Source organism: Chromohalobacter marismortui (assembly GCF_004364315.1).
Taxonomy (GTDB): domain Bacteria; phylum Pseudomonadota; class Gammaproteobacteria; order Pseudomonadales; family Halomonadaceae; genus Chromohalobacter; species Chromohalobacter marismortui.
In genome coordinates this window covers 519,045-620,485 of the sequence record NZ_SOBR01000001.1, presented here as the reverse complement: position 1 = coordinate 620,485, position 101,441 = coordinate 519,045, and the positions used below count along the sequence as shown (strand labels likewise).

91 protein-coding genes and 3 pseudogenes (1 of these 94 only partly in view) are annotated in these 101,441 nt (G+C 58.3%); 20 read left to right on the top strand and 74 right to left on the bottom strand.

What is annotated here, in order from left to right:
- The 26 genes and pseudogenes from C8E00_RS02750 to wecB form a co-directional block, all read right to left on the bottom strand.
- A pseudogene (locus C8E00_RS02750) lies at positions 1-294 on the bottom strand (Rpn family recombination-promoting nuclease/putative transposase); the annotation flags it as partial.
- A 200-nt stretch (positions 295-494) separates the two neighbouring features.
- Positions 495-1,475, bottom strand: a complete 981-nt coding sequence (locus tag C8E00_RS02745) for an Rpn family recombination-promoting nuclease/putative transposase (RefSeq protein WP_133694188.1) — start codon at positions 1,473-1,475, stop codon at positions 495-497.
- A gap of 243 nt (positions 1,476-1,718) precedes the next feature.
- Positions 1,719-2,693: a glycine betaine ABC transporter substrate-binding protein gene (locus tag C8E00_RS02740; RefSeq protein ID WP_208291865.1), complete on the bottom strand. Its 975-nt coding sequence runs from the start codon at positions 2,691-2,693 to the stop codon at positions 1,719-1,721.
- A gap of 279 nt (positions 2,694-2,972) precedes the next feature.
- Positions 2,973-4,046, bottom strand: a complete 1,074-nt coding sequence (locus C8E00_RS02735) for a glycosyltransferase (protein ID WP_133694186.1) — start codon at positions 4,044-4,046, stop codon at positions 2,973-2,975.
- Between the two features lie 49 nt (positions 4,047-4,095).
- Complete coding sequence (locus C8E00_RS02730; RefSeq protein WP_133694184.1) at positions 4,096-5,202, bottom strand: glycosyltransferase family 2 protein; 1,107 nt, start codon at positions 5,200-5,202, stop codon at positions 4,096-4,098.
- Positions 5,203-5,489: 287 nt separating this feature from the next.
- Entirely contained in the window at positions 5,490-6,311 is an 822-nt protein-coding gene (locus C8E00_RS02725; RefSeq protein WP_133694183.1) for a sulfotransferase family 2 domain-containing protein, read from the bottom strand.
- 36 nt (positions 6,312-6,347) lie between these two features.
- Complete coding sequence (locus C8E00_RS02720) at positions 6,348-7,226, bottom strand: hypothetical protein (protein ID WP_208291864.1); 879 nt, start codon at positions 7,224-7,226, stop codon at positions 6,348-6,350.
- A 187-nt stretch (positions 7,227-7,413) separates the two neighbouring features.
- Positions 7,414-8,565 carry a glycosyltransferase gene (locus tag C8E00_RS02715; RefSeq protein ID WP_243833087.1) on the bottom strand — a complete coding sequence of 384 codons (1,152 nt, stop codon included), beginning with the start codon at positions 8,563-8,565 and terminating at the stop codon, positions 7,414-7,416.
- On the bottom strand, positions 8,565-9,920 hold the full coding sequence (locus tag C8E00_RS02710) for an O-antigen ligase family protein (RefSeq protein ID WP_133694180.1): 1,356 nt from the start codon (positions 9,918-9,920) through the stop codon (positions 8,565-8,567). Before C8E00_RS02710 ends, C8E00_RS02715 begins: the two co-directional genes overlap by 1 nt.
- A gap of 150 nt (positions 9,921-10,070) precedes the next feature.
- Positions 10,071-11,459 (bottom strand): undecaprenyl-phosphate glucose phosphotransferase, encoded by a 1,389-nt coding sequence (locus C8E00_RS02705; protein WP_133694179.1) that lies wholly within the window; start codon positions 11,457-11,459, stop codon positions 10,071-10,073.
- 78 nt (positions 11,460-11,537) lie between these two features.
- Positions 11,538-12,671 carry a glycosyltransferase family 4 protein gene (locus tag C8E00_RS02700; RefSeq protein ID WP_133694178.1) on the bottom strand — a complete coding sequence of 378 codons (1,134 nt, stop codon included), beginning with the start codon at positions 12,669-12,671 and terminating at the stop codon, positions 11,538-11,540.
- 92 nt (positions 12,672-12,763) lie between these two features.
- Entirely contained in the window at positions 12,764-13,969 is a 1,206-nt protein-coding gene (locus tag C8E00_RS02695; protein ID WP_166638221.1) for a glycosyltransferase family 4 protein, read from the bottom strand.
- 20 nt (positions 13,970-13,989) lie between these two features.
- On the bottom strand, positions 13,990-15,708 hold the full coding sequence (locus C8E00_RS02690; RefSeq protein WP_133694177.1) for a hypothetical protein: 1,719 nt from the start codon (positions 15,706-15,708) through the stop codon (positions 13,990-13,992).
- A gap of 20 nt (positions 15,709-15,728) precedes the next feature.
- Positions 15,729-16,871, bottom strand: a complete 1,143-nt coding sequence (locus tag C8E00_RS02685; RefSeq protein ID WP_133694176.1) for a glycosyltransferase family protein — start codon at positions 16,869-16,871, stop codon at positions 15,729-15,731.
- Positions 16,872-16,892: 21 nt separating this feature from the next.
- Complete coding sequence (locus tag C8E00_RS02680) at positions 16,893-18,152, bottom strand: hypothetical protein (RefSeq protein ID WP_133694174.1); 1,260 nt, start codon at positions 18,150-18,152, stop codon at positions 16,893-16,895.
- On the bottom strand, positions 18,149-19,738 hold the full coding sequence (locus tag C8E00_RS02675) for a hypothetical protein (protein WP_133694172.1): 1,590 nt from the start codon (positions 19,736-19,738) through the stop codon (positions 18,149-18,151). Before C8E00_RS02675 ends, C8E00_RS02680 begins: the two co-directional genes overlap by 4 nt.
- Positions 19,719-22,040: a glycosyltransferase family 9 protein gene (locus tag C8E00_RS02670; RefSeq protein WP_133694170.1), complete on the bottom strand. Its 2,322-nt coding sequence runs from the start codon at positions 22,038-22,040 to the stop codon at positions 19,719-19,721. The genes C8E00_RS02675 and C8E00_RS02670 overlap by 20 nt, the downstream gene beginning before the upstream one ends.
- A gap of 81 nt (positions 22,041-22,121) precedes the next feature.
- The gene (pseI, locus tag C8E00_RS02665) at positions 22,122-23,174 is read right to left on the bottom strand and encodes a pseudaminic acid synthase (RefSeq protein ID WP_133694167.1); all 1,053 of its coding nucleotides are present in this window, start codon (positions 23,172-23,174) and stop codon (positions 22,122-22,124) included.
- Positions 23,171-23,701 (bottom strand): UDP-4-amino-4,6-dideoxy-N-acetyl-beta-L-altrosamine N-acetyltransferase, encoded by a 531-nt coding sequence (gene pseH / locus C8E00_RS02660; RefSeq protein WP_133694164.1) that lies wholly within the window; start codon positions 23,699-23,701, stop codon positions 23,171-23,173. The genes pseI and pseH overlap by 4 nt, the downstream gene beginning before the upstream one ends.
- A 21-nt stretch (positions 23,702-23,722) precedes the next feature.
- Complete coding sequence (pseG, locus tag C8E00_RS02655) at positions 23,723-24,823, bottom strand: UDP-2,4-diacetamido-2,4,6-trideoxy-beta-L-altropyranose hydrolase (RefSeq protein WP_208291863.1); 1,101 nt, start codon at positions 24,821-24,823, stop codon at positions 23,723-23,725.
- Positions 24,820-25,524, bottom strand: a complete 705-nt coding sequence (pseF, locus tag C8E00_RS02650) for a pseudaminic acid cytidylyltransferase (RefSeq protein WP_133694161.1) — start codon at positions 25,522-25,524, stop codon at positions 24,820-24,822. Before pseF ends, pseG begins: the two co-directional genes overlap by 4 nt.
- Positions 25,521-26,684 carry a UDP-4-amino-4,6-dideoxy-N-acetyl-beta-L-altrosamine transaminase gene (gene pseC, locus C8E00_RS02645; protein WP_133694159.1) on the bottom strand — a complete coding sequence of 388 codons (1,164 nt, stop codon included), beginning with the start codon at positions 26,682-26,684 and terminating at the stop codon, positions 25,521-25,523. The genes pseF and pseC overlap by 4 nt, the downstream gene beginning before the upstream one ends.
- Positions 26,684-27,682: a UDP-N-acetylglucosamine 4,6-dehydratase (inverting) gene (gene pseB / locus C8E00_RS02640; RefSeq protein ID WP_133694529.1), complete on the bottom strand. Its 999-nt coding sequence runs from the start codon at positions 27,680-27,682 to the stop codon at positions 26,684-26,686. The genes pseC and pseB overlap by 1 nt, the downstream gene beginning before the upstream one ends.
- A gap of 13 nt (positions 27,683-27,695) precedes the next feature.
- Entirely contained in the window at positions 27,696-29,000 is a 1,305-nt protein-coding gene (locus C8E00_RS02635) for a nucleotide sugar dehydrogenase (RefSeq protein WP_133694157.1), read from the bottom strand.
- Positions 29,001-29,027: 27 nt separating this feature from the next.
- Positions 29,028-30,308, bottom strand: coding sequence for a UDP-N-acetyl-D-mannosamine dehydrogenase (wecC, locus tag C8E00_RS02630; RefSeq protein WP_133694154.1), 1,281 nt, complete (start codon positions 30,306-30,308; stop codon positions 29,028-29,030).
- Between the two features lie 31 nt (positions 30,309-30,339).
- Positions 30,340-31,458, bottom strand: coding sequence for a non-hydrolyzing UDP-N-acetylglucosamine 2-epimerase (gene wecB / locus C8E00_RS02625; RefSeq protein ID WP_133694151.1), 1,119 nt, complete (start codon positions 31,456-31,458; stop codon positions 30,340-30,342).
- Between the two features lie 279 nt (positions 31,459-31,737).
- On the opposite strand from wecB, the gene C8E00_RS16775 reads away from it, so the two are divergent.
- Both C8E00_RS16775 and C8E00_RS02620 read left to right on the top strand, forming a co-directional pair.
- On the top strand, positions 31,738-31,869 hold the full coding sequence (locus C8E00_RS16775; protein WP_261506392.1) for a hypothetical protein: 132 nt from the start codon (positions 31,738-31,740) through the stop codon (positions 31,867-31,869).
- 559 nt (positions 31,870-32,428) lie between these two features.
- Complete coding sequence (locus C8E00_RS02620) at positions 32,429-33,772, top strand: aminotransferase class V-fold PLP-dependent enzyme (protein WP_133694149.1); 1,344 nt, start codon at positions 32,429-32,431, stop codon at positions 33,770-33,772.
- An 88-nt stretch (positions 33,773-33,860) separates the two neighbouring features.
- Here C8E00_RS02620 and C8E00_RS02615 read toward each other — a convergent pair whose 3' ends face one another.
- The 7 genes from C8E00_RS02615 to C8E00_RS02585 all read right to left on the bottom strand — a co-directional run bounded on the left by C8E00_RS02615 (position 33,861) and on the right by C8E00_RS02585 (position 37,326).
- Positions 33,861-34,337, bottom strand: a complete 477-nt coding sequence (locus tag C8E00_RS02615) for a hypothetical protein (protein WP_133694147.1) — start codon at positions 34,335-34,337, stop codon at positions 33,861-33,863.
- 26 nt (positions 34,338-34,363) lie between these two features.
- Positions 34,364-34,672: a nucleotidyltransferase domain-containing protein gene (locus C8E00_RS02610; RefSeq protein WP_208291862.1), complete on the bottom strand. Its 309-nt coding sequence runs from the start codon at positions 34,670-34,672 to the stop codon at positions 34,364-34,366.
- A 36-nt stretch (positions 34,673-34,708) separates the two neighbouring features.
- The gene (locus C8E00_RS02605; RefSeq protein ID WP_208291861.1) at positions 34,709-34,984 is read right to left on the bottom strand and encodes a HigA family addiction module antitoxin; all 276 of its coding nucleotides are present in this window, start codon (positions 34,982-34,984) and stop codon (positions 34,709-34,711) included.
- Positions 34,985-35,269: 285 nt separating this feature from the next.
- The gene (gene cysQ, locus C8E00_RS02600; RefSeq protein WP_133694144.1) at positions 35,270-36,106 is read right to left on the bottom strand and encodes a 3'(2'),5'-bisphosphate nucleotidase CysQ; all 837 of its coding nucleotides are present in this window, start codon (positions 36,104-36,106) and stop codon (positions 35,270-35,272) included.
- Between the two features lie 143 nt (positions 36,107-36,249).
- A complete protein-coding gene (locus C8E00_RS02595) occupies positions 36,250-36,543 on the bottom strand; it encodes a hypothetical protein (protein WP_133694142.1) in 294 nt (97 codons plus the stop codon).
- Positions 36,544-36,788: 245 nt separating this feature from the next.
- Positions 36,789-37,082: a BrnA antitoxin family protein gene (locus tag C8E00_RS02590; RefSeq protein ID WP_075370438.1), complete on the bottom strand. Its 294-nt coding sequence runs from the start codon at positions 37,080-37,082 to the stop codon at positions 36,789-36,791.
- Positions 37,042-37,326 carry a BrnT family toxin gene (locus C8E00_RS02585; RefSeq protein WP_133694140.1) on the bottom strand — a complete coding sequence of 95 codons (285 nt, stop codon included), beginning with the start codon at positions 37,324-37,326 and terminating at the stop codon, positions 37,042-37,044. Before C8E00_RS02585 ends, C8E00_RS02590 begins: the two co-directional genes overlap by 41 nt.
- Before the next feature lie 179 nt (positions 37,327-37,505).
- On the opposite strand from C8E00_RS02585, the gene C8E00_RS02580 reads away from it, so the two are divergent.
- The 3 genes from C8E00_RS02580 (at position 37,506) to C8E00_RS02570 (ending at position 39,143) form a co-directional block, all read left to right on the top strand.
- Complete coding sequence (locus tag C8E00_RS02580) at positions 37,506-38,528, top strand: CNNM domain-containing protein (protein ID WP_133694138.1); 1,023 nt, start codon at positions 37,506-37,508, stop codon at positions 38,526-38,528.
- An 85-nt stretch (positions 38,529-38,613) separates the two neighbouring features.
- Entirely contained in the window at positions 38,614-38,871 is a 258-nt protein-coding gene (locus tag C8E00_RS02575) for a type II toxin-antitoxin system RelB/DinJ family antitoxin (protein WP_133694136.1), read from the top strand.
- Positions 38,871-39,143 (top strand): type II toxin-antitoxin system RelE/ParE family toxin, encoded by a 273-nt coding sequence (locus tag C8E00_RS02570; RefSeq protein ID WP_133694133.1) that lies wholly within the window; start codon positions 38,871-38,873, stop codon positions 39,141-39,143. The genes C8E00_RS02575 and C8E00_RS02570 overlap by 1 nt, the downstream gene beginning before the upstream one ends.
- A 70-nt stretch (positions 39,144-39,213) precedes the next feature.
- Here C8E00_RS02570 and C8E00_RS02565 read toward each other — a convergent pair whose 3' ends face one another.
- Positions 39,214-40,335 (bottom strand): putative sulfate/molybdate transporter, encoded by a 1,122-nt coding sequence (locus C8E00_RS02565; protein WP_133694131.1) that lies wholly within the window; start codon positions 40,333-40,335, stop codon positions 39,214-39,216.
- Positions 40,336-40,788: 453 nt separating this feature from the next.
- On the opposite strand from C8E00_RS02565, the gene C8E00_RS02560 reads away from it, so the two are divergent.
- Positions 40,789-41,454 carry a hypothetical protein gene (locus C8E00_RS02560; RefSeq protein WP_133694129.1) on the top strand — a complete coding sequence of 222 codons (666 nt, stop codon included), beginning with the start codon at positions 40,789-40,791 and terminating at the stop codon, positions 41,452-41,454.
- A 111-nt stretch (positions 41,455-41,565) separates the two neighbouring features.
- On the opposite strand, the gene C8E00_RS02555 is transcribed toward C8E00_RS02560, so the two are convergent.
- The 14 genes from C8E00_RS02555 to C8E00_RS02490 all read right to left on the bottom strand — a co-directional run bounded on the left by C8E00_RS02555 (position 41,566) and on the right by C8E00_RS02490 (position 56,322).
- Entirely contained in the window at positions 41,566-41,769 is a 204-nt protein-coding gene (locus tag C8E00_RS02555) for a cold-shock protein (protein ID WP_133694127.1), read from the bottom strand.
- A 168-nt stretch (positions 41,770-41,937) separates the two neighbouring features.
- A complete protein-coding gene (locus tag C8E00_RS16695) occupies positions 41,938-42,324 on the bottom strand; it encodes a hypothetical protein (protein WP_243833084.1) in 387 nt (128 codons plus the stop codon).
- 195 nt (positions 42,325-42,519) lie between these two features.
- Entirely contained in the window at positions 42,520-45,003 is a 2,484-nt protein-coding gene (locus tag C8E00_RS02545) for a putative bifunctional diguanylate cyclase/phosphodiesterase (RefSeq protein WP_166638220.1), read from the bottom strand.
- 37 nt (positions 45,004-45,040) lie between these two features.
- Positions 45,041-45,499: a TadE/TadG family type IV pilus assembly protein gene (locus C8E00_RS02540; protein ID WP_133694122.1), complete on the bottom strand. Its 459-nt coding sequence runs from the start codon at positions 45,497-45,499 to the stop codon at positions 45,041-45,043.
- On the bottom strand, positions 45,496-47,202 hold the full coding sequence (locus tag C8E00_RS02535) for a Tad domain-containing protein (protein WP_133694119.1): 1,707 nt from the start codon (positions 47,200-47,202) through the stop codon (positions 45,496-45,498). Before C8E00_RS02535 ends, C8E00_RS02540 begins: the two co-directional genes overlap by 4 nt.
- Positions 47,203-47,204: 2 nt before the next feature.
- Positions 47,205-47,591, bottom strand: coding sequence for a DUF3613 domain-containing protein (locus C8E00_RS02530; RefSeq protein ID WP_208291860.1), 387 nt, complete (start codon positions 47,589-47,591; stop codon positions 47,205-47,207).
- Between the two features lie 47 nt (positions 47,592-47,638).
- Positions 47,639-48,553 carry a tetratricopeptide repeat protein gene (locus tag C8E00_RS02525; RefSeq protein ID WP_133694117.1) on the bottom strand — a complete coding sequence of 305 codons (915 nt, stop codon included), beginning with the start codon at positions 48,551-48,553 and terminating at the stop codon, positions 47,639-47,641.
- Entirely contained in the window at positions 48,553-49,446 is an 894-nt protein-coding gene (locus tag C8E00_RS02520; protein ID WP_133694114.1) for a type II secretion system F family protein, read from the bottom strand. The genes C8E00_RS02525 and C8E00_RS02520 overlap by 1 nt, the downstream gene beginning before the upstream one ends.
- A 9-nt stretch (positions 49,447-49,455) precedes the next feature.
- Positions 49,456-50,331, bottom strand: a complete 876-nt coding sequence (locus C8E00_RS02515) for a type II secretion system F family protein (protein WP_133694112.1) — start codon at positions 50,329-50,331, stop codon at positions 49,456-49,458.
- Positions 50,328-51,554, bottom strand: coding sequence for a TadA family conjugal transfer-associated ATPase (locus C8E00_RS02510; RefSeq protein WP_133694110.1), 1,227 nt, complete (start codon positions 51,552-51,554; stop codon positions 50,328-50,330). Before C8E00_RS02510 ends, C8E00_RS02515 begins: the two co-directional genes overlap by 4 nt.
- 103 nt (positions 51,555-51,657) lie before the next feature.
- A complete protein-coding gene (locus tag C8E00_RS02505; protein WP_133694108.1) occupies positions 51,658-53,028 on the bottom strand; it encodes a type II and III secretion system protein family protein in 1,371 nt (456 codons plus the stop codon).
- A gap of 101 nt (positions 53,029-53,129) precedes the next feature.
- The gene (gene cpaB / locus C8E00_RS02500) at positions 53,130-54,137 is read right to left on the bottom strand and encodes a Flp pilus assembly protein CpaB (protein ID WP_166638219.1); all 1,008 of its coding nucleotides are present in this window, start codon (positions 54,135-54,137) and stop codon (positions 53,130-53,132) included.
- Positions 54,138-54,156: 19 nt separating this feature from the next.
- Positions 54,157-54,417 (bottom strand): Flp family type IVb pilin, encoded by a 261-nt coding sequence (locus tag C8E00_RS02495; protein ID WP_133694103.1) that lies wholly within the window; start codon positions 54,415-54,417, stop codon positions 54,157-54,159.
- A gap of 138 nt (positions 54,418-54,555) precedes the next feature.
- A complete protein-coding gene (locus C8E00_RS02490) occupies positions 54,556-56,322 on the bottom strand; it encodes a ShlB/FhaC/HecB family hemolysin secretion/activation protein (protein ID WP_133694101.1) in 1,767 nt (588 codons plus the stop codon).
- A 287-nt stretch (positions 56,323-56,609) separates the two neighbouring features.
- Here C8E00_RS02490 and C8E00_RS16855 point away from each other — a divergent pair.
- A pseudogene (locus C8E00_RS16855) lies at positions 56,610-57,032 on the top strand (hypothetical protein); the annotation flags it as partial.
- Here the strand turns inward: C8E00_RS16855 and C8E00_RS16850 are convergent.
- Positions 56,940-57,644: pseudogene (locus C8E00_RS16850) on the bottom strand (collagen-like triple helix repeat-containing protein); the annotation flags it as partial. The pseudogenes C8E00_RS16855 and C8E00_RS16850 sit on opposite strands and share 93 nt — an antisense overlap.
- 743 nt (positions 57,645-58,387) lie before the next feature.
- On the opposite strand from C8E00_RS16850, the gene C8E00_RS02480 reads away from it, so the two are divergent.
- Entirely contained in the window at positions 58,388-59,245 is an 858-nt protein-coding gene (locus tag C8E00_RS02480) for an AraC family transcriptional regulator (protein WP_166638217.1), read from the top strand.
- Positions 59,246-59,361: 116 nt separating this feature from the next.
- Here C8E00_RS02480 and C8E00_RS02475 read toward each other — a convergent pair whose 3' ends face one another.
- The 3 genes from C8E00_RS02475 to C8E00_RS02465 all read right to left on the bottom strand — a co-directional run bounded on the left by C8E00_RS02475 (position 59,362) and on the right by C8E00_RS02465 (position 61,747).
- The gene (locus C8E00_RS02475) at positions 59,362-59,739 is read right to left on the bottom strand and encodes a histone-like nucleoid-structuring protein, MvaT/MvaU family (RefSeq protein ID WP_133694094.1); all 378 of its coding nucleotides are present in this window, start codon (positions 59,737-59,739) and stop codon (positions 59,362-59,364) included.
- Between the two features lie 89 nt (positions 59,740-59,828).
- A complete protein-coding gene (locus C8E00_RS02470) occupies positions 59,829-61,175 on the bottom strand; it encodes a Na+/H+ antiporter family protein (RefSeq protein WP_133694091.1) in 1,347 nt (448 codons plus the stop codon).
- Between the two features lie 362 nt (positions 61,176-61,537).
- On the bottom strand, positions 61,538-61,747 hold the full coding sequence (locus C8E00_RS02465; RefSeq protein WP_133694089.1) for a hypothetical protein: 210 nt from the start codon (positions 61,745-61,747) through the stop codon (positions 61,538-61,540).
- A gap of 401 nt (positions 61,748-62,148) precedes the next feature.
- On the opposite strand from C8E00_RS02465, the gene C8E00_RS02460 reads away from it, so the two are divergent.
- From C8E00_RS02460 to C8E00_RS02430, 7 genes are all read left to right on the top strand, one after another.
- Positions 62,149-63,507 carry a hypothetical protein gene (locus C8E00_RS02460; protein WP_133694087.1) on the top strand — a complete coding sequence of 453 codons (1,359 nt, stop codon included), beginning with the start codon at positions 62,149-62,151 and terminating at the stop codon, positions 63,505-63,507.
- A 391-nt stretch (positions 63,508-63,898) separates the two neighbouring features.
- Complete coding sequence (locus C8E00_RS02455) at positions 63,899-64,807, top strand: GGDEF domain-containing protein (protein WP_208291859.1); 909 nt, start codon at positions 63,899-63,901, stop codon at positions 64,805-64,807.
- Between the two features lie 211 nt (positions 64,808-65,018).
- Positions 65,019-65,669 carry a hypothetical protein gene (locus C8E00_RS02450; RefSeq protein WP_133694082.1) on the top strand — a complete coding sequence of 217 codons (651 nt, stop codon included), beginning with the start codon at positions 65,019-65,021 and terminating at the stop codon, positions 65,667-65,669.
- The gene (locus tag C8E00_RS02445) at positions 65,666-66,406 is read left to right on the top strand and encodes a DUF3307 domain-containing protein (protein WP_133694080.1); all 741 of its coding nucleotides are present in this window, start codon (positions 65,666-65,668) and stop codon (positions 66,404-66,406) included. The genes C8E00_RS02450 and C8E00_RS02445 overlap by 4 nt, the downstream gene beginning before the upstream one ends.
- Positions 66,407-66,430: 24 nt before the next feature.
- Positions 66,431-67,324 (top strand): N-acetylmuramoyl-L-alanine amidase, encoded by an 894-nt coding sequence (locus C8E00_RS02440; protein ID WP_133694077.1) that lies wholly within the window; start codon positions 66,431-66,433, stop codon positions 67,322-67,324.
- A 131-nt stretch (positions 67,325-67,455) separates the two neighbouring features.
- A complete protein-coding gene (locus C8E00_RS02435) occupies positions 67,456-67,899 on the top strand; it encodes a MarR family winged helix-turn-helix transcriptional regulator (protein WP_133694074.1) in 444 nt (147 codons plus the stop codon).
- A gap of 91 nt (positions 67,900-67,990) precedes the next feature.
- Positions 67,991-68,419: an organic hydroperoxide resistance protein gene (locus C8E00_RS02430; protein ID WP_133694071.1), complete on the top strand. Its 429-nt coding sequence runs from the start codon at positions 67,991-67,993 to the stop codon at positions 68,417-68,419.
- A gap of 56 nt (positions 68,420-68,475) precedes the next feature.
- Here the strand turns inward: C8E00_RS02430 and C8E00_RS02425 are convergent, their stop codons facing one another.
- Complete coding sequence (locus C8E00_RS02425) at positions 68,476-69,033, bottom strand: helix-turn-helix domain-containing protein (protein ID WP_133694069.1); 558 nt, start codon at positions 69,031-69,033, stop codon at positions 68,476-68,478.
- Between the two features lie 133 nt (positions 69,034-69,166).
- Here C8E00_RS02425 and C8E00_RS02420 point away from each other — a divergent pair, with 133 nt between their 5' ends.
- Positions 69,167-70,345 carry a benzoate/H(+) symporter BenE family transporter gene (locus C8E00_RS02420; protein ID WP_133694066.1) on the top strand — a complete coding sequence of 393 codons (1,179 nt, stop codon included), beginning with the start codon at positions 69,167-69,169 and terminating at the stop codon, positions 70,343-70,345.
- Between the two features lie 39 nt (positions 70,346-70,384).
- On the opposite strand, the gene ppc is transcribed toward C8E00_RS02420, so the two are convergent.
- The 5 genes from ppc to cysM form a co-directional block, all read right to left on the bottom strand.
- The gene (gene ppc / locus C8E00_RS02415) at positions 70,385-73,036 is read right to left on the bottom strand and encodes a phosphoenolpyruvate carboxylase (protein WP_133694063.1); all 2,652 of its coding nucleotides are present in this window, start codon (positions 73,034-73,036) and stop codon (positions 70,385-70,387) included.
- Between the two features lie 114 nt (positions 73,037-73,150).
- Positions 73,151-73,993 carry a nucleoside triphosphate pyrophosphohydrolase gene (mazG, locus tag C8E00_RS02410; RefSeq protein ID WP_133694060.1) on the bottom strand — a complete coding sequence of 281 codons (843 nt, stop codon included), beginning with the start codon at positions 73,991-73,993 and terminating at the stop codon, positions 73,151-73,153.
- A complete protein-coding gene (gene relA / locus C8E00_RS02405; protein ID WP_133694057.1) occupies positions 73,990-76,242 on the bottom strand; it encodes a GTP diphosphokinase in 2,253 nt (750 codons plus the stop codon). Before relA ends, mazG begins: the two co-directional genes overlap by 4 nt.
- Positions 76,226-77,653 carry a methyltransferase domain-containing protein gene (locus C8E00_RS02400; RefSeq protein WP_133694055.1) on the bottom strand — a complete coding sequence of 476 codons (1,428 nt, stop codon included), beginning with the start codon at positions 77,651-77,653 and terminating at the stop codon, positions 76,226-76,228. Before C8E00_RS02400 ends, relA begins: the two co-directional genes overlap by 17 nt.
- Position 77,654: 1 nt before the next feature.
- A complete protein-coding gene (cysM, locus tag C8E00_RS02395; RefSeq protein ID WP_133694052.1) occupies positions 77,655-78,551 on the bottom strand; it encodes a cysteine synthase CysM in 897 nt (298 codons plus the stop codon).
- 182 nt (positions 78,552-78,733) lie between these two features.
- Between cysM and C8E00_RS02390 the strand changes: the two genes are divergently transcribed.
- Positions 78,734-81,481 carry an ATP-binding protein gene (locus tag C8E00_RS02390; RefSeq protein ID WP_133694050.1) on the top strand — a complete coding sequence of 916 codons (2,748 nt, stop codon included), beginning with the start codon at positions 78,734-78,736 and terminating at the stop codon, positions 81,479-81,481.
- Positions 81,482-81,493: 12 nt separating this feature from the next.
- On the opposite strand, the gene pdxJ is transcribed toward C8E00_RS02390, so the two are convergent.
- The 9 genes from pdxJ to rpoE form a co-directional block, all read right to left on the bottom strand.
- Entirely contained in the window at positions 81,494-82,315 is an 822-nt protein-coding gene (gene pdxJ / locus C8E00_RS02385; protein ID WP_133694048.1) for a pyridoxine 5'-phosphate synthase, read from the bottom strand.
- A gap of 51 nt (positions 82,316-82,366) precedes the next feature.
- Positions 82,367-83,071 (bottom strand): DNA repair protein RecO, encoded by a 705-nt coding sequence (gene recO, locus C8E00_RS02380; RefSeq protein ID WP_133694045.1) that lies wholly within the window; start codon positions 83,069-83,071, stop codon positions 82,367-82,369.
- A gap of 30 nt (positions 83,072-83,101) precedes the next feature.
- Positions 83,102-84,001 carry a GTPase Era gene (gene era / locus C8E00_RS02375; protein ID WP_133694043.1) on the bottom strand — a complete coding sequence of 300 codons (900 nt, stop codon included), beginning with the start codon at positions 83,999-84,001 and terminating at the stop codon, positions 83,102-83,104.
- Positions 83,998-84,690, bottom strand: a complete 693-nt coding sequence (gene rnc / locus C8E00_RS02370) for a ribonuclease III (protein WP_133694041.1) — start codon at positions 84,688-84,690, stop codon at positions 83,998-84,000. Before rnc ends, era begins: the two co-directional genes overlap by 4 nt.
- Before the next feature lie 81 nt (positions 84,691-84,771).
- Complete coding sequence (gene lepB, locus C8E00_RS02365) at positions 84,772-85,575, bottom strand: signal peptidase I (protein WP_133694039.1); 804 nt, start codon at positions 85,573-85,575, stop codon at positions 84,772-84,774.
- Positions 85,576-85,586: 11 nt separating this feature from the next.
- Complete coding sequence (lepA, locus tag C8E00_RS02360; protein ID WP_133694036.1) at positions 85,587-87,407, bottom strand: translation elongation factor 4; 1,821 nt, start codon at positions 87,405-87,407, stop codon at positions 85,587-85,589.
- Between the two features lie 200 nt (positions 87,408-87,607).
- On the bottom strand, positions 87,608-89,044 hold the full coding sequence (locus C8E00_RS02355) for a DegQ family serine endoprotease (protein ID WP_133694033.1): 1,437 nt from the start codon (positions 89,042-89,044) through the stop codon (positions 87,608-87,610).
- A 287-nt stretch (positions 89,045-89,331) separates the two neighbouring features.
- Positions 89,332-90,102: a sigma-E factor negative regulatory protein gene (locus C8E00_RS02350; RefSeq protein ID WP_166638215.1), complete on the bottom strand. Its 771-nt coding sequence runs from the start codon at positions 90,100-90,102 to the stop codon at positions 89,332-89,334.
- Positions 90,103-90,321: 219 nt separating this feature from the next.
- Positions 90,322-90,927 carry an RNA polymerase sigma factor RpoE gene (rpoE, locus tag C8E00_RS02345; protein ID WP_133694028.1) on the bottom strand — a complete coding sequence of 202 codons (606 nt, stop codon included), beginning with the start codon at positions 90,925-90,927 and terminating at the stop codon, positions 90,322-90,324.
- Positions 90,928-91,457: 530 nt separating this feature from the next.
- Here rpoE and C8E00_RS02340 point away from each other — a divergent pair.
- Positions 91,458-92,537 (top strand): 3-deoxy-7-phosphoheptulonate synthase, encoded by a 1,080-nt coding sequence (locus C8E00_RS02340; RefSeq protein ID WP_133694025.1) that lies wholly within the window; start codon positions 91,458-91,460, stop codon positions 92,535-92,537.
- 68 nt (positions 92,538-92,605) lie between these two features.
- Here C8E00_RS02340 and dinG read toward each other — a convergent pair whose 3' ends face one another.
- Both dinG and C8E00_RS02330 read right to left on the bottom strand, forming a co-directional pair.
- Positions 92,606-94,750, bottom strand: coding sequence for an ATP-dependent DNA helicase DinG (gene dinG, locus C8E00_RS02335; RefSeq protein WP_133694023.1), 2,145 nt, complete (start codon positions 94,748-94,750; stop codon positions 92,606-92,608).
- Positions 94,751-94,971: 221 nt separating this feature from the next.
- Entirely contained in the window at positions 94,972-96,246 is a 1,275-nt protein-coding gene (locus tag C8E00_RS02330) for a DEAD/DEAH box helicase (protein ID WP_133694020.1), read from the bottom strand.
- 232 nt (positions 96,247-96,478) lie between these two features.
- Here C8E00_RS02330 and C8E00_RS02325 point away from each other — a divergent pair, with 232 nt between their 5' ends.
- Together C8E00_RS02325 and xthA are read left to right on the top strand one after the other, a co-directional pair.
- Complete coding sequence (locus tag C8E00_RS02325) at positions 96,479-96,724, top strand: hypothetical protein (protein ID WP_133694018.1); 246 nt, start codon at positions 96,479-96,481, stop codon at positions 96,722-96,724.
- Positions 96,724-97,539, top strand: a complete 816-nt coding sequence (gene xthA / locus C8E00_RS02320; protein WP_133694016.1) for an exodeoxyribonuclease III — start codon at positions 96,724-96,726, stop codon at positions 97,537-97,539. The genes C8E00_RS02325 and xthA overlap by 1 nt, the downstream gene beginning before the upstream one ends.
- A 65-nt stretch (positions 97,540-97,604) precedes the next feature.
- Here xthA and C8E00_RS02315 read toward each other — a convergent pair whose 3' ends face one another.
- The 5 genes in view from C8E00_RS02315 to C8E00_RS02295 are tightly spaced (at most 5 nt apart) and all read right to left on the bottom strand, a layout consistent with a single transcriptional unit that may run on beyond the window.
- Positions 97,605-98,870: a tetratricopeptide repeat protein gene (locus C8E00_RS02315; protein WP_208291858.1), complete on the bottom strand. Its 1,266-nt coding sequence runs from the start codon at positions 98,868-98,870 to the stop codon at positions 97,605-97,607.
- A 3-nt stretch (positions 98,871-98,873) separates the two neighbouring features.
- The gene (locus C8E00_RS02310) at positions 98,874-99,632 is read right to left on the bottom strand and encodes an energy transducer TonB (protein WP_243833083.1); all 759 of its coding nucleotides are present in this window, start codon (positions 99,630-99,632) and stop codon (positions 98,874-98,876) included.
- Between the two features lie 5 nt (positions 99,633-99,637).
- Complete coding sequence (locus C8E00_RS02305) at positions 99,638-100,048, bottom strand: ExbD/TolR family protein (protein ID WP_133694010.1); 411 nt, start codon at positions 100,046-100,048, stop codon at positions 99,638-99,640.
- On the bottom strand, positions 100,041-100,574 hold the full coding sequence (locus C8E00_RS02300; protein WP_133694008.1) for a MotA/TolQ/ExbB proton channel family protein: 534 nt from the start codon (positions 100,572-100,574) through the stop codon (positions 100,041-100,043). The genes C8E00_RS02305 and C8E00_RS02300 overlap by 8 nt, the downstream gene beginning before the upstream one ends.
- Positions 100,558-101,441, bottom strand: the 3' portion of a protein-coding gene (locus C8E00_RS02295) for a MotA/TolQ/ExbB proton channel family protein (RefSeq protein WP_133694006.1). 535 nt of this gene lie beyond the right edge of the window; the window shows 884 of its 1,419 coding nt (coding positions 536-1,419); its start codon lies beyond the right edge, outside the window; its stop codon occupies positions 100,558-100,560. The genes C8E00_RS02300 and C8E00_RS02295 overlap by 17 nt, the downstream gene beginning before the upstream one ends.

The window sequence follows — 101,441 nt, the reverse complement described above, 5'->3', positions numbered from 1 at the left end:
CTCGCCTTCTTGACGACCTTCCTGGCGGCCTTTTTCTTCCCACCGTTCAGGCCATTGCTTGATGCGTTCTGCCAGCATGTCGTGTACCTCGTGTAGATCCTGCAACTCATTGAACTCGGGCAGTTCCATCCCCGGCGCCCGGTTGGGCAGCAGTACGCGGCGTATCCACACCACGAAGGCCCGTCGTAGCCCGGTTTGCTCGGGCGCCTTGAGCCACTCGACCAGCGTGCCCAGCACCTCCAGCATGTCTTGCTCGTCGCGATTGTGCTCCAATCGAAAGAGCGCAGCAGCCACGTTGCGCATATGATCCGACCACTCAGGGTCGCTGATGACCGCCCCTTCGTCGCCAGATGACGTCGTCCTCGCGATCCCGCAGGTCTACCGCCGCTTGAAGACGTAATCATTGGTGGGGTCGAGTAATGCGGGATGCCTTGCGGAGTGCTCTTGTCAGAGGGACTTCAGTCATGATTGTGTTAACGCAAGCCGTCGCGCGATCACTGCGTGTCTTCTTCGCGCAGCCCTTCCACATCGGCCACCGTCAGCCCCGTGGCCTCGGCGATCTGTTCATCACTGAGTACACCCAGCTTGATCAGGTTGCGGGCAGTCTTCTCGATACCCCGTTGCTCGCCTTCCTGACGCCCTTCCTGACGCCCTTCTTGACGACCTTCCTGGCGGCCTTTTTCTTCCCACCGTTCAGGCCATTGCTTGATGCGTTCTGCCAGCATGTCGTGTACCTCGTGTAGATCCTGCAGCTCATTGAACTCGGGCAGTTCCATCCCCGGCGCCCGGTTGGGCAGCAGTACGCGGCGTATCCACACCACGAAGGCCCGTCGTAGCCCGGTTTGCTCGGGCGCCTTGAGCCACTCGACCAGCGTGCCCAGCACCTCCAGCATGTCTTGCTCGTCGCGATTGTGCTCCAATCGAAAGAGCGCAGCAGCCACGTTGCGCATATGATCCGACCACTCAGGGTCGCTGATGACCGCCCCTTCGTCGAGAAGCAGATAGGCCAAGTCCGGCCGATAGCGTTCGAGCCCTCCGGGTACTTGTTCGACCAGGTCCGCCACGTTTTGTGCCGCCGTCCAGCGCTTCTCCCCATTATAGAGCACAATCGGCAATACCGGCGGTAGCTTGCCGTTGGGGGTAAAGGCCTCCTGACGAATCAAGTCCTGATAGAGCAGCCCCAGGTAGGTCATGACTCGCACGGCCATGAATCTATCGACGCTCGACTGGAACTCGAGCAGCAAATAAACATAGAGCCAGTCGTCGCCCCAGCGCACTCGCCAGATGACGTCGTCCTCGCGATCTCGCAGATCTTCGGTGATATAAGAGCCGCTGACCTTCTCCAGTGTCGAGAAGTCGAGTCGTTTCACCCAGGCTTCCTTGACGAACCCGGTCAATAGATCTCTCACCATCTCGGGGTGTGAGAACAGCAACTTATAGCTGTGGTCGTGAGGGTGGTGGGGTTGACTCGCCATGCGTGCTCCTGTCTCGATCTTGGAAGCTTACCGCGTTGCGGGCATCTGGGACAGGGACTATCGCGAATAAATTCGATCCTACTAATATCTTCTCACAACCCGTGTGGGCGCCATGCCTCGGCCGCGTTGACCAATGGCCGGTGAATGTGACTAGTGCCGCAACGCCCTCTCGTGACGCCAGGGCGCTGCGGCGGGCTTTATGCGGCGTTCCTCTAGAGAACGAACTTCAGGAGAGAACAGGCTTCAGGGCGCGGGCTTCGCCAGGTCGCGGATCTTTTCCAGATCGTAGCGCTGCGCAGTCTCGGCGGTGACCACGAAGCCGTTCTTGTCTTGCGCAGGGGCTGGCTCGAAGCCCACCAGGTCGTGTTCGGGCAGCAATGCCGACAGGGGTTGTCCGCTCGTGTCGGCGAGCGTGTTCAGCCAGCCGCCCAGACTGCCGGTGTATTCCGGGAACAGGTCGATCTCACCACTTTTGAGCAGGGGCAGATAGGTGGCACGATTGCCGATTTCCCGCCGATGCCGGGTGGGATATCCCGCCTGGTCGAGCGCCTGGTGGTACATTTCCGCCAGGATGATGCTCTCGGCGAAGTTACCGGAGCCAACCACGATGGTGGGGCCCTCCTTGTTCGGCGCACTCTCCGAAGGCGCAGGCGCTCCGTGTTCCTTGAGCCACTCCCGAGCGATGGTCTCTGCCTCTACCCCGTCGAGCGCGAAGCGCCGATTCATCTCGGCCAGCTCCGGGGTCGTCAGGTCTGCACTGAGCGGATTGAGCACCTTACCGAGCTCGGGATAGGCGTCGGCGATGGACTGGTGGGCCACCGGAATGATGTTTTCCGCCGGCTGGGCGTGACGGTCATCCTCCAGCAGGACGAAGCGGTCAGTGGCAAGATACCCATTGGTGGTAAAGAGCACGCCGATCTGGATGTCTCCGTTCAGGAGCGCCTCTCGCGTGCGCGGGCCACCGGGGTCGGTGACCACGAAATCGGCGAAGCGCAGGCCGTACTCTTCCTCGAGCGCGGGCAGGCAGTACGGCTCATGCGGACACTCCTTGCCGGAACCGAACACGAACTGGTTGGCGATGGTTTCCGTCCCGCGCTTGCTGGCCGACGCTTCCTGCTTGGCCTCACTGGCCGACACGGAAGGCGTCGCCAGAAGCAAAGTAGCCAGAGCCGTGCTGAACATCAGGGCGCTGCGCCCGATCAGTCGCTGGTTGCTCAATTCGGTCACCCCATCATATTGAAGTTGTAAGTCAGATTCTTAGGCGTTGTCGAGGCGCCGAGCCCCATCGCCGGTATCGACATTCGACACGAAATGAACATCCACCCTATACAGCTATCGCTGTCGTTACAAAATTCTGCGGGCGAACATTGCCGATACGTCTCGCCGCCCTATACCACACGCGCGCCAAGGCCCACCGTAACGGTCATGCTACGGCCAAAAACGAAAACGACCCCAAAAGGGGCCGTTCAAGCGCATGTGACGGTAGCCGGGTCAGCGTCAGCCCGCGAGCGTCTCATAGCAGTGCGCGATCACATCAGGCGAAAAACGTTCATAATGTTCGGGCCTTATCACCGGCGGCGCTTCCAGCACCTCTCGCAGCTTACGCGCCAGTGCCGCCTCGTCGTTCGTCTCGACCAGACAGGACGCCAGCTCCCCCGTCAGAATATCCCGCGGCCCCGAGGGGCAATCGGTACTCACCACCGGCGTGCCGCAGATCAGCGACTCTGCGATGACACGACCGAAGCCCTCGTAGTCAGAGGCCAATACCAAAAGATCGGCATGATGAATATAAGGATATGGGTTCGCCTTTTGGCCAAGAAAAACGACGTTTTCATCTAGCTCGAGATCGTGAACGAGCGCCTTGGCCTTCTCTATTTCACCATCACCAACGAATACAAGCTTGCGTGCGATCCCGCTTTTCTTGTAAGCCCGAAGAAGACGATCATAGCGCTTTTGACGCAGCCCCAGGCGCCCCACAGCCACAATGTAATCCTTCACTTCAACATCCTGACGCATGCGTTCACGTACAAAATCTGCATCTATGATATTGTGGATCACCTTGGCGTTCTGAGGAACACACCCGTAGCGGGATATCGATTCCAATATGCCGTGTGAAATGGCCAGCACGCGTCGCCCACCATATATCTTTTTAATCTTATGCTTTATTTTAAAATTCGAAACACGCTTGCTAAGCAGCATTTGAACCGGATCGGTCCGAGCGCATAACCACGCCCTATCGGCCAGAGAAGAGTGGATCACGACCTGATGCGTATAATAAAGGTTGGCAATAACGACATCGTAATCATCACCAGTCTCTTCGAGCCAATTATCTATCTCTTTCGCGTGACGTCGAAACCGCCAGAATTTTTGCCAGATATTTTCGTACTCTAACGGGAGCTTTTTAACAATCACGCCTTCGGGAATTTCACGCCACACCTTATCGCTGAGCACGGCAATGGTGACGTCATGCCCGCGCCCTGCCAGCGCTTCCGCCAAATTTAAAATTGAGATCGGAGCGCCACCTCCACCCAAATGGTCGGAGACAAATAAAAAAGATCTTTCACCAGCCACTGTAAATTCCTTTTTTCAGTGCCTGTGTGAGCGCTATCCTGGCGCCACTTTAGCTCACAGGCATCATTCGTATATGACTTTCGTCTTTCATCAGCCCATCCGTCGTAACTTCCTTCAACTTGTTCAGGCCAGGCTGCCAATTTGTCGTAATACCGAGAAAATGCAAAAAGTACGACTCGGTATCGACCAGGGCGTCCGGTTTGTTGCGCTTCAAGCGGCTCGCCAGGAGGTAATTCTTCTTCACCCAGGTGTTGTGCGGTGAAATCAAGAAATTGGCATCCGCGTCACAGACAAACTTTCGCGCCGTTTTTTTCCTCTCCGGATAACGATACCTGAAATCGCGGAACGAGTAATCACGCTTGCCGGGACTCACGTAAGGCACGTTGTGGCTTTCAAAGTAGACGACCTTATGACGGGAGACCACCTGCATGATGCGGTCGTGGTCGGCAACCAGGAGCTCGTCTATGTCGAAATTGAACAGCACCCCGCCCTTGGCAAAGCGTTTCAGGCAATGATTCAGGGCGACAGGCTGGGCAAACGAACTAAAGCGCTTGGCCGTTGGGCCGAAGGGAAAATTCCATCTGACGATATTCGCCTTCGCGCCTACCCTCGCCTCGAGCGCTTCCAGGTTGTCGCTTCCATTGTCGTAAATGAAAACATCGTCGATGCCGTAATTTGCCTTGTAAAAATCGATCCATTCATCGACCCACTCAACGGCATTGTTCTTGGATATCGCGGTCAGCACCTTACGCCCCGGCGCCGCCGAACTCCACGATGAACCTCTCGACGGATCTCTCAACAACGTCATCTCGTGCGTCGCATCCGAAAACTCCAGCACCACCTCATAACGTTCGGCATGCGGCACCCGCGCCTTCAACAGCGACACCTTGTGCTCCGGATAGTCAACGAAAGAAAATTTCCGCTGGCGCCCGTTCACCCAGACCTTCATGCCCTCGACGTAAGGCTTCACGTTTAGCGCGGGAGGACCGATTCCCACCAACTCATTCACGTCAGGGTCAATGAATACATCATAAAATATGAACTTATCATCGAAACTTTGTAACTGCTCTTCGCTGATAACCCCATCTTTCGGATGAGGCTGTCGCCGTAAAGCGACATTATTGGGTATTGAAACGGGATTAACTTTGTATTTCATGTCTATCTCGGGGAGACATGTGAATTTAAGAAAAGCCCAATAGCCAAATACAAAGGGTTTTCTATCTATACATCACTACAAACCCAAAGTAGCACAAAAGGCCAATCGCGAAGAAGAGTTTACAAGAAATTTCTGCGCAGGTGTCGTATCTCGTATGATCGCCCACCATTTGGCAATTAACGCTTATCGTCTATCCAGCCACTCGAGACGTAGCAGCCAGTACTTGTAAAACAACACAAAAAACCTCTCTCTAAAAAACGCCTTCTCCTTCCCATTCTAACTTTTTCTCAATACCCAAAAAAGCGAACCTCACCCGCATAAATAGATCTAACTCTCTGAATATCATCTTCGTCGTACCAACTACTAATTTCGCCTTTGTCTTTCTGTGCTTTTTTCTCTTTCATTAATCTTTCTTGGCAAGGAATACCAAGATGCTGACAGACAAAGCCAAAATCTTCTTCTAGATTTTCGTACTTGCCGATATAATCAACAATCGGCTCATCATTATGAGTGAACAACGACCAATTGCTTTTAAAGCCATGAGGCACGATTTCTGGGTCATCCACCTCCCCCAGCATCGCTTTCAAGAAATGGCTAAAGGAAACATCTCGTTCCAAGCCCCGAGTTTGATAAAAATATTCCGATAAAGCCTGATCGAATGGATTTCTCACAAAACAAAATTTGTAGTAATTATTCCACTCATAAGGAAAATAGCGCCTCACAGCCTCAGCCGGAGAATGCACAGGATTTCTAAAAAGTGTTTTTTTATATTTTGCCTTAACCGCAGTATTTACAAGGTTGCGATAGCGGTGCGTATTACCATGAAGAATTTTTTCAAAAAGGACCTTCCGTGTAACATTTAGCGCCCTAGGATGACACAAGGCCCTTTTAGCTTGCCCATTCAATGCATGCCCATTATTTAAAATCTCATCTAAACTTCCTATTACAATATCCTTATCCCCTAAATATGGCCATAGCGTATTCTTAATGGAACTTCCGGCCACTTTACGACAATGTATAAATATGCACTTATACTTATGACTGATTATCAAAACAACCTCTAAGGCAGTACCAACTAAATTAGGGCAATGGGGGAATAAAAACGCCATGTGAATTCTTGAAGAATGCCATACAGCATTTTGCCTTCACGATTCTCTAGGGTCGAGTGGCCCAGGGTTTATTTCCGGTGCGCAGGTAAGCAATGCGTCGCATACGCGCTCTAGCGCCTGCTTGCCTCGCACATCCTCGGTCACCCTTGCCCACCATCCCCTGTGAACGGCTTTCACCATGACCGGTACGCTCGGCAAGCCTAGATGCTGGGCCATGGCCAGGCGATGCAGGCCGCGGTTGATCTTGAGGAGCCGCCCTTCACGGGTAATGGCGACACCCAGCATATCCTTGCCACGCGTTGAATCGAAGCCTCGAACCGCCATGTCATCCATGAAACTCAGGTAGACGCGCAGAAACGTCAGTATACGGGCCTCGCTATCCAGCAAGATGCCTTGCTGATGCGATGACCAGGGCTTGCCGGCCCTCAGGCGGGCCATGTACTTGGCGAACGCCTCCGACTGCGCGAGGTCGCCGCGATGGGCGTCGATATCCGCGATGAAGCGCGCGCGGGAGCTGATGCGTAAATCGCCGCGTCGCAGGTCCCACTCGCCATCCCAAATGAACGCCGAGGATGTCGGCCGGTACTTATGGGGCCAGCCTTGCCAGTGCGTGGCTCGAATCAAGTCGTTCGGGTTCACGTGCAAAATCAGCTTGTCACCGAGCGTTAATTCCACTGCACGGCGCGGCAAGCCAATACGCTCTACCCAGGCAGCGCCCGGTAATTCATGCTGCCAGAGGCCAAGCAACCCCAGCTCCACCGGTACGCCCAGGGATTGAGCGCCCTCTCGCACCACTTTGGACACACGGGCCCGCTGCACGGGCCAGTACATGCGCGGGTCTTCCAGAGGCGCGAAGGCAGGATCGCCGGCGGGGGGCGTCGGCAGCCGTCGTTGGGTGGGTAACAAGAAGCGCATCACCAGCACCCTTGCGTGCTACTGGCGCTGTCGGGCCAATTCTCTCCGCGCGGCCCTAACGCTTGATATGAGCCATCTTCCATACGTACGTCTCGTTATCGTCATGCTTTATCAATAGTTAGCATGATATCAATCATGGCGCACGAAGCGTAGTACGAAAGTCTTATATGGCTATGGCAAAGAATGGCTAGCGCGCGTCAGGCTTCTGCATGAAGCGCGCCGCGACCGTCTCGGGCTTGAAGTCATCCAGCCACGACTCCTGCACCGGCGGTGGCTCACCCTCCAACGCGGCTTGCAACCCGCAGGCCAGGCTCGCTTCGTCATGGGCGACGACACTGCCCTCGAGCCCGCCCTTGAGAATGCTGCGAATGCCACCGGGGCAATCCACGCTCAGCACCGGCGTGCCGCAGGCCAGCGCCTCGAACAACACGATGCCCATGCCCTCGAAGCGCGAGCTGAGCACGAACAGCCGCGCGTGATGCATCCACGGGTACGGGTTCTGTCGCTGCCCGGCGAAGATCACCCGCTCGGCGATGCCCAGCTCCCCCGCCAGTGTCTCGAGATGACCGCGCTCCCGGCCGTCTCCAACCAATACCAGCGGCAAGGTCACGCCCGAGCGCGCATAGGCGCGCAGCAACAAGGCATGATCCTTGGCGGGCACCAGACGCGCCACGTTGACGATATACGGCTCGGCGGGAATATCCGGCTCAGGCGCTTGCATGGCCTCGCGTATCGCCGGAATCGGGCATGGATTGGGGATGACCCGCAGGCTGGCAGGCGCGAACCGCCAATCGGACATCGCCTCCCTGACGCTTTCCGCCACGCCCTCGGAGACCGCCACCAGCTCTCGCCCCTGATACAGGCAACGCGCGAACAGCCGCCGACGCCAGCATTGCCCCCTGACATGGAAGATGTTTTCCAGCACGTAACAGGCGCGCTCATCGCGAAACGTCCATACGAGCTCGAAGGTGCCGATGCCCCGAAAGACGATGCGATCTACCCGGCCGTAGCGACGCTCGAAGCGCTTGAGCCACAGGCGAAACACCACGCCGCCCATCAGCCCCGTGCCCAAAAACAGCGCGCGCTTGAGAAGGGGGTTCAGCAACCAGCGCGCCATTAACTCCGCGAACAACCCGACGACGGTCAGCCGGGTCCAACGACTCAGCGCCAACTGATGCTGCTGAACGCCATGATGGGACGAGACCAACGGATCGGACACACGCCTGAGTGCCACCAGGTGGCTCTCATGCCCTGCCTCGGCAAAGGCATCCGCCAAATTGACGGCGACACGCTCCATGCCCCCCATCTTGAGGGAACGCACGACCACCAAGGTGCGCATCACGGACTCCGCCGCGTTGGCCAGGCGAATACGCGCCGGCCGCTTTCCAGTTGCCAGCGCCAGATATGCGTGACCAGCCCCCCCACGATGAGGTTATGCATGTACACCCCCGTCCAGAACGAGTTATAGGATTCGAACTGATTGACAATCATCCAGTACACGAAGAACGCCGCTCCGAACAGCGCCATGTCGTTGGGCATGACACCCGCGCGCCACGCCAGCCAGGTGCCCCGGCCGATCCACAACGCCAGCGCCGCGATGACACCCAGCCCCAGCACGCCATACGCCACCCAGACTTCCAGGAAGAAGTTATGCAGGTGACCGAAGCGCTCTTTGATATTGTCCGGTAGCCAAGCGGTATGGTCGATCACCAGGCTACGCCCTTCGCCGCCCCAACCGACCAGCGGGCGCTCGGCGATCCACTCGCCCGCAGCTACCCAGGTATGAATGCGGATGCCCACGCTGCTATAGGGGACGTTTTGCAGGTCGCCCTGCAGCACCTCGACCACCACGCCGGATTCCGTCTCCAAACGCTCGCTCAGCGTGCCCCCGAAGAACACGCCGCCCAGCACGACGAGCACCAGCCCCACGCCGACGCCGCCCAGTATGGGGCGCAGCATACGCTGGCCCATGCCACGCGAGCGCGCCCACAGCAGCACGATCAACACGGCCACCGGAAGAGAAACGGCCAGCGCCAGCCACACCGCGCGGGTCTGCCCGATGGCAATGCCGACCACGCAAATGCCCAGCGCCAGCACCCAGGCCACGCAGCGCCAGGGTATACAGCGTGCGTCATGTGTCATGATGCGGCGAGCGAAGATCACAAGCCCCAGCAAGGCGACCCCGAACAGCATCGAGCCGTGCTGTTTATTGCGGATGCCGAAGCCGGTGCGCACGCCCTCCAGGCCTTCACGCCACTCATCCAGCCCACCGGCCACGAAGGAGGCGACGAGGTATCCCAGTACCGCCAATCCCCACACCAGCATGGTGTTGCGGGTACTGCCTCCCAGCCACCAGGCCACAGCGATGAAAATGAACAACTTCGCGAGCCGGTCGACTTCCGGATTGCTCGACACCCACTCGGGATGGTGAAAATACCCCAGCACCCACGACAGCACCTGCACGGCGACGGACAACAGCAACAACCACAAGGGCCCGGAACCGCGTATTTCCCGGCCCCAGGTCAACACGGCGATCAATCCCAATAACGCCATGGCAGTCCCCGCCGGGCTGCCAACGGCCGGCCACAGCACGCGCAACAGGCCATACACCAGCAGCGTCGCGACGCCCACGATCACAAGCACACCGGGAGACCGCCCGATACCGCTAGGCTCCCACAAGCGAGAACGCAGCATTCCACCCCCAAAAACAGCCGATCAGGCCGCGCGGCGCACCATGCAACGACATGGCCATACCGTACGGCGCTTCCATGAAAAGGCCGCTGATACCATCAGCGGCCCGTGAATATACCAATGTGCCCGTCAGCCTGCATGTCACACGATGCGTCAATACGCATTCTTGTGCATGAAACCGTGCAGGATCGTCAAACCGATGATGCGTAGATCGAGCCACAGCGACCAGTTGTCGATGTACCACAAGTCATGCTCGACCCGCTTTTCCATTTTCTCGATGGTGTCTGTCTCCCCACGAAGACCATTCACTTGCGCCCAACCGGTGATGCCCGGCTTGACCTTGTGGCGTTTCATGTACGACTCGACCAGTTCCTTGTAGTGGTCGTTGTGCTTCAGGGCGTGCGGCCGAGGCCCGACGATCGACATCCGCCCTTGCAGCACGTTATAGAACTGCGGCAGTTCATCGAGCGAGGTACGCCGCAGGAACGCCCCGAAGGGCGTCACCCGCGGGTCGCCCCGTTGCGCCTGGGTGATCTGGCCGGAAGGCTCGTCGTGCACTTCCATCGAACGGAACTTGTAAACCTTGAAGTGCTGCCCGTTCACACCGGTGCGGTACTGCTTGAACACGATCGGCCCGCGCGATTCACACTTCAGAACAAGCGCGATGACGGCCCCGATGGGCAGGGAGATCAGCAAGAACAGCGTACCAAGCACCACATCCTCGACGCGCTTGAGAAAGCGCGTCGTTTCCGTCATGGGTGTGACACTCAAGTCGATGGAGAAGCGCCCCGCCACCTCGCTGATGCGATGGTTGAGCAGCTTCAGGTCCTGAAATTCCGGCAGGAAACGCACTTCGGCGGTCTGGTGGCGCAAGGCGAACATGATGTCTCGCACGGTGCCGCCCATCTCCAGCGGCAGGCACAGCCACACTTCACGCGCATCGGAAGCCTCCACGCGGCGCGCCAGGGCTTCGAGAAAGGCCTCATCCGGCATCGCGTTCACGCGCTGCACGCCGGCAATGGCAAACCCTTCGCCCGGCGACCGGCGCATGCCGTGGGCGACATTGAGCAAATTCTCCTGCGGCCCGACGAGAAAAACGCCACGCAGGTTCTTGCCCAGCGCCCGCGCCCGTTTCAGTGACAGCATCACCAGGACCCGAAAGCCCGCCGCCATGACGAACGAGAATAGCAGGGTCATCCCCAACCACAGGCGCGAATAGCGGACGGACGCCTCGGCCAGATAGATGATCGAGGTCGCCAACAGCGCGACGATTGCCCAGATGCAAAGCAGGCGGAACAGAATGTTGGAAAGACGGGTGGTACGCCAGCGCACATAGGCGCCATCGATGAAATTCGCCATCACCACGAAGATGGCGATGATCGCCATGCCCAGCAGAAAGCGGTCATGCACATCGACAGAGCCGAAGCGGATGCAATAGGCCAGAAAGCCGGAAAGGAGCACGGCGCCGGCATCGATCATGGGGACGAAGACCTGCGCCGGAAAACGCTCAGTAATGACCTTCTTGCGAGGTGACTTGCTCATTGAGTCAACCCAATCCAAACCGGTTTATAGGAGCCATGCGAGGACACTGAAACGAGGCCGACATTCAACCATATTCACTCAGCGAATCAACGCGAGTGCATCGTCGGCCATTTCCCTCATGATCCTGTCCCGGTGGAAACGCTCGACGAACGCTTGCCTCGGCTGCAGCGCCATCGCCAGTGTCTCGAAAGCCGCCAGTGCGGATTCAGCATCGCAGGGCTCGAACACAGCAGTGTTATTTATGTGCGCCTGGCAGAATTCAGCCGGGAAGGCTCGCACGCCCGCCCAGATCGGCTTGCCCATCGCGGCATACTCGAACAGCTTGGAAGGGATGACCCGCGAGAAACAGAACATATCATTCAGATGCAGAAACAATACGTCCGCTTGCCGGTATTGTTCGATCAGTTGATCCCGGGCAATTGGCGCGCGTATTTCGACGTTGGAAACGCCTTCGGCACTCAAGGCGGCTTCCAGCGCCTCGCGACGCCCCCCGTCTCCAATCAACAGAAAATCGACACGATTCTCGAGGCGCTTGGCCAGCGTCGGCAGGATGCGGTCGATCCCCTGGCATTGGCCAATATTGCCCGCATAGAGCACGCGCAAGCGTGAGGCTGCCGAACCGGGCGCATTCTCGACATCAGCGGTCGCCGGCTGCGGATGTTCGGCATCCTGCAAGGCCCCATCGGCAAAGAGCGGGTCTACCCCGTTGGTATGCCAGGTGAATACCTGATCGGGAAACCGCTGTTCGAAATAGCCCCTGAATCCCGGCGAGACCAGGTTGACCTTGGCCGCGTAGCGAACCGCCCAGCGTTCCAGGGCACTGAAGAAACCGATGCCCAAGCGTTGAGTCCCCCTGGGTAGCAGGAAAGGCAGGTTCTCCACGAAGATATCGCGTATATCCAGGTACAGACGCGCTGACGCACGCCCGGCCACAAAGCGCCCCAACACCCCGGTCATCAACCGCGATGACGTCGCGATCACCAGATCGTAATGCTGCCCGCGTGTCAGCCGCGCCACCTGCCATGCGTAAGCGAGGAAGGCTCTCGACTGATCCAGCATGCCGCTTTGGTGACTGGGCAAATCGACACGCCGCACGGTAAGCCGCCCCTGATCGAAGGTTTCGATCTCAGGGGCAGCGCTATCGTATTGGGCGTAACGGTTGGGCGCCGTGGATATCACTTCAAGGGCATAGCCCGTGGGCATCTGCTTCATCAACGCTTCAACCAGAGCCTGGCTACGAAATGACCCAGCGCCCAGATCAGGCGGAAAGTAAAAGCTCAGTAAGAGTATCTTACCTCTTTTCTTCACGGGCGTGACTCCCCAATGCTCCGATCTGACAATATCTTTGCATAAAAGTCTAACAAGCCTTGCTCCTGAGTTTCCCAGTTAAGAGTTTGTGCCGCCTGCACAGCGTTGGCACGATACCTTGAGCGCAACTCAGAATCGTTCACCAACTTTCTGATGGCGCAGCTCAAAGATTCAGTATCGCCAGGAGAGACTAATATTCCCAAGTCATGCTTACGCACCACCTTACCGATCTCGGGCAACCGACTTGCAATGACCGGCAAGCCGGCGATGACGTACTCGAACAACTTGTTGGAGTCAGTCGTAAAGTGATTCAAGCAGGTGTTTTCGATAGGCTGGATACCTATATCGGCAGAGGCTGTATATTTGGGAAGCTCTTCAAGCGACACCGTCGGAATAAAAAAAACACGACTCCCTAAACCCAATGATTGGGTAAGAATCTTCAGCTCATCATGAAGGCTGCCGCCTCCTACAAAAACAAAGTAGGCATCAGGTACATCCGAAGCACATTTTACTAAACGTTCAAGGCCCCGACCTGGCTGTTGCCCACCTTGGTAAATTATTATCGGGTAAGAATGTGATAAGCCCAAAACTTCCCGAATACGGTTATTTTCTCGAACAGACACTAGCCTAGGGCGGTTCTGTAATACTAGTGACCTTGGTATCTTATAAGCACGCGCAAAAAATTTCGCCCTGGCTTCGGTAGTCGTAATTGTCCCTCCAGCTTTAGGCATCAGCTTCTTCTCAATCCATGCGACAAGACGACCAATTTTCCGATAACCTTCACGGCCAGAGCTTATCTCATGAGCATCATATATAAGCTTTGACCGACAAATACATGCCGCTAACCAAGCAGTAGGCAAGACATTCACATCATGCGCATGTATAACTAATGGCCGTTGTTTTAAAAAGCTTAGCAAAACCCCCATATGTGTAAAAATGCGGCTAGCCATCAACACGAACAACTCAAAACCATTTCGGTTTACTGTATGCTTTTTTGGTTTTGAATGCCGGATGCCTTGCTGGTAACCATGTCTAACAATTACCACACCCGGCGCTACGTTTTCTACCCTAGGCGTAACACCATCAGTGTAAAGGCCATGCACATATACCTCGTAGCCAGCAGAAGCGAGAGTTTTAGCCTCATTCAGCACACGAGCATCGTTTCTAACATCATTCCAAACAAACATTGCAATGCGAGGCACAAAAGCTCCAAATAAAAAATTCAATCATCATTTAGGTGCAAAAGTATTTCAGATATCAGTGCATCAGCCTCAATATAACGACCGCGCTGCAAACGGGTTTCAAACTCTGATATTAACGCAGAAAACTTTATCTGCTCCGGCTCCACTCCCTTTGCATCTAAACGCTTCGAAGAAACATCTTTAGCACTATCAAAAAAATCAGACTCACTTAAAAACGGAATAGAAATTTTAGCGCCAATAGGCTCAACCACCCACTTAGTCCAATTAACTAGAAAGTGTTCTCCGCAAGCATTTTTCCACATCATGCCTGGCTTTATATCTGTAGTGTTTATGGCCAATGGCAAACAACGCAACTTCTCCTTCATATCATTCAACTTAAAAAGAAAACAATCTATATCTTCTTGATTGGCAAGCTTATCAAGCAAATATCTCATGTGAATTATTGACTGATTCTCTATACGTTGCCATAGCATCGGATGAGAGCGTTCGTATAAAGAGATAATGCTTGGGTCTGGTTTCGTGCTCATAAGCATCATACGAAAACTATCGGACAGCTTAATTGTCTCTTTTTTTCCACACTGCTTAAGGCCCGTAACTTCAAAAACATGGCAATGAACTCCCTCTACCAAAGAAAGCTTAACCAAAGGAACCGTTGGAAGAGAACTCTGGCTAGATAGAAGTGTTGCCTCATGCTTGGCCCATGCAGAACGGTTATTATTAAATAGCTTCATTACATATTGTAAACGCGCATCCTCAGCGGTTACATCTACGTGAAAACAAATGATATCGGGCAATCCTATATCTAGCCATTCAATCTCAGCCTTAAACGCGTCAGTATCAAGTATGTCAACTAAAACTTTCTCCACCCAAGCATCACGAGCTATAGGGTCAACCAAGTGCCAAATCCCCTTGCTCCTGGAGGCAGGTTCTTGAGAAAAGGTGTGGCCATGAAAAAAAAGCGCTCTTAACTGTGCTCTTTGCTCATATACCCCTTGTATATCTTTGGCAAAGCCTGCAAGACGCCCAAACGTCTGCCTTGTTAATAACAAGGCTACAACCGACACCAAAATACCTGATGGGGCACCAAGCAAGTGATCTAAAACAATATAAGAGAATGATAAAAGGAAGCCACAACTGCCGAGCAACTTCGAAACTGCTCCTAGGTCACTTGAGAGCTTATGATAAAAAGAGTTAGAGAAAGCAGAAACGACGCAGGACAATATTACACATAACATTACATATGCTACGATGACAATTGCAACTTCGTAATAAAGCCACGCCAGAACCAACAAACATAATGAGACAAAACCGATAGTAGCCAAATTTTGGCTGTACCGAGCATACCCCTTAGATGCGATCTCCTGTTGATTTTCAAAAATAGCTAGCTTTTTACTTCGGCCCAACAAAGTCTTACAAGCTCTATCAGACGCAAAATCAACAATTTTCCCTGTCAGAAGGTGAGCTAAGTAAAAACATACTGAAGCCAAGCTCAGTATCAATACTAAGCCATCCCGACCAAAAACCTGAAAACTGGAGGGGAAATAGCCAGGTACAGATTCACTACCTAAAAGGAGGATGACCTTCAGTGGCAGCAAAAAACCAGCTAGCATAAAAAATTGAGTAAAAATGCTAGAAACAACTGCTAGCAGCGTAAACCAAGGAACTACAAAAATAAACTTTCGACTCAGTGTCACCGACCAACGAAGAGCTCGCCCAACAGAATAAAAAGTACTCTTCATTTATTTATCCAAATGATGATTTAAACACTACACTGCGCAATCAAACTAGCAGCAGCTACGGCCCCATTCGTAATCGTGAAATCACGATGTTGGCACCCATTTTCCAATAGGCGATTCACAGCCAAGTCAAGAACATCTTGAGAATACTCAACCATGACCTCATAAGGTCCAAAATCAAGTGCTTGCCGAACTCTTTTTAACTGATCATCAGCACCAGTTTCAGCATTCGGTATAAATAGTGCTGGCAAACCAAGCGTCACCGCTTCACATACTGAGTTATAACCACCGGCAAGGACTGCAAAATCAAATGCGCGAAAATACTTACTATTAGGATAATCGACAATCACAGAATCTGCTCGCAGATCAGGCTTCGTATTTAACGCTATTGGAGATCGCCCTAAAACGACTAGTATATCTTTTGCCCTTAAGTCATCGATAATCTTCTGCTGCACATCGTCTATGCCATTAATATTTCCTGCACCCAACTGTACATAAGCACACAACTTTCCTTTTGGGATACGCAAAACATCACGGGCAAGATCACGATCTAGCAAATCGCCACTATCCAGCAAAGATATTGGATTTACATCATGAACCGAGAATATTTTATTGCCCGCCACCTCATCTACTCTTGCATCAGCTTCTTTAGCAAGCTCTCCAGGTGAAATAACCATAGAAAACTCTAAAAAAAAAGTTTTTATTCTATCTTGATTAACGCTTTCTTTATACAGCCCTCTTTTTATCCAAACGCACTTAAGCTTTGGGTAAATATTCATAACCTTTCTCAAACCGAGATAAGGTGTTGTGCCGTCGAATACAAGACATTGAGGGCGGTGTATGCTCAGCACATTGACGAGTGAGCGATAAAATAGTTTATTCCAAGTAATGGCATCTGCATCAAGCAATTTAGATGGTGGAATATGGTGACACTGAAAACCTTCCTTGTGTACCAGAGCCACCCCTATGCTAGTAGTCAAAAAAACTATTTCACAGTCTGGCTGCTCAACACGAAGTCTATGGGCGACAGCAAGTGAACGTGTTAAATGCCCAAGGCCAGCGCCATTGATAGGGAGAAACAAATATGTTTTCTTTTTTGGCTTAAAAAAAGCCCCCCTAAAAGAAGGAGTTCGGATCCAAAGATTCTTTAAAATTGAGGAAACCAAAAATCTCTCCATCAAAAAATGTCACATGTAACTTTTCATCTTAGAAATTAGCCCCGCCAAGTCTTTTCTCCAGGACTCATTCACTGAGGGACTATATTCAGAAAATCTCGACAACCAGTCTTCATCGTAAAACTCTAGTTTCCAGAACGGCTCGCTTAAATTATTGAGAGAAACTTCTGGAGCAATTTCCTCATTTACAAAGCCATAGTAATCTCTCTTAATATCATCAAGCCCAAAATATTGAAAGACCGGTACACCCGACTCTAACAATTCAATCACAACCGAAGAATTTGGAACAAGGGCTACATGCTTAAACGATGGAATAGAGTCATAAATATTAACATTTTCTAGTGTGGTTAGAAAGTCACGATCTGCCCTAGGATGAGGCTTAACGCCAACACTAGCAACTCCTCCATTTTTCTTCAGCTCATCAATGCACGCTTGAACGGCACATTGGCTAAAAACTGAGCTTAGGTATATTACAATCTGGCGGGCTTCAACATGCACGCTAAACAATTCAGAAAGGCTTTGTAACTCTTGGCAACGGGGTACGATATAGGTACTACCGGAAACCTTTCCGATATCGCTGTAAACATCCAGCGTTTTTTTGTTTCTAAGTATAGACACATCAAAGTCTAACGGTGGAAATGAACCTGAAACTTCCGCATGCTGTACATAAACCACCGGCTTTCTCCAGTACTGCATAACCATCGAAGCCACAACTGGAAAGTCTGTATGATCGTTAGCTACAACTAATACACTAGCACTAATATTTTGACGACGAGTACTTGTATAAAGATTTAAAAAAACTTTAGAATATGTTATAAGGTATTTTAAAGAAACAGGCCCAAGCTTAATCCGGAACAAATAAAAGAAACATAAAACAAACAAGTAAAGAGATAGAATATAATCGAATTTAGTTTTCTTTACCTTCTTCGTAGGGACAAATGAAAGATTTTCTTCGCGCCTATAATTATTTATAGATAGCTCATCTAGCATCAATTGTGAAAAGAAATAAAACTCGCGCTCATTATTTACTGATCCTCCACAGTATATAAATGGAGATTCAGGCATATCATACACCTTTAAGTTTTTGCTTAATAGGTGCTTACCAAGCTCTTTAATAGAAAGGGAAAAACCAGTCAGGTTAGGTGCAGCAAAAGCATAACGCTCCACAACCGCAGTTGTATTATAAATCTCTGGTGCATCCCCATAGCGTATGATTTTAAAATTCCGTTTCAGCCCTTTTAAAAAAAACTTGGTGAAGCATAAAAAACTCATTCACTTACTCTCTTGCCATCAACTAAGGAGACGAGTGTTTGACCGATATCCAAAGCTACTGCTCCATGACTAGCAGCTTCAGCGATAAAAATTTTCCCTATAAAACCACCAGAAACTAAAAAAACGACTTTTTCTCCTGCATGAGTTCTGATTGACTCCATGTATTTTTCATATACATATGGCAAAAGTCCTTGAGTTTGACTGCCAACACTTTCGTCACGCAGCAAGCGATGAGTTGGAATTTCGACACACTGGAGTTTGGATGGCTCTGGAGCCCAAGCCTCTATCAACTTTGATTTTATTCCAGACACAACACAAACCTTATCCGCCACACTAAACAAACGATCAATAAATTCAGGATCAAAAAGAAACAGATTGCTTTGGTCCTCTACTATTTTCTTTTTATTTAGATATAAACTTGACGCTTTCATTACACAAAATATTCTTGAAATAAGGGAATTGACTGGGTACTCATCTCTCTTGGAAATATTGAAATCTTTAATCAGCCGGAGAACGGTAGGAACTCCTATTATATCAGCACTTTCAATCGACTTTATGAATTGAAGCTTAATCTTCTGCCGTAATGAATGATCAAGCTGCTCACCCCACCAATGTTTTTCTTGCCGAATTACCCCTTGCTCATCCACGTTAATATTATCAGAAAAACCATAACATTCACCATCGCCCAACCTGATGTAAGATAAAGATCTACCAGAAGCAACAGTATCGATAACGGTTTTTTGAAAAATCGCTCTTTTTTTTAGATCAAATCGCGCATCTAAAAAATTATCGCACTTTGCAATCTTTTCATATAAAGGGCTTATTTCTTTCCTATATACCTCTGAAACTTTGAAAGGTAAGGATGAGAAACTTTTTTCGAAAAATAAAAAATCATACTCTTTATCGTTATTTATTGTCGAGTTCATTAACAAAACTTTAAGTCGTGCTGGTCCTGGTAATGAAGGGAGCAGTTTTTTTTCCCATTGCTTATATATTTCTTTTTCGCCTTCCTGCTGAGCACGACGCAGTAACTTAACTTTCAGGGAGTCGGTCAGCTCAGAGTGCCGAAAGTTAATTTCTAGCAGAAAACTATCAACATTTTCAACAGGCGCTTTATTAGCTATAAGCGCTGACACCATATATATTAAATAATTAGACTTTCCAGGCCTTATTATGAGTTTTTTGTGATTAATAATTACATTCTTAACCTCACTGGTGCTAACCGAACCTTTTGACAGTAGCCCTTTAATTTCAACTTTTAGTCTTAACTCCCTGTCTGTTATATGTCCACGACCCTCGTACAAACAATTAAAGAAAGAGTGGTTATTCTCAGATGCTTTAATAAAACCTGCCCATAGCACTGCCTCAGAATAGAGAGAAGTTTCGCTTAAAAAATTAAGGGTAGCGATAGGGTCGCAAGAAAAAGACAAAGCATGATGGACTATTTCAATATGGTTGATAGTTGATTGCTCGTGGTAAGCTATTGCTTTAGACAAATTAGGAAAATAGTAAACTATAGACTTAATTACCTTAAGCTTAACACGCAATAACATGCTTCTTATAAAATTACTCGGCTGCCTTTTCATTAACATTACCCTCAGTTTTTATCTTAAGCAGCCTTTTAACTTCTTCAAAGACTTGTTGGACACACACATCACGGGGATTAGAAAAATCCATCCATGGAGGAGCAATGACAGAAGAGTTTAGCGTTAGCCTGTCATATGAGTCAGTACCGCCTGCCGTACGCAGATAATAGTTTTCCGGGGAAAACCCTAACATCCATGTTTCAACACCTAAGGCAGCTCCTAATTCTATAGGCACAGAGCTTACTCCAATAAGCAGATCTAAGCCCTTAAGGTAGCCAGCTAGGCCTTCAAAATCATTGAACATATCCACATCGTTAATTAAATTTATACTTTTTTTACGACAGTATTCAATTTCATCATCATCTATAGAGTGCTGGATCGACCAAACTTCTATCCCAGAAATATTTAAAAGTGGTGCAAAGTCTTCAATATCGAGGTACATTATTTTCCTTGCACCAGATCGAATATGGCTTCTCCAAAGAATACCGATTTTTAGACTTTCGCCCACATAAATATGTTCTTTGTCTTTCGGAACATCTAAATATGCTCCAGGGTCCGGCCTATCCAAATCGCCAAGCATATAATTAAAAAAAACATTTTGCCCAAAAGTTATAGTATCGCTATTGTTCATCAGGTCTCGACAGTCTTCAGTTAAATAATTAGCAATTTTTTCACCAAAACCATCAAGGCGCACGCCATCAATAGAGCATGAATTCTCCAACATTTTTCTTATCCTTGACACAGGTATAAAATCTATATTAGGAAAAGAATTTTTAAAGATTCCCACCAGCCTTGGGTCACATGTGATTGTCACTTTTCTATAAAAGCTAGACAGCCTGCCATAGAATTGAGAAGTTCTAATTTCATCACCAACCCCTTCATCGGCAATTAAAAAAATATTATCATCAGAATTTTTATTTAATCTTTCGTAATTAAGGAAGCGCTCTCCATAATGACTTTTAAGCGAAAGCCAATGCTTCGAATGGCTTTTAGAGTATAGGCCTTTTATATAGCAACCTGACATTAGCAAGCTAACAGCTAATTCATTTCCAAAATATTGCGCTCCAACCCTACCTGATCCAAGTGTTCCATAACCTATTTTATCCCTAAGATTTACAATATCATTTATAGGTCTACCAACACGAGGCAATGCAAATCTAATCGCTGTTGCCACCGACGTATTTGCAGGATCTTCAGTTATGACCCTTTGGAAACAATCCCTTGCAGTAAAGTAGTCATCATTATTAAAAGCAATAAAGCCCATAGCAATAAAAATCGGCTGGGACTTATCTACACAATTAACCTTGTGAGAAAATGAAATTATATCGTCATACTTTTCCAGCTTCACTAGAAATCTAAGAAAACGGTCTTTATTTGCTTCACTTAAAATTAAAAAGTTGTTTTCTAAGTAGCCAAAAACTTCTTTGTACTTATCATCTATATCTTTGTGGAGGCTACGACCAGAAAAAAGACTCGGAAGATAGGCAATACTGTTTTCGTTGACATCAAAGAAAAACTCTATTTTTTCTTCTTGAACAACATACTCAGGAAGATATGAGACAAAAAACTTCAACCTACGCTGATCTATACCTCCACTCTGGTTGTAAAGATCAATAAGCCGATCCCTAACAAAACCGTGGTGACCGAATGACTTCATCGCTGGAATAAATTTATCCAATAACTCCCAGTCATATATATCTACGCCTTCACTTTCTAAAAACAACTTCGGATCTGCAGAATTGCACTCATTTTCTTTTAGCACATACTCTAACCAAAGAATCGAATAATAATGTTTTTTCTCAAGGGCGCTTTCTAAGCTAATACTTTTTTTACACTCTGAAATGATATATGCTTTTTTATCAAAACTGAACCCTGAAATATTAACACGCTCTACTAGTGCTACAAATAACTTTTTATCTTTCACCCCCTCATGAAGGATGTCTCTACAAATCGCATCAAGCAATTTATCAGCAAGGACCCCGTGGACACTTGAATAATAGCATTTCAAAACGACAAGCTTTTCTTTTAAAGAAAGCGTTTCATAGTCGATCCCCAAAGCAATTTCTGAAGCTGAATGAAAGTTTCTTAAATTATAAGAATATGAGAATTTTTTATAGATCTCGAGCTGTTCTCTTTTTAGTTCTTTGTTTTTAAGATGGCTTTCTGTACTTTGATCTGATTTTTTTTGTTTTTTATCGCTAAAACCACCAATGCTTTTACTACCACTACAGCCTAGCATTATAAAGATTCTTTTTTTTAACTCTCTCGCTAGATTTTTAGGGCTTCTTGAACTATCAGGCATTAAACCAAAACCCCTGTGGTTAAAAATATTTTAAAAGATTGCACTAAAGAATTAAGACCAACTTCATTTCCAGTTACAGACTTACTTTATGACATCCCAAGACAATGGTGTTCCAAACTTTAGGTCTTTAACAACAGTACAACCTATCACTTGGCAGTAATAGCGCGGAGACAATCCAAAGCCAGGCCTCACACTCCTGACAGCATCCTCGGTGATTTGTTCCCCTGCCTTTAAATCTTTAACAAAATATAGCGAACGCCTAAACTGAATATTCCCCTTCTCACTGGATTTTCTGCCATAATTAACATCGCCAAGTGCTTTCCAGGCAGTCTTACTATCGCTGCAAAGAGCGGCGAGCTCCTTGGGCTCCAATGAAAAGCTATCGTCCGGGCCGCCACCGTTACGATCCAAAGTAAAGTGCTTCTCTATGAGGCTAGCCCCCAAAGCCACGCTTGTGATCGCCGTTGTGTTGTCGAGAGTGTGGTCGGAAAGGCCCGTTACCAATCCGAAGCGATCAATCATGTCCGGAATAGTGCGCAGGTTATAATCTTCCGCTGGTGCGGGATAGCCACTCACGCACTGAAGAATGGCAAGCTCTTGACATCCCGCACATTTTGCAGCATCGATAGCTTCCTGAATTTCTTCCGCATCGGCCATGCCGGTGGAGATGATCATCGGCTTGCCTGTATGGGCAACATATTCAATCAAGGGCAAGTCGATAGCTTCAAAGGAAGCAATTTTATATGCCGGCGCCCCAAGCTCTTCAAGTAAATCGACAGCAGTGGTATCAAATGGCGAGCTAAAAATGGTTATACCAAGCTTTTTAGCATGCTCAAAAAGAGGTTTATGCCATTCCCAAGGCATATGGGCTTCTTCATAAAGCTCATACAGGGTTCGGCCGTCCCATAGCCCCCCCTTGATTTTAAAATCATCGCTATCGGAATTAAGGGTAATCGTATCCGGTCGATAGGTTTGCAGTTTGATGGCATCCGCACCAGCTTTGTGAGCTTCTTCAATAATTTCAATTGCGGTTTCAAGTTTGCCGTTATGGTTCGCTGACAATTCAGCGATGATATAAGGTGGTTGGTCCGAAGCAATGCGACGGCCAGCAATTTCAATGTACGGTAGAGTCATTTATTAGCATCCTCTTTTATCTTTGAGCAATCGGTGACAAGCAAACCGAAACCTATAACGTCATGATAGGCGTCACCATCAAAATGATGGTCGCGTAAGGTGGCTTCATGGGCAAAGCCCAAGCGTTCATGGAAGCGAATAGACCGCATATTATATGCTATAGCCTCGCCACATACTTTATGCACGCCTAGGTTTTCGAACGCGTACTCCAAGGCTATTAGGCCCAGTTTCCGCCCACTTCCTTGAGGTGCATCTGGAGCAAGGTAGAATCCCCACTCGGCACGACGTGCTTTTGAGTCGACCACATGGAAATTAATGAACCCGGTTGGCCTACCATCTGGTTCGAATATCAAAAGGTAACGTGACTCATCATGTCGCACTCGCTCATACCAAGCAAGATGTTCCTCCGCACCGATTTCATGCTGCGTATACATGTACCGGCGCACCTCAGGGTGGTTGCGCCATTGCCGCACGAGCTCAAGATCATCTCTGCGCAACGGGCGCAACGTAAAGCTAGAGTCGGCCATAATAAACAATCTCAATGGTCATTAATCAACCAGCACTTGAACCAGCCGAGATGCACCACGCCCGTCGACTAAAGCAGCCGCTTTTTCACTCTGCCGCGTTAACCAGCCGGACAGGTGTAACCTGCTCCAGTATTCATGAGAAGCGTAAAGTTCCTCAGGTCTCCCAAGATTATAAGCTACGCCTTCCTGGTGTAAGGCCTCAGCAATCCCTTTCTGGTTGTCGGCGAGAATTAACATCAGGCTTGGCAAACCAAGACAACAACGCTCCCAGCTCGTACTTCCGGCAGCCCCTATCGCCAAGTCAGCTTCAGCCATTCGCTTCGCCATATCGTTCACATTGATGGCGACATTCGTTGGCCAAGGCATCTCTGCAGCCAATGCGTTGATATCATCAAGATGGGGAGCGTGGCTTCCCATAATGACTGTGATAGTACAGTCATCAGGCAAAGGACATGACCGCAAAGTACGGAGCACGGCTCCAGTGGCGTTGTCTTTATCTACACCGCCCAAGCTAATCAGGATATGACGTAACTCGCCGGACTTCCTGCGTTCAAGGCTGTAGGGCCGTAATTCAGAAAATTCGGGGCGGAGAAGGGCATATTGCGGACCAACAAGGCATTGGGCATGGGTGGGCAAAAGCGGTTCATAATCCGACGCTTTACGTCCCAGGTTCTGATCAAGCAGGACATCAGCGATATGGGCACGATCCGCCAAGTCATCAATGACGAACAAACGTTGCCAGTATTCGCGGGTCGCAGCCTCCCAGCGTGAGTCGAGTGCGTAATGATCAAGCACCAGCCATGTTGGGCTCAATTCACGCAAATAGGGTAAGCTCTCGGCGGCATCGACTTCCCAGCCCACACCAAGCCAAGACGCATGGAAGGGCTCCTGTGATACTACCTGCTCCCCTTTTAGGGCGGGAAGCACATGCACGGTATAACCGCGCTGGCGCGTTTGCTCAATCAAATTGCCCTGCAAGTCGCGGGAGATGAAACAACATTCGACACCCTTCACTGACAAGGCGTCGGCTAGCGTCAAACAGCGCATGACATGGCCAGTGCCTATATCGAGGGAAGCGTCCGCCCGGAAGACAACACGCATGGGCTCGCTGGAACTCGTCATGAATTGCTATCTACCTGGTGCAGTGCGCGAAACAGCCATTCAGCGCGCTCCCAGTCCTCGGGTGTATCGATATCCTGTACGCGGTGACGTGGCATAGGGATGGGTATCGAACGCTGTCCAAACAGCGCACGACCGGCTTGCCAGGCATCTGCGCGGCCCCAATAAAACTGGCCGGCATCATGCCAGGCTTCTTCCTGGTCCTGAGAGCGGGTATTGAAATGCTCAGGCTGAAACATCTCGACGCGCCCATTGCTTGTCATCCGCAAGGCACGCTGGATGGGGAAAGGAAAGCTCGTGACGGAGAACGCATAATCGGCGTCGGTGTGCTCGTTTAGTGCACGGTAACCTTGCTGCAAGGCGCCTGGTGTCACAAACGGCGCGGTCGCATAAAGACAACATACCGCTTCGGGCGCCTCACCATGTTCTTGCAGCCACTCAATCGCATGCGCAATGACCGGAATCGTCCCGGTATGGTCATCGGCTAGTGCGGCAGGTCGCATGAAAGGAACGTCAGCGCCTTGGCGCTGCGCCACTTCTGCAATCTCGTTGTCATCGGTGCTGACGAGAATGCGACCAAAGCATTCACTCTGGCGTGCCGCTTCAATCGACCAAGCGATCATGGGGCGCCCGCCGAAGTCCTTGATGTTCTTGCGTGGTATACGCTTACTGCCACCGCGCGCGGGTATCACCGCGATATTCATACTGCCCCCACCGCTTTCTTGAGTGCCTCGACCACTTCATCTTGCTGTACTTCGGTCATGGTCGGGAACAGAGGCAAGCTAATAGCTTCGCCGTAGTAGCGCTCCGCTTCGGGTAAATCATCGCTCTGGAACCCCATCGCCTGGTAATAGGGCTGGGTGTGCACGGGGATGTAATGCAGGTTCACGCCCACCCCCTGCTCTCGTAGCACTTCGAAAACCTCTCGATGGCTCACCGACAGACGCTCATGCTGCAGGCGGATAACGTACAGGTGCCGCCCAGAGTAACTATCGGGATGTTGCCAAGGTGTTGTTATCGGCAATTCCGCGAGAAGGTCATTGTACCGAGCTGCCAGTGCGTTCCGGCGTGCCACGTAATCATCGAGGCGATCCAGTTGAGACACACCCAGCGCCGCTTGCAACTCCGTCATGCGGTAGTTGAAGCCGAGATCAACTTGCTGGTAGTACCAGGGTCCGTCGGCTTCTTGCGTCATCAGCTCCGGATTACGCGTTACCCCATGGCTACGCAACAAATCCATACGCTCGGCAAGGCCACGATCATTGGTCAGCGCCATGCCGCCCTCAGCGGTCGTGATGATCTTCACCGGGTGAAAACTGAATACCGTGACATCACTATACCGCCCGTTACCTATGTACTCGCCTTGGTACTTGCCTCCAATGGCATGCGAGGCATCTTCGATGATTTTGAAACCGTACCGTTGGCTTAGCGTATGGATGGCCTGCATGTCGCAAGGCTGGCCACACAGATGCACCGCCACCACAACCTTGGGAAGCCGTCCCTCCTGCTCGGCATGCTTGAGCTTAGCTTCCATCGCCTTGGGGCAAAGGTTATACGTATATGGGTCGATATCCACGAAATCGACCTGGGCGCCACAGTAGCGGCCACAGTTAGCGGAGGCCACGAAGGTGATCGGGCTTGTCCAAAGCCAATCGCCTTCGCTTAACCCAAGTGCCAGACATGCTATGTGCAGTGCAGACGTCGCACTATTGACGGCCAAAGCATGCCGCGCGCCCACCTTCTCTGCTACTTGCATTTCAAAACGTGGCACTGCTGGCCCTTGCGTCAGAAAGTCCGAGCGCAATACGTCGATGACGGCTTCAATGTCTTGTGGCTGTATGTCCTGTCGGCCATAGGGAATCATCAGATCGCTCCAATTTTTTCCCAGTTAGTGTCGATCCAAGCCTTCAGGGTCTCATCGGCCATCCATTCGGCATTAGTGTCACTGGAATAAATGAAGCCCTCGGGGACTTTTTTGCCATCCTTGATCGGGTTGGCATCTTGGTCCCAGCTATTGATCGCTGGCAGTATCTTGAAGTGCTCCGGGTATTCGTAGGTGTAGTAGGCATCCTCGGCACCGATCATCTGCTCGTGCAGCTTTTCACCTGGACGAATACCCACGACCTCTTGTTTGGCCTCCGGCGCGATCACACGGGCCAGATCCGTCACGTTCATGGAAGGAATCTTCTTAACATAGATCTCGCCGCCTTCCATGTCTTGAAATGCATGCCAAACCAGTTCGACACCCTGCTCGAGCGAGATCATGAAGCGCGTCATGCGCTCATCTGTAATGGGCAGCGTCCCTTTGTCGCGAATCGACATGAAAAAGGGGATAACGGAGCCTCGTGAGCCCATGACGTTGCCATAACGGACGACAGCGAAGCGGGTTTCATGGCCACCTGCGTAGGAGTTACCCGCGACGAACAGTTTGTCAGACGTGAGCTTGGTCGCACCGTAAAGGTTAATCGGGCTACTGGCCTTATCCGTCGAAAGCGCCACAACTTTCTTGACACCCTTGTCGATGCAGGCATCGATCAGGTTCATGGCGCCTTGCACGTTGGTCTTCACGCACTCGAACGGGTTGTACTCGGCAGTCGGCACAATCTTGGTCGCTGCCGCATGTACCACGAAATCCACTCCATCAAGAGCACGATAAACTCGTTCGCGGTCACGCACATCACCGATGAAAAAGCGTACACGAGAATCGTGCTGAAACTTTTTTGCCATCTCCCATTGCTTCATCTCATCTCTAGAGAAGATGATTATTTTCTTGGGATTATACTTTTCCAAAGTCATTGGAATAAAAGTGTGACCGAACGACCCTGTCCCACCAGTGACCAAAATAGTTTTACCTTCAAACATCACACCCCCCATATCAGGCTTTAAAAACGTGCTCATAATTCTCAAGATATCTACCACGCGCATCGACGATTAACTGCGCATGGTTGCACAACATATCGTAATCAATCTTATCATGATCCGTGCCGATCAATACGCAGTCAAAACTGGCCACTGCTGCTTCATCCAACTCGATGCTGGACAGATCAAAAAAGTGCTTCCTCATCTTTGGAAACACTGGTACATGGGGGTCACTATATTTCACATTAGCCCCCAGTTCTCTAAGCTTTTCCATAATAAACACAGAGGGAGACTCACGCATATCGTCTACATTTTTCTTGTATGCTATGCCGATCACCAGAATACTGCTTCCGTTAACAGATTTCTGCTTGCTATTCAATGCAGAGGTTATTTTTGAAACTACATAATCAGGCATGGAAGAATTAACTTCACCAGCAAGCTCTATGAACCGAGTGTGCACCCCATATTCTCGTGCCTTCCAGGTAAGGTAGAAAGGGTCTATGGGGATACAGTGACCACCCAGACCTGGACCAGGGTGATATGCAACAAACCCAAAAGGTTTTGTTGCCGCTGCGCGAATGACTTCATGGATATCGACACCCATTTTGTCAGCAACAATTTTCATTTCATTCACCAAGCCTATATTAACAGCCCGGTGAATATTCTCGAGCAGCTTCGTCATTTCGGCTGTTCTCGTGTTTGACACAGGCACAACCTTATCAATCACCTGCTCATAAAGCTTAATTCCAACTTCTTGACATGCTAAAGTATGGCCGCCACATATTTTTGGTATTGTCTGTGTAGTATACATTAGATTGCCAGGGTCTTCTCTTTCTGGCGAGTAGACTAAGAAAATGTCTTCACCAACCTTAAGCCCACCCGACTCAGCAATAGGCAACAATTCTTCTTCTGTCGTACCTGGATAAGTTGTACTTTCTAGAGACAGGACTTGGCCAGAGCGAAGGTAAGGAGCTAGTGACCCAGCCGTGTTTATCACATAACTAATATCCGGCTCTCTATATTTATTAAGAGGTGTCGGAACGCAAATAATTATTGCGTCCACTTCACTGGCTCGTGAAAAGTCAGCAGTAGGGTCAAGACCTTCAATCAGGGCCTGTGAAACCATCTCACTTGGAATATGCTCTATATAGCTCACCCCACTATTGAGGCTATCAATTTTATCTTGATCTATATCGAAAGCTATAACCTTGTAGCCTACTTGGCAATAACGAAGCACAAGGGGAAGACCAACATAACCTAGGCCGACCACCCCAATGACGGCTTTTTTCTCATTAAGCCTATGAATCAGATTGTCTTTCATCAACACCTTTCCCATAAAGCCGTATTTTCAAAACTTTTTCAATGCACCACGCGTATCTAAAACACGCTGGTGAGGCTGAATTTCAATCGAGGTATCTACAATCGCCTTATGATCTACAAGAAGAACTATAACATCTGCCTTTAGCGCTTCACTCAGCCCAACTAAGCGAGCCCCAAGATTTTTCAGGCTTTCGGGAAGGCTATCCACGTAAGGCTCCACAACCAAGGTTTTATCTTGAAATAAGCCTGATATTTCAAGCGCAACTTCCATCGCGGGACTTTCACGGAGATCATCTATATTTGGTTTAAAAGAAAGCCCTAAGCATGCCACACGAATTTCATGCTCACCTTTGCCAGTAGCTAGCAAAACATCTGACACCAAGTCTTTAACTTTATTAACCACCCAACTTGGTTTTCCATCATTAACCGCCCTGGCCGTTTTTATCAATTGCGAGCTATTAGGTGCTTGACTAGCGATAAACCACGGGTCTACCGCGATACAATGGCCTCCCACACCCGGTCCAGGCTGTAAAATATTTACACGCGGATGCCTATTTGCAAGCTTTATCAACTCCCATACGTCGACACCAAGCTCATCACAAATAATCGACATTTCGTTAGCAAAAGCTATATTGACATCCCTGAAGCTGTTTTCTGTAAGCTTGCACATTTCAGCTGTTCGAGCATTAGTGACGATGCATTCACCTTTTACAAAGGTGCTATAAAAACCCGCAGCCAATGCCGAGCATAGCTTAGTAATACCACCTACGACCCTGTCATTAGACACCAGCTCTTGCAATATATTGCCTGGTAGAACACGCTCAGGGCAGTGTGCTATTCTAATATCTGAGCATTCGCCGTCAGTAATAGGAAACGTTAAGTCCGGACGTGCCTCAGCCAACCACTCTACCATTTTTTCAGTTGTACCAACCGGAGAAGTTGACTCAAGAATTACCAAATTCCCTTTCTGTAATGCAGGAGCTATCGATTTGCTGGCCGCTTCAATATAAGAAAGGTCCGGGTCGTGGTGATCACCACCATCGGCTTTGAAAGGTGTAGGCACAGCAATCAGAAAGACATCTGCTGGCTCTGGCACAGTCGTCGCACGTAGATATCCTTCCTTTACTGCTGCATGCACAAGCATATCGAGCTCAGGCTCGACGATATGAATCCGCCCTTCGTTGATCGTATCGACGGCAACTTGATTGACATCGACCCCAATGACTTTTTTCTTGCGGGAAGCTATCACGGCGGCCGTAGGCAAACCGATGTATCCTAAACCGACTACCGAAATAGTATTAAATTCCATTTATAAAACCTCAAACTAGCACGATAAAATTTCACGGACTCGCAAGAATTTCTAAAATTTTCTGGCACGCCTTCCCATCGCCATAGGGGTTATGGGCGTAGCTCATCGCCTCATAAGCGGTTTCGTCCGTCAGCAAGCTATGCAGCTCGCCCACGATCGTATCGACATCGGTACCGACAAGTTTGACCGTGCCGGCCTGCACCGCTTCGGGCCGCTCGGTCGTCTCGCGCATCACCAGCACCGGCTTGCCCAGCGAGGGGGCTTCTTCCTGAATGCCGCCGGAATCGGTCAGGATGATATGCGAGTGGTTCATAAGATAAACGAACGGCAGGTAATCCAGCGGCTCGATCAAGTGCACATTACCAACATCGCCCAGCAGCCGGTTCACCGGCTCGCGTACATTCGGGTTCAAGTGCACCGGGTAGACAATTTGTGCATCGGGGTGCTGCACAGCGATATCGTGCAAGGCACGGCAAATGCGGTCAAAGCCGTCACCGAAGCTTTCCCGCCGGTGCCCCGTCACCAAGATCAACTTGCGGTTGCTGTCCAGAAAGTCGAAATGCTGCTCGAAACGCGTGCGATAGGTATCGTCTCCTTCCAGCTTCTCCACCACCTCGAACAGGGCATCGACGACGGTGTTGCCCGTCACATGCACTTTGTGGGGAGAAACGCCCTCTTCCAGAAGGTTCTGGCGTGAGCGATCCGTGGGGGCGAAATGCAGTTCGGCCAGCGCTCCCGTCAGCTTGCGGTTGGCTTCTTCAGGCCAGGGAGAATAGATGTTGCCGGTTCTCAGCCCCGCCTCGACATGCGCGACCGGAATTTGCTGATAATAGCTGGCAAGCGTCGTCGCCAGCGTCGTGGCGGTATCACCATGCACTAGCACGATATCCGGCTTCACCTCGGCCAGAACGGTTTTCATACCCTGCAGGATGGCCGTGGTCACATCGGTGAGATCCTGACCGGGCTTCATGATGTTGAGGTCGTGATCCGGCACTAGGGAGAAAAGATCCAAAACCTGATCGAGCATTTCGCGGTGCTGGCCCGTCACGCATACCTGGGATTCGAAGCGTGGATCCGCGCTCAGAGCCAATGCGAGTGGCGCCATCTTGATGGCTTCCGGTCGTGTGCCAAACACACAAAGCGTTTTCATATCTTCCTTGACCCTTGCTGCCGAGCCTTCTAGGGGCTCTATTCAAATCGTTCAATGATGCGGGAGGTGCAACGTTCAGGCCCTTCAAACCAAGGTACGTATTTTGTCGGGCATCCATTTGTTATAGCGATCACCAGAAAAGCGAGCGTCGCTACTAGGACGATATCGGGAATAGCTCTGCAAGCACGTGAGCGTAGGGCAGACGAGGACGGGAAAGATGAGGACTGACGTGGCGAGTGCCGAAAGTCCCATCCAAGATGCCGAATAAAGAAGATTCAAATGAAACGACGCTTGGACACGCTACCGCCCGAGGATTGTTCCGGGCGGCTTCCCAAGGCCCTTCGCGTCAATCGTACTGTCAGTCACCGCGATGCCATTATTGCTGACACGCGCTCACGCAATGTCACGTGACAGCTTTGGTCACGTTGGCGCCATTCTAAGCGAGTGCCCTGGGGGCCACTAGCGGCATGGCGTTGAAATTTGTATGCATTTCGGAAAAGCTGTCGCCAATACACGACGCTCGTTGTGTCGCATTTTCGACACCTGGACGCACTTATTCGGTTGTCCTAGCCCCTGCTGATCGTTCCCTGCTGACAGTGTAGGTCAGTCCCTTGGGCAGTATTATTAGCTTGCTACGAAATATGGCAACATAAAAAACGCGGCTTGGGCCGCGCGCGCCCAATACTAAGGTATGTGGCGTTTTGTTACCAGAAGTGCATATGGGGCGCACTTGCGTAGAGCGCTCGCGACGCGCCGGTCTGACGGCTTTATGGGCACTACGCTCATGCAGCACTCTGCCCGGCATGCACGTTTGAGGCCAGTGATGACACCTTGCATCGCGACGGATCCTTGGCATTGACGTGGCCCGCCATTTAACCGTAAGTTACTTATAAAGCGACTCACAAGTTACGCTCACAGGTGAGAGTCTTTGTCAGAAGATCGAGAGTCAAAACGCTGGAGGACATAAACGATGCCACAGTCTGGCGCATCGGCATGCCGTCGCTACGGCATTCGGCCTTGCGATGAGACGGGCTTGTTCAGCCCGGCCCTGCAGGCGCGGATACGGGCGCATTTCTATTACGTCGATCATTGCCCGTTGAGCGGGCGACGGGTTTATGCGGATAACGCGGGGCGTGCGTTGGCACTCAAGGCGTTGATACAGCGTAACGCCGAGGTCGCCAGCCTGCCGGATGCGCTGGATGCCGGTACGCCGACGGCGCATGCGCTGCGCAGTGTGATGGCGTCCGGTCCGGAGGATGCCGGCGTCCTCTGGGGAGTGCCCTTCAACGATCTCGGCGGCACCTTCATGGCGCCGGATACGGCCACCGGCTTGCGGCGCATTCTGCATAACGCGGCACCATCGCTGAGTGCGGGCGGCAACGTCGTGATCTGCCCTTGCGGCGATGCCACGCTGCGCCAGACGGCGATCCAGTGGACGCGGGAAACCCATCGCACCTGGCAGACACCGCCGCTCGAGCGGCCCGGCGGGAACATCGGCGTCGAGGCCTATGCACGCGCCGTCACCCCGGATACGCGCGTGGCGCTGCTGACGCATGTCAGTGGCGTCTCGGGCATGCACCAGGACATCGAGGCCATGGCCAGGGCGATCCGCCGGATCGCGCCCGATTGCCTGATCGTCGTCGATGGGACGCATCGCGCCGCGCATGCCGCACTCGATGTCACCACCGCCAGCGTGGATGCCTATCTGGTGGCGCTGGATCGGGTGTTCTGCCGTTTCTATACCGGGCTCGTCTGGGTTGCACCGTGGCTGCTGGATGCCACGGCGTCGGCGACCTCCTTGAACGAGGCCTGGGGCCGACAGACGCCAAAGGCCTGGTTGGGGCCGAGCGAGTGGATGAAGTACCTCGACTGGCTGGGCGGCTATTTCAGCGGGGACGTTGCGCGTCGCGCGCGGGTGGTGGCGGCGTGCGATGCCATTCAGGCCCATGAGCGCTGCCTCATGACGCGCTTGCTGGAGGGCCCGGACGCGGCCTCGGCCGACATCGCGGCGTCCCCGCCATTGACGGGGCTGCGCCATCTTCCCGGTGTGGAGATCATCGGTGCGCCGCATACCGCCATGGTGAGCTTCAGGCTGCGCGGCTTGAGCGCCGAGGATGTCACCGCGCGCTTGCTGGCGCGTGGCATCCACGCGCGCCACCTGGGATGGGAAGACGCCGGCGATGTCCTGCAGGCGCTGGGCTGGGAAGGTGCCGTGCGGCTGTCATGGGCGCATTACAACACCGGGCAGGAGGTGGATGCCTGCCTGCAGGCGCTGGAGCTGCTGCTGGACCGGCCATCGAAGGGGAAAGGATAGGTGGCGGGCTGCGAGCTGCGGGCTGCGGGCTGCGGGCTGCGGGCTGCGGGCTTCGAGCGCCGGCTACGTAATCACTCGCGGCGCCCGCTTACTCAAGCAAGTTTCTCCGCTTGGCATCACTGAGCATGGCATGGGCAAACGCCATGAGCGCTTCCTGATAGTCATGAGCTGTATTGAGCGCGTCGGCCAGCACCTGAGGGGATTCGATGTATTCATGGATCATTTGATTACGTGTCTGACGAATCTCGAGCCACTTATCGGCAGAATCGAGCACACTGAGCTTCTCGGCGCGATCCAGGTTGTCGGCAACGGCCCCTGTCTTCTCGCCAAGGGCACGTAGCCAAAGAGGAAGCAGTTTGTCGCCGGTCGTATCCTGAAGTCGATAGAACCGGCTGGTGTAGGCTTCCACCTTCTCTGCCAAGGCCTCATCTTCACCCAGCCTGGCGGCATGCTCTTCGGTGAACGGCGTGGCAAACACGCTATCCGATGAGTAGCGAAGATGGTGGATCTCACGCTCGACGACGCGTTTCAGGAAGCACAAGCGCTCCGCAAGATTGTCGTTCATAGGGCGGCCGTTCATGGGACTGTCATTCATAGACACTCGCCTTGTTCCCGTGCCAGCTTGTGTATCGTCTGCTCATTGAGGTTCGGCGCACTCAGCAGCACATCCACATTGCGCCCGTGCATGGCACGCATGATACGCACACTGAGGCGAGCAGCGAGCTGTGCGGGATGCTCCACCGGCGCGTCAACCTCAACGAACAGGTCGATATCGCCACCACGGGCGCTATCATCCAGCCGTGAGCCGAAAATCTTCACCGTGCTGCCCAAACCAGGCTCGTCGGTGACGAGCTGCCGGATGGTGTGTCGTTGGCTGTCAGCCAGGCGCCTGGTGTTCATCTCTGCAAGGCGTTCGGCTCGTTGCTCGTGGCAGCGTTATCCCGCCAGCTTTAGCGAGGACACCGCGCTGACGTCTACTTCGCGCTCGGCATGCCAGGCGTCATAGGCCGCCTGGAGCCGTAGCCACAGGCCCGGACCGTTACCAAACAGCTTGCCGAGCCGCGCGGCTGTTTGTGGTGAGACAGGCTTGCGTGTGGCGAGAATGGCGTGCAGCTGCTGACGTGAAATGCCAGCATCTGGGCAATATCGCCCTTGCTGTAGTCCATATCTTCCAGCATGTCTTCGATCACCTCGCCAGGGTGCGGCGGGCAACGGTCGGGAGTTTGCTTCGCAGTAATAGCCATGGTGGCTTCACCTTTTAGTCAGTGGTATTGCTCAAATCAAACCACCAAGCGGAGCCGATCGCCATAGCGGAACACCTGGGACTTCGAGCGCCAGGTTCGAGACGCTGTGAAAACTGGCTTCGAGCTTCGAGCTTCGAGCTTCGAGCTTCGAGCTTCGAGCTTCGAGCTTCGAGCTTCGAGCTTCGAGCTTCGAGCTTCGAGCAATATTGTAGCCCGCCGCCCGTGGCTCGTAGCCCGCAGCTTTTGCACCGCGTCAGGCGATGCTTTCGCGCAGGGCGTTTTCCCAGCGTTGGTCGCGCTGGCCGCAGACGATGAAGAACGGGTTGAGTACGCTGTCTTGCTGGTTGCAGCGCAGCGGTTCAAGGGTCTCGACATTGAGCACTTGGCCGCCGGCGGCGGTGACGACGGCTTGGGCGGCGGCGGTGTCCCATTCGCAGGTGGGCGCGAGGCGCGGGTAGAGATCGGCATTGCCCTCGGCGACCAGGCACAGCTTCAACGAGCTGCCCATGGAGACGCATTCATGCGCGGGCAGGCGCTGACAGAAAGCTTCGAAGATGTCGGCGCCATGGCGGCGGCTGCCGATAATCTTCCAGGGGTCGGCCTGGGGGTCGGGCAATGCGCGGGCGTGAATCGGTTGATCGTCACCGCCGTTCTCGCGCTTGCAGGCGCCCTGCCCGTGCTGACCCCACCAGGTCGCGGGGCCGCTTTCGAGTGCGGGCGCGTGGACGATGCCGAACACCGGCACGCCGTCTTCCACCAGGGCGACATTGAGCGTGAACTCGCCATTGTGGCTGATGAACTCCTTGGTGCCGTCCAGCGGGTCGATCAGCCAGTAGCGTTGCCAGTCGGCGCGGGTGGTGTAGGGAATCTCGGCGGATTCCTCGGAGAGGATCGGCACCCCGGGCGTGACCTGTTCGAGCAGCGCCACCAGGGCATGATGCGAGGCCATGTCCGCCTCGGTGAGCGGGCTTGCGTCGGCCTTTTCTTCGATGGCGAAGTCACGGCGGTAGATCGCCATGATCTCCTGGCCGGCGGCGTGGACGCCCTCGATAAGGCGATTGCGCGTGGAATCGGTAATGAAATCGGTCATCGGGCTTCCTGGTTCGTACAAAACTAAAAGAATCGACTGCTAAGGGAGTATCAGGCGCGAGACCAACTGGGGTGAAAGGCCAAGGCGAGAATAAAGGTGCGGTATTGTCGGGTATTGCGGCGCTTCAGGCTGACACTTGGGGGTTATCCAGTCGGATATAAGGAAAGACGCCGGGGGGCGCGTTCAGAACACGTCCGGTAGATGCTTTCCCTGATGTCTTTGACCTTGCTCTTGTTTTTTTGGCTCCCCATCGCACCTTCATCCACGACGAGCCAGACCCAGACCGCCTCTTCGCCGGAGCTGTCGATGCCGGATTCAATGCGGATATCCTGCAGGAAGTCGGAACGCAGCTCGCGCTTGAGCTCTGTGTGCAAGGCTTCCTTATCAATCGGAGGAGATGCTTGCATGCCGATCACCTCTTGGTGTGAAGTATTCATTTATAGCGAAACTCATTTCCTTGCAGTTTAGAGCAAGACGTCTGCCCGAGCAGCTTCTCACGCCCCGCGTGGCATACCATGGGTAGAGTGGCTAGTCGGCACGGTGACTGGACGGCTCAGCTACGCTTTCTACGCTTTGTCTGAAAAATGCCTGCGCTCGCCCATACGGCGTTAAAAATCGACTCAAATTGGCGGCAAACTCCACTAGCGATTCTCGACGCCGTCGCCAAGCTGCCTTACGCCAATCACTGCCGCCTATCCAGCTCGTTAATGTCATGCTCAGCCAGAAACTGGCGAAGGGCTTTATTCATGCGGGTTTGCCAGCCAGGTCCGGATTCCCGGAAGGCGTCGATAACGTCTTGGTCATACCGCACCTTTACCGGCATCTTCTTGTGCGCCAGGGGCGGTCGCCCGCGGCCACGCTTGACCAGCTTGTCATCCTCGTACTGATAAGCTCCCTCAAACCAATCGTCGTCGAGCTCTGGAGCATCATCGGGATCAATCCAAGTAGTCTTTGAATCGTCTTTTTTCGCGATCATTGGCATACCTCATCGAGATAATGCGACGCTTACTACCGCGCCACGTCCATACTATTACCACGGCCCGTTCGTTTAGCTTGCCCACCGTGTAGATGCGTTCTTCGCCGTAGTCTTTCCGCGCATCCACTCTGGAATAAACCCTTCCTGCAAATACCTGAGGCACATCAGCAAAGTCGACTCCCCTATTTTCCAACGTTATCAGCCGCTTAGCTTCATCATATTCAATCTCACAATGGGGGTTCATTGGACTCTTCTTCTTTCTTTAATGTACCCCCAATAAATAATTTTGACAAGGAAAACACGATCGATAAGGCACGCTACCCCCTCCCCCGCCACCCACCGTTGGAAAACGCCTCACGCATGGATTGACAGACTCTTTGCGGGCTGGATAAATGAGCACTCCATTCCCAACCAAGAGTCTTCATGGTCCTCCTTGCGGCCTTCGCCCTACTGTCCATTGGCTTTTCGTTCTTGTGTTCCATCCTCGAGGCGGCGCTGCTGTCGCTGACCCCGAGCTACATTGCGCAGTTGAAGGACACGCGTCCGAAGTTGCATGCTTCGCTGTCCAAGCTGAAGTCCAACATCGACCGTCCGCTGGCGGCGATCCTCACCCTCAACACCATCGCCCACACGGCCGGTGCGACGGGGGTCGGCGCGCAGGTGGCGGTGATCTTCGGTGACGCCTACGTGGCCATCGCCTCGGCGGTCATGACGCTGGCGATCCTGGTGCTGTCGGAGATCATTCCCAAGACCATCGGCGCGAGTTACTGGCGCGCCCTCGCCCCGCTGCTGCCGCCGATCCTGCGCATGATGATCATCGTGCTGGCGCCGTTCATCTGGCTTTCGGAGTTGATCACCAACCGTATCGGCAACTCGGAGAAGGATGTCGACATGCGCGGCGAGATCAAGGCGCTGGCGCGCATCGGCCTGGACGAGAAGGCGCTGGATAGCGACGAGACGCGGGCCATCGTCAATATCCTCAACCTGCACGAGATCCGCGTGAAAAGCGTGATGACGCCGCGCACGGTATGCGTGGCGGTGACGCCGGATCTCAGCGTGGCGGAATTCGATGAGCAGTTCGGCAAGATGCAGTTCACGCGCTTTCCGGTCATGGACGGCGGCGAGCAGGCGATCGGCTACATCCACAAGGCGGATACCTATCACGCCGAGGATGAGCAGGCCATGAAGGCGCTGATGCACCCCATCGAGGCGCTGCATGAGACGGACAACGTCGAGCACGTCTTCACGGCGATGCTCAAGGATCACGGTCATATGCGCGTGGTCTACGACGAACATGGTACCTGGGTGGGCTTGATCACGCTGGAGGACGTCATCGAGACGATTCTCGGCCAGGACATCGTCGACGAGACGGACAACGTCGAGAACCTGCGCAAGTACGCCAAGCAGCGCTGGGTGAAACGCCTCAAGCGGGATGATGCAACGTGATGCAAGCCCCCGGACAACACATGGCTATACCTCATGTCATGGGCTATGATGTAGCTACCATGTAGCTACAACAGGAGATAACACCATGAGTGCCGATACTGTCGTCCGCGCCCGCATCGATAGCGAAACCAAGGAACGCGCCACTGCCGCTCTGGAAGCGATGGGCCTCTCCGTCTCCGATGCGATCCGTTTGTTGATGCTGCGCGTCGCCGATGAAAAACGTCTGCCCTTTGCCGTTCAAGCACCGACGGCCACCACGAAAGCGGCAATGGAGGAGCTGGAAGCCGGCAAAGGGAAACGCTTCGATAGTGCTGACGCTCTATTCGATGACTTGGGTGTCTGATGCTGACACCTGTACGTTCCAGCCAGTTCAAACGCGATGTAAAACGTGCCGTCAAGCGCGGAAAAGACCTTCAAAAACTTAAGAGCCTGCTCGGCCTACTCGTCGCGCAGGCTCCCCTGCCCGAGGAATACCAGGACCATCCGCTCCGGGGAAACTGGAAAGGCTACCGCGATGCTCACATCGAGCCGGATTGGTTATTATTGTATTGCGTCGAGGGGGATGAGCTTCACTTGGCGCGTACGGGTAGTCACTCAGACCTTTTTCAAGACTAAGCCCTTCCAAGCGCGGCCAACAACGTCGAGAACCTGCGCAAGTACGCCAAGCAGCGCTGGGTGAAACGCCTCAAGCGTGGCGACGACGCCAGCTGATCCGCGCCCATTCGGCGATACCACCGGCCACCAGCCCCCAGAAGGGATCGAGCGCGACCGTCACCGCGGCGGTCGCGGCGATCACCGGCCAGCACCCTGGCTTGCTGTCGAACAATCGCTGGGTGATGGCCAGTTGCCAGGCGGCAACGAGCAGCAAGGCACCTAGCCCGGCGCGAGGAATCCCCCCCAGCACGCCCAAGCCCCATTGCGGCGGCAGACATGCCACGGCCAGCAGCAGGCCTCCCAGGAGGAGCGGCGCGGTGCCGGTGCGCGCGCCGAAACGGTAGTGCGCGGCCAGACCACCGGCGCCATGACACATCGGCAAGGCGCCGAGCGGGGTGAGCACGAGATTGGCCAGCCCGGTGGATAGCGAGAGTCGCGCGGGGGTGACGTGCGCGGCACGTTCACCGAAATAGTCACCGGCGACGAGCGTGGTCAAGACGATGGCGTTGGTGACGGTCAACGAGAGTTGCGGCAGCACGAGCATCGACATGGCACGCTCGAGGCTTTGCATATCCGGCCAGCTCGCCAGTGCGGGAAACCACGCGGTACCGGTGTCGATGAGCGGCGCGCTCGCGGGCTGGAAATATCCCAGCCCCCAGGCCGTCGATAACGCCAGCACCACGGACGGCCAACGCGGGAAGCGCATTGCCACCAACAGCACGCCGAGCGTGGCGATGCCCAGCCAGAATTGCTCGGCCATCAGCGAGAGACTGGTCAAGGCCAGCAGCGCCCCCAGCCCCAGTTGCAGCCCAACCAGCACGGATTGCGGAATCAGGCGGTTGAAGCGCGCGATCCAGCCGGTCAGCCCCAGTACCAGCAGCACCGTGCCGATCATCACCCCGGCGATGGCGATTTCCAGCGGCGACATGCTCGCCGTCAAGATGACGGCCGCCACGGCCTTCATGGGCTGCACGGGGATCGGCAGGCGATAGTAAAACGCCGTGCCCAGATAGAAGACGGCAAATCCCAATACCACCGGCACGGGTGCCAGCCCGCCGATGGCGATGCTCCCCAGCATCAACGGCAGCAAGGTCCCCAGATCGCCCAGTGCCCCGTTGAGCTCGCGCAGATTAACGGCAAAGGCTGTGTTCATTCGCTCGCCGGCCTCTTTCGGTGCGTGGTGTCACTCTTCTTTTGGCGGTCGCCGGCTTCTTTTGGCTGTCGCCGGCACCGCATTGTTCAAGGGAGCAGACGCCAGCGCCTGACAACCAAATCCTTCGTGCCATCACCGGCGCTGCATCACGGTTCCCGGATCACCGCCGTCCAGAACATCGAGCAGGACCACGGACGTGCCCACCTTGAGCGAAGCAAGGCGAGCCCCCTTGAGCGCATCTGCCAGGCGCAAGCTGCCTATCCTCAGACCTTGTACGGCTTGGTCGGCCCCCATCCTATAGAGGGATTCGAGTGGGCTGGCATCGTTCATTCAGCCTGACAGGTGACTTTTTGCTAGACTCGCTATCGCAGAACGCTACCGGGCATCATGCTCTGTGGCGTTCTTCTTTTCTACTCAATGCCGTTTACTTACCACGTACAAGGAGAGCAAGGAATGCTCGAGTGGCTCAACAATAACAGCGGTGCGCTGAGTACCATCGCGAGTTTTTGCACCCTGGCCGTGTGGCTGTTCTATGCACAGCTGCTGTATCTAGGTTTTGCCCGCCAGCGGCGGCCGCGCATCATCATCAATCGCGGGCTCAGCAAGTCGCCGGACGGCATGTGCCTGATCAGCAACATGAGCTCGGAGGCGATCTTCGTCTCGAACGTCATGGGGGTACTGCATACGTCTCAGGGAGAATACGCCTGCGATCTGACCGATTACACCCGAACCGACAACAGCGGCGAGGAGCAGCACGAAGAACACGCCACGCGCCAGGGGCCGCTCGCCTCGGGCGACTACCATAAGGTGTGCTCGTTCAGGGAAATCATCGATCATATTGCCGAGGGGCACCAGCTCAATATCGACCGGAATTCGCTGACGCTCGAAGAGGAAATGTTGAGGATGCTCGAGATCCGGCTGATCGCCATCTACGGCAGCGAGAACCGCCCCGTGGGCGCCTACCGGTGCTTCATGCTGGAGAAGAAGGACCTCGACCCGAACGTCAAGAATCAGGACTGCCACATCATCCCGACCTCGTTCGATACGCACCGCTTGTCGCGGCGCTGGCATCAAAAGCGCATTCGCAAGTGGCTGGAAGCGCTACCGAACCAACGTTGAGGGGGCGCGGCGGGAGGCACGCTCGAGGTGTCACATACCCCAAACGCAACAGGGCCCGCCGAAGCGGGCCCTGACACATCGGAAGCCTTGCGGCTTCAAGCCAGACTGGATTCAGTCAGCTTTGATGTTGGAAGCCTGAAGGCCTTTCTTGCCCTGAGTGACGTCAAAAGAGACCTTTTGACCGTCCTGCAGAGATTTGAAACCTTCAGCCTGAATTTCAGAGAAGTGGGCAAAGAGGTCGTCGCCGCCGTCGTCCGGAGAAATGAAGCCGAAACCTTTAGCGTCGTTGAACCACTTAACTGTACCAGTTGCCATTTTCGATATCCTTCTTGCGCATTGCGCTTTCAATTGCCGGGTATTTACCCGAGTTACAGTGGGTAAAACAATTAGCTATACACCAGGCTCTCGAAGACATCGATTACTACTGACGGTATGCCACTTGCTAACCTACTGCGTTAAGCTTGCGACATCGCGGGGATACTGTCAAGGCCTTTTCGCCTTTCGCTCCGGGAGCGCCAGTGACGGGGTTCCGGCCGGTTTTGCGCTGCCCTCGTATGCCGCCTGTTGCAGCTCGACGATGGTACGCAGCAGCGTCGCGACGCTGTGACTGGATTGGCCATATTCCTCCATCAGCGCATGGAGGCGCTCTTCGAACGGGGGCGCCTGGGGCGCGGTGTCTTGATGGCGTGCCCCGCCACTATCGAGCTCTTTGAGAGCCGAGGCGAAGGCGTCGTCGAGTTCACGGAACTTGCGAAGTTTCTCACGCTCATCCATATGGCGTGACGATGCTTGACGATTGTTTTTCATGGAAATATTTAAATCACCACATGATGGTTCAAAACGTGATAATGCGGCTCCGACGGGATTCACGAAGGCGCGCGACGTACACAAGGCGAGTCATGCTCACGGTGACGCGGAAAAAACGATCTCTTTGAAGAGGCGATGCTGGCATCGCTCGGCGTTGACTCGGCCCGAGATGATAGATGATGCCAAATCCGTGAAGTTCAATCCCTGGGACTATCCGACGCGCTGCGCAGCAAGTACTGGGCCTCGCAGGTACTGGGCCTAACGCATGTGCGCGGCGTGCGTTGACGGCACGTCCTGGTGTTGCGACAGCCGCCACAGGAAAGAGTCGACGGGCCTGGGGCGCCCCAGCAAGTAACCTTGTCCCATGGGGCACCCCAGCCCGCGCAGCACATCCATCTGCTCTTGAGTCTCTATCCCTTCGGCCACGACAGTCAACCCCAAGCCCCGCGCCAGATCGGCGATCCCCTTGACCAGCAATTGACTACGCTCGTCCTCGGCAATGGCATCGACATAGACCTTGTCGAGCTTGACCTTGGTAAATGGCAGCTCCTTGAGAAAGCGCAGCGACGTATAGCCGGTACCGAAATCGTCCAGCACCAGGCCGAAGCCTTGTAGACGCAGGGACCGCATGATCTCACGCACCTGGGAAAGATCCTGCGTGGCGACGTGCTCGGTGACCTCTAGCTCGATGCACTGTGGAGGCACACCGTAATGCTCGCAGCGTGCCAGCAGCCAATCGCCGAAGCGGTGATCGTCGAAATGCCGTATCGATAGATTGATCGCCCATACCAGGCGCTGGGTGTGCGGCAGCGCCTGGCGCGCCAACCAGTCGAGCATGGCATCGAAGACTTTTTCGTCCAGCGGCACGATCTGGTGACTGGCTTCGGCCACGGGGATGAATTCACCGGGCGAGAGGGTGCCGAAGGTCGCGTGCTGCCAGCGAATCAGGGTTTCGGCCCCCATCAGTTGCCGATTGGCGAGACGGTATTGAGGTTGCAGGTACAACTCGAAGAATGGCGTGTCCTGTTCCAGCGCCTCGGCGAGGGCTTCTGCCAGCACGCGCCGCCGCTCGGCGGTCTTGAGCAGGTCGAGCTTGAACAGCTGCGGTTCGGCCCCGGCGCTGGCCAGCACCTGGTCGGCGGCGTCCTGGGCGGCATGCAATAGCGCCACCGGGGTCTTGCCGTGTTCGGGCGACAACGCGATGCCGATGCGCGGTTCGAGTCGATACGGCACGCCGTAGACCTCGATGGGCGCATGGAGTATTTCCTGATAGCGCGCGGCCATGGTCAGTGGCTGTTGTGCGCCCGACGCCAGGACGACGAAGACGTCATCCGAAAGCCGCGCCGGATAACACACGCCGCCGCAGGTATCGCGCAAGCGCTCGGCGATGCCCTGCGCCGCCAGGTCGGCGTATTCGACCCCGAACTGTGTGCGCAGGTGGTGCAGCGTATCGAACGCCAGATAATAGAGCGAGATGGCATGGTCATCGTCCATGAAGCGTTGCAGGCGCCGTTCGATGCGCAAACGCCCCGGCAGACCGGTCACCCGATCGTTGCGCAAGGCTTGGCGCTTCAAGCGCTGCTTGCGCTCGCGCCTGCACGCCAGCCAGATGGCCGCCCCGGCGACGATCAGCGCGGCCGTGGCCAGCGTAAAAGCCCACCGCGTCCATTGCCGCTGGGCGACGACCGTCTCGGGCACATCGAGCCAGTTCACGCCGTCTCGCGCGGAGGCCTTGAGCTGCTCTCGGGCGCGGTACAAGGCACTCGGCGGTGTCGCGATCGGGAGCGAACCTTCCAGCATCAACCCGCTATCGGGCGTGAACAAGGCATCGATGAGCATATCGGCCATGTGCTCGGGCGCCGCAAAGACACCCCCCAGACAGCCATGCTCGAGCCACGCGCGTTGATAGCACCAGAAGTGCCAGCCCTGCTCGGCCAGCGCCTTGACGCTTGCCAGATTCTCTTGCGTCACCGGCGCCGAGAGAAAGGCTTGCCGCGGCTCGCCTCGTTGGCGACGACGCGCGCTAAAGCGCGTCAGAGCGTCCTCGTCCGGCGAGTCCAGCGCCAACCAGGCATCGCTCAGACGGGGCCAGCTCATCCGGCGCGCGCTGGCCACCAGCGCATCGCGGCGCTCGCTCTGGGCATACCACAGCGCCAGCGGGCCTTGCTGTGGGCGACGCGCCTCCAGCGCCCAGCGCAGGCTGCGCTCGGCGTAGACATCGCGCCCGATATGCGCGATGCCCTGCGCGCTCAACCACTGGCGAAGTGCCCCATCGTGCACGCCGTAGGCCACGACGGTGGCCTTTTCGGGCGAACGGGACGAGACACGAAGATGGCGATAGGCGCGCACGGCGGCATCGTGCATGAGCAACACGTAGTCGAGATCGGCGTGACGATGCGCCATGGTCTCGCGCCAGCGACGCAGCATGGTGTCTCGCGGGAAGCGGTCGGCCCCCAGCACCTCGAGGCTGACATGGCCCTCGCCCAGGCGGCGCGTGAGCGCTTGACGCACATCGCTCAACAGGGCGTCGTCGCTTTGCAGTGCCAACTGGCTGGGCACCACGAGCATGGCGCTGGCGGTGGTCGCCTTCGGCACCGATGTGCCACTATCGGCCGCCCTCACCTCGGCCGCGCCGGCTCTCCCCAGCGGCAGGATAGCCAGTACCAGCAGACAGCAAAGCCAGGTCAGGGTCTGGTGCTGGCCGATGCGCTCGTTCTGAGTCTTGTTGATGCCCTCTAGCATGCGTGGTCTCCTGCCATCATGCGCGGTCTGCTGCCATTCAATCGAGAAAGACGCTGGCATGCGTTTTCAAGGGGTCCGGCGTGCCCGGGATGCTGATGCCCAGTAGGTTCAAGATGGGTAGAGGGTAATCCGCGCCCAGGCATACAACCAAGCGACCTCCATCGGAGGCGGGGAGCGCATCACCACAATCCGCAGCGTCAAGCTGACGTACATCAAAGCGTTCCAGCCATGAGGCGTTAATTGTCGCCTCTATTCGCTCATCAATCAGGCTATCGCGGGAAATATCAACCTCTTTCAGTGGCATTGTACTAATCGCCGCCGCTTGACGTGCCGATTCACTAGCAAGGCTTTGCAATCCGCTTTGAATAAGAAACACGAAGGCGTAGCCGATCAGGGCATACAGCACCAGAAAGAACACCGGGAAGACGATGGCGAACTCGATGGCCGCGACGCCGGATTGGCGTTTTTTGCCCAGCATCCGAGTATGTCGTTTCATTTCACCAGCTCCACTTTGGCCTGTGGCGAGTAAACCGATACCTCATATTGGTTGACGCTAACCCCCAGCGCTGCGAGCAACGGGTCCAGCACCTGCTCAAGCAAGCTTCTCACGATGGGATCGACGATGTTTCTAACCAGCTCCGCCACGGTACCGACGGTGAATTCCGTCAGCTCCGACACTAAGTCGCCAACCCCATCGAGCACATCGCACAAGAAGATTGGGCATTGATTGCTCTGCAAGATATCGACGTCCACGTCCAAGCCACTCAACAAACTGTTGATATCATCTTGCAAAATGCTGGAAGAAGGCACCACGTTCGTTGTCGCAGGGTAGTTTCCCTGGAAGACGGAATACTGAGCTTCTTGCATGGAAGATTCGCCACCATTGGTACTTGCGGCGATATCGATCGATGCTAACGACACCTCACTGCTGCCGATCAAGTTCACCGAAATGGGGGAGACGTCATTCGGGACACCATTGGCCAGCGTTTCAATGTGCCCCAAGGCGAGTTTGATGACCGATGGGCGTGATCCGACCCGCACGGTATAACGATTAACTCCCTGGCATTCGATGGTATCCAACCAGGCGCGCGCGGCCCCCACCTCGGCCACCAGCCCCAGATCGAATGATGCCAGGGGCGATATATCCAGCTCGCTGTTCAGCCACACCTTGATTTGTGCCGACGTTACCTGGGTACGGTAGCCCATGGTGCCGGCGCCCTGCGGCGCTTTTCCCGGCGGACCGAAAGCGATTCTCGCCGGGCTCTGAATTACCAAGCCCAAGTCGAAGGCATCGGGCATCAACTTACTTTCGAGATTAAGTCCCACGGCTCCGCTATCAACATCTTTTTGCACTAACGGAGCATCGATACTGGCTGCCGTGACGACTGCATTGAGTAACGGCTCCAACGGGATCGACAAGTTAAGCAGTGATTCTCGGTCCCTCTGAAGCGCCGAAAGGTCGAGAATATCTAGTACATTGATCAACTTGCCTTGAGAGGCACTGCCGCTGACGATATCGCTGACACCTGCCGCTCCCCCTATCATCCGAATAAGCGCGGAGGGCGGGTATTCATCTTCTTGAAATTCCTCGAACACGGATGCTGGCGATCTCTGGAACAGATCGCCCAGCGTTATCGAAGCCACTTGGGACGAGTTCAATATCGATACCGCGGCGTCATACCCCACCAAACCCGATACCAAAGGTCCCAACAGCGGAGAATCAGCCGAATCCAGAGACAACAAGGAATTTCCCACACTAATGCCGGCCACTGGTAATCTACGTGCCACTGCCCTAGCCGTTAAAGTGGTTTTTCCTTCATCGATGTCTAATACTCTTTTTATATTAACCACCAGGCTTGTTGTCACGTCTTTTTCAAGGACAACTTCAGCCGCATCTCGCAACCCATTTCCGGGATCATTATCGAACTTCCATTCTTCTCCAGATTCATTCCATACCATGCTGCCAAAGGTCGCACTGGAATTGGCATTCTTCTCGCCGCCACACATCGGACCTTGCGCCGCCGCTTCCATGGCGGCGGTATCGGCTTGCTTCTGAAGCTTGGCCTGCTCGTAATAAAGCCGCCCGACATCCAGCGCCAGCACCAGGCACAGGATCACCAGCCCCAGCACGCCCATGGCGAGCAGGCCGATGGCGCCGCGCTGGGTACGGCACGGCGCGGGGGATGCGTGACGCAGCATGCTCACTGGTTTCCGAACGCTTGGGTATCGATGTACTGCTCGGGGATCTCGTGCGTGAAGCTTTTCACGTAGCGCTGCCAGATGGCCGATTGCACGGGCCCTGCGAGTTCCTGACGATGGGACGAGGCGCCGCGCCCGCTGCGCTGCCATTCCAGCAAGCGTCGTGTCGCCTGGCCGGGATGTCCCGAGAGATCATGCTGGGCGCGCGTTGTCTCGAGCCGGGTGTCTTGTTGCGCCTGGGCGTGCGGGCCGCTCGCCATCACGCCCAGTGCCAGGCCACCGAGCACGATCATAGTGAAACGAAAGAGGCGACCGCGCGTGCGGTGACCCTGCTGATCGGGACCTTGGGCGTCGGCGCTCATGAAAGGTGTCTTTATGTGAAGTGTCATGTCAGCCTCCTGTCGGTGGACGTGTTCGAGATGGAACCCGTCATGCGTCATTGCCGGATGATCTCGAGGGTGCCGGGATCCGTCGGTCTCTCGATGGGGGTATGGGTAATCGCTGCGCCCGCACCGCTCGGCGGAGATGCCGCGATGCGAGACACCGCATTGGGCGCGGCACGTGAGACGACGCCTGCGGTACCCGGCGTCGCGTCGGCTTTCGCCAGTCGGGTCTGGCGCAACAACGCCACTTCGTTGCGGTCGATCCCGAAGCGCTGGGCGATGCCTTGCGCCTGCCGGTCGTCGTTCTGGGCATACAACGCCATGACCAGGTTGCGCGCGGCACGTGCATAACCGGGGCTCAGCTCCAGAGCGGTCAGAAACTCTTCTTCCGCTCGGCGGGGCTGGCCTTGCAGCAGGTACAGGTAGCCCAGATCATTGCGAATGGCGGCATCGATGGGACGCGCCTCGCGCGCACGCTGCATGGCCTCCAACGCCGTGCCGAGCTGTCCTCGCGCGGCATGGTTGCGGGCGATGCCGCGCCAGGCATCGGCGGCCAGGCAGGTATCGGTGAGCGTGGCGTAGACAGCATCGGCCTTGTCGCGCTTGCCCGTCTCGCGCAGCGCCTCGCCCCGCAGCAGTCGCGGCTCGGCCAGCGTTTCACGTGTCGTGTCCAGCGCTAGATCGTCGAGATGCGCCAGCGCGGCACGGGGCTTGCCATCGTTGAGCATCTGGCGGATCAACGAAATCTGCATGCCGGTGGTGGCCGTCATTTCCGCGCCGCAGACGCCGCGCTGCATGTTGCTCTCGTTCGTGTCAGCCGCTGTCAGACGGCCGGATGCCCTGGCGGCGTCCTGGGACTGCGTCCAGGGGGTGTCCGGCGTCGAGGTGCTGGCGCATCCGCCCAATGCGCTCAGGCAGACGACACCCACGGCGGCATGCACCCACCGCGATAACGTTGCATGCGACATCATTCGCCTCCCAGGGTCGCCAGCGCACCGGCGAGATTGAGGACCGCGGGCCCGGCCAGGACGATCAGCAAGGCCGGGAACAGAAACACCATCATGACCAGCGACATCTTTCCCGAGAGCCGGCTAACGGCTTCTTGCAGGCGTGTGCGCCGCCGGTCACGCAACAGCTCGCTCAGCGCGCGCAACGAGTCCCGCGCGCCGCCCCCGCTGGACGAGACTTGCGCCAGCAACTTGAGCAAGTCGCTCAGACCTTCGCTGGCCTGCACATCGGCGACTTCTTCGAGGGCGTCCTCGCGGGCCTGGCCGGCGTCGATCTTGTGCGTCACGCTGCGCAGTTCGCGCACGCTTTCCGGGGCGGTACCTCGCAGGTTGTCGATCAGCCCTTGGAGCACGCTTTCCAGCGTCATGCCGGCCTCCCAGAGCATGCGCGTGACCTGCAGTACCAGGGCGATTTCATCGTCCAGGAGGCGGGTCCGCCGACGGCGGCGATGCTTGAGCCATGCCCAGCACAGCACGCCCGTCAACGCACTCGCGGCAATCCCCAGCATCAGGCTGCCCAGCACGCCTCGCCCCTGCTCCCATCCCCAGGCAGTGCCCACCAGACAGGCACAAGCCGCCAGCGTACCGAGTATGCCGAGGAACTGCGCTTGCACCCGTGAGCCGATGAAGCCCGCCTGACGCAGGACGATGGCAAGCTCGGCGCTGCGCGCATGCCGTCGCCGGTGCACCCGCCAGGCACTGCCACGACGCAGCAACCATGATTCGGTCTGGCGCCAGGCGTCCGGTGCTTGCGGGGGCTGACGGTCGAGGCTGCGCTGCGCCACCACCCAACACACCCCGGCGGCGATCATCAGTGCCGCGCCACTGGCGAGTAACAACATCACGGCTAGCATGCGCCCTCCTCAAATCGCCTTGAGCATCCGCCACATCACGAAGCAGCCGCTCGCTTCCAGCCCCAGTGCCAGCCACAGCGCCGCACGACCATCGGCGCTGTGCCACATGGTGCTCAGAAACTCGGGATTGGTGATCAGAATGTAACCGCCGATCAACACCGGGATGACGGCCAGCACCACGGCGGTGAAACGCGTCTCGCCGGTGAGCGCCTTGAGCTCGCGGCGTCCCCGCTCCTGCTGGCGCAACAGGGTCACGAAGCTGCTCAAGATGTCGCGCAGGCTGCCACCATGGCGTTGGTTGACCTCCAGCGCGGTGGCCAACAGCGCCAGTTCGTTGAGCTTGAGCAGCGTGCTCTCGCGAACCAGGCCTTCGTGCACTTCCAGCCCCAGCTCGCGACGCGCCCAGACCCGTTCGAGCATGTTGCGAAGCGGCGGTGTGCTGCGCGCGATCTGACGCTTGAAGGCACTTTCCGGGCTGGCGCCCACGGAGAGCTCGCGCAGCAGCTGTTCGAGATACCCCGGCAACTGGGCGCGCAAACGTGAACGCAGGCGCCGCGCCCGCCATTGCAACAGCAGGTTGCCGCCCACCAGCACAGCCGACAGCACGTACAGGCTCCAGCGTTGGTCGAGCAATACCAGCATCACCGCGAGCACGCCCAGCACCAGGGCGACGGCGATCATCAGGCGACGCGACGTGAGCTGAATGCCGGCCCGCAACAGATAGTCGAGCGCCCACTCGAGCAGCGACTCGCTGGGCGCGATGCGCCGCCGCTGGCGGCGCGGTGCGCTTGCCTCTCGCGGCATCGCCGCCACCCGCGCACTGGTCCATATCAGCCCGGCGGCGGCCAGCAGCAGGACCATCGCGATCCACCACCACAAGGTCATGCCCGTACCCTCGCGCTGGCGAGCTGGGTCCAGGGCGTTTCGTGGCGGTGATAAAGCGTTTCGAGCTGAATGGCGTCGCTATCGAACCCGACCACGCGTTGAACTTCGAGCACGTGGCGATGGCCATTGACGTCGCGGGTGACGTGTATCACCAGGTCCAGCGCCGTGGCGATGATGCGGTTGATCAGGGTGTCCGAGCCCTGGAAGCCCGAAAGACGCACCATCATCTGCAGGCGCACCAGGGCATCCGCCGCCGCGTTGGCGTGCACCGTGCTCATCGATCCCAGATGGCCGGTATTCATGGCCTGCAGCACATCGAGCACTTCGTCGCCACGACTCTCGCCGAGAATCACCCGGTCGGGACGCATGCGCAGCGAGTTGCGCACCAGCTGCCGCGCGGTGATTTCGCCCTCGCCTTCGCTGTTGGCCGGGCGCGTCTCGAGACGCACGATGTGGCTGTTGCGCAATTGGAGTTCGGCGGCGTCCTCGATGGTGACGACACGCTCGTGCGATGGGATCGATTGGCTCAGGGCGTTGAGCAAGGTGGTCTTGCCCGCGCCGGTGGCGCCGCTGATGAGGATGTTGCGACGCCGCTCCACGGCTTGCTCCAGCTCGCTGAGCAGCGCAGCGGGCAAGGCGTCGCGCTCGACCAGCGCCAGCGCGCTCATGGCGTCATGGCGAAACTTGCGGATCGACACGCAGGGGCCGTCCAGTGCCAGCGGCGGAATGATGGCGTTGACGCGCGAGCCATCTTCCAGACGCGCATCGACCATGGGACTGGCCTCATCGAGCCGCCGGCCCAGGGGCGCCAGCATGCGACGCACCACGCGCAGTACGTGGGCATCGTTGAGAAACTGCTGAGCAACGCGCTCGAGCCTGCCGTCGCGTTCGGCGAAGACGTGATGCGGCCCATTGATGAGGATGTCGGTGATGCCGTCATCGCGTAACAGCGGCTGTAGCGGCCCATAGCCGGTCATTTCGTGATACAGCGATTGCAACACCGCTTGCATGGCGTCGTCGGGGATGAACTCGCCGCGCTCGGCCAGCCAATCGCGCACGCTATCCTCGAGGCGCGTGAACAACACGCTGGGTTCGGCGTCGAGTTCCATGCCTTCGTCCTCGAAGCGCTCGATGACGCTGCGATGCAGTTCCGACTGGAAGGCCGGGTCGTCGGGATCGGCGACGACGTTCAGGTGTCGTTGTCCAAAACGTGGCAGTGCCATGGTGTTTCTCCTGACGGACATTGCGCCTCTAATCTGCGGCAAAGACCCCTCGCAACGTCTTTTGCCCCCTGCGCCCTCTGATCGTGGAATGTAACGGGCGTCTCTAGCGACTGAAGCCGACGTTGCCCAGGCGCTCGAGGCTGGCGGCGTTCTGCGGGTCGAACAACAGTTCCAGATACGAGGGGTCATAGCGCCGCAGTGCCTCGCCGGGCAATTGCGGACGCGGTGCCCCGGCGGCCATCGGCGAGACCAGATGCGGCGTGACGACCATCACCAGTTCCTTGTTCTGGGTCTCGAAACGCGTGGAGCGGAAAAATGCCCCGATGATCGGCAGATCGCCCAGGCCGGGGAACTTGTCCACGGTCTGCATGGTGCTGTTGCTGACCAGGCCGCTGATGATCAGGCTCTCGCCGTCGCCAAGCTGCACGGTGGTATCGGTACGCCGCACGTTGAGCGCGGGCACGGCGACGCCGCTGGCTTGTACGCCCTGAGTGAAGTCGAGCTCGCTGACTTCCGGCGCGACCTTGAGCATGATGCTGTTGCTGTCCAGCACGGTGGGAGTGAGCTGCAGGCGCACACCGAACTGCTTGAATTCGATGCGCACATCGCCGTTGTCATTGCTGACCGGGAAGGGAAATTCGCCACCGGCGAGAAACGAAGCGCTTTGCCCGGAGAGCGTGACCAGGCTGGGTTCTGCCAGCGTGTAGGCGAAGCCATTGCTGCGCAGCGCGCTGATCACGCCGAGCATGCTGTCGTCGGCGCTGCCCGCGACGATGTTGTAGCCGCCATTGCCGGTCTGGAAGCCGGAGCCGGTGAGGAAGGAAAAGCCTTGGCTGAAGGTGTCGCCGATGGCTTCGGCGCCGCCCAGGGCACCGCTGGTACCGACGCCTAGCAGTGTGTTGCCGCCGTTATTCTTGCCGAAAAAGAAACCCGCGGATTGCAACTTGCTGCGGTTGACCTCGACGACGCGGATATCGGTCTGAACCTGCACAGGCCCCGTCTGACGAGTGGCATCCACCACGTTTTGATCGCCGAGCCGCTTGCGCGCTTGAGCATGGCGCGCCAGGGATTCAGTCTCGCCGGCAAGCGTGGGCGTATCGGTACCGCCGGCCAGGGTGTATTCGGATTCCATGCCCCGAGCGCCACGCGGGCGCACCGTCACGCGGTAGTCGCGCGGTGTCTCGCGGCCGCTGCGCCATACGCTCAGCGCAGTGGTTCCCGATGCCAGACCGGTGATCATGAGTTGACGTGGCCCCAGCACCTGAGCACTGACGATATCGCCATTGCCAAGCGCCGTGCGTGCCACCGGCCGGTCGAATGTCAGGCGGCGCTGGTCACCGATGTCCAGACGCAGTGTGCGTTCCCCTTGCTGAGCCGTGCTCGGAAAGGACATCAGCAGCATCAAGGCACACACCAGCCAGTACACTGAGCGTCGCCCGAGGCGTTCGACGCTCGAGGTTGCGGTCTCGCGCATGGTAGCTTCCTTCTTCCCTGCATGGGCGCGACAGTTGGCATCGCTAGATGGGTCGCGCGTGTCGTTATCGTGTCGTCGGCTTTATATAGACGCGTTGCTTTTTAATTCTGCGTTTGGATCACACGCCGCTCGCTTCCAATGAATTGCACGACGCGATGGCCGCTTGCCTGTTGGTCCGCGCGCCGCGGCGCGGCAGATGGTTGGTCATCGTCGTCGATGGCGGCGATATCGGCGTAGGTCACGGCGGGTGCGAGCGCGTCGTCGCTCGACGTACCTGCCGAGCGTGACGTTGCGGCACTGCGGTCTTCGGGTAATCCCAGCACCAGGGCATCGCCCTGCCCATCCGGCGCGGTGACGAGATTGGCCATCAGGTCATCGATCCGCTCTCGGCTACCCACGACGGCCAGCCGCAGGCGGCCGGTACTCTCGGCCAACAGGAGTTTGGGCGCCTGCGCTTCGTTGACGGCAACCACGGCGGTGCGGGCGCCATTACGACCGTTGTCGTCGCGCTGGTCATCGACGCCACCCCGCAGGTCGTCGCCATACCCGAGCACCAGTACATCCTCGAGGAGCCGGCGCGCCAAGGTCTGACGTCGGTCGCCTGATTCGGCTGCACGCGCTTGAAACAGCACATCGACCCGGTCGCCGGGGACAATGAAACCGCCGCCGCCGATGACCTCATCGACACCGATGGCCAGGGCGCGATAGCCGGCGGGAATCTGTCTGGCCAGCACGCTGCCCAGCGCGAAATCCTCCTTGCGGATCACCTCGCCGGCCTCGATCGGACGCGTCAGCACGCGCCCTTCCAAAGCGTTGCGCTCGGCAAAGCTTTGCGGCAAGGCATTGGGGAAATCGACCACCGCCAGCATCGGCGACCCCGTGGCGGTATCCGTCACGTTCTCGGCCTGCAACTCAGTACCTGCACGCAGATCCCGCGTGGCCACCACCGCCGGATGCTGTCTCGCCGGCGCCTCGGTAGCCGACTCGATAGCGGACTCGGTCAGCGATGGCGGCACGGCCTGCTGAGTCAACCGCCAACCGGTGAAGCCCAGCCCCAAGGCCAGCATCACCAACAGCACCGCCACGATCTTCAGGGTTTTGGGGGACATGGTCGTCATCCCTTCCGTATTACTCGGGTGCCGCTGTGGAAGCGCCTGATATCAGAGTGCTGATTTTGGCAAATAGATCAGTGAAAATGCTTCCCAGACCGGTTTGCCCAAATGCAACGAACAACGCCGCTGTCACCAAAGCCGCGATAATCGCGTACTCGATCGCGGTGGCGCCCTGCTGACGCTTGAAGCGGGCCTGATTCAGTGGCTTGGCAGCGTGGCCGCGCGCCGCGATGCGTTGTGTCAGAGTGGTGAACTTATCGATCAGTGAAATACGCATGATGTTTCCCCGCGTGTTGTGATAAGTGCTGTCCTGCTACTTCCTTCTTCTAACTTCCCTCTTACGTCTTCTAACTTCCCTCTTACATCTTCTACCTTCCTTCTTCTAACTTCCTTCTTCCCCCTTGCGTCGCCTCCGCTAGCCGCCATCGAACTGCCAGGACAGGCGTGCGTTGATGCGTCCGTCGCGGTTATCGGTTTCCAGGTCTTCCTCGGCGATGGGACGCGCGTATTCCACGCCTAGCCGATAGTGACGACTGTCGGTGAATTCGAGCCCGAAGGCGGCCGAAGCGAGGTTGTATTCGATGTCGTTGTCATGGAAGCGGGTGCGCGCGCCGTCGACGACCAGGTAGGGTTCGAGCCGGCTGACCCAGCCCCAGGGCACGGCTTGCAGAAAGCGCAGTTCGACCTCACCGGCGTAGCCGTAATCCCCTTCGGCCTGGCCGTCCGGGTAGCCGCGTCCAAAGTGGGTGCCACCGTAGTTGCCACGTTCGGGCACGGGCAGGCTATCGGCTGCCCAGAAGCCATCCACGCGGGTCGTCAACCGCCACCGCGTGCCGAGCGATTGAACCCAACGTCCATTGAGGCCCAGACGCGTGAAATTCAGCGTATCGTCGCTGTTTTCGGTGACGCCGAGCGTGGTGATATCCAGCTCGTTCTTGCCGCCGGCGACGCCGAGGCCCTGGCGCAGCTCGCCACCGATTTCCCACAGCCGATCATCGCTGACACGCCGATAGAGGGTGTTGAGCTCGACGGTGCCGTAGCGCAGGGTTTCGTTGGCACGCAACAGGTCGTCGTTGCCAGTGGTGGTGTATCGGTACCGGGTCTCTTCATCGAGATACTCGAGCGCGCCGCCGACTTCCCATAGCGTGTCGCGGGACAACTCGAGGGGATATTCGAGTCCCATGCGATAGCGTTGGCGCTCCTTGCTTTCCCGCGCTTCGATGGGTACCCCCAGCAATTGGGTGTCGGTGACGTCGTCACCATCGAAATGAGTCGCCGAGAGCTTGAGACGCAGGCCATCGCTGCCCAGCGCCTGGCCGTATTCAGCAGCGAGGTATTCATCGTCGCTTTCCACGGGCAGCAAACCAGCCAGCGAGAGGCGTTCGGCATGCCGGGTATTCGCCTGGGTGGCGATATTGGCCAGCACCTGGGTGTCGTCTTCGTTGTCGTAATCCACGGAGAGGCCGGCGTCGACACGTTCGATATCGCGGGCCTCGACACGCACGGTGGTCGCGCCGTTGATGGTGCGCGGCAGCGGCACGTTGACCGAGAGGCTGGCGCCGGGGATACGTTCGATCAGGGCGGTGTAACGCTCGAAACGCTCGCGGCGCAGGGGACGTTCCTCGGCCATACGCTGGATCAGGCGCTGGACGCGAGCGGCCACGGCGTCGTTGTCGATATCCAGCTCGGCGCGGGCGATATAGCCTTCGACCACCACGACCTGCACATTGCCGTTGGCGAAGTTGTCCGCCGGCAGGTAAGCATAGGCGAGCGGATAACCGGCTTTTTGATAGCGCTGGGTGATACGCTTCACGGCTTGTTCGATCCGGCCCACGCTGACCGTATTGCCCACCAAGGGCTTGAGTGGTGCGGCCAATTCGTCGAGTTCGAACACCGAGCCGCCCCGGATATTGATATGTCGGACGTTGACTCGCGCGTTCTCCGACACGCCCGGTGCCGAGGCCGGCTGCTGGACGTTGAGCTCCAGTGTGCGCTGGCGTTCGCGTTGCGCTTGTTGCTCACGCGTGGCGGTCGGCGAGCGTTCGTCGATGAAGGAAGGGACGACATCGTCGGCCATGAGCGGGCCTCCATGGCCGACCGTTACGATGGCCAGGCAGCCCAGCAGCGATGCGGGCAGCGGGCGACGACGTGCGTCACGACGAAGACGCAAGAATGACGGCATAGTGTAGCTTCCCTGTGTGTGTCTTGTCGGAGCCGCTCGTTATGGTGTGGTGGCGGCTCTCGGGTGCCGGTGCCGGGCACCGGGCGTGCCCTCATGGCGGTCCATGAGGGCACCTTGCTGCGTCGTTGGCGTTCAATATCTCTCAGTGCTGCTTGGCGTTAGTTGCGACCCAGCAGGCTACCGCCCAGCAGATTGCCGAGTAGCCCATTGCGCTCGCTGTCTTGATCGCTGCCATCGCCGCCGACGACCGAACCGCTGGTCAAACCGCCGGTCACGCCTGACACCGTATCGGTCACGCCGCCGACCAAGCCGCCAACGAGTCCTTTGCTGCCGCTGTCGTTGTCGTCGCTGGAGGCACCACCGGTCAGCCCCCCCGTGGTCTCGGTCAAACCACCGACGAGACCACCGACCAGTCCTTGGCCGTCAGCGTCTTCTCCGCCGCCGGCCAGGCCGCCGGTTACACCGCCGAGCAAGCCTCCTTCACCACCGGTCAGACCGCCGAGCAAGCCGCCGCCTTCGCCATCGGCATTGCCCCCTGTCACGCCACCGAGCAAGCCTCCTTTGCCGCCGGTCACGCCGCCAAGCAGTCCGCCGTCATTGCCTTCGCCATTGACGACACCGCCCAGATCGGCCACGGCATTGCCGACGCCTTGCAGGGTGCCGCCCAGCCCGCCGAGAGCCTCGGAACGTTCGCCGACGCGGCCACCGAGTTGGGTGACGACACCACCGACCGAGGTCAACAGATTATCGACCGGCTGGCCGACACCGAGGCCATCACCCAGCTTTTGGGTGGTACCTTCCAGATTGGTGACAAGTGGACGAACGACACCTGTGACTTCGGTGGTCAGCCCGCTCAGATGGCCGTCTTCCGCCGTCAGTGACGACGTCAGCGAGTCTGCGGTAGAGGTCACCGCCACCCCGAGCTGGTTGACCGTGTCACCGAGCCCCGATACCAGGTTGGTCTTCTGATCGAGCTGGCCGACGACCGGGAGCGTATTCAACCCCGTCACGATGGTGCTGGCGGATGAAACCGCTTCACCGACGTCTCCTACCGTCGAGGTCGCGCCGCCCAAGGTCGTTCCCAGTGCATTGTCGTTTTCGCTCAGATTGCCGAGCCCGTCACGCAACCCCGTACTGAGGCTATTGACGCCTTCCCCGACATCAACGACGACATTGCCGGCACCGTCGGTGACGAAGCCGGCGCCGCCGATATCGGATTGCGAGATGGCCTCACCCGCGCCGATCACGGTATCGCCAACACCCGTCGTGGCGTCGCTTGCATCGGAGACGACTTGTTCGGCGGCGGTGGAATTATCGACCATGTCACCGCCGCCATTATTACCGCCATCACCTCCGTTATTACTGCCGCCGTCATTATTACCGCCGCCGTCATTACCGCCGCCGCCGTCATTATTGCCCATGTCGGGACCGCTTCCACCTCCCCCATCCAGGGGTTGAGACTCCGATGAACTACCACTACAGCCACTCAGGGCCAGTGCCAGTACGATCGTCGTCATTGTCGGTACCTTGAGTTCCCCAAGCATCTCGACCTCCAATAGTTATCGTTGACTGCTTTCGGTTTTCGGTTTTATGGGTAGCCTTTGGTGGCGCCGTTAACGCCCTTTATTTCAGGAAATACCTCACCCTTTTCTGATGCGTGAAAGCCATATGCCAAGCGTTATAGCCCTAGAAATAGCATGAACACCCACTTATCTTCTGATCCTTGAGTCTCACCTTGCTACTTCCACGACAACCTTAAGGCACTGTTTATTATACGAATTATTAATAAAAAAATGACATTCCTCCATCATTACCTGACGTAATGACAAAGCATTCAACCAGGTTGACACGAAGCAAAGCTAAGTTGTTAACCAATGTTTATATAAAAAATTATTCCAAAAAACTCATCCTTTTCGTATGATTTCCGTACTATCCTTTTCTTGATTTGCATATTAGGGTTCTCATTCTACTAGGCTTTGCAATTCCAATCATGTTTCCGCCATTTACGGACCTCGTCGGCGATGACTTACAAACAAAACCGCTCAAATACCAAGGAGAATCGTGCATGACGGCACATGCGTCATCGTTATCAACCAGCCTCAATGCCATGCGTGCCGCCGAGATATGGCTGCATGAACGCGCCGATGCCAGCCCTTCAATAAGCGAGCTTGCTAATTATCTGGGGTATTCAGAAGCGCAAATAAGACGCAACTTCAACCGTGTCTTCGGTATCTCGCCTGGTCGCTATCGCGATTCGCTGCGGCTCGAGCGCGCGGCTTTGCTGCTATGTCGTACGCCCATGCAGGTGCTTGACGTCGCGATCAGTTGCGGGTACCGCAGTCATGCCATTTTCACGCGCGCCTTCCATGGCTACTTCGGCGTATCGCCCAGCGACTATCGCCGCCGCTTCCATGACCGCCTGCGTGATTCGGTACCTCGACGTGCCCCCGAGGCGCTGACAGTTGAAACGCAACGAGAGACACGCTGTTTCTTGACGCGTCATTACGGTGACGTACCGGTGAGCGCTCACCCCAGCTTGTGGCGCTATTACGCACAACGCTGGCAGCAGTACTTGGCGGGATGCCAGACCGCGCGTACCTGGGTCTATCACGATGATCCGAATATCACGCCAGCCGGCAGGGTCCGCATCGACTTTGGCTTCCGGGTCCAGGGCGACTGCGTGACGCCCCCGGCGATGGCCTTTCGACAGGTTCATATGCCTAGCCGGCGGCAAGCCAAGATGCGTGTAACGGGTAGGGAGAACATCATCGGCGCATTTGCCTATCTGTTATACGAATGGTTACCGACGCATAATGAATGGCTGAGTGGAGAGCCTGTCATGGTGATGTGGGAAGAAGGCGCTTCACCGCATACGCCACTAGAGCGATTTGAACTGGGTGTACCGCTTTTAGCGATTCATTAGCCTCACCCATTGGCGCCCCATAAAAAAAGGCTGATGCGTGATGCATCAGCCTTTCCGGAGAGTACGCTTGACGTACTCAGTGCACTTTCAATGGAAAGTGCTTATCCCAAGGACGCTTAGTCCTCGACGCGAACCAACCAGGACTCGACGGTATCGTTGCCGTACTGGTCTTTCCACGCTTTGAGCGTCTTTTGGTTACCACCCCGTGTTTCCACCACTTCACCGGTGTTGGGGTTCTTGTAGATCTTCAGCTTACGCTTACGGCGCCCGCCAGTCGTTGCCTGAGAGGCTGCCGCAGGACGCGAATCCGGCTGCGGGTCAAGCATTTCGATAACAGCAGCGGGTGTCTTGTCGTACTCTTTCATCAAGGCTTCGAGCTTTTCCTTGAATTCCAGCTCTGTTGTCAGACGCTGGTCCTTTTCCAGCTGCTGCAACTCTTCGCTGAGTTGCTTCAGCAGCTGTTCCTTTTTCATGTACTCGCTCAACAGAGACATTCTTTACCTCTAGGCAGTTGGGATGTGCTCATATTATCGCCACTTCTTCGCTTATTGCCAAGTCTTGTGTTTATTTTTTATTTAATCCGTTAAAGCCACATCGCCGCTAACCATCCGAAGACGATGAGCGGAATGTTGTAATGGAGAAACGTCGGGACAACGGAGTCCCAGATATGGTCGTGCTGGCGATCGACATTGAGCCCCGAGGTCGGCCCCAGCGTCGAATCGGAGGCCGGCGAGCCGGCATCGCCCAGCGCAGCGGCGGTGCCTACCAGCGCCACCGTCGCCATGGGCGAAAAGCCGAACTGCATGGCCAGCGGCACGTAAATAGCAGCGATGATGGGAATCGTCGAAAACGACGAGCCGATGCCCAGAGTAATGAAGAGGCCGACCAGCAACATGATCAGTGCGGCGAGTCCCTGGTTGTCGCCGATAATGGCGAAAGCGTTCTCGACCAGGGTGTCGATCTCACCGGTGGCTTGCATGACCGACGCAAACCCCGCCGCCGTTATCATGATGAAGCCGATCAGTGCCATCATGCGCATGCCGCTGGTAAACAGGTCATCGGCCTCTCGCCACTTGAAAATCCCGCCCAAGGACAATAACGCGAAGCCGACGAGTCCACCCACGATCATCGAGCCGGTATAAAGCTGAATCGATAAAGCCGCGACAATAGCCACGGCTGCCATGACCAATCCACGTTTATGGAGACTCATCTCGCCGGAATGATGCGGCACGTTACTGGTCACGATTTCGCTCGAGTCATAATCGCGGGGCTTGCGGTAAGAGAAGAATACAGCGACCAGTAGTCCCAGCGCCATGCCGGCCACCGGAATGCCCATTGCCAGTGGCACCATGGTGCGTGTCACTTCGAGTCCCGCGGCCTCGCCCGCCGAATTGATGTTGGCCAATAGAATATCGTTGAGAAAGATCGCCCCGAATCCGACGGGTAACAACATATAAGGGGCCGTTAGGCCGAAGGTCAAAACGCAGGCCACCATGCGGCGATCCAGACGCAGGGGATTCATGATCTTGAGCAACGGCGGAACGAGAATGGGAATGAAGGCAATATGGACGGGAATCAGATTCTGCGAGGAAATCGCGACTAATAGCAATGACCCGAGCAAGATGTATTTGACCACCGATTGGCGTTTATAAGATGCCTCGTGCCCAAGCAGACGAATCAAACGCTGGGCCAACAAGTCGGGAAGTCCGGAGCGTGAAATGGCTACCGCAAATGCCCCCAGCGTTGCATAGGCCAGTGCGACTTTGGCACCGCCTCCCACGCCGTCGTTGAACGCGGCGAGCGTTTCATCGAGCCCCAGCCCGCCTGCCAGGCCTCCGACCAGAGCCCCCACGATAAGCGCAAAGACCACCGATACCCGCGCCAAGGCGAGTCCTACCATGACCAGAACGGCCAAAATAACCGCATTCATTGCCGTGTTCCCGTTGAGTGCATTGGACGAAAAACCGGGAATAGTACCAGAAGTGGCCACAACAACGTCATGTTGCTGACGTCTCGTTGTCATGAACATGCGGTAAAAAGGGGGCATGGCCGGTCATGGGTCATCGACCCCTGGCTCGCCGGCCTATCGCTTGTTAGACAAGGGACACTGTCGTTCAGCGCGTTACGGATGCATGTTGGGCAGGACGCCCAAGGGAATCGGCAGGTGCCGATGCGTCAGGGAGACGCCAAGGGAGTACGAATCTTGCGCCATGGTCGACATATTCGGCCATGGCGTTTTTATGCTACCGACACGTCCGCCCCGCATCGTCAAAGCGATGATGCAGCGTTGCCTCAGCAATTGCCTTTCTTGGCTTGACCCGGTGGGCAGAAATCGCCGCCGTGGCCATGCTCACCCTCGTGACGCTCATCGTGATCATGATGACCGTCTCCGACTTCAATAATGGGCTCAGGATCGATACGCGCAGGCGTGTAGCTACACCCCGTCACGCTCAGTCCCAGTCCGACGAGTCCCACCATCAACCATGGCCACGCACGTTGCATCGGTTGTCTCCTGATACGATTTCATGAGTATGACATGCGAGCACCTTAGCAGGAGGCGCCGTGCACCACCATGCTCGCCCCGGCACCACCCCCCTTTCATAACAGTTGAACTTAGATTAGCCCCCGTTTTTCATAACACCGCTTTATGAAAGCGATGTCTTTCGGTATGATGCGCGCCATAACGAGAATGAAGAAAATTCAGGGAACTTATGAACCGCATCCCACTACACGGTCACCTCGCGTGATCACGCCCTCTCATGCCGAGGGTGGTAGTACTCTCGTGCGCCTCATGAAAGGGCGCATGCGATCGCCCGGTTCGATGTTTCCTTGACGTCAGTTCGCAAGGGCGACCCAGCCCATCCGACGACTCACGACCCTAAGCAGGAAACGGAGAAAATAAAGTGGCACAACGATCATTCAAGGCAGCCGGCCTCGCCGCCATGGGCGTCACCGGCACACTGGCTTTTGCCGCCCCGGCCCTCGCACAACAAGACACCGAGGCCATGCAGCGCCAACTGGATGCACTGCGCGCACAAGTCGAGCGCATGGAGCAGCAGCTCAACGCCCAGCAGTCGACCGCGAGCGCCGACAGCGAGCAGGCAACCTCGAGCACGCGAGATCTCGCTCAGGAAAACCGCTCGCTGATCGAATCGATTCAGGATTCCCAGTTCAGCGGTACCCTGCAGTTGAAAGGCGTTTATAACGACTGGGACCAGGTCGACAAAGATACCGCCGGCGACATGGACTTCGGCAAGTTCGTGCTCGGCGTCGACGGTCAGCACGACGACTTCCTGTACTCGTTCGAGTATCGCTTCTATGACGGCTACCAGTTCCTCAAGAAGGGCTGGCTGGGCTATCAGGCCACTGACAACGACACCGTCAAGGTGGGGCTGGTCCAGACGCCGTTCGGCAACATGGACTACGGCTACCTGGGCTGGTACGGCACCCTGCCGTATCTCGCCGGCTTCAACGACAACCAGAACGCCGGTATCAAGTGGGATCACTCCCAGGGCGCCTGGGACACCTCGCTGGCTTTCTTCAAGAGCGACCAGTTGGGTAACAGCAACGAGCACTACGGCGCCAATGCGATTGGCGGCACCACTGACGCCACTTATGAAGATAATGGTGATATCGACACACGTGGCAATCAGGGTAACACCGAAGAAAACCAAGTAGCCGCGCGTGTCGCCTATACCTTCGGTCAAGGCACCGACTACACCACCGAGATCAACGTCTCGGCCAAGGGCGGTCAGCTCTACAACAATCAGACCAACGAAAGCGGCAGCAACTGGCAGGCCGCCGTGGGCTTGAACGGCAGCTACGGCAACTGGTACACGCTGTTGCAGGCCACCGCCTACGAATACGATGCCGAAAACCCGGCCGAGTCCGAATCCGGCATTTCCGACAATGTGCTCCAGGTCGGTGCCTTCGGCTTCAACTATCTGATCCCTGCCAAGGGCCAGACGTATTCCGCCAGCCTGGCGTACAGCATGGACGTCAACTGGGGGGATATCGACAACCTCTACTTCTATAACGACTTCAGCTACATCAGCCCGGCGGACGATTATTCACCCGTCAATGGTGGTTTCGGCGATGTCGACGACCCGATGCTCAACGATCTGGGCATGAAGGTCACCGCCGGCCCGTATTACGCTTGGTTTAGTGTCGTCGCCAACAAGAACGCGCTTGGCTACTTCGGTTCACCGACTGATGGCGACTGGCACACCAGCCTGCAGACCAACTTCGGTTTCAACTTCTAAGACTTTTCTTGACTAGCTGACGTTTTTGGCACCCCGCTCCTTTGGAGCGGGGTTTTTTGTACACAACGCATGTATACAATTCACGCACCATGGGCCGTTCCGCGTCAGGCCTGCATATCATGTCCCCCTTGTCAGGTGCCCGGCCTGTCGCTGCGCTTCACTCTTCTTTTTCCTCTACCAACCCACTCGATTGAATCGATAATTCAAAGATAAAACATAACTTCAATAACGGATTCGCTACGTCGCCCCTCGAACGTATGTTTAAAATGACATGGATCAACTCGTAAAAATTAATTTAATTTTACTTATAAGATACCTTTATTTACATTAGCTCACTGCTTAGAATACTCTCTTCATAAAAACGGCATAGCTCATAATGTCTATAATACCGATGCAGGGAAAACATACACTTATCTTCAAGAGGCCATGGGCGCGCCTGAGTGTGCTGGCGTTCATGCTGAGCGGCCTGGTCGGCTGGGGAGTCGGTGGAGCACACTGGCCCTGGCCCATTCAGGTCATCGCGCTGCTCGTGCTGGTCTCACTGGCAGCAGGCTGGCTCCTGCTGAGAATCGAGCATGATCTCTTGCACCCCATGCGGCGGCTTGCCGAGCATGCGCGTCGGCTGCATGACGGTGACAATACCCACCTCATGATGGCGACCTACCTCACCGAACGTGACGACGAAGTCGGCGAGCTGGCACGCCAGTTCCAGCACTTGGTCGAGGACCTCAAGACCCACAATGCGCAGTTGCTGGAACAATCGCTGATCGATCCGCTGACGAAACTGGGCAATCGTCGCATGCTGGAAAATCGGCTCGATGTCGCCCTGCCGCTGACACGTCGTCTCGACTGTACGGTGTCGGTGCTGATGATGGACGTCGATCATTTCAAGCTTTACAACGACTACTATGGCCATCCGGCCGGCGATGAGTGCCTGGTGCAGATCTCGGGCGTATTGCGCGATACCTTCCGTCGCGACTCGGATATCGTCGTACGCCTGGGCGGTGAGGAGTTTCTGGTCTTGCTCATCGATACGCCCAGCGAGGAGGCCTGGCGTCTCGCCGACGCCATGCGCGGCATGATCCAGGCCATGGGCATGCCGCATGAGTACTCGCCCACCGCCGATGTGGTGACCGTCAGCGCGGGCGTCGTTACCAGCCCCCCCGGCATCGACGCGGATATCGACGCCATGATTGCGTGCGCCGATGCCGCCCTGTATGCCTGCAAGGAGCAGGGCCGTAACACCACCCTGGCACGCATGCTCTCATCCCCCGCCGAGGCCCTCGCAGCCGACGTCTAGGCGCGCCTGGAACCACGAGCAACCGGCCCTACGGCCCGATGTGGGTCTGCAGGGTTGGAATGCCTCGAATACTGTATATAATTACATATAAAAGAGCGACGCGCCTCTGCGCCGTGTTTCTTTTTTAATCGAGCCATTCTGCAAAGACATCGACTTATAGTATTAATCTACTATTATTGCCATATATCGTAATAAAAGGCGATCGCAAGGCATGAATGAGATACCGCTCGGCGTGCTTACCGGTGACATCGTCGGATCGCGCCGCATCGAGGATGCCGCGGGGCTGGACAAGGCACTCACGAGCACCCTGTCACTCCTCGAGACACAATACGCCGCGCGCGTGGATCGCTACCGAGGCGACGGTTTTCAGGTCGCCCTGCCCTCGCCCGGCCAGGCCATGATGGCGGCCGTGCTGACGCGTGCCGCCTTGATACGGCACTCCCCCTCGCGCCGCGAGACATGGGATGCCCGTATCGCGGTCGCGGTCGGCACGGGAGATTTACCCGAAACGGGGCGCTTTGCCTCGGCCAATGGCGAGATCTATGTGCGCTCCGGCCAGGCGTTGGATGCCTTGAGCGAGGGCGATGCACGCTTTGCGCTGTCATTACCCCAGGCCGATGACAGCCTGGCGCTGTTGACCCGCTTCGCTGACGCCGTTCTGCAAGGATGGACCCATAACGCCGCCGAAACGATCTACTGGCGGCTGCAACACGCCGAGACCCAGAAGGCGTTGGCGGAACGTCTCGGGCGCGCGCAGCCGACGATTCACCAACGCTTGCACGCCGCGCGTTGGCCGCTGATCGAGGACTATCTCGTGCATGTCGGCCAGCGCATCACCGCCGTCATGGAGGCGCCACGATGATCGGTTCTCCCTTTACGACGCTACTGCTGTTGCTGATCGCGCACCTGGTGGGAGACTTCCTGCTCCAGAGCGCTGCCTGGGTTCGCGACAAGAACGCTCATCACCAGAGGTCTCGCGCCCTTTACTTGCATGCCGGTGTGCATGGCGCGTTGGCCTGGCTGGTGCTCAGCAGTTCACAATCCCTTGCCATCGCCTTGCTGGGCGCAGCTGTCATCGCCGTGACGCATCTCGTCATCGACGCCTTCAAGAGCCACGCCCCGGCCGAGCAGGTGCGTTACTTCATCATCGATCAGGCGCTGCATCTCGTCGTGCTCGTCGCGACCTGGGCATGGCTCGGCACCGGTGGGGCCTGGCTCGGCCACGCCGCCGCATGGTTATTGCACCCCCGGACCCTGCTGGTGATCTTGGCATACCTGATCGTCATGCGGCCGTTCTCGATTCTCATCGCCCTGATCATGCGGCGTTGGAGTCATGGCGTGGACAACAGCGGGACATTGGCGGACGCCGGCGCGCGCATCGGCATGCTCGAGCGGTTTTTGGTGCTGACGTTCGTGCTGGCCGACCAACTCGTGCCCATCGGTTTCCTGCTCGCCGCCAAGTCGGTATTGCGTTTCGGCGATCTGCGTGAAGACCGCGACCGCAAGCTCACCGAGTATGTTCTGCTGGGTACCATGCTGAGCTTCTCGCTGACGCTCACGCTGGGCATACTGATCGCCCACTGGCATACCGCTTTGTGATATCGCCACGCCGGAGACGCCGCCATGCCGACGCCACGCCTTTTCTCGTACCCGACGCGGTGGCCACCGATCATACCCGCCCTGCCGGGCACCTGCCTGATCGTCATCTGCCTGCTCGCGCTGACCGCGTGCAGCGGTACGCCGCGGCTGGAATCTCGCGACGGCTACCGGGTCGACCATCGTTATCAGTCCAGCGCGCAGAATAGCCGCGTACAGCATCTGGTGCTGCATTACACCGACAGCAATGCACGCCGTTCGCTGCGCACGCTGACCGGCCCTGACGTGAGCTCACACTATCTAGTGACGCCCACGGCACCGCCCACGGTTTATCAACTGGTCGATGAAGCGCGGCGCGCCTGGCATGCCGGTGTCAGTGCCTGGCATTCACGCACCCACCTCAACGACACGTCCATCGGTATCGAGATCGTCAACGAAGGACCACGCGACACGCCCCATGGACGTACCTGGACGCCCTACCCGGCGCGCCAGATCGACACCCTCATCGCGCTGGCACGGGACATCATCGAGCGCCACGCCATCGATCCCGTGGATGTCGTCGGTCACGCCGATATCGCGCCACGACGCAAGATCGACCCCGGCCCACGCTTTCCCTGGTATCGCCTGTATCGCGCGGGGATCGGCGCCTGGCCGGCGTCAGAGCGCGTGATGGCCTACCAGCGGCGTTTCATGAAAGCTCCCCCCTCGCTCACGCAATTTCAGCGCGCGCTGGCGGCGTACGGCTATCCAGTGGCGGTCACCGGTCGTTACGACGCGCTTACCCATGACAGCCTGCGCGCTTTTCAGATGCACTTTCGCCCCACGCGCCATGACGGCTATCCGGATGCACACAGCGCCGCCATTCTTTGGGCATTGCTCGAAAAATATCGGCCCGAGGCCTTGGCGGACATGTCCCCATAAGACGCCGGAGGCAAGCCGGCCACACCGCTGAGTGGCGGCCGACACGGAGATGATAGCCCACTCCGAAGGAGCGCCATAAAGGAAATCGATTGGCGATTAAATCGTGCGCGATCCAAATTGAAGTCATGACCATGACAGAAGACACCGACAGTCCGCTCGCGCTTGATTCACAGCTCTGCTTTGCGCTCTATTCGACGCAATTGGCGATGAACAAGCTCTACCGGCACTTGTTGCAGGAGCTCGGGCTGACCTATCCCCAGTACCTGACGATGCTGGTGCTGTGGCAGCAGGAGAAACAAACGGTGTCCGCCATCGGGGAGCAGCTTCATCTGGATTCGGCAACGCTGACGCCTCTATTGAAGCGCTTGGAGAAGGCGGGCCTGATCATACGCAAGCGCGCCCGCCACGATGAGCGGCAGGTCGAGGTGACGCTCACCGATCAAGGGCGCCACTTGCGTAGCCAAGCCGAGTCGATCCCCCACTCGGCACGTTGCGCCAGTCATTTGACGATGGAGGAGGCCCGAGAACTCAAGCAAGCATTGCATCATCTACGCCGGGGATTGGACATGGGGTGAGAATGCCGCATGCCTCGATCCTTTTTTTCACGCAAATGAATCGCACACTATTTAATAGGAAGCGATAACCATCCCTGTCAGGAGAATTCCCATGTCACTCGATAACGTCCTGTATCGTGCCCAAGCCACTGCGACCGGCGGTCGTGACGGTCGCGCCACCTCGTCGGACAACGCTCTGGATGTAAAACTCACCACTCCCAAGGAATTGGGCGGCGCAGGCGGAGAAGGCACCAATCCCGAGCAGCTTTTCGCTGCGGGGTACGCCGCTTGCTTCATCGGCGCCCTCAAGCTGGTGGCCTCTAAGGAAAAGGCGTCATTGCCTCGAGACACACACATCCAGGGCGATGTCGGGATCGGCCCCGAAGGCAATGGGATGAGCATCGAAGTGACGCTTACCATCAACTTGCCGGGCATGGATCGTGAGCAGGCCGACGCTCTGGTCGACAAGGCCCACCAGGTCTGCCCGTACTCCAATGCCACCCGCGGTAACATCGACGTGACACTCGACGTTCAGGTGTAAGACCATTCCCCGGGTTGCCAGGTCTGGCCATGGCTCATCGGCTTTTCGTGCATGGCCTAGACCTGCGGGTAATGAATCACGTCGTGAAAACGCGCCGCTCGCTCGCCGACATTGCGATAGCCATGCTCACGGTCGGCGGCGAAGCGGCGTGCCTCGCCCGGTCCGAGGGCTTCCCAGTGGCCGTCGAGGGCCAATTCCAGAGTCCCGTCGAGCATGACGACATGCTCGACGACACCCGGCTCGTGCGGTGACGACTCGCTGCAGGCGCCCGACGCCAGTTCGATCAGGAACATCTCGAAACGCAGGGCCGGGTCGAAGGCGAAGAGTGGTGTCACCGTCATGCCGGCGGCGGCATCTTCCAATACCGTGACGGCGGCGTTGTCTGGCGAGCCACCCTCAACCGAGGCCTGTTCGAAGAACAGCGAAAACGAGACGCGAAACCCTCCGGCGATTTTCCATAACGTCGCCACGGTGGGACTCGACTCGCCACGCTCGATCTGCCCCAGCATGGCCTTGCTGACGCCCGTGGCACGCGAGGCCCGATCCAGACTCCAGCCTTGCGCGCCGCGCAGCGACTTGAGTGTCGCGGCAATGTGGTGTGTCGGCTCCTGCATATCCCTGCCTCCGATAAACCGTCCCTGAATTGACTACACCGTGGGGTCATTGTACGCCATCGGCGAGGCTGCTATCGTGCGTTATAACGCACGACGCACCAACATCAGCCACCCGCCTGGGCAGGGAGCCAGCATGCGTCAGCCTTTTTTCCTACGCGATCTTTCTGTCTCGGCTATCGTGGCAGGGTTCGTGGCGGTACTGGTGAGCTATGCCAGTTCGGCGGTGATCGTCTTTCAGGCCGCGGCGGTGGCGGGCGCCGACCCCGCGCAAATCGGCGGCTGGCTGAGCACGCTGGGACTGGGCATGGGCGTCACGTCGCTGGGCTTGTCGCTTTACTATCGCGTGCCGGTGCTGACGGCCTGGTCGACCCCCGGCGCGGCGTTACTGGCGACGAGCCTGGGCGACTACACGCTCGCCGAGGCCATCGGGGTGTTCATGTTCGCAGGCGCCCTGGTGCTGTTGTGCGGCGTCACTGGCGTCTTCGCTCGCCTCATGGCACGCATTCCCCACGCCATCGCCGCCGCCATGCTCGGCGGCGTACTGCTGCGTTTCGGGCTGGAGGCCTTTGCCGCCCTGGACGACGCTTTCATCCTGGTCAGCGCCATGTGCGCCGCGTATCTGCTCGGTCGGCGTCATTGGCCGCGCTTCGCCATTCTCGGCGTGCTCGTCACGGGCTTGGTCGTGGCCGGCTTCCAGGGCGACATCGACACCACCCGCGCCTCCGTGACCCTTGTCATGCCCGCACCGATCATGCCCGAGTTCACGCTTTCCTCGCTCATCGGCGTAGGCATTCCGCTGTTCGTGGTCAGCATGGCATCGCAAAATGCGCCCGGCGTGGCAACCTTGCGTGCGGCCGGCTACGCGCCGCCCATCTCGCCGCTCATCGCCGTGACCGGCCTCGTCACGCTCGTGCTGGCGCCGTTGGGCGGGTTTTCGATCTGCCTGGCGGCGATCACCGCCGCCATCTGCATGGGGCCCGAGGCGCATTCCGATCTCGGGCGGCGCTACATGGCGGCAGCCTGTGCCGGGGCATTCTACTTGCTGGCGGGACTCTTCGGCGGGTCCATCGGCACCTTGTTCGATGCCCTGCCGCAGGCGTTGATCGTGACCATCGCCGGCCTGGCGCTGCTGACCACCATCGGCGGTAGCCTGCACAATGCCTTGCGCGACGACCGCCAACGCGACGCGGCACTGGTCACTTTTCTGATCACCGCTTCCGGCGTCACCTTGCTGGACGTCGGCGCCGCCTTCTGGGGGCTCGTCGGCGGCTTGCTGACGCAAGCCATGCTGGGTGCCACGCGACCAGCGTGACACCCTCCACCCACGCGGCAAGCGCTTGGCGGACGAGGGCTAGCCGGTGTTGCGCAGCCCCGCCGCAATCCCCGCCATCGTCACCATCAACGCTCGCGACAGCTCGGGACTGATCGCGCCATCGGCATCGCGATTACGCTGCAGCAGTTCCGCCTGCAGGCCATGCAGAGGATCGATATACGGGTTGCGCACTTCGATGGCTTGGCGAATCAAGGGCGTATGCTCGAGCAGCTCGTCCTGATCGAGAATGTCCAGCAGCACGCTTTCCAGCCGCGACAAACGCTCGCGCAGCGACGTGCCCAAGGCTTGCAGCGCCGGCTCGTCGACCAGGCGACGTTCGTAATAGGCGGCGATGTCCGGGTCGGCCTTGGCCAGCAACATCTCGAGCATGTCGAGATACGTACCGAAGAACGGCCAGCGCGCACGCATGTCGCGCAGGCGCTCGCGCCCGTCGGGGTCGGCGAGACGTGTGGCGAAGGCTTCGCCACTGCCTAGCCAGGCCGGCAACATAAGACGTGTCTGGGTCCAGGCAAAGATCCAGGGGATCGCCCGCAGCGACTCCACACCGCCCTCCTGACGTCGCTTGGCCGGGCGCGAGCCCAGCGGCAGACGGCCCAGTGCGCTTTCCGGTGTCACCGAGCGGAAATACGGCACGAAGTCGGGATCTTCGCGCACCACGCCGACATAGGCGCGATGGGCGATGTCGGACAAGTGATCCATCTCCTCGCGCCACACCGGCTCAGGATCGGGCGGCGGCAGCAACGTGGCTTCGAGTACCGCGCAGGCGTAGATTTCCATGGAACGCAGGGCGATGTCCGGCTGACCGAATTTGAAGCGAATCATCTCGCCCTGCTCGGTGACCCGCAGGCTGCCGTTCACCGAACCCGGCGGCTGCGAGAGAATCGCCGCGTGGGCCGGACCGCCGCCACGCCCCACCGTGCCGCCGCGCCCGTGGAACAACGTCAAGGCGACACCGTGCCCGCGGCAGATGCCGACCAATTGCTCCTGCGCACGGTATTGCGCCCAGGCGGCGGCCAGTTGACCGGCGTCCTTGGCCGAATCGGAATAGCCGATCATGACTTCCTGGCCATCGCCGGCCAGGCGGCGGTAACCGGGCAGCGACAACAAGCGTTCGATCACGTCACCGGCCCGATTGAGGTCGTCGAGGGTCTCGAACAGCGGCGCGATGGGCAGATGCATGTCGCCGCCGACCTCTTTCATCAGCAGCGCCACCGCCAGTACATCGGACGGCTGCCCCGCCATGGAGATGACGTAGGTGCCCAAGGCTTCGCGATGTTCGCGGGCGATGACCCGGAAGGTGTCGATGACCTCGCGGGTCTCCGCCGAGCAGTCCCAGCGCCGGGGAATCAACGGGCGTGGCGATTCCAACTCTTCGAGCAGGAAGGCTTGCCGTTGATCCTCGTCCCATTCGCGGTAGTGACCCAGGCCCAGACAATCGCTGAGCTCGTCGAACACCTGGGCATGACGGCTGGATTCCTGGCGGATATCCAGCTTGGTGAGCGAGACGCCGAACACCGCCACGCGCCGCAAGGTGTCCAGCAAGGCGCCGTTGGCGATGGTATCCAGCCCGACGTCGCACAACGAGCGATAGCAAGACAACAGCGGTGCGTAGAGCTGATCGCGGGTTTCGATGATCGGCACCTCGCTGTCGAAGGGCCGCCCATCGAGACGCGCCTTGGCCCAGTCACGCGTGGCCTCGACCCGGGCCAGCAAACGCTTGAGCAATGCCCGGTAAGGCTCCGGATCGCTGCCCACCTCGGCGCGCAGCGCACCGTTGGCCTTCCACATCGACAGCTCGGACTTGAGACGCAGCAGGTCGCGGGCGTAGAGATCGGCGGCCATCCAGCGCCCCAACAGCAGGACTTCCTCGGTGACCCGTGCGGTGACATTGGGATTGCCGTCACGATCACCGCCCATCCACGAGGCGAAACGCAGGGGCGCGGCGTCCAGCGGCAAGCGCTCGCCGGCAGCGGCCAGCAACAGCTCGTCGAGTTCGCGATGAAAATCGGGCACCGCCTGCCACAGCGAGTTCTCGATCACCGCGAAGCCCCACTTGGCTTCGTCCACCGGGGTCGGCCGTTCGTGGCGGATCTCGTCGGTGTGCCAGGCCTGGCTGATCAGTTCCTCGAGTCGTCCACGAGCGCGATCGGCGATCTCATCGCGTTCGGTGGCGCCTTCCATGGTGCTCAAGCACTCGTCTATGGCGTCGTACTTGCGAATCAGGGTGCGCCGGATGACCTCGGTGGGGTGGGCGGTGAGGACCAGCTCCACACGCATGGCGGCCAACGTCTCGACCAGCTTGCGCGGCTTGTGACCGGCGTGTCGAATGCGCTCGAACAGGTCGCCGAGATCAGGCTGGGTGCCGGGCTTGTAGTCCTCGACGCGACGAAAGCGCGCGCGATAATGCTGCTCGGCGATATTGGAAAAGTTGAGAAATTGGTTGAAAGCGCGCGTTACCGGCAACAGGTCCTTCTCCGGCAGCGCGCGCAGATATTCGATCAGCTCACGGCGGCCTTCACTGTCGTCCTGACGCCCTTGCTTGGCCAGGCTGCGAATGGTCTCGATCTTGTCGACGAAGCCATCGCCCAGATCGTCGGCGATGGTACGCCCCAAGCTATCGCCGAGGATGCGCACATTCTCGCGCAGCGATTCATGCAAGTCGTGACTCATGATGCCCTCCGTGATGAATACGACGGCAAGTCGTTATTGTGAAAGTCGTTATGTTGTAAAGCCGTTATCTTGATCGGATCCCCCGTGCACGGCAGCGCTCACCACACGTCCCGGTCAGGACGCAGACGTTTCACGCTGCTTGACGGCTTGCCAGTGACGCTCCATGTCATCGAGGTTCGCGCGCTCGAGGCCGCCTTCCTGCGCCGACAGCGCCTCCTCGACGTAGCGAAAGCGGCGTTCGAACTTGCCATTGGCTTCGCGCAGCGCGCGCTCGGGGTCGATATCGAAGCGCCGTGCCAGGTTGGTGACGGCGAACAGCACGTCGCCTATTTCCTCGCGCACGTGGTCGGCATCTCGATGCTCCACGGCTTCCTCGACTTCCGCCAGCTCCTCGCGAACCTTGGCGAAAACACCCTGGTCATCGGGCCAATCGAAGCCGACCCGTGCGGCGCGCTTGGACAGCTTGGCGCCTCGTGACAGCGCCGGTAACGTGCGGGGTACGTCATCGAGTACCGATACCGCCTGGCGCGTTTCACGCTCTTGCGCCTTGAGGGCTTCCCAGCGCGTCTTGACGCCCGCCGTCTCCACCTCATCGGCGCCAACGCCGACTGGGCGCCGCGACTCGAGCGTGCCGTCGGGGAAGACATGCGGATGGCGTGCCACCATCTTGGCGGTCAGCACGTCGATGACATCGTGAAAATCGAAGCGCCCTTCCTCGCGTGCGAACTGGCTGTAATAGACGACCTGAAACAGCAGATCGCCCAGTTCCCCGGGCAGCTCGTCGAAGGCCCGCCGTTCGATGGCATCGGCGACTTCGTAGGCTTCTTCCAGGGTGTGGGGGACGATGCTGTCCCAATGCTGCTTTACATCCCAGGGGCAGCCTTGTTCGGTATCTCGCAACACCGCCATCAACGTCAAGAGATCGTCGAGACTATAACGCGCGGATGCCTCGCTCATGCCGTCTTGCCTCCTCCACTGCGCAGCCGCTTGACGTCGATGACGTTGGGCAACTGCTGAATCCGCGAAAAGATGCGCTCCAATGCCTCGAGGCCGTCGACTTCCAGCGTGATCTTCATGCGTGCCAGGTTGTCATGCTTGTCGGTCAGCGTATTGACCGACAGCACGTTGATGCGATCCCCGGTGAGGATGTTGGTGACATCGCGCAAGAGCCCCGAGCGGTCCCAGGCCTCGATCTCGATATCCACGGGATACTGGGCGCTGACGTTACCCCACTCGACATCGACGATGCGCCTCGGTTCCTCGGCACGTAGCTGCAGAATGTTGGGGCAGTCCTGACGGTGGATGGTGACGCCGCGCCCCTGGGTGATAAAACCCACGATCTGTTCGCCGGGTACCGGATGGCAACAATTGGCCATCGACGTCTTGAGGTTACCGACACCGAGCACGGTGATGTCGTCGACCGCCGCCTTGGACGAGCGACGCGGCTTGGCCAACAGGCGATCGAGCTGTTCTTGATCGTCAGTATCGCCGAAGAGTTGCTGGGCCTGGTGCAATACCTGCCCGATGCGCAAATCACCGGCGCCGATGGCGGCATACATGTCGTCGACCGTCTGGTAATTGACGGCTTGCGCCAGGGCCTCGAAATCCACGCCTTCGATGTCCAGGCGCCGAAAGGCCTTCTCGAACACGGCGCGGCCTTCCTCGATGTTCTGACTGCGCGCCTGGTACTTGAACCACGATTGGATCTTGGCCCGCGCCCGCGAGGTCTTGACGAAGCCCAGGTTGGGATTGAGCCAGTCGCGACTCGGCCCGCCCTTAGTGGCGGTCAGGATCTCGACCTGCTGGCCGGTCTCGAGTTGGTACGTCAGCGGTACGATGCGACCGTCGACCTTGGCCCCCCGGCACAGATGACCGACCTCGGTATGCACGCGGTAGGCGAAGTCGATGGGCGTGGCGACCTTGGGCATGTCGATGACATGCCCATCCGGCGTGAAGACGTAGATACGGTCCGGGGCCACGTCACTGGAAAGCCCCTCGCGCAGATCGCCCAGTTCGCCGACTTCTTCCTGCCATTCGAGGACCTGGCGCAACCAGGCGATCTTTTCTTCGTAGCTGCGGCTCTTGGCGTCGACATCGTGGCCCTTGTAGCGCCAGTGGGCACACACGCCAAGTTCGGCTTCCTCGTGCATGGCGAAGGTACGGATTTGAATCTCCAGTACCTTGTTCTCGGGACCGATCACCGCCGTGTGAAGCGACTGATAACCGTTGCGCTTGGGGTTGGCGATATAGTCGTCGAACTCATTCGGCACGTGATGCCAGCGCGAATGCACGATGCCCAGCACGGTGTAACAATCGGTGACTTCCGGCACCAGAATGCGCACCGCACGCACGTCGTAGACCTGCGAGAAGTCGATGTGCTTGCGCTGCATCTTGCGCCAGATCGAATAGATATGCTTGGCACGACCGTCGACATCGTATCGATGAATGCCTTGCTGGACGAGCAGCCCCTTGAGGGTCTCCACGACATCATTGATGTAGTGGTCGCGGTCGAGACGTTTCTCGGCCAATTGCTTGGCGATGGCCTTGTAATCGCTCTCTTGGAGATAGCGAAACGACAGATCCTCGAGTTCCCACTTGAGCTGTCCGATCCCCAGGCGATGGGCCAGCGGCGCATAGATGTCGAAGACCTCGCGGGCCACGCGCAGGCGCTTTTCGCGCGGGGCGTCGCGGACCATGCGCAAGGCGCAGGTACGCTCGGCGATCTTGATCAGGGCGACGCGCACATCGTCGACCATGGCCACCAACATCTTGCGCAGGTTTTCCTGCTGGTTGTGCTGCGACAGGCCCTGACGCGGCGCCTGCAGCTGGCTGATCGCCGCCATGTGCAATACGCCATCGATCAGCGAGGCCACCTCGCTGCCGAAGCGTTTCTCGATGGCCTCCAGCGTGATCAAGTCTTCGCGGACCACGCGGTACAGCACCGCCGCTTCCAGAATCGCCTGATCGAGCTTGAGTTCGCCCAGGATGTCGGCCATTTCCAGGCCGGTACGGAAACTCGAGGCCGGTTCGGCCCAGGCGTGGTGGGGTTTATCGGCGTTATAAGCCAGCTCTCGAGCCAGCTCGCAGGCCTCGCGTATCTCCCCGACATCGCGCAGCACGATATCGTCCTGGAGGCGCTGCAACCATAAGGTGATATCGACCTCGCCGGTCTCCGTCAGCGGTTGGTCTTCACGGACCTTGACCATGATCTTCCCTTTCTGCGGACATGGACCGACCGCGCGACGTATCGCGGGTCAGCAATAGCATCGATTCCAAATGCGCGGTATGTGGAAACATGTCGGCCAATGCGGCTCGTTCGATGCGGTAGCCACCTTGCACAAGGTGTGCCGTATCCCGCGCTAACGCGGCGGGGTCGCAGGAGACGTACAGCACTTTTTCCACCGCTTGCGCGGCAAGCGCACGACACAGCGTCTCCGCGCCGCCTCGCGGTGGGTCGAGCACGACCCAGTCGACCTCGGCGACATCGGGCATGCGGGTGGCCAGGTCGGCCTGCTGCGCACCGATATGGTGCAGCCCGGTGCGACGCGCGTTGTCGGCAAGGCGCTCGATCATCGCCGGACTGCCCTCGATGCCGGTGATCGCCGCGACCCGAGGCGCCAGCGCGAGCGTGAAGTTGCCCACGCCGGCGAACAGATCGAGGACGCGTTCTTGTCCCTTGGGCGCCAGCCAACGCAGTGCCGTACGTACGAGTTGGGCATTGACCTCGGCATTGATCTGCAGGAAATCGCCCGGCGCGCATCCCAGCGACAGCGTGGCGTCTTCCAGCGCCAGGGAAACGTGCAACGCCTCGCCGCGTGGCGCGTGCAACCAGCGCAAGGTCGGCGTCTCGCGTCCCACTCGCCAGGCCAGAGTGACGTCGTGCTCGACGGCGAAGCGCCGCCAGCAAGTTTCGTCATCGGGCACCTCACGGAGCTGGCGCACTACCACGCAAGCGCCCTCGGCGGTGGCGATCAATTCGATATGACCGACGCGCCGAGGCGCTTCCAGTGCCGTCAGGCATGCACGCAGCGGCGCCATCAGCCGCGACAGCATGGGCTCGAGCACCACGCAGGTGTCGATATCGATCAGGTGCTCGCTGCCTCGGGCACGAAACCCCAGGTGCGGTATGCCCTCGGCATCGCATTTGACGCCCAGGCGTGCCCGGCGCCGATACCCCGCCCCCGCGCCGGCCAGGACCTGAACCTCGGGCAAGGTCAGGCCCTGGCGCGTGAACAACTCCTCCAACGTACGCCGCTTGTGCTCGCGCTGCGCATCGAGTTCGAGATGCTGCAGGTCGCAACCGCCACAGCGCCCGTAATACGCGCAAGGCGGCGTCGCGCGTTCGGGAGAGGTCTCCAGACGCTCGACGACATGCGCCTCATCGAAGCGCTTGCGTTGACGATGCACGGCGACGCGTACCCGTTCGCCGGAGAGCGCCTGATCGACGAAGACCGTCTTGCCCTCAGGGTCGCGCGCCACGCCCCGACCGTCATGCGCCAGGCGCTCGATGGTCAATGTATCGGCCGGCGCGTCGCCACGCGCCGACTGCGTCCCGCTTTCCCGGCGCACGCGGTGCGTGGCGGCACGCGGCGGGCGCCGTTTGCCCAGCATCGCCATCTCAGCGCTCCGCGGCAAACAGACCGGTGGATAGATAACGATCGCCCCGGTCGCAGACGATGAACACGATCACCGCGTTTTCCACCTGCTCGGCGATCCGCAGTGCCCCCGCCAGCGCGCCGCCGGAGGAGACACCCGCCAGGATGCCTTCTTCGCGGGCGAGCAGACGCATGTGTTCCTCGGCTTCCTGCTGGCCGATATCCAGGGTGACGTCGACCCGCGAGGCATCGAAGATGCGCGGCAAGTACTCATGGGGCCAGCGACGAATGCCTGCGATGCTGGCACCATCGGCGGGCTGCAGGCCGACGATCTGAATGTCCGCACGCTGCTCCTTCAAGTACCGCGAAACCCCCATGATGGTACCGGTGGTGCCCATCGAGCTGACGAAATGCGTGATTTGCCCACCCGTTTGCTCCCAGAGCTCCGGCCCCGTGGTGCGATAGTGCGACAAGGGGTTGTCGGTATTGGCGAACTGATTGAGCGGTTTCCCCTCGCCGCGTGCGATCATTTCCTCGGCCAGATCGCGGGCGCCTTCCATGCCCGCGTCCTTGCTGACCTCGATCAGCTCAGCGCCATAAGCGGCCATGGCCTGCTTGCGTTCGCTGGAAGCACTCTCGGGCATGATCAGGGTCATGCGATAGCCCTTGATCGTCGCCGCCATGGCCAGTGCAATGCCGGTATTGCCCGAGGTCGCCTCGATCAGAGTATCGCCGGGGACGATCTCGCCACGCGCCTCGGCTTCAGCGAGCATCGAGAGTGCCGGGCGGTCCTTGACCGACCCCGCCGGGTTGTTGCCCTCGAGCTTGGCCAATAACGTGTTGTTGTGCCCTGCCTGCAGCCGGGTCAAACGCACCAGCGGCGTGTGGCCGACCACGTCCGCGAGAGTGGGAAATTGCATGGCTTCATCCTTTACTGACCGCGACCCCATCGATACGCCAAGCGTGAGCGATACGCGTCGCGACAAAACGCATTCGTCGGTTATTCGTTGCGTCCAATTATATCCGGGACGGCCCGTCGGCGACAGGCGAACCCACCGAGTGTGGCATACTGCTGACGGAGAACACTAAGGGAGCGGTCGGAATGTCACTAAGGCTGCGCTTGCTGCTTTTATTGCTGGGACTGCCCTTGGGCGTGGCAGTCGCCTATAGCGCCTATGACATCTATGCGGAGCGCCAGGCGGCGCGCGAGGCGCTCGTCACGCGCATTGCCGATGTCACCGCCACACTGACGCCCGCGTTCAGACTGGCACTCGATGAAGCGCGTGACGAACAGCTTGACCAGTTGGCTCAACGCCTGCTGGATATCGATGAGGTCGACGCCGTCAGCGTGCGCGACGGTGACGGCGACGCCCTCCTCAGCCTCGGTGAAACGCAGCGCGCGCTCACTCAGTCAATGCCGGCACAAAGCACACTGCAAGCGCGCGCGCAGCATTGGCGCTGGCTGCACCCCCTGGGCACGATCGACACGGGACAAGAGAAGTCCTCCGCCTATTGGCTCGATGTGGACCTGGGTACCACGGCGCTGACGCTGACCTTTTATCGCCAGTTGGCTGGCCATGGCATGGCCGGTCTGGTGCTGGGCTTGTTGCTGTTCTTGCTTGCCTACCCGCTGAGCCGCCGCCTCACCCGACCGCTGCAGCATCATATCGCCCTTCTCGAGCGCCTCAATGGCGGCGATTACAGCGCCCGCTCGACACCCCGCGGCGCGCGCGAACTGACCACCCTCGGGCACCAGCTCAATGCCCTGGGCGAGCACATGATGCGCCTGCGCGAGGATACTCAGGCGCAGATCGATCAGACGACTTTCGATCTGCGCGAGTCGATGGAAACCATCGAGGTCAAGAACATCGAACTCGACATGGCGCATCGCCGCGCGCTGGAAGCCAACCGTATCAAGTCTCAGTTTCTGGCCAATATCAGCCATGAAATTCGCACGCCGCTCAACGGTATCATCGGTTTCTGCCAGCTGCTCGGCCGCAGCGCCCTGGACAGCCGCCAGCGGGAATGGCTCGAACAGGTGCAGACGGCGTCGGACAACCTGCTGTCACTGATCAGCGATGTGCTGGATTTCTCCAAGATCGAAGCCGGCAAGCTCGAGCTGGAAACCGTGCCCGTGGACATGGTGGCCTTGATCGACGAGGTGCTTGGTCTTCAGGCACCCAATGCGCAGCGCAAGAACCTGCACCTGCTGGGGCTCGTCTATGACGATGTGCCCGACCAACTGCTCGGCGATCCGTTGCGTATCAAGCAGGTGCTGACCAACCTGGTCAACAACGCCGTCAAGTTCACCGAGCGCGGCGAGATCATCGTCCGCGTCATGCTCGATGATCTCAATGCCACCAGTACCAAGCTGCGCATCAGCGTCCGCGATACCGGGATCGGCCTCGACCTGGCGAGTCGTGAGCGACTTTTTCAGGCCTTCAGCCAGGGAGATGCCAGCCGGTCGCGCAAATACGGCGGTACCGGCCTGGGATTGATGATCAGCAAGCGCCTGGTCGAACAGATGGGCGGAGAGATCGACGTGGAAAGCGAAAGCGGTCAAGGCACGACCTTCACGTTTTCGCTGACGTTGATCGCCACGCAACAACGCGAACGCCTGCCCGAATTGAATCTGGGCGGCTATCGCATCGGCTTGTTCGAAGCCCACGCCGCCAGTCGACGCGCGTTCACGCATCTGCTCGAACGCTGGGATGCCCGCGTCGTGGCGTTTTCCTCGCGGGAAGCCTGCACCAGCCAACCGCCTGACATCGATCTCTTGGTGCTGGGGCTGACGCAAGACGACTTGCGCCCCCGTGAAATCACGGCCTGGCGCGAGGTGCTGGAGCGTTGCGCTTGCCCGGGCCTCTTGCTGGTCAATGCCGATCCGTTCGAACTTCCCGACCTCCCTCTTCCCCACGGCGGCGACATCACCACCAAACCGGTCTCGCGACGCGGGCTGGGGAATGCCATCACTGGCTTGCTGAGAAACGAGCACGAGCCGGCGCAGGCGACGCTGGAAGTTCCATCCCCCCCACCGGGCGACAAGGTGCTGGTCGTCGATGACACCGCTTCCAACCGCTTGCTGGTCAAGGAATTGCTGCAGGACCGCGGCTTGACACCGTTACTCGCGGGAAGCGGCGAGGAAGCCCTGGCAATGGCGCATGGCGAGGCCATTGCCTTGGTATTGATGGATATCCAGATGCCCGGCATGAACGGCGTGGAGACCATGAAGGCGCTCCGGGCGCTGGGCGACGACTGGCAGCGGCGGCCCATCGTGGCACTCACGGCGCATGCCCTTGAAGAGGAACGCCAGCAACTGCTGCACGACGGCATGAGCGATTGCCTGATCAAACCGATCCGCGAGTCGGCGCTGGATTCCCTGCTCAAGCGCTACCTGGGCGAGGCCGTCAATTCCACGGCCGATGTTCGCCCCCCGGCGCTGCCCTCGCCAGCGCCCGATGCGACATCGCAGGAGGCGGCGCTGGACGGTGCCCCCGGGGACGAATTGCCCGTCGTCGACATGCAACTTGGCATGCGCATGGCCGGTGGGCGCGAAGCACTCGCGCATGACATGCTGACGCTGCTCTTCGAACATCTGGATGAATCCGAGCAGGCGATTCACGCCGCCTGGACCGCCCAGGATGCCGAGGCCTTTCACGAACACATCCACCGTCTCAATGGGGCCTGCCGCTACTGCGGGGTACCGCAACTGGCCTTGTTGGCGGAAACACTGGAAACCCGCTACAAGGCCCAGGGGCTCGCGGCCTGCGCGGGGCTCTACACGGCGCTGCAAAGCGCCATCACGCGGCTACGCGAGTGGCAGGCCGAGCACTGGCAGGTCGATAGCTGAGGGGGCGCAGGATCAACCGCCGCAGCACTCGCCGTTATCGTCATGAGCGTGGTCGTGCCCATGCTCGTGTTCGTGGGCGTCGAGCTGGGCCATGACCCCGGCTTCCTGCCCGGCGATGGCGAGGCGTTTCATCTCGGCCACGGCGTCCTTGAGCCCCACGAACAGCGCACGTGCGATGATGGCATGCCCGATATTGAGTTCGTTGATACCGGGAATCGCGGCGATCGCCTCGACATTGTGGTAATGCAGGCCGTGCCCGGCATTGACCGTCAGCCCCAGTTCGAACGCCATCTCGGCGGCCGCCACCAGGCGCTGATACTCGAGGCGCTGGGCGTCGCCGCTCGCCTCGGCATACGCCCCGGTATGCAGTTCGATGGTGGGCGCCCCCAGTTCGAACGCGGCCTGGATCTGGGCCGGCTCGGGGTCGATGAACAGCGACACCTCGCAGCCCGTTGCGCCTAGCCGACGGCAGGCCTCGCCTACGCGTTGACGGGCCCCCGCGACATCGAGCCCGCCTTCGGTGGTGAGCTCTTCGCGCTGCTCGGGCACCAGGCAGACGTTGGCGGGACGCAACGTCTCGGCAAAGGCGATCATTTCCTCGGTCACGGCCATTTCCAGGTTCATGCGCGTGGCCAGCGTCTCGGCGAGCACGCGGACATCGCGTTCCTGGATATGGCGTCGATCTTCACGCAGATGAAGCGTAATGCCGTCGGCCCCGGCTTCCTCGGCCAGCATGGCCGCCTGCACGGGATCGGGATAGCGCGTGCCGCGCGCCTGACGCAGCGTCGCGATGTGATCGATGTTGACGCCCAGCAAGATACGTGGCGGATGCATGGCGATGTCCTTTCAATGAGCAGTTGGAATGATAAGCGGATGACATGATCGTCAGGAAGTACGTCGACGCTCGGCCAGTCGTCGCATCAACTCGCGCGAGCGCAGGGGGCGCTCACCCAGCAAGGGCGCCAATGCCGCACGCGTGACATGCTTGGCAACGCCCGCCAGCCCCGGCGCTTCCCAGTCGCCCCGTGCCAGCCATTTGAGGCTGCGACCGTCGATGCCGCCCTGACCGGCTTCCACGGCACGGAAGCAGTGGCGTTCGGGGTGATAGCGATAATGCGTGAACGCATCCAGCGGGGCATCGTGCTCGTTGACGAACCGCGGCGCCATGTCGAGGCTCTCCAGCAGGGTAATCTCCAGGCGCCTCAACGCTCCGGCGCGCTTAGCCGGTACCGGCAAGGCGTCGAGCGTCAGCGCGTAGATGGAAAACACCTCGCCCACCGGGTATTCCAGCGGCAATGCCCGCGCCATGAGCTCGTTGGCGTAGACCCCACACAACAACCCTTCGCCGGCCAGCAACGCCGCACTGCCCTGGCTTTCGAGCAGGCGCAGGCGCTTGAGCTCAGCGTGTCCGCTCCAGGTGACATGCAGCGGGGAGAACGGCTGCAGAATGCCACGCGCCTTGCTGCCACCGCGTTGCACGCCCTGCGCCACGGCACGTACGCGCCCCTGCGTGAGCGTCAGCAACTCGACGATGGCACTGGTCTCACGATAGGGGCGCTTATGCAGTAAAAAGGCCGGTTCAGGCGTCATCGCGGCATCCGTGCGCCATGGCGAGCGCAATCAGTCGAGATCGTAACCCAGGCTCTTCAGGGCGCGGTCGTCATCGGACCATCCCCGCTTGACCTTCACCCACAGGTTGAGCATGACCTTGGCATCGAAGGCTCGTTCCATTTCCAGACGTGCCTCGCGGCCGATGCTCTTGATCCGCTCGCCCTGATCGCCGATCAGAATCTTCTTCTGCCCCTGGCGCTCGACCAGAATCAAGGCGCTGATATGCAACGTCTTGCCGTCGTCCTTGAACTCCTCGATCTCGACGGTCATCTGGTACGGCAGTTCGTCGCCGAGCTGACGCATGACTTTCTCGCGTACCAGCTCGGCGGCCAGGAAGCGCTGGCTCTTGTTGGTGATTTGATCCTCGGAGAAGTAATGCACGCTTTCCGGCAAGCGCTGGGCGACTTCGGCTTCAAGCTCGGGCACGTTGGTGCCGTTCTTGGCCGACAACGGGACCACGGCGGCGAATTCACGCTTCTTGCTCACGCTTTCCAGCCACGGCAAGAGACTGCTCTTGTCCTCGAGCCAGTCGACCTTGTTGACGGCCAGAATCACCGGGGCCGGCACGTTGCTGAGCTTTTCGAGCACGACGTCGTCTTCCTCGGTCCACTTGGTACGGTCGACGATGAAGATCACGCAGTCGATATCACGCAAGGCATGCGTGGCCGCCTGATTCATGAAGCGATTGATCGCCTTGTTACGATCGCGCGTCTGAATGTGCATGCCCGGCGTATCGACATAGATGAACTGCGTGTCTTCCTCGGTCTTGATGCCCATCACCTGATGGCGCGTCGTCTGCGGACGCCGCGAGGTGATGGAAACCTTCTGACCGAGAATTCGGTTCATCAGCGTCGATTTACCCACATTGGGGCGGCCAACGATGGCCACGAAACCACAGTGTTGCGTCATGCGTGCCTGCTCTGGGAAGGTTCGAGTATTTCCAGCGCCTTTTCGGCGGCTTGCTGTTCGGCGTGGCGACGGCTGGAACCGACACCCAGCGTATGATCCTCGAGCATCTGGACATGACACTCGATGGTAAAGACCTGCGCGTGCGCTTCGCCTTCGACCGAAACCACTTCATAGCGCGGCAATGCCGACTGCCGCGACTGCAGAAACTCCTGCAGGCGTGTCTTGGGGTCTTTCTGGTTGTCCTGCAGGTCGAGCGCTTCGAGGCGCGTCGCGTACCAGGACAGCACCCGTGCCTTGGTGACATCCATGCCCGCATCGAGATAGATGGCGCCGATCAGCGCTTCCACCCCATCGGCAAGGATGGAGTCGCGACGGAAACCGCCGCTTTTCATCTCGCCGGAGCCGAGTCGCAGGCATTCGCCGAGTTCGAACTCGCGCGCCAGTTCGGCCAGGGTCTGCCCTTTCACCAGCCGCGCGCGCAGACGTGACAATTGTCCTTCACGCGCCTGGGGAAAGCGCTGAAAAAGCGCTTCGCCGATGACGAAGTTGACGATGGAGTCGCCCAGGAACTCCAGGCGCTCGTTGTTCTGTCCCCCATAACTGCGATGCGTCATCGCCAATTCGAGCCGAGCGACATCGCGAAACTGGTAACCGATTTTTTTACTGAGGGCGTGCAAGGGGCTACTCACGACACTGCCTTTTTCATCTGTTCTGGGTGAAGCGGCGGAGAGCACGGCTCTCCCCCGGCATGAGTCATTCGAGAGTATGGTTCATTCGATGAGTCTGACACTAGAAAAACTCGGCAAGCCATCCTTCCAGTGCATCCACACTGCAAATGCCTCGCCCACGATATTTTCTTCCGGTACGAAGCCCCAGTAGCGACTGTCGTTGGAATGATCACGGTTGTCACCCATCATGAAGTATTGGCCTTCCGGCACCACGACGCCAGGCATCTGCGGGCCGGGCGCACCCGGGGTGTTGTAGATAGCGTGCGAGACGTCCCCGAGGTGCTCTTCATAAAGCTGCTCACCCGGTGCGTTATCGGCATTCTTGTCCTTGAGGATCTTCTCGACCGGCTCACCGTTGACGTAAAGCTGTTTATTTTCGTAGCGAATGCGATCCCCTGGCAAGCCGATGACACGCTTGATGAAGTCGACCGAAGGATCGCCGGGATAGCGGAACACCATGACATCGCCCCGCTCGGGCTCGCCGAAATCGACGATTTCGGTATTGAGTACCGGCAAGCGCAACCCGTAGGTGAACTTGTTGACCAGAATGAAATCCCCCACCTTGAGGGTCGGGCGCATCGAGCCAGAGGGAATTTGAAAGGGCTCGACCACGAAACTCCTCAGCACCAGGACGATCAGCAACACGGGAAAGAAGGAGCGCGCGTAATCCACCGGCCAGGGCTCCTTGGCCAGCTTGTCGCGCGTGGCGGTGTCCAACTCGCCCTCGACCTGGGCCTCGGCTTTCGCCAGGCGGGCGCGACGCGCACGCCGCCACCATGCAATATCAACCAGCCAGACCACACCGGTGATGGCGACAGCCAACACCAGCAACAACGTAAAATCCATGGCTCTGATTCCTAATCGTTCATCTTGAGGACGGCGAGGAAGGCATCCTGAGGAATTTCCACTTTACCTACCTGCTTCATGCGCTTTTTGCCTGCCTTTTGCTTTTCGAGCAATTTCCGCTTGCGGGTCACATCGCCGCCATAACACTTGGCGGTGACGTTCTTGCGCAGCGCCTTGACGGTCGAGCGTGCAACGACCTGCCCGCCCAACGTCGCCTGGATGGCAACGTCGAACATCTGGCGCGGAATCAGCTCTTTCATCTTTTCCACCAGCGCACGACCACGCGGATGGGCATGATCACGGTGCACGATAGTGGCAAGCGCATCGACGCGGTCACCGTTGATCAGCACGTCGAGACGCACGAGATTGGCGGTCTCGAAACGCTCGAAATTGTATTCGAGCGACGCATACCCCTTGGAGATGGACTTCAAGCGATCGAAGAAATCCATCACCACTTCGCTCATCGGCAGTTCGTAGGTGAGCTGAAGCTGACTGCCCAGGAACAGCATGTCCAGCTGTGTACCGCGGCGCTGCTCGCACTCGGTGATGACATTGCCGACGTACTCCTGCGGCACCAGGATGCTGGCACGCACGATCGGCTCGCGCATTTCCTCGATATCGGCCATGTCCGGCAGCTTGGACGGGTTGGATACATAGCGTACCTCGCCGCCCTTCATGACCAGCTCGTAGATGACCGTCGGTGCCGTGGTCAACAAATCCAGGTCGTACTCGCGCTCGAGTCGCTCCTGGATGATTTCCATGTGCAGGGTCCCGAGGAAGCCGACACGGAAACCGAAGCCTAGCGCATCGGAGTTTTCCGGCTCGTAATCCAGCGAGGCATCGTTGAGGGCCAGCTTCTCCAGTGCATCGCGGAACTCTTCGTAATCGTCGGAGCTGACCGGGAACATGCCTGCATAGACCTGGGGCTTGACCTTCTGGAACCCGGGAAGGCGCGCGACATCCTCGCCCCCTTTGGCATGCACGATGGTGTCACCCACCGGCGCGCCGTGGATGTCTTTGATGCCCGCCACGACGAACCCGACTTCACCGGCCCGCAGGACACCGGTCTGCTTGCGCTTGGGCGTGAAGACGCCCACTTCGCTGACTTCCCAGGCACGCTCGGTGGACTTCATGCGGATCTTGTCGCCCTTCTTGAGCGTACCGTCGAAGAGACGCACCAACGAAATCACCCCCACGTAATTGTCGAACCATGAGTCGACGATCAGCGCCTGCAAGGGGGCGTCGGCATCGCCCTTGGGCGGCGGCACATCACGTACCAACCGCTCGAGCAATGCCTCCATGCCTAGACCGCTCTTCGCGGACACCTGGCAGGCATCGGAAGCATCGATACCGATGATCTCCTCCACCTCATGGGCCACGCGGTCGGGATCGGCCTGGGGCAAGTCGATCTTGTTGAGCACCGGCAGGACTTCGAGCCCCTGCTCCACCGCCGTATAGCAATTGGCCACCGACTGTGCCTCGACCCCTTGCGCCGCATCGACCACCAACAGCGCCCCCTCGCAGGCATAAAGCGAGCGCGACACTTCGTAGGAAAAGTCGACGTGACCCGGCGTATCGATGAAGTTGAGCTGATAGACCTGACCATCGTCGGCCTTGTAGTCCAATGTCACGGACTGGGCCTTGATCGTGATCCCGCGTTCACGCTCGAGATCCATCGAGTCGAGCACCTGCTCCTTCGTCTCACGGTCGGTCAGGCCACCGCAGATCTGGATGATGCGATCGGACAAGGTCGACTTGCCGTGGTCGATATGGGCAATGATGGAGAAATTGCGAATCAGTGGAAGCGTTGCTTTATTTTCGTCGCGGCTCATCAAGTCCTACCTGAGTCAAAAACACGATCCGGCCAAGCCCGACAGGCTGTTAGGCGAGCGTACGCGGAGCGATGAACAATTCAATTGAAAGGCATTGTACCGGCAAGCACCTTCCATGGACAGCGAGGGGCCATGATCGACATGACGAGGCCCCGCCGGAGCGGGGCCTCGATGCCTAGCCGGGACGTACCACGGCGGCGTTACTCATCGTCGGACTGCAGGCGCAGCGCCACGAACAACGCTTGACCGTCACGCACGATGCGCACCGGGATGGCACGATCGGTGGGGGCCGCGTCCACCGCCTGCATCAGCGTATCGGTGCTATCGATCGTTTGGCCATTGAAGCTGACGATGACATCGCCCGGCGAAATCCCGGCAGCCGCCGCAGCGCCTCGCGGGTCGACCTGACGCACCACGACACCGTCATCGACGCCCAGCTGGCTGCGCATCCGCTCGTCGAGATCGCTGACCGCGACCCCCAGACGCGCTTGGCTACCGTCCTCCTGGTGCGGTGAACCGGATACCATTTCGCCCTCTTTCGGCCAATGGCCCACCGTGACGTCGATTTTCCGCGGTTCGCCGTCGCGCAGGATCTTCAGCGTCACGTCATCGCCGGGCGAGACACGCCCCACCAGGCGGGGCAAGGTGCTCGAATCCTGGACTGTCTGGCCATCCACCGCCAGCACCACATCGCCGGCCTTGAGCCCGGCCTCGCTGGCAGGGCTGTCATCGGTGACCTGGGAAATCAAGGCCCCGCGCGCCTCGTCGAGACCGAAGGACTCCGCCAGGTCTTGAGATACCGGCTGAATGACCACCCCAAGCCAGCCACGACTGACGTGCCCGGAATCTTTCAATTGGTCGGCGATATCCATCGCCACGTTGATCGGAATGGCGAAGGAAACCCCCATGAAACCACCGCTGCGGGTATAAATCTGGGAGTTGATGCCGACGACCTCGCCATCGAGATTGAACAGCGGCCCACCGGAGTTGCCGGGATTGATCGCCACATCGGTCTGGATGAAGGGAACGTAGGCATCGCTCGGCAGCGTGCGGTCGATCGCACTGACGATCCCTGCCGTCACCGAGTGATCGAAGCCGAAAGGCGACCCGATGGCCGCGACCCACTCCCCGACTTGCAGCTCGTCGGAATCGCCCATCTCCAGCACGGGAAGATTATTGGCATCGACCTTGAGGACGGCGACATCGGTTTTCTTGTCGGCACCCACCAGGGTGGCCTTGAGTTCGCGGCGGTCGTTGAAGCGCACCACGATCTCGTCGGCACCATCGACCACATGGGCATTGGTCATGATGTAGCCATCGCGACTGATGACGAAGCCCGACCCCAGCGAATGACGCTCTTCTTCCATGCCCTGGCCGGGCACTCCCGGCATCATGGGCGGCATTTGGTCGCCGAAAAAGCGTCGAAAGATTTCAGGGACATCCTGACCACCGAAAGGGAATCCCTGCATCCCGCGCCTTTCGACAGTGCTGGTCGTGGAGATATTGACGACACCCGGCGCGGCGTCTTTCACCAGCTGGGTGAAATCAGGCAATTCGCGCGCTTGGGCGAACTGCGCGGCACATAACGTTACCAACGCCAGTAAAAAAGGAGAGAAATAGCGAGACAGACGTTCCATCAAAGACTCCTGATAAAAAGCGTGAACTCGTTAACCAAAACGAGGAGCCACATTGACAAGGCCAGCGCACGAGGCCGACCCACCATGAATCGACGCCCTGCATAACGACGCCGACAACTTCATTGATACCTTAACGGCACAGGAGTTCACCGAACAACGCGATAAGTTGAAGAGGCGCCATCCCCGGCGCCAGACGACAAAAAAAGGCGCGCCCCTGACAACCGACAGGTGGCGCGCCTCTTACATGATAGCGTCGACGGTCATGCCAAGCCGCCCGCGACGCAAGGTCAAGGCTGGCTCGTCACCTCGGCGCCCGTACCATCGGGTACGCGAGAAGACGACATCCAGGCGTCGCCCATCGCATCGGCATGCTGCTTTTTCAGATATGCCTGAAGAAGCCGTGACTGTTCGTAGTCGCTGTGTGCCGTCTGGGGCAGCGAGTCGGAAAAGAGTGATCCGCCCATGCTGACTTCCATGACGCCACTTGGCTCAGGAGGGGCGAAATTGGGAAACACCGGGTTGTCGCTGGACGACGCGGTAAAGAAGCCCGTACTGCCTCCTCCGAAACTCGCCGGCATGGCCTCGATGCCCGAAGGAGCGCTTTGCAGAGACGCCGGCTGCACGCTGGCCCCGCGCTCGCCGGGAGACAACGCTCCCGAGGACGCGTCATCGCTGGCAAACTCCGCCCCGTCCCCGCCGAGACCACTGGGCGTATTGGCGTTGTATACCTGCACGCCGGTGATCACCATCAAGGAGACGGCGGCGGCGACAGCGGTACTGCCTGCGAAGGAAAAGGGCACGCTGCGACGCGTTTCCTGCGTCGTGGCCTCCGATGGCCCAGGCTCTTCAGCGAGGCGAGCCATGATACCCGCGGACAGGTCCGTGCTGACATCCACACTGCGGTCACGTTGCATCATGCTGCGCGCCAAGTGATAACGCCGCCATGTTTCGGCATCGTCCGGCGCGTCTTGCAGCGATTTCATGACACGACGCATCTCGAGGTCATCGCCCTCATTATCCATCAGCGCGGACAAGGACTCTCGCACGTTCTGATTCATACCTACACCCTCACATTCGAGAAGACGAATGCCCATCGTCTACTGGGCGCTACACGACGCTATACGTGTGGCGACGCCTGGTTGTGACATCTTCCACGAGCGCCCCGATTACCTGACGTCAACAGCGCCCTCATTCACTAGTACCCGGTGAGACGTCAAAGTGGCCCGACAGTTCCCTCTTGAACGCATCCAGCGCCACTTTTTTCTCACTCGCGCCCATCACTCGACCGTGGCACCGGCCTGACGCGGCACGTTCAACAACGGCTCGATCGCCTTGTCCACCGCCTCACGCGCACGGAAGATGCGCGACCGCACCGTCCCCACCGGACACTGCATGATATTGGCGATATCTTCATAGGCGAGTCCATCCATCTCGCGCAGCGTGATGGCGGTACGTAGATCCTCGGGCAGATTCTCGATGGCCTCGAACACAGCCGACTCGAGTTGGTCGCGCTGCAAGGCGGCTTCCGGCGTCTCGATATCCGACAAGCGCCCGCTGTGATCGAGCACCTCGGCGTCCACGATATCCATGTCACTGCCCGGTGGCCGACGACCGCGTGAGACGAGATGATTCTTGGCGGTGTTGATGGCGATGCGGTACATCCATGTGTAGAAAGCGCTTTCGGAACGAAACTTGCCCAAGGCACGGTATGCCTTGATGAAGGCTTCCTGTGCGACATCCTGGACTTCGGCGGGATCATGCACATAGCGCCCGATCAGGCCGAGAATCTTGTGCTGGTACTTCTTGACCAGAAGATCGAAAGCCCGGGTGTCTCCCTTCTGGGCACGCTCGACGAGCTGACGGTCGGTTTCCCTTGTGCCCATTCATTCCCCCCCTGTGCTGGAGGCACCATAAAGCGAGGCGCCGTCCCAGGCGCCAGCGCAGAAAAAACGTATCGGCTGTGTGGTCATCATGTTCCAGTCGAGCCCACGGGGCGCTGAATAATCAAGGTAATGGACGAAATTGGGCGAAGACCTACGCTTTGTCTGGAAAATGCCTGCGCGCGCCCATACGGCGTTAAAAATTGACTCAAAATACTCATTTACCCCGCGTAAACTCCGCTTTTTCGCCAATTTTTGCCTTGTCTGGCCATCGCTCGTCGATTTTTCAAACAGAGCTTAGGGTCATGCGGCCGATCCACTTGCTTAACTTAAGTAATGCCTAGTGTTCCTTTTTCTGCCCGCCTCATCAAGGCGATAAAGCGGCGGATGCGCTGATGGCATCCGAGCATTGACCGCCATCCTATCGAGAAGTTCGCCCCTGACATTGATTTTTCCGGCACCGACAAGCGATAGTAACGCTTCTTCGCAAGCGAAACCGATGCCCTTCGCGACACATATCTACAGGTAGCGGAATGTCAGAACAGCAGGTCAATAACATCAACGTCCTCGCCCAGGACGTGCTGGTCACACCCGAGGCGCTCAAGCGTGAAATTCCCCTTACCGAGGCAGCCGAGCGCACGGTACTCGAGGGACGCCGAACCGTGCAACGGATCCTCGACGGCGACGACCCGCGTCTGGTCGTCGTCATCGGCCCGTGCTCGATCCACGATGTGGATGCCGCGCGCGACTATGCACGCCGCCTGCGCCAGCTGGCCGACGCGGTCAGCGACAGCCTGTACGTCGTGATGCGCGTGTATTTCGAGAAGCCGCGTACCACCGTCGGCTGGAAGGGACTGATCAATGATCCCCACCTCGACGACACCTTCGATATCCAGGAAGGGTTGCGCACCGCTCGGCACCTGCTGGTGGAGCTCGCCGAAATGGGGCTGCCGCTGGCCACCGAGGCACTCGACCCCATCTCGCCGCAGTATTTGCAGGATTGCATCAGCTGGTCGGCCATCGGGGCGCGGACCACGGAGTCCCAGACGCACCGCGAGATGGCATCCGGGCTCTCGTCACCGGTCGGCTTCAAGAACGGCACTGATGGCAGCCTCGACGTCGCGGTCAATGCCCTCAAGTCCGTCGCCCACCCGCACAACTTCCTGGGTATCGACCAAGGCGGCCAGGTGGCCGTCATCCGCACACGCGGCAATCCCTACGGTCATGTCGTACTGCGCGGCGGCAACGGCAAGCCCAATTATGACAGTGTCAGCGTGACGCTCGCCGAAAAAGAGCTGCGCGCGGCCGGCGTCACGCCCAACATCATGGTCGACTGCTCCCACGCCAACTCCAACAAGGACCCCTCGCTGCAGCCCTTGGTGATGGAGAACATCGCCAACCAGATCCTCGAGGGCAACACCTCGATCATGGGACTGATGATCGAGTCACATATCGGCTGGGGCAACCAGAAGATCCCCGAAGATCGCTCGCAGCTGCAGTATGGCGTGTCGATCACCGACGCCTGCATTGACTGGCCGACGACTGAAACGGCCATGCACGAAATGAACGAGAAGTTGAAGCCGGCCTTGGCCACGCGCCAACGCGGCGCATGACCTTCCGTGTTCCCGACCCCGCCTGGCGCGGGGTCGGCCCGTCGACTACCGAGTGAGTGCCTCGCCTCTTACTGCATCACGCCGTCGATTTCACGCCGGAAAGGCGGCAAGGAGTCGAGCAGCGCCCTGCCATAACGCCGCGTCAGTACACGCCGATCGAGCAGTGTGATCCGCCCCTGATCGGCCTCCTTGCGGATCAATCTACCGCAGGCCTGGACCAGGCGAATCGAGGCATCCGGCACCGAGATGCGCATGAACGGATTGCCGCCTCGACGCTCGATCCACTCCGCCAGGGTCGCCCCTACTGGATCGTCGGGCACCGAGAACGGTAATCGGGTAATCACCACATGGGTAAGATATTCGCCCGGCAAGTCGACGCCTTCGGCGAAACTGGCCAACCCGAAGATGATACTGCCCTCCCCGGCATCGACGCGTGCCCGATGGCGCTGGAGCAACTCGCGCTTGGGCAGATGGTTCTGGGCCACGACCCGCTCGCGTACCGCTTGTGGCAACGCCTCCAGCACCGCGCGCAGCTGCTTGCGCGACGAAAACAGCATGAGCACCGCTTCGCGTTCGCCGAGCGCCTGGGTGAAGTCGATCAGCGCCCGCTCGTGAGCCTCGCGGTTGCTGGGGTCGACGGCCTCCGGCGGCACGCTGAGCACCGCGCGGGAATAGTCGAAGGGACTCGGCAAGCGTTGATAGCGATAGCGATTGGCAAGGCCGGCGCGCTCCTGAAGACGCTCGAAACGGTTGAGCGCAGTCAGCGTCGCCGAGGTCACCACGGCCCCGTGACAGGTGCCCCACAAATGACGTGCCAGAGTCTCGGCGGCCGAGACAGGGCTGGCAGAAAACGTCAACTCGGCCTCGCCGGCGACACGCTCGAAGGTCAACCAGCGCGCCTGTGGCACGCCATCCTCGGGGTCCGGCGTCGCCAATGCCTGCCACAAGGCATGTGCCTCCAGGGCTCGGCCATGCAGCAAGGCGATCAATGGCAGCCAGGATTCGGCCTGCTCGCGCGGCAAGCCGGTGGCTTTTTCGGGGTCGAGGCTCTCGCGCAGGATATCCGCCATGCTTTCGAGCGTGCGCGACAGTTCGGCGAACGCCGTCACCATCGACTGGGCCTGCTCGCTCAACGCCTCCGGCACACGGCCCATTGGAAAGCGATGATGCACGGCATCGGTGGCGTCGTCGGGCAGCCCTTCCTCGCGCTCGGCGAGGCGATGGCCCATGGCGAAGGCCTCACCCAGGCGCGGCTCCAGGGCCGCGATCGCCTCCGGCAGGCTCGCCAACAGACGCGCCAGGGTCGGCTGCACGGCCAGCGCGGTATTGAGTTCGGTCAACGACTTCTTCAGCGTGCGCAACCAACGCAATGTGCCGTTGACCGGCAGCCGGTGGTAGAAGTGATCCAGGGCCTTGTCGGGCAGGTGGTGTCCTTCGTCGAAGACGTAGATGCAGTCCTTGGGCGACGGCAATACCAGCCCGCCCCCCAGGGAGAGATCCGCCAGCACCAGGTCATGGTTGGCGACGATGATGTCGGCCTGATCGAGCCCGCGACGGGCACGGAAGAAAGCACAGGCCCCGAAGTGGCCGCAGCGTCGATTGGTGCACTGGCGATGGTCGATGGTCAGACGACGCCAGTCGGCATCGTCGATGCCCGTCGGCCAGCTATCGCGATCGCCTTCCCAGCGCCCCGCCGAATAAGCCTCGGCCATTTCCTGTGCCAGGGCCTGGAAATCATCGCCGTCGCGGGAGGACATCGCTTCCTCGAAAAGCGACAGCGTGGGGTTGTCCTCCCCACCTTCCAGCGCCTGATCGAGTCGCGCCACACACAGGTAGCGCCCCCGCCCCTTGGCCAGCGCGTATTCGAAATCGAGGCCGCTATGCGCCTTGAGGGCCGGCAGGTCGTGATGCAGCACCTGCTCCTGCAGGGCCACCGTGGCGGTGGAAATCACCAAACGCTTGCCCCGCGCCTTGGCGATGGGCAACGCGGCAAGCAGATAGGCCAGCGTCTTGCCGGTCCCCGTGCCCGCTTCAAGCACACAGACATGCTCGTTGGACAGCCGACGTCCGGCCTCATCCGACTCGATGCCGCCCAGGGTCCGTGCGATCTCGGCGATCATCAGGCGCTGCCCGTAGCGCGGGGTCAGCTCGAGCCCATCGAGCACCCGCCGGTAGGCGGTCTGTATCTCGTCCTTCAGGACCTCGTCAAGCATGATGCATCCATAGAGGAGCGTGGCATGTCCGGCGACAGGCCGACACGGTGGTGCTGCACCCCCTTCCCTGGGCGCTACCGATTCCTTCCCTGGAATCGGACCTCCGCTCTGGCCTGTCCCCGTCGCCGCTCACCAAGGGGCCAGCGCGGCCCGGGCAGTCTTTCTTAAAGCGGCGTAGCCGCTGTTCCAGCTTTCAGGCGCGCAGCGCCGCTCTTCAACCTTCAAAGCAGCCCTTCGGGAGGATGCTGACAAGGCAGCTTGTCGCCGATGTAGGATTCGATCCCTGGCAATGCGAAGGCATCTTCCTCACCGACGAAACTGATCGACACGCCCTCGGCACCGGCACGCCCCGTGCGGCCAATACGGTGCACGTAGTCCTCGGGATCTTCCGGCAAGGTGTAATTCACCACATGACTGACATCATCGATATGAATGCCGCGCCCGGCCACATCGGTGGCTACCAGCACATCCACCTCGCCGTCTCGGAAACGATCGAGGGTCTTGATACGCGCACTTTGCGGCACGTCGCCAGACAACATCGCCACGTTGATCCCCGCGTTACGCAGGCTCTCATCGAGATTGCGCACCAGGTCACGGCGATTGCCGAACACGATCACGCGTTCCATGCTTGCCTGGTTCAGCAGGTTGATCAGCAGGCGCTGTTTGTCGCTGTCGCCGACCAGATAAACGCGCTGGTCGATGTTGGCGGCATTCTCGAGACTGGCCTCGATCTCCACGTGAGTGGCGTTATGCGTCCACTGGCCAGCGAGGTTGAGAATATCCGGGCTGAACGTGGCCGAGAACAGAAAGGTCTGGCGCTCCTCGGCCTTGGGCGTATGCCGAATGATGCGCTTGACATCCGGAATGAAGCCCATCGACAGCATGCGATCCGCCTCGTCGAGGACCAGCACCTCGGTTTGCGTCAGATCGACATCACGTTTCTCGTGGAAGTCGAGCAGACGCCCGGGGGTCGCCACCAGCACATCGAGCTTGCGCGACAGCTGCTCGCGCTGCTTCTGATAGTCCATGCCGCCGACGACGCTGGCCACGTTGAGTGACGTGAAGCGCGCCAATGCCTTGGCATCCTTTTCGATCTGCAATGCCAACTCGCGCGTCGGTGCGACGATCAACGCACGCGGCGCGCCAGGCTTCTGACCGTCGGGGGCCTTTTCTTCCAGGAAGTACGCCAGAATCGAGATTAGAAACGCAGCGGTCTTGCCGGTCCCCGTCTGTGCCTTGCCGACCACATCGCCGCCGAGCAATGTATGCGTCAGCGCCTCGGCCTGAATCGGCGTACAGTACTCAAACCCCAAGGCATGAATCGCACGCATCAGCGGCACAGGAAGATCGAAATCGTGAAAGCGCCACTTACCCGCGACCGGTGTCACCTGGAACTGCTTGATGTCCCACTGAGACTGCGAGCGACGCGGCTTGCGACGACGCCGCTTGGGCTTACGGTTCTGGGCCGGTGCTGAAGTTTTTTCCGACTCACTCATAGGCTTCTATGTCTGTCCAATATTCGTATGCAAATGCATGAATCCAGCGCGCTTGCCTGCCTTTCCGCAGCGCGCCACGGCCATCGCGACAGCCAAGCTGGATCACGACGCAAGCCGCCATTGTATCAGTGATTGCCGAGCATCGCGCGGGCATCGCGCTCAGTCACGGGTGTCGCCCGACAACGCGGCTGGTAGAATGGGCGTCAAGTCACTACGACACTAGGATCACGATATGACACGCCGCAAGAAAACGCGCTCGATCGCCAGCAAGGTGACGATTCGCACCGGGCGCCGCAAGGACTTTCGCAAATGGCGCCACGACAACCCCGATCAGGTCAACTCGTCGCCGCGCTACGTGCAGAAGAAACGCCAGCAGCGCAAGCTGCAAGCCGCGCGACGTCTGGCGCGCCAGCAACAGGCCCCGACCCTCGACGTACACGGTGCGTCGACGCCGGACGATTCGCGAGGTGACCACTGATGCGCATGGTCTCCTTCAACATCAATGGCATCCGCGCCCGGCTGCATCAACTGGAGGCACTCATCGCGGCGCACCGCCCCGATATCATCGGCCTCCAGGAAACCAAGGTGCAGGACAGCGAGTTCCCGCGCGAGGCCGTCGAGGCACTCGGCTACCATGTGGCCTTTCACGGGCAGAAAGGTCATTACGGCGTCGCCCTTCTCAGCCGACAGGCGCCCGAGGCAGTGTATTACGGCCTGCCTGACGATGGCGAAGACGCCCAGCGGCGCCTGATTGGTGCTCGCTTACGCTGCGACGACGGCGACGTCATGACCGTCTACAACGGTTATTTCCCGCAGGGTGAAAACATCGAACACCCCACCAAGTTTCCCAACAAGCGCGATTTCTATGCCCGGCTCACGGCATTGCTGCAAGCGCGCCATACGCCCAGCGAACGGCTCGCGGTGATGGGCGACTTCAATATCTCTCCCGCCGACATCGACATCGGTATCGGCGAGGCCAATCGCAAGCGCTGGCTGCGCGAGGGCAAGACCAGCTTCCAGCCCGTCGAACGCGAATGGCTCACACGGCTCGCCGATTGGGGCCTGAGCGATTGCTACCGCCTGCGCTACCCCGAGGTCGATGACCGCTTCAGCTGGTTCGATTATCGTTCGCGAGGCTTCGAGCGCGAGCCCAAGCGCGGCTTGCGAATCGACTACATCATGGTCACACCCACGCTGAGCGAGCGGGTGGAAGACGCCGGCATCGATTACGAGCTACGCGGCATTCAGCGTCCTTCGGACCATGCGCCGGTCTGGGCACAACTCGCATTGTAATCCGTCTCGACGCCCGTGAAATGCGTGAGGGGCACGCGCAAGCCGGGCGTTGCATGCATCATTGCTTACCGGGCGACGCCTGGGGGGGTGGTGGCATGCGACGATGCGTCGGCCTCGGGGGCTTCTTTTAGCCCATTGGCGTTGCCAAGCGATGCCAGCCAGGCCTTGGCCTGCGATGCGCCGGCATCGCGCGCCGCTTCGAATGCTTCACGGGCCGCTTGTTCGTTCGACAGCTCGAGTTGTGACACCCCCTCCAGCAGCCAGGTGCGCGCAGCATCGGCGCCTTGTTCACGCGCCCGATGCAGCGCCTCTATCGCCGTCGACCATTCGCCCCAGCCATAGGCCAGCTCACCGAGTTGCCGCCAGTCTTCGGCGGCTTGGGTGTCCTCGGCCAGGGTGCGCCACGCCGACAACGCCTTGCGATGCGCACGCGCTGCCGTCCAGGCCTCGGCGAGCAAACGCTGGTGCTGGCTATCACGCGGCAAGCTGCCGTCCGCCAACGCCCTCTCCAGATACTCGGCGGCCCGTGCCGGCGTCCCCCCGGCCAAATGCAGCCGAATGAGGCGCTCGAGAGCGTCCTCACCTTCGAGCACACCCCGCCGCCAGCCGGCTTCCCACAATGCCGCCGCCAATCCGGGCTGCTGCATGCGCTGCGCCAGGGCTGCAGCACGCCGCCACGCCTGGGGATCGTCGCTGTCGCCTTCGAGTTGGGCGTCGAGTAACGCCAGCGCCGCGTCGTAACGTTCGGCGTGCTGGTACACGCTCGCCGCCAAGCGACGCCTGTCGGCATTCAGCCCCCCGGCGCGGCGCGCGCGATCGACCCAGTCGGCGGCTTGCGACCAATGACGCAACGAGGCTTGCGCTTGCGCCATCAGCCACAGGTCGTCGCTATCACCGCCATAGCGATCGATCCAGGCGCCCAGCAGTTCGGCGCCTTGCGCGATCTGCCCCGCGCGCAGCCTCAAACGCGCCTCCTGATTGAGCCAACGCCGTCGCGAATCGCTTCCCACGCCGTCAATGCGTCGCGCTTGATAATACAGATCCGCCGCCGCCGCATTGCGTCCTCGTTGCGCTTCACCGGTAGCGGCCAATTGCAGGAACAATGCCCGTGCCCAGCGGTCCGCGGCATTACCCCCCTGCAAGCGGCGAGCCGCCGCCTTGGCACGCGCGATGTCGTCTTGACTGGCACCCTCTTGCATACGCTGCTGCAGCGACTCCAGCGCTTGCACCATCCCCGGTGACAACGCAGGTCCCGCCGCCATTGCGTGACCGCTCGACAGCCCCAGGCATAAACTCAGAAAAACGCTACAGCTCCAATGAGACCACCGCATGTACTACCTCTTGAGGCGAAATTCTAGACGTTGACGCGCTTCCCGAGGCGCATTGCCACGGGGAAACTGCCAATCGGCGATCGCCCTGAGCGCCGCGCGTTCGAACACATGGCGCGGCTCTGCCTTGGTGACACGAATGGAGTCGGCATCCACTTGGCCGTTGGGCATGATCGTGAACCTCACCTCCACGAACCCTTCGATACCTCGCCGCTGGGCCCGCGACGGGTACTCCGGCGGTACGCGCCGGGTCGGCTGCGGCGATCCCACGGCGTCAGCGCTCTGTTGACGGGCTTTACCGCTGGCCGCCGTGTCGGTTTGCGTGTCGGCCTCGCCACTTGTACCTGACGACGCCAACTCGGTAGATGACGACGCCGTTGCAGGCTCCGGCTGCGGCTCAGGTTTCGGCTGCGGCTCTGGTTCCGGCTCGGGCTCGACCTCTTCGAGGTCGGGCAGCGGCACCTGCGACACCTCAGGCTTGGGTGGTGTCGGGGCGTCCGGCTCGGGTAACGTCAGCGAACTATCGGACTCAGGCGCAGGCACCGGAGCAGGGGGCGGCGGCGGCGGTGCCTGTGCCGGTGGCGTCGGCGCCCGCGGTGCCGCCGCATCCGGCGCCGACGCCTGCTGAACCGCAGGCGCCTGAACGCGCGATATCGACATCGGCTGTTCGACCGGCGTGCGGGCATCGTCGGGCGGCGCCACCAGTAGAGCAAGCAGATAAAACAGCCCGAGCGCCATCAAGATGCCGCCTACGGCGCCTGCCATCGCCCTCATCCGTCCGTGCCTCGATTCGCCGCCACGGCGACGTTGTCAACGCCGGCATCACGAATGGCATCCATGACCTTGATGAGCAGCCCCGTCGTCGATTGACGGTCGGCCTGAATCACGACCCCGCCTTCATCGCTCACCAAGCTGGCCACTTCATTGCCCACGCGATGCGCATCCACCGGCTGTCCATCGACCCAAACGGCATTCTCCGCGGTAATCGCCACCATGACTTGAGCATCGGGACGCGCCGTCGCCGAGGACGACTCGGGACGCTCTATTTCCACGCCGCTTTCCTTGATGAAGCTGGTGGTCACGATGAAGAAGATCAACATGATGAAGACCACGTCGAGCATCGGCGTGAGGTTGATTTCCTGGGCGTCGTCATTGACGTCCTGTAGTCGACGCCTACGCATTGGCATCCTCCACGGCACGGGCCATGCGGTCATGAAGCCGCTGATCCTCGCGCCGGATTACATGTTCGAGTCGCGTGGTGAACAGCAGCCCCACCACGGCCACCGCCATCCCGGTCAAGGTCGGCAAGGTGGCCCGTGCCACGCCATCGGCCATGGCCCGCGCCTGATTGGTGTCGGTCAAGGACAGGCTGTCGAATACCTGGATCATCCCGGTGACCGTGCCCAGCAAGCCCAATAACGGACACAGCCCCACCAGCAGCTTGAGCCAGGGCAAGGGACGCCGCAGTTGACCGATGAGCTCCGAGGTCCAGACCTCGCGCAATGTCAACGCACTCCAGCTCACGTGGTCACGGCGCGCAACCCAGCGCGCCACCAGGGCGCGGCGACGGCGCCGATGAACGAACTGCCAGTACAGACCACGCTCCAGCCCCATGGCGAAAAGCGCCATGGCGACCAAGGCGATGACCACCAGCACCGGGCCGCCGGCATCGACCAGCCAGACGATGGGCTCAGCGAGCGTGAGCATGGGCCTGCGTCCCCGTATCGCCGTGTGTTGCCTCGAGATGTTCGGCCAGCACGGCACTCGCCCGGCCCTCGAGCGTACCGAGCAATTCGCGACTACGACTGCTCAAGGCGGTATGCACGAACAGAAGCGGCACGGCAACGATCAAGCCCAGCACGGTGGTCACCAACGCCTGGCTGATCCCGCCTGCCATGAGTTGCGGATCGCCGGTACCGAACACGGTGATCGACTGGAAGGTGCCAATCATGCCGGTCACGGTGCCCAGCAACCCGAGCAGGGGCGCGACGGCCGCCATGAGCTTGACCAGGGGTTGGCCGCGTTCGAGACGCGGCTTTTCCGCCAACAGCGCTTCATCGAGGCGTGCCTCCAGCGCTTCAGGTGCATGATCGTGGCCCAGAGCCGCGAAGCGACCGAGTACCCGCCCTAGCGGATTATGGCTGCTCAAGGTTTCGGGGGTGCGGAGCTGGCGACGTATGCGCCAACTGATGACCAGCAGGTACGCGTACTGCGCCAGCGCGACCAGCAAGCCCGCGATACCCAGCACGACAATGACATACCCCACCGATCCGCCTTGCTGGAAACGCTCCCACAGCGACGGCTGTTGCGCCAGGGCACTGAGCACATCGCCTTGAGTGGGGTCAAAGACCACACGCCTTCCTTCGCCTTGCTGAAAGGCTCGCAATGCTTCACGCGCATGTTCAGGGGTGTGCGCCACCATGCGCAGCCCTGTCTCATTCGCCCCGCTGTCGGTGTCATGAGTAAGCAGCCTGCCGTTGCTGAAGGCGAGAAAATCGCCCAGGCGTATTGCCTCTCGCTGCTCGACGTTGCCCGAAGGGGCGGCGATAGGCGCCTCGAAACGCACGCCACGCC

What these genes read in the sequence shown, in the direction of transcription:
- C8E00_RS02635 (WP_133694157.1), bottom strand. Translation starts at nt 29,000, where the DNA reads ATGAAAGACAATCTGATTCATAGGCTTAATGAGAAAAAAGCCGTCATT.
- C8E00_RS02595 (WP_133694142.1), bottom strand. Translation starts at nt 36,543, where the DNA reads ATGAATACTTCACACCAAGAGGTGATCGGCATGCAAGCATCTCCTCCG.
- C8E00_RS02400 (WP_133694055.1), bottom strand. Translation starts at nt 77,653, where the DNA reads ATGGCGATGCTGGGCAAACGGCGCCCGCCGCGTGCCGCCACGCACCGC.
- C8E00_RS02560 (WP_133694129.1), top strand. Translation starts at nt 40,789, where the DNA reads ATGCTCGAGTGGCTCAACAATAACAGCGGTGCGCTGAGTACCATCGCG.
- C8E00_RS02300 (WP_133694008.1), bottom strand. Translation starts at nt 100,574, where the DNA reads ATGCTCACGCTCGCTGAGCCCATCGTCTGGCTGGTCGATGCCGGCGGC.
- wecB (WP_133694151.1), bottom strand. Translation starts at nt 31,458, where the DNA reads ATGAAAACGCTTTGTGTGTTTGGCACACGACCGGAAGCCATCAAGATG.
- cysQ (WP_133694144.1), bottom strand. Translation starts at nt 36,106, where the DNA reads ATGACCGATTTCATTACCGATTCCACGCGCAATCGCCTTATCGAGGGC.
- C8E00_RS02585 (WP_133694140.1), bottom strand. Translation starts at nt 37,326, where the DNA reads ATGAACCCCCATTGTGAGATTGAATATGATGAAGCTAAGCGGCTGATA.
- C8E00_RS02420 (WP_133694066.1), top strand. Translation starts at nt 69,167, where the DNA reads ATGCGTCAGCCTTTTTTCCTACGCGATCTTTCTGTCTCGGCTATCGTG.
- C8E00_RS02710 (WP_133694180.1), bottom strand. Translation starts at nt 9,920, where the DNA reads ATGCTGCGTTCTCGCTTGTGGGAGCCTAGCGGTATCGGGCGGTCTCCC.
- dinG (WP_133694023.1), bottom strand. Translation starts at nt 94,750, where the DNA reads ATGCTTGACGAGGTCCTGAAGGACGAGATACAGACCGCCTACCGGCGG.
- C8E00_RS16775 (WP_261506392.1), top strand. Translation starts at nt 31,738, where the DNA reads ATGAAACGACGCTTGGACACGCTACCGCCCGAGGATTGTTCCGGGCGG.
- pseG (WP_208291863.1), bottom strand. Translation starts at nt 24,823, where the DNA reads ATGACGAGTTCCAGCGAGCCCATGCGTGTTGTCTTCCGGGCGGACGCT.
- C8E00_RS02575 (WP_133694136.1), top strand. Translation starts at nt 38,614, where the DNA reads ATGAGTGCCGATACTGTCGTCCGCGCCCGCATCGATAGCGAAACCAAG.
- C8E00_RS02340 (WP_133694025.1), top strand. Translation starts at nt 91,458, where the DNA reads ATGTCAGAACAGCAGGTCAATAACATCAACGTCCTCGCCCAGGACGTG.
- C8E00_RS02570 (WP_133694133.1), top strand. Translation starts at nt 38,871, where the DNA reads ATGCTGACACCTGTACGTTCCAGCCAGTTCAAACGCGATGTAAAACGT.
- C8E00_RS02675 (WP_133694172.1), bottom strand. Translation starts at nt 19,738, where the DNA reads ATGAAAAGGCAGCCGAGTAATTTTATAAGAAGCATGTTATTGCGTGTT.
- C8E00_RS02310 (WP_243833083.1), bottom strand. Translation starts at nt 99,632, where the DNA reads ATGGCAGGCGCCGTAGGCGGCATCTTGATGGCGCTCGGGCTGTTTTAT.
- C8E00_RS02425 (WP_133694069.1), bottom strand. Translation starts at nt 69,033, where the DNA reads ATGCAGGAGCCGACACACCACATTGCCGCGACACTCAAGTCGCTGCGC.
- C8E00_RS02510 (WP_133694110.1), bottom strand. Translation starts at nt 51,554, where the DNA reads ATGGCACTGCCACGTTTTGGACAACGACACCTGAACGTCGTCGCCGAT.
- pseC (WP_133694159.1), bottom strand. Translation starts at nt 26,684, where the DNA reads ATGATTCCCTATGGCCGACAGGACATACAGCCACAAGACATTGAAGCC.
- C8E00_RS02480 (WP_166638217.1), top strand. Translation starts at nt 58,388, where the DNA reads ATGACGGCACATGCGTCATCGTTATCAACCAGCCTCAATGCCATGCGT.
- C8E00_RS02520 (WP_133694114.1), bottom strand. Translation starts at nt 49,446, where the DNA reads ATGCTAGCCGTGATGTTGTTACTCGCCAGTGGCGCGGCACTGATGATC.
- pdxJ (WP_133694048.1), bottom strand. Translation starts at nt 82,315, where the DNA reads ATGCATCCGCCACGTATCTTGCTGGGCGTCAACATCGATCACATCGCG.
- C8E00_RS02715 (WP_243833087.1), bottom strand. Translation starts at nt 8,565, where the DNA reads ATGCGCACCTTGGTGGTCGTGCGTTCCCTCAAGATGGGGGGCATGGAG.
- C8E00_RS02455 (WP_208291859.1), top strand. Translation starts at nt 63,899, where the DNA reads ATGCAGGGAAAACATACACTTATCTTCAAGAGGCCATGGGCGCGCCTG.
- wecC (WP_133694154.1), bottom strand. Translation starts at nt 30,308, where the DNA reads ATGGAATTTAATACTATTTCGGTAGTCGGTTTAGGATACATCGGTTTG.
- C8E00_RS02545 (WP_166638220.1), bottom strand. Translation starts at nt 45,003, where the DNA reads ATGCTAGAGGGCATCAACAAGACTCAGAACGAGCGCATCGGCCAGCAC.
- cysM (WP_133694052.1), bottom strand. Translation starts at nt 78,551, where the DNA reads ATGCAATTTCCCACTCTCGCGGACGTGGTCGGCCACACGCCGCTGGTG.
- C8E00_RS02565 (WP_133694131.1), bottom strand. Translation starts at nt 40,335, where the DNA reads ATGAACACAGCCTTTGCCGTTAATCTGCGCGAGCTCAACGGGGCACTG.
- C8E00_RS02505 (WP_133694108.1), bottom strand. Translation starts at nt 53,028, where the DNA reads ATGCGCGAGACCGCAACCTCGAGCGTCGAACGCCTCGGGCGACGCTCA.
- C8E00_RS02495 (WP_133694103.1), bottom strand. Translation starts at nt 54,417, where the DNA reads ATGCGTATTTCACTGATCGATAAGTTCACCACTCTGACACAACGCATC.
- C8E00_RS02690 (WP_133694177.1), bottom strand. Translation starts at nt 15,708, where the DNA reads ATGAAGAGTACTTTTTATTCTGTTGGGCGAGCTCTTCGTTGGTCGGTG.
- C8E00_RS02610 (WP_208291862.1), bottom strand. Translation starts at nt 34,672, where the DNA reads ATGAACACCAGGCGCCTGGCTGACAGCCAACGACACACCATCCGGCAG.
- C8E00_RS02450 (WP_133694082.1), top strand. Translation starts at nt 65,019, where the DNA reads ATGAATGAGATACCGCTCGGCGTGCTTACCGGTGACATCGTCGGATCG.
- C8E00_RS02465 (WP_133694089.1), bottom strand. Translation starts at nt 61,747, where the DNA reads ATGCAACGTGCGTGGCCATGGTTGATGGTGGGACTCGTCGGACTGGGA.
- C8E00_RS02700 (WP_133694178.1), bottom strand. Translation starts at nt 12,671, where the DNA reads ATGAAGCAGATGCCCACGGGCTATGCCCTTGAAGTGATATCCACGGCG.
- C8E00_RS02680 (WP_133694174.1), bottom strand. Translation starts at nt 18,152, where the DNA reads ATGAGTTTTTTATGCTTCACCAAGTTTTTTTTAAAAGGGCTGAAACGG.
- C8E00_RS02525 (WP_133694117.1), bottom strand. Translation starts at nt 48,553, where the DNA reads ATGTCGCATGCAACGTTATCGCGGTGGGTGCATGCCGCCGTGGGTGTC.
- recO (WP_133694045.1), bottom strand. Translation starts at nt 83,071, where the DNA reads ATGACGCCTGAACCGGCCTTTTTACTGCATAAGCGCCCCTATCGTGAG.
- C8E00_RS02725 (WP_133694183.1), bottom strand. Translation starts at nt 6,311, where the DNA reads ATGGCGTTTTTATTCCCCCATTGCCCTAATTTAGTTGGTACTGCCTTA.
- C8E00_RS02350 (WP_166638215.1), bottom strand. Translation starts at nt 90,102, where the DNA reads ATGAATCAGAACGTGCGAGAGTCCTTGTCCGCGCTGATGGATAATGAG.
- C8E00_RS02445 (WP_133694080.1), top strand. Translation starts at nt 65,666, where the DNA reads ATGATCGGTTCTCCCTTTACGACGCTACTGCTGTTGCTGATCGCGCAC.
- C8E00_RS02540 (WP_133694122.1), bottom strand. Translation starts at nt 45,499, where the DNA reads ATGAAACGACATACTCGGATGCTGGGCAAAAAACGCCAATCCGGCGTC.
- C8E00_RS02325 (WP_133694018.1), top strand. Translation starts at nt 96,479, where the DNA reads ATGACACGCCGCAAGAAAACGCGCTCGATCGCCAGCAAGGTGACGATT.
- C8E00_RS02315 (WP_208291858.1), bottom strand. Translation starts at nt 98,870, where the DNA reads ATGCGGTGGTCTCATTGGAGCTGTAGCGTTTTTCTGAGTTTATGCCTG.
- C8E00_RS02670 (WP_133694170.1), bottom strand. Translation starts at nt 22,040, where the DNA reads ATGCCTGATAGTTCAAGAAGCCCTAAAAATCTAGCGAGAGAGTTAAAA.
- C8E00_RS02390 (WP_133694050.1), top strand. Translation starts at nt 78,734, where the DNA reads ATGTCACTAAGGCTGCGCTTGCTGCTTTTATTGCTGGGACTGCCCTTG.
- C8E00_RS02490 (WP_133694101.1), bottom strand. Translation starts at nt 56,322, where the DNA reads ATGCCGTCATTCTTGCGTCTTCGTCGTGACGCACGTCGTCGCCCGCTG.
- C8E00_RS02745 (WP_133694188.1), bottom strand. Translation starts at nt 1,475, where the DNA reads ATGGCGAGTCAACCCCACCACCCTCACGACCACAGCTATAAGTTGCTG.
- mazG (WP_133694060.1), bottom strand. Translation starts at nt 73,993, where the DNA reads ATGAGCGAGGCATCCGCGCGTTATAGTCTCGACGATCTCTTGACGTTG.
- lepB (WP_133694039.1), bottom strand. Translation starts at nt 85,575, where the DNA reads ATGGATTTTACGTTGTTGCTGGTGTTGGCTGTCGCCATCACCGGTGTG.
- C8E00_RS02440 (WP_133694077.1), top strand. Translation starts at nt 66,431, where the DNA reads ATGCCGACGCCACGCCTTTTCTCGTACCCGACGCGGTGGCCACCGATC.
- rpoE (WP_133694028.1), bottom strand. Translation starts at nt 90,927, where the DNA reads ATGGGCACAAGGGAAACCGACCGTCAGCTCGTCGAGCGTGCCCAGAAG.
- C8E00_RS02430 (WP_133694071.1), top strand. Translation starts at nt 67,991, where the DNA reads ATGTCACTCGATAACGTCCTGTATCGTGCCCAAGCCACTGCGACCGGC.
- C8E00_RS02580 (WP_133694138.1), top strand. Translation starts at nt 37,506, where the DNA reads ATGGTCCTCCTTGCGGCCTTCGCCCTACTGTCCATTGGCTTTTCGTTC.
- C8E00_RS02355 (WP_133694033.1), bottom strand. Translation starts at nt 89,044, where the DNA reads ATGGAACGTCTGTCTCGCTATTTCTCTCCTTTTTTACTGGCGTTGGTA.
- cpaB (WP_166638219.1), bottom strand. Translation starts at nt 54,137, where the DNA reads ATGTCCCCCAAAACCCTGAAGATCGTGGCGGTGCTGTTGGTGATGCTG.
- C8E00_RS02470 (WP_133694091.1), bottom strand. Translation starts at nt 61,175, where the DNA reads ATGAATGCGGTTATTTTGGCCGTTCTGGTCATGGTAGGACTCGCCTTG.
- pseF (WP_133694161.1), bottom strand. Translation starts at nt 25,524, where the DNA reads ATGAATATCGCGGTGATACCCGCGCGCGGTGGCAGTAAGCGTATACCA.
- C8E00_RS02720 (WP_208291864.1), bottom strand. Translation starts at nt 7,226, where the DNA reads ATGCGCTTCTTGTTACCCACCCAACGACGGCTGCCGACGCCCCCCGCC.
- C8E00_RS02530 (WP_208291860.1), bottom strand. Translation starts at nt 47,591, where the DNA reads ATGACACTTCACATAAAGACACCTTTCATGAGCGCCGACGCCCAAGGT.
- C8E00_RS02435 (WP_133694074.1), top strand. Translation starts at nt 67,456, where the DNA reads ATGACAGAAGACACCGACAGTCCGCTCGCGCTTGATTCACAGCTCTGC.
- C8E00_RS02515 (WP_133694112.1), bottom strand. Translation starts at nt 50,331, where the DNA reads ATGACCTTGTGGTGGTGGATCGCGATGGTCCTGCTGCTGGCCGCCGCC.
- C8E00_RS02555 (WP_133694127.1), bottom strand. Translation starts at nt 41,769, where the DNA reads ATGGCAACTGGTACAGTTAAGTGGTTCAACGACGCTAAAGGTTTCGGC.
- C8E00_RS02620 (WP_133694149.1), top strand. Translation starts at nt 32,429, where the DNA reads ATGCCACAGTCTGGCGCATCGGCATGCCGTCGCTACGGCATTCGGCCT.
- lepA (WP_133694036.1), bottom strand. Translation starts at nt 87,407, where the DNA reads ATGAGCCGCGACGAAAATAAAGCAACGCTTCCACTGATTCGCAATTTC.
- relA (WP_133694057.1), bottom strand. Translation starts at nt 76,242, where the DNA reads ATGGTCAAGGTCCGTGAAGACCAACCGCTGACGGAGACCGGCGAGGTC.
- xthA (WP_133694016.1), top strand. Translation starts at nt 96,724, where the DNA reads ATGCGCATGGTCTCCTTCAACATCAATGGCATCCGCGCCCGGCTGCAT.
- era (WP_133694043.1), bottom strand. Translation starts at nt 84,001, where the DNA reads ATGACGCAACACTGTGGTTTCGTGGCCATCGTTGGCCGCCCCAATGTG.
- C8E00_RS02330 (WP_133694020.1), bottom strand. Translation starts at nt 96,246, where the DNA reads ATGAGTGAGTCGGAAAAAACTTCAGCACCGGCCCAGAACCGTAAGCCC.
- C8E00_RS02590 (WP_075370438.1), bottom strand. Translation starts at nt 37,082, where the DNA reads ATGATCGCGAAAAAAGACGATTCAAAGACTACTTGGATTGATCCCGAT.
- C8E00_RS02615 (WP_133694147.1), bottom strand. Translation starts at nt 34,337, where the DNA reads ATGAACGACAATCTTGCGGAGCGCTTGTGCTTCCTGAAACGCGTCGTC.
- pseH (WP_133694164.1), bottom strand. Translation starts at nt 23,701, where the DNA reads ATGGCCGACTCTAGCTTTACGTTGCGCCCGTTGCGCAGAGATGATCTT.
- C8E00_RS02705 (WP_133694179.1), bottom strand. Translation starts at nt 11,459, where the DNA reads ATGAGCAAGTCACCTCGCAAGAAGGTCATTACTGAGCGTTTTCCGGCG.
- pseI (WP_133694167.1), bottom strand. Translation starts at nt 23,174, where the DNA reads ATGACTCTACCGTACATTGAAATTGCTGGCCGTCGCATTGCTTCGGAC.
- C8E00_RS02535 (WP_133694119.1), bottom strand. Translation starts at nt 47,202, where the DNA reads ATGCTGCGTCACGCATCCCCCGCGCCGTGCCGTACCCAGCGCGGCGCC.
- ppc (WP_133694063.1), bottom strand. Translation starts at nt 73,036, where the DNA reads ATGAGTCACGACTTGCATGAATCGCTGCGCGAGAATGTGCGCATCCTC.
- C8E00_RS02730 (WP_133694184.1), bottom strand. Translation starts at nt 5,202, where the DNA reads ATGAAATACAAAGTTAATCCCGTTTCAATACCCAATAATGTCGCTTTA.
- pseB (WP_133694529.1), bottom strand. Translation starts at nt 27,682, where the DNA reads ATGTTTGAAGGTAAAACTATTTTGGTCACTGGTGGGACAGGGTCGTTC.
- C8E00_RS02475 (WP_133694094.1), bottom strand. Translation starts at nt 59,739, where the DNA reads ATGTCTCTGTTGAGCGAGTACATGAAAAAGGAACAGCTGCTGAAGCAA.
- C8E00_RS02305 (WP_133694010.1), bottom strand. Translation starts at nt 100,048, where the DNA reads ATGCGTAGGCGTCGACTACAGGACGTCAATGACGACGCCCAGGAAATC.